101 protein-coding genes, 4 tRNA genes and 1 riboswitch (2 of these 106 cut by a window edge) are annotated in these 115,343 nt (G+C 48.4%); of the genes, 66 read left to right on the forward strand and 39 right to left on the reverse strand.

Going from position 1 to position 115,343, the window contains the following annotated elements; all coding sequences use genetic code 11:
* Positions 1-737, forward strand: the 3' portion of a protein-coding gene (locus tag M3079_RS05765; RefSeq protein ID WP_249077878.1) for a hypothetical protein. 400 nt of this gene lie to the left of the window's left edge; the window shows 737 of its 1,137 coding nt (coding positions 401-1,137); its start codon lies beyond the left edge, outside the window; its stop codon occupies positions 735-737.
* A 524-nt stretch (positions 738-1,261) separates the two neighbouring features.
* Here M3079_RS05765 and hemL read toward each other — a convergent pair.
* The 6 genes from hemL to M3079_RS05795 are packed head-to-tail and all read right to left on the reverse strand — an operon-like array spanning position 1,262 to position 7,898.
* Entirely contained in the window at positions 1,262-2,560 is a 1,299-nt protein-coding gene (hemL, locus tag M3079_RS05770) for a glutamate-1-semialdehyde 2,1-aminomutase (protein WP_249077880.1), read from the reverse strand.
* A gap of 9 nt (positions 2,561-2,569) precedes the next feature.
* The gene (hemB, locus tag M3079_RS05775) at positions 2,570-3,550 is read right to left on the reverse strand and encodes a porphobilinogen synthase (RefSeq protein ID WP_249077881.1); all 981 of its coding nucleotides are present in this window, start codon (positions 3,548-3,550) and stop codon (positions 2,570-2,572) included.
* Positions 3,551-3,555: 5 nt separating this feature from the next.
* Positions 3,556-5,076 carry a uroporphyrinogen-III C-methyltransferase gene (gene cobA, locus M3079_RS05780; RefSeq protein WP_249077882.1) on the reverse strand — a complete coding sequence of 507 codons (1,521 nt, stop codon included), beginning with the start codon at positions 5,074-5,076 and terminating at the stop codon, positions 3,556-3,558.
* Between the two features lie 12 nt (positions 5,077-5,088).
* On the reverse strand, positions 5,089-6,009 hold the full coding sequence (gene hemC, locus M3079_RS05785) for a hydroxymethylbilane synthase (RefSeq protein WP_249077884.1): 921 nt from the start codon (positions 6,007-6,009) through the stop codon (positions 5,089-5,091).
* Positions 5,981-7,288 (reverse strand): glutamyl-tRNA reductase, encoded by a 1,308-nt coding sequence (gene hemA / locus M3079_RS05790; protein ID WP_249077886.1) that lies wholly within the window; start codon positions 7,286-7,288, stop codon positions 5,981-5,983. The genes hemC and hemA overlap by 29 nt, the downstream gene beginning before the upstream one ends.
* Positions 7,257-7,898: an NAD(P)-dependent oxidoreductase gene (locus M3079_RS05795; protein WP_249077887.1), complete on the reverse strand. Its 642-nt coding sequence runs from the start codon at positions 7,896-7,898 to the stop codon at positions 7,257-7,259. The genes hemA and M3079_RS05795 overlap by 32 nt, the downstream gene beginning before the upstream one ends.
* 205 nt (positions 7,899-8,103) lie before the next feature.
* Here M3079_RS05795 and M3079_RS05800 point away from each other — a divergent pair, with 205 nt between their 5' ends.
* Complete coding sequence (locus M3079_RS05800) at positions 8,104-8,700, forward strand: DUF1847 domain-containing protein (protein WP_249077889.1); 597 nt, start codon at positions 8,104-8,106, stop codon at positions 8,698-8,700.
* A 171-nt stretch (positions 8,701-8,871) separates the two neighbouring features.
* On the opposite strand, the gene M3079_RS09470 is transcribed toward M3079_RS05800, so the two are convergent.
* Positions 8,872-8,949, reverse strand: a complete 78-nt coding sequence (locus M3079_RS09470; protein WP_349293352.1) for a putative holin-like toxin — start codon at positions 8,947-8,949, stop codon at positions 8,872-8,874.
* A 740-nt stretch (positions 8,950-9,689) separates the two neighbouring features.
* Here M3079_RS09470 and M3079_RS05805 point away from each other — a divergent pair.
* The 5 genes from M3079_RS05805 to M3079_RS05825 are packed head-to-tail and all read left to right on the forward strand — an operon-like array spanning position 9,690 to position 13,485.
* Positions 9,690-10,316, forward strand: coding sequence for a DAK2 domain-containing protein (locus M3079_RS05805; RefSeq protein ID WP_249077892.1), 627 nt, complete (start codon positions 9,690-9,692; stop codon positions 10,314-10,316).
* A 59-nt stretch (positions 10,317-10,375) separates the two neighbouring features.
* Positions 10,376-11,368, forward strand: coding sequence for a dihydroxyacetone kinase subunit DhaK (locus M3079_RS05810; protein WP_249077895.1), 993 nt, complete (start codon positions 10,376-10,378; stop codon positions 11,366-11,368).
* Positions 11,369-11,379: 11 nt separating this feature from the next.
* A complete protein-coding gene (gene lsrF, locus M3079_RS05815; RefSeq protein ID WP_249077897.1) occupies positions 11,380-12,255 on the forward strand; it encodes a 3-hydroxy-5-phosphonooxypentane-2,4-dione thiolase in 876 nt (291 codons plus the stop codon).
* Between the two features lie 3 nt (positions 12,256-12,258).
* The gene (locus M3079_RS05820) at positions 12,259-12,573 is read left to right on the forward strand and encodes a hypothetical protein (RefSeq protein ID WP_249077899.1); all 315 of its coding nucleotides are present in this window, start codon (positions 12,259-12,261) and stop codon (positions 12,571-12,573) included.
* The gene (locus M3079_RS05825; protein WP_249077901.1) at positions 12,574-13,485 is read left to right on the forward strand and encodes a sugar-binding domain-containing protein; all 912 of its coding nucleotides are present in this window, start codon (positions 12,574-12,576) and stop codon (positions 13,483-13,485) included.
* Positions 13,486-13,551: 66 nt separating this feature from the next.
* Here the strand turns inward: M3079_RS05825 and M3079_RS05830 are convergent, their stop codons facing one another.
* From M3079_RS05830 to M3079_RS05855, 6 genes are all read right to left on the reverse strand, one after another.
* The gene (locus M3079_RS05830) at positions 13,552-14,601 is read right to left on the reverse strand and encodes a Fic family protein (RefSeq protein WP_249077903.1); all 1,050 of its coding nucleotides are present in this window, start codon (positions 14,599-14,601) and stop codon (positions 13,552-13,554) included.
* A gap of 146 nt (positions 14,602-14,747) precedes the next feature.
* A complete protein-coding gene (locus M3079_RS05835; protein ID WP_249077904.1) occupies positions 14,748-17,336 on the reverse strand; it encodes a TnsA endonuclease N-terminal domain-containing protein in 2,589 nt (862 codons plus the stop codon).
* Positions 17,337-19,118, reverse strand: a complete 1,782-nt coding sequence (locus tag M3079_RS05840; RefSeq protein ID WP_249077906.1) for a site-specific DNA-methyltransferase — start codon at positions 19,116-19,118, stop codon at positions 17,337-17,339. It lies immediately after the preceding gene.
* Between the two features lie 40 nt (positions 19,119-19,158).
* Positions 19,159-22,026, reverse strand: a complete 2,868-nt coding sequence (locus M3079_RS05845; protein WP_249077908.1) for an ATP-dependent DNA helicase — start codon at positions 22,024-22,026, stop codon at positions 19,159-19,161.
* 340 nt (positions 22,027-22,366) lie between these two features.
* Positions 22,367-22,714, reverse strand: a complete 348-nt coding sequence (locus M3079_RS05850; protein ID WP_249077910.1) for a type II toxin-antitoxin system PemK/MazF family toxin — start codon at positions 22,712-22,714, stop codon at positions 22,367-22,369.
* On the reverse strand, positions 22,708-22,977 hold the full coding sequence (locus M3079_RS05855) for a hypothetical protein (RefSeq protein ID WP_249077912.1): 270 nt from the start codon (positions 22,975-22,977) through the stop codon (positions 22,708-22,710). Before M3079_RS05855 ends, M3079_RS05850 begins: the two co-directional genes overlap by 7 nt.
* A gap of 268 nt (positions 22,978-23,245) precedes the next feature.
* On the opposite strand from M3079_RS05855, the gene M3079_RS05860 reads away from it, so the two are divergent.
* The 14 genes from M3079_RS05860 to M3079_RS05925 all read left to right on the forward strand — a co-directional run bounded on the left by M3079_RS05860 (position 23,246) and on the right by M3079_RS05925 (position 43,661).
* Positions 23,246-24,244, forward strand: coding sequence for an ABC transporter substrate-binding protein (locus M3079_RS05860; RefSeq protein ID WP_044896770.1), 999 nt, complete (start codon positions 23,246-23,248; stop codon positions 24,242-24,244).
* A 49-nt stretch (positions 24,245-24,293) separates the two neighbouring features.
* The gene (locus M3079_RS05865) at positions 24,294-25,289 is read left to right on the forward strand and encodes an ABC transporter substrate-binding protein (RefSeq protein WP_021715851.1); all 996 of its coding nucleotides are present in this window, start codon (positions 24,294-24,296) and stop codon (positions 25,287-25,289) included.
* Positions 25,290-25,357: 68 nt separating this feature from the next.
* Positions 25,358-26,239, forward strand: coding sequence for an ABC transporter permease (locus tag M3079_RS05870; RefSeq protein WP_349293353.1), 882 nt, complete (start codon positions 25,358-25,360; stop codon positions 26,237-26,239).
* On the forward strand, positions 26,239-27,033 hold the full coding sequence (locus M3079_RS05875) for an ABC transporter ATP-binding protein (protein ID WP_249077913.1): 795 nt from the start codon (positions 26,239-26,241) through the stop codon (positions 27,031-27,033). Before M3079_RS05870 ends, M3079_RS05875 begins: the two co-directional genes overlap by 1 nt.
* A 10-nt stretch (positions 27,034-27,043) precedes the next feature.
* A complete protein-coding gene (locus tag M3079_RS05880; protein WP_249077915.1) occupies positions 27,044-27,847 on the forward strand; it encodes an HAD-IIA family hydrolase in 804 nt (267 codons plus the stop codon).
* Between the two features lie 112 nt (positions 27,848-27,959).
* Positions 27,960-28,337 (forward strand): DUF190 domain-containing protein, encoded by a 378-nt coding sequence (locus tag M3079_RS05885; protein WP_021715847.1) that lies wholly within the window; start codon positions 27,960-27,962, stop codon positions 28,335-28,337.
* A 27-nt stretch (positions 28,338-28,364) separates the two neighbouring features.
* Positions 28,365-29,756, forward strand: a complete 1,392-nt coding sequence (locus M3079_RS05890) for an NAD(P)/FAD-dependent oxidoreductase (RefSeq protein WP_249077916.1) — start codon at positions 28,365-28,367, stop codon at positions 29,754-29,756.
* A 22-nt stretch (positions 29,757-29,778) separates the two neighbouring features.
* Positions 29,779-31,302, forward strand: a complete 1,524-nt coding sequence (locus M3079_RS05895; RefSeq protein ID WP_249077917.1) for an ABC transporter ATP-binding protein — start codon at positions 29,779-29,781, stop codon at positions 31,300-31,302.
* Entirely contained in the window at positions 31,299-32,369 is a 1,071-nt protein-coding gene (locus M3079_RS05900; RefSeq protein ID WP_249077919.1) for an ABC transporter permease, read from the forward strand. Before M3079_RS05895 ends, M3079_RS05900 begins: the two co-directional genes overlap by 4 nt.
* Positions 32,362-33,291, forward strand: a complete 930-nt coding sequence (locus M3079_RS05905) for an ABC transporter permease (protein WP_249077921.1) — start codon at positions 32,362-32,364, stop codon at positions 33,289-33,291. Before M3079_RS05900 ends, M3079_RS05905 begins: the two co-directional genes overlap by 8 nt.
* 97 nt (positions 33,292-33,388) lie before the next feature.
* Positions 33,389-33,826, forward strand: coding sequence for a universal stress protein (locus tag M3079_RS05910; protein WP_021715511.1), 438 nt, complete (start codon positions 33,389-33,391; stop codon positions 33,824-33,826).
* A 9-nt stretch (positions 33,827-33,835) separates the two neighbouring features.
* A complete protein-coding gene (locus M3079_RS05915) occupies positions 33,836-34,273 on the forward strand; it encodes a universal stress protein (RefSeq protein ID WP_249077922.1) in 438 nt (145 codons plus the stop codon).
* Between the two features lie 286 nt (positions 34,274-34,559).
* The gene (locus M3079_RS05920; RefSeq protein ID WP_249077923.1) at positions 34,560-36,200 is read left to right on the forward strand and encodes a ShlB/FhaC/HecB family hemolysin secretion/activation protein; all 1,641 of its coding nucleotides are present in this window, start codon (positions 34,560-34,562) and stop codon (positions 36,198-36,200) included.
* A gap of 66 nt (positions 36,201-36,266) precedes the next feature.
* A complete protein-coding gene (locus tag M3079_RS05925; protein ID WP_249077926.1) occupies positions 36,267-43,661 on the forward strand; it encodes a hypothetical protein in 7,395 nt (2,464 codons plus the stop codon).
* Between the two features lie 130 nt (positions 43,662-43,791).
* Here M3079_RS05925 and M3079_RS05930 read toward each other — a convergent pair whose 3' ends face one another.
* Both M3079_RS05930 and M3079_RS05935 read right to left on the reverse strand, forming a co-directional pair.
* On the reverse strand, positions 43,792-44,025 hold the full coding sequence (locus M3079_RS05930; protein ID WP_249077928.1) for a hypothetical protein: 234 nt from the start codon (positions 44,023-44,025) through the stop codon (positions 43,792-43,794).
* A 9-nt stretch (positions 44,026-44,034) separates the two neighbouring features.
* Positions 44,035-44,985 (reverse strand): magnesium transporter CorA family protein, encoded by a 951-nt coding sequence (locus tag M3079_RS05935; RefSeq protein WP_021715508.1) that lies wholly within the window; start codon positions 44,983-44,985, stop codon positions 44,035-44,037.
* Between the two features lie 278 nt (positions 44,986-45,263).
* Here M3079_RS05935 and M3079_RS05940 point away from each other — a divergent pair, with 278 nt between their 5' ends.
* The 7 genes from M3079_RS05940 to M3079_RS05970 all read left to right on the forward strand — a co-directional run bounded on the left by M3079_RS05940 (position 45,264) and on the right by M3079_RS05970 (position 49,043).
* Positions 45,264-46,673, forward strand: coding sequence for a sodium:solute symporter family protein (locus tag M3079_RS05940; RefSeq protein WP_249077931.1), 1,410 nt, complete (start codon positions 45,264-45,266; stop codon positions 46,671-46,673).
* A 2-nt stretch (positions 46,674-46,675) separates the two neighbouring features.
* Positions 46,676-47,107 (forward strand): HutP family protein, encoded by a 432-nt coding sequence (locus tag M3079_RS05945; protein WP_249077933.1) that lies wholly within the window; start codon positions 46,676-46,678, stop codon positions 47,105-47,107.
* A gap of 9 nt (positions 47,108-47,116) precedes the next feature.
* Positions 47,117-47,782, forward strand: a complete 666-nt coding sequence (gene sdaAB, locus M3079_RS05950; RefSeq protein WP_249077936.1) for an L-serine ammonia-lyase, iron-sulfur-dependent subunit beta — start codon at positions 47,117-47,119, stop codon at positions 47,780-47,782.
* 8 nt (positions 47,783-47,790) lie between these two features.
* Positions 47,791-48,678, forward strand: a complete 888-nt coding sequence (gene sdaAA / locus M3079_RS05955) for an L-serine ammonia-lyase, iron-sulfur-dependent, subunit alpha (RefSeq protein ID WP_249077938.1) — start codon at positions 47,791-47,793, stop codon at positions 48,676-48,678.
* Positions 48,679-48,801: 123 nt separating this feature from the next.
* Positions 48,802-48,877: transfer RNA gene (locus tag M3079_RS05960), tRNA-His, on the forward strand.
* 6 nt (positions 48,878-48,883) lie between these two features.
* A tRNA-Gln gene (locus M3079_RS05965) sits at positions 48,884-48,959 on the forward strand.
* Positions 48,960-48,967: 8 nt separating this feature from the next.
* Positions 48,968-49,043: transfer RNA gene (locus M3079_RS05970), tRNA-Lys, on the forward strand.
* A gap of 162 nt (positions 49,044-49,205) precedes the next feature.
* Here the strand turns inward: M3079_RS05970 and M3079_RS05975 are convergent.
* Positions 49,206-49,622, reverse strand: a complete 417-nt coding sequence (locus M3079_RS05975; RefSeq protein ID WP_249077940.1) for a hypothetical protein — start codon at positions 49,620-49,622, stop codon at positions 49,206-49,208.
* Positions 49,623-49,787: 165 nt separating this feature from the next.
* On the opposite strand from M3079_RS05975, the gene M3079_RS05980 reads away from it, so the two are divergent.
* From M3079_RS05980 to M3079_RS05990, 3 genes are all read left to right on the forward strand, one after another.
* A tRNA-Leu gene (locus M3079_RS05980) sits at positions 49,788-49,871 on the forward strand.
* A gap of 112 nt (positions 49,872-49,983) precedes the next feature.
* A complete protein-coding gene (locus M3079_RS05985) occupies positions 49,984-50,667 on the forward strand; it encodes a DUF554 domain-containing protein (RefSeq protein ID WP_249077942.1) in 684 nt (227 codons plus the stop codon).
* Positions 50,668-50,775: 108 nt separating this feature from the next.
* Entirely contained in the window at positions 50,776-51,864 is a 1,089-nt protein-coding gene (locus M3079_RS05990) for an iron-containing alcohol dehydrogenase family protein (protein ID WP_249077944.1), read from the forward strand.
* A gap of 80 nt (positions 51,865-51,944) precedes the next feature.
* Here the strand turns inward: M3079_RS05990 and M3079_RS05995 are convergent, their stop codons facing one another.
* From M3079_RS05995 to M3079_RS06030, 9 genes are all read right to left on the reverse strand, one after another.
* The gene (locus M3079_RS05995; RefSeq protein ID WP_249077946.1) at positions 51,945-52,433 is read right to left on the reverse strand and encodes a prolyl-tRNA synthetase associated domain-containing protein; all 489 of its coding nucleotides are present in this window, start codon (positions 52,431-52,433) and stop codon (positions 51,945-51,947) included.
* Positions 52,433-53,488 (reverse strand): tryptophan--tRNA ligase, encoded by a 1,056-nt coding sequence (gene trpS, locus M3079_RS06000; RefSeq protein ID WP_249077948.1) that lies wholly within the window; start codon positions 53,486-53,488, stop codon positions 52,433-52,435. Before trpS ends, M3079_RS05995 begins: the two co-directional genes overlap by 1 nt.
* Positions 53,489-53,978: 490 nt before the next feature.
* On the reverse strand, positions 53,979-54,617 hold the full coding sequence (locus M3079_RS06005; RefSeq protein WP_249077950.1) for a histidine phosphatase family protein: 639 nt from the start codon (positions 54,615-54,617) through the stop codon (positions 53,979-53,981).
* A gap of 1 nt (position 54,618) precedes the next feature.
* A complete protein-coding gene (serA, locus tag M3079_RS06010) occupies positions 54,619-56,205 on the reverse strand; it encodes a phosphoglycerate dehydrogenase (RefSeq protein WP_349293354.1) in 1,587 nt (528 codons plus the stop codon).
* Positions 56,206-56,220: 15 nt separating this feature from the next.
* Positions 56,221-57,294, reverse strand: a complete 1,074-nt coding sequence (serC, locus tag M3079_RS06015) for a 3-phosphoserine/phosphohydroxythreonine transaminase (RefSeq protein ID WP_249077953.1) — start codon at positions 57,292-57,294, stop codon at positions 56,221-56,223.
* A gap of 177 nt (positions 57,295-57,471) precedes the next feature.
* A complete protein-coding gene (locus tag M3079_RS09410; RefSeq protein ID WP_283162449.1) occupies positions 57,472-57,606 on the reverse strand; it encodes a hypothetical protein in 135 nt (44 codons plus the stop codon).
* Between the two features lie 251 nt (positions 57,607-57,857).
* Complete coding sequence (locus M3079_RS06020; RefSeq protein ID WP_249077956.1) at positions 57,858-58,277, reverse strand: polymer-forming cytoskeletal protein; 420 nt, start codon at positions 58,275-58,277, stop codon at positions 57,858-57,860.
* Positions 58,278-58,295: 18 nt separating this feature from the next.
* A complete protein-coding gene (locus M3079_RS06025) occupies positions 58,296-59,237 on the reverse strand; it encodes a M23 family metallopeptidase (RefSeq protein WP_249077957.1) in 942 nt (313 codons plus the stop codon).
* A 735-nt stretch (positions 59,238-59,972) separates the two neighbouring features.
* Positions 59,973-61,142, reverse strand: a complete 1,170-nt coding sequence (locus M3079_RS06030) for an iron-containing alcohol dehydrogenase (RefSeq protein ID WP_249077960.1) — start codon at positions 61,140-61,142, stop codon at positions 59,973-59,975.
* 193 nt (positions 61,143-61,335) lie between these two features.
* Between M3079_RS06030 and thiC the strand changes: the two genes are divergently transcribed.
* A complete protein-coding gene (gene thiC / locus M3079_RS06035; RefSeq protein ID WP_249077961.1) occupies positions 61,336-62,640 on the forward strand; it encodes a phosphomethylpyrimidine synthase ThiC in 1,305 nt (434 codons plus the stop codon).
* 165 nt (positions 62,641-62,805) lie between these two features.
* On the opposite strand, the gene M3079_RS06040 is transcribed toward thiC, so the two are convergent.
* Both M3079_RS06040 and M3079_RS06045 read right to left on the reverse strand, forming a co-directional pair.
* Positions 62,806-63,387, reverse strand: a complete 582-nt coding sequence (locus M3079_RS06040; RefSeq protein WP_249077963.1) for a GNAT family N-acetyltransferase — start codon at positions 63,385-63,387, stop codon at positions 62,806-62,808.
* The gene (locus tag M3079_RS06045) at positions 63,384-64,466 is read right to left on the reverse strand and encodes a hypothetical protein (RefSeq protein WP_249077964.1); all 1,083 of its coding nucleotides are present in this window, start codon (positions 64,464-64,466) and stop codon (positions 63,384-63,386) included. The genes M3079_RS06040 and M3079_RS06045 overlap by 4 nt, the downstream gene beginning before the upstream one ends.
* A 159-nt stretch (positions 64,467-64,625) precedes the next feature.
* Here M3079_RS06045 and M3079_RS06050 point away from each other — a divergent pair, with 159 nt between their 5' ends.
* The 3 genes from M3079_RS06050 to nifJ all read left to right on the forward strand — a co-directional run bounded on the left by M3079_RS06050 (position 64,626) and on the right by nifJ (position 70,255).
* Positions 64,626-65,858, forward strand: a complete 1,233-nt coding sequence (locus tag M3079_RS06050) for an MFS transporter (protein WP_249077966.1) — start codon at positions 64,626-64,628, stop codon at positions 65,856-65,858.
* Between the two features lie 158 nt (positions 65,859-66,016).
* Positions 66,017-66,568 (forward strand): gamma carbonic anhydrase family protein, encoded by a 552-nt coding sequence (locus tag M3079_RS06055; RefSeq protein WP_021715333.1) that lies wholly within the window; start codon positions 66,017-66,019, stop codon positions 66,566-66,568.
* 177 nt (positions 66,569-66,745) lie between these two features.
* The gene (gene nifJ, locus M3079_RS06060) at positions 66,746-70,255 is read left to right on the forward strand and encodes a pyruvate:ferredoxin (flavodoxin) oxidoreductase (protein ID WP_249077967.1); all 3,510 of its coding nucleotides are present in this window, start codon (positions 66,746-66,748) and stop codon (positions 70,253-70,255) included.
* Between the two features lie 84 nt (positions 70,256-70,339).
* Here the strand turns inward: nifJ and M3079_RS06065 are convergent, their stop codons facing one another.
* A complete protein-coding gene (locus M3079_RS06065) occupies positions 70,340-70,588 on the reverse strand; it encodes a TIGR03905 family TSCPD domain-containing protein (RefSeq protein WP_249077969.1) in 249 nt (82 codons plus the stop codon).
* Positions 70,589-70,774: 186 nt separating this feature from the next.
* Between M3079_RS06065 and acpS the strand changes: the two genes are divergently transcribed.
* From acpS to M3079_RS06115, 10 genes are all read left to right on the forward strand, one after another.
* Entirely contained in the window at positions 70,775-71,146 is a 372-nt protein-coding gene (gene acpS / locus M3079_RS06070; protein WP_021715338.1) for a holo-ACP synthase, read from the forward strand.
* 3 nt (positions 71,147-71,149) lie between these two features.
* Positions 71,150-72,706: an NAD(P)H-hydrate dehydratase gene (locus M3079_RS06075; RefSeq protein WP_249077971.1), complete on the forward strand. Its 1,557-nt coding sequence runs from the start codon at positions 71,150-71,152 to the stop codon at positions 72,704-72,706.
* A 96-nt stretch (positions 72,707-72,802) separates the two neighbouring features.
* The gene (locus tag M3079_RS06080; protein ID WP_249077973.1) at positions 72,803-73,957 is read left to right on the forward strand and encodes an N-acetylmuramoyl-L-alanine amidase; all 1,155 of its coding nucleotides are present in this window, start codon (positions 72,803-72,805) and stop codon (positions 73,955-73,957) included.
* 15 nt (positions 73,958-73,972) lie between these two features.
* Positions 73,973-74,506 (forward strand): GerMN domain-containing protein, encoded by a 534-nt coding sequence (locus M3079_RS06085; protein WP_249077976.1) that lies wholly within the window; start codon positions 73,973-73,975, stop codon positions 74,504-74,506.
* A 71-nt stretch (positions 74,507-74,577) separates the two neighbouring features.
* Positions 74,578-75,048 (forward strand): tRNA (adenosine(37)-N6)-threonylcarbamoyltransferase complex ATPase subunit type 1 TsaE, encoded by a 471-nt coding sequence (gene tsaE, locus M3079_RS06090; protein WP_249077978.1) that lies wholly within the window; start codon positions 74,578-74,580, stop codon positions 75,046-75,048.
* Positions 75,029-75,724, forward strand: coding sequence for a tRNA (adenosine(37)-N6)-threonylcarbamoyltransferase complex dimerization subunit type 1 TsaB (tsaB, locus tag M3079_RS06095; RefSeq protein ID WP_249077980.1), 696 nt, complete (start codon positions 75,029-75,031; stop codon positions 75,722-75,724). Before tsaE ends, tsaB begins: the two co-directional genes overlap by 20 nt.
* Positions 75,697-76,170, forward strand: a complete 474-nt coding sequence (gene rimI, locus M3079_RS06100; protein ID WP_249077982.1) for a ribosomal protein S18-alanine N-acetyltransferase — start codon at positions 75,697-75,699, stop codon at positions 76,168-76,170. The genes tsaB and rimI overlap by 28 nt, the downstream gene beginning before the upstream one ends.
* A complete protein-coding gene (gene tsaD / locus M3079_RS06105) occupies positions 76,163-77,176 on the forward strand; it encodes a tRNA (adenosine(37)-N6)-threonylcarbamoyltransferase complex transferase subunit TsaD (RefSeq protein ID WP_249077983.1) in 1,014 nt (337 codons plus the stop codon). Before rimI ends, tsaD begins: the two co-directional genes overlap by 8 nt.
* A 172-nt stretch (positions 77,177-77,348) precedes the next feature.
* On the forward strand, positions 77,349-78,722 hold the full coding sequence (locus M3079_RS06110) for a sensor histidine kinase (protein WP_249077985.1): 1,374 nt from the start codon (positions 77,349-77,351) through the stop codon (positions 78,720-78,722).
* Positions 78,723-78,724: 2 nt separating this feature from the next.
* Positions 78,725-79,306, forward strand: coding sequence for a response regulator (locus M3079_RS06115; protein WP_249077987.1), 582 nt, complete (start codon positions 78,725-78,727; stop codon positions 79,304-79,306).
* 62 nt (positions 79,307-79,368) lie between these two features.
* On the opposite strand, the gene M3079_RS06120 is transcribed toward M3079_RS06115, so the two are convergent.
* Both M3079_RS06120 and M3079_RS06125 read right to left on the reverse strand, forming a co-directional pair.
* Complete coding sequence (locus tag M3079_RS06120; RefSeq protein ID WP_249077989.1) at positions 79,369-80,718, reverse strand: hemolysin family protein; 1,350 nt, start codon at positions 80,716-80,718, stop codon at positions 79,369-79,371.
* Positions 80,719-80,993: 275 nt separating this feature from the next.
* On the reverse strand, positions 80,994-81,518 hold the full coding sequence (locus M3079_RS06125; RefSeq protein ID WP_249077993.1) for a nitroreductase: 525 nt from the start codon (positions 81,516-81,518) through the stop codon (positions 80,994-80,996).
* 176 nt (positions 81,519-81,694) lie between these two features.
* Between M3079_RS06125 and trmB the strand changes: the two genes are divergently transcribed.
* The 6 genes from trmB (at position 81,695) to M3079_RS06155 (ending at position 88,605) form a co-directional block, all read left to right on the forward strand.
* Entirely contained in the window at positions 81,695-82,336 is a 642-nt protein-coding gene (trmB, locus tag M3079_RS06130) for a tRNA (guanosine(46)-N7)-methyltransferase TrmB (protein WP_249077996.1), read from the forward strand.
* A gap of 8 nt (positions 82,337-82,344) precedes the next feature.
* Positions 82,345-83,556: a putative peptidoglycan glycosyltransferase FtsW gene (locus M3079_RS06135; protein WP_249077997.1), complete on the forward strand. Its 1,212-nt coding sequence runs from the start codon at positions 82,345-82,347 to the stop codon at positions 83,554-83,556.
* On the forward strand, positions 83,553-85,556 hold the full coding sequence (locus tag M3079_RS06140; protein WP_249077999.1) for a penicillin-binding transpeptidase domain-containing protein: 2,004 nt from the start codon (positions 83,553-83,555) through the stop codon (positions 85,554-85,556). Before M3079_RS06135 ends, M3079_RS06140 begins: the two co-directional genes overlap by 4 nt.
* Before the next feature lie 87 nt (positions 85,557-85,643).
* Entirely contained in the window at positions 85,644-87,314 is a 1,671-nt protein-coding gene (locus M3079_RS06145) for a formate--tetrahydrofolate ligase (protein ID WP_249078001.1), read from the forward strand.
* Positions 87,315-87,325: 11 nt separating this feature from the next.
* The gene (locus M3079_RS06150) at positions 87,326-88,156 is read left to right on the forward strand and encodes a tetrahydrofolate dehydrogenase/cyclohydrolase catalytic domain-containing protein (RefSeq protein WP_249078003.1); all 831 of its coding nucleotides are present in this window, start codon (positions 87,326-87,328) and stop codon (positions 88,154-88,156) included.
* A 17-nt stretch (positions 88,157-88,173) separates the two neighbouring features.
* Positions 88,174-88,605: a VanZ family protein gene (locus M3079_RS06155; RefSeq protein WP_249078005.1), complete on the forward strand. Its 432-nt coding sequence runs from the start codon at positions 88,174-88,176 to the stop codon at positions 88,603-88,605.
* 326 nt (positions 88,606-88,931) lie between these two features.
* Here M3079_RS06155 and M3079_RS06160 read toward each other — a convergent pair whose 3' ends face one another.
* Together M3079_RS06160 and M3079_RS06165 are read right to left on the reverse strand one after the other, a co-directional pair.
* Positions 88,932-89,966 carry an aminotransferase class I/II-fold pyridoxal phosphate-dependent enzyme gene (locus tag M3079_RS06160; RefSeq protein WP_249078006.1) on the reverse strand — a complete coding sequence of 345 codons (1,035 nt, stop codon included), beginning with the start codon at positions 89,964-89,966 and terminating at the stop codon, positions 88,932-88,934.
* Between the two features lie 17 nt (positions 89,967-89,983).
* A complete protein-coding gene (locus M3079_RS06165; protein WP_249078008.1) occupies positions 89,984-90,625 on the reverse strand; it encodes a DedA family protein in 642 nt (213 codons plus the stop codon).
* A 159-nt stretch (positions 90,626-90,784) separates the two neighbouring features.
* Between M3079_RS06165 and map the strand changes: the two genes are divergently transcribed.
* Positions 90,785-91,597 carry a type I methionyl aminopeptidase gene (gene map, locus M3079_RS06170; RefSeq protein ID WP_249078010.1) on the forward strand — a complete coding sequence of 271 codons (813 nt, stop codon included), beginning with the start codon at positions 90,785-90,787 and terminating at the stop codon, positions 91,595-91,597.
* Positions 91,598-91,684: 87 nt separating this feature from the next.
* Here the strand turns inward: map and M3079_RS06175 are convergent, their stop codons facing one another.
* From M3079_RS06175 to M3079_RS06205, 7 genes are all read right to left on the reverse strand, one after another.
* Positions 91,685-92,368 carry a DUF805 domain-containing protein gene (locus M3079_RS06175; protein ID WP_249078012.1) on the reverse strand — a complete coding sequence of 228 codons (684 nt, stop codon included), beginning with the start codon at positions 92,366-92,368 and terminating at the stop codon, positions 91,685-91,687.
* Between the two features lie 54 nt (positions 92,369-92,422).
* Positions 92,423-93,223, reverse strand: a complete 801-nt coding sequence (locus M3079_RS06180; protein ID WP_249078014.1) for a tRNA 2-thiocytidine biosynthesis TtcA family protein — start codon at positions 93,221-93,223, stop codon at positions 92,423-92,425.
* A 115-nt stretch (positions 93,224-93,338) separates the two neighbouring features.
* Positions 93,339-94,457 carry an aldo/keto reductase gene (locus M3079_RS06185; RefSeq protein ID WP_249078015.1) on the reverse strand — a complete coding sequence of 373 codons (1,119 nt, stop codon included), beginning with the start codon at positions 94,455-94,457 and terminating at the stop codon, positions 93,339-93,341.
* 45 nt (positions 94,458-94,502) lie between these two features.
* A complete protein-coding gene (blaOXA, locus tag M3079_RS06190; protein ID WP_249078017.1) occupies positions 94,503-95,318 on the reverse strand; it encodes a class D beta-lactamase in 816 nt (271 codons plus the stop codon).
* Positions 95,319-95,370: 52 nt separating this feature from the next.
* Complete coding sequence (locus tag M3079_RS06195) at positions 95,371-96,189, reverse strand: MetQ/NlpA family ABC transporter substrate-binding protein (protein WP_021716759.1); 819 nt, start codon at positions 96,187-96,189, stop codon at positions 95,371-95,373.
* 45 nt (positions 96,190-96,234) lie between these two features.
* Positions 96,235-96,894 carry a methionine ABC transporter permease gene (locus tag M3079_RS06200; RefSeq protein ID WP_249078020.1) on the reverse strand — a complete coding sequence of 220 codons (660 nt, stop codon included), beginning with the start codon at positions 96,892-96,894 and terminating at the stop codon, positions 96,235-96,237.
* On the reverse strand, positions 96,884-97,921 hold the full coding sequence (locus tag M3079_RS06205) for a methionine ABC transporter ATP-binding protein (protein ID WP_249078021.1): 1,038 nt from the start codon (positions 97,919-97,921) through the stop codon (positions 96,884-96,886). The genes M3079_RS06200 and M3079_RS06205 overlap by 11 nt, the downstream gene beginning before the upstream one ends.
* Positions 97,922-97,996: 75 nt before the next feature.
* Positions 97,997-98,096, reverse strand: a riboswitch (SAM riboswitch).
* Positions 98,097-98,268: 172 nt separating this feature from the next.
* Between M3079_RS06205 and M3079_RS06210 the strand changes: the two genes are divergently transcribed.
* The 14 genes from M3079_RS06210 to M3079_RS06275 form a co-directional block, all read left to right on the forward strand.
* Positions 98,269-98,574, forward strand: a complete 306-nt coding sequence (locus M3079_RS06210) for a YerC/YecD family TrpR-related protein (protein ID WP_021716761.1) — start codon at positions 98,269-98,271, stop codon at positions 98,572-98,574.
* Complete coding sequence (hisE, locus tag M3079_RS06215; protein WP_249078023.1) at positions 98,564-99,187, forward strand: phosphoribosyl-ATP diphosphatase; 624 nt, start codon at positions 98,564-98,566, stop codon at positions 99,185-99,187. The genes M3079_RS06210 and hisE overlap by 11 nt, the downstream gene beginning before the upstream one ends.
* A gap of 102 nt (positions 99,188-99,289) precedes the next feature.
* On the forward strand, positions 99,290-100,618 hold the full coding sequence (locus M3079_RS06220) for a putative manganese-dependent inorganic diphosphatase (RefSeq protein WP_249078025.1): 1,329 nt from the start codon (positions 99,290-99,292) through the stop codon (positions 100,616-100,618).
* Between the two features lie 281 nt (positions 100,619-100,899).
* Positions 100,900-102,132, forward strand: coding sequence for an S-layer homology domain-containing protein (locus M3079_RS06225; protein ID WP_249078027.1), 1,233 nt, complete (start codon positions 100,900-100,902; stop codon positions 102,130-102,132).
* A gap of 315 nt (positions 102,133-102,447) precedes the next feature.
* The gene (locus M3079_RS06230; protein ID WP_021716765.1) at positions 102,448-102,642 is read left to right on the forward strand and encodes a hypothetical protein; all 195 of its coding nucleotides are present in this window, start codon (positions 102,448-102,450) and stop codon (positions 102,640-102,642) included.
* 174 nt (positions 102,643-102,816) lie between these two features.
* Complete coding sequence (gene murA / locus M3079_RS06235; protein WP_249078028.1) at positions 102,817-104,082, forward strand: UDP-N-acetylglucosamine 1-carboxyvinyltransferase; 1,266 nt, start codon at positions 102,817-102,819, stop codon at positions 104,080-104,082.
* A 14-nt stretch (positions 104,083-104,096) separates the two neighbouring features.
* The gene (locus M3079_RS06240) at positions 104,097-105,113 is read left to right on the forward strand and encodes a rod shape-determining protein (protein ID WP_021716767.1); all 1,017 of its coding nucleotides are present in this window, start codon (positions 104,097-104,099) and stop codon (positions 105,111-105,113) included.
* 62 nt (positions 105,114-105,175) lie between these two features.
* Positions 105,176-106,576 (forward strand): phosphodiester glycosidase family protein, encoded by a 1,401-nt coding sequence (locus M3079_RS06245; protein WP_249078031.1) that lies wholly within the window; start codon positions 105,176-105,178, stop codon positions 106,574-106,576.
* 141 nt (positions 106,577-106,717) lie between these two features.
* Positions 106,718-108,394 (forward strand): SpoIVB peptidase S55 domain-containing protein, encoded by a 1,677-nt coding sequence (locus M3079_RS06250; RefSeq protein ID WP_249078033.1) that lies wholly within the window; start codon positions 106,718-106,720, stop codon positions 108,392-108,394.
* A 108-nt stretch (positions 108,395-108,502) separates the two neighbouring features.
* Complete coding sequence (locus M3079_RS06255) at positions 108,503-109,273, forward strand: ABC transporter permease (protein WP_249078036.1); 771 nt, start codon at positions 108,503-108,505, stop codon at positions 109,271-109,273.
* Positions 109,274-109,283: 10 nt separating this feature from the next.
* Positions 109,284-110,042: an ABC transporter ATP-binding protein gene (locus M3079_RS06260; protein WP_021716771.1), complete on the forward strand. Its 759-nt coding sequence runs from the start codon at positions 109,284-109,286 to the stop codon at positions 110,040-110,042.
* Entirely contained in the window at positions 110,039-111,307 is a 1,269-nt protein-coding gene (locus tag M3079_RS06265) for an MlaD family protein (protein ID WP_249078038.1), read from the forward strand. Before M3079_RS06260 ends, M3079_RS06265 begins: the two co-directional genes overlap by 4 nt.
* A 96-nt stretch (positions 111,308-111,403) precedes the next feature.
* Entirely contained in the window at positions 111,404-112,951 is a 1,548-nt protein-coding gene (locus M3079_RS06270) for a TolC family protein (RefSeq protein ID WP_249078040.1), read from the forward strand.
* 143 nt (positions 112,952-113,094) lie between these two features.
* Positions 113,095-115,343 carry the 5' portion of a translocation/assembly module TamB domain-containing protein gene (locus M3079_RS06275; RefSeq protein WP_249078042.1) on the forward strand. 2,044 nt of this gene lie beyond the right edge of the window, so only the first 2,249 of its 4,293 coding nucleotides appear in the window; its start codon is at positions 113,095-113,097; its stop codon lies beyond the right edge, outside the window.

A 115,343-nucleotide genomic window follows, 5' to 3' on the forward strand; every position in this document is an offset into this window, starting at 1 on the left:
GCAAGCTGCCCCAGCCGTTCTATTCCGCACCTGGCAGCGGCTACGCAAGCCACCATGCTTATCCGGGCGGGCTGGCAACGCATACGGCCGCTAACCTGTGCATTTCCGAAGGCATTTACAATACCTATAAGGACATTTTTAACAGCGACATCAGCCGCGATATTATCATTTCCGCACAGGCGTTGCACGATTTGGCAAAACCGCTGGTATTCCAGTGGCAGAAAGACCAGGCTTCGCTGCCTGAATACACCATTGCCGCTACCGGCGCACACCATATTTTAAGTATTGCCGAAGTTATTTACCGCGGGTTCCCGGTGGAAGAAGTTGTTGCTCAGGCCTGTGCACATACCATTCCGACAGGCAAAGACGAGCAGGTTGTTGCCGGTTACTTAAAGGCAGCTGCCATTATCGCCGGTAAGGATGCCGTAAAACTCGGCCTTGTAAACAGCGACAACACTATTCCTACTCCGCATAAGCAGGAAGGTTACATTGTAAGCCTCGGCGACCACGACTTTGTACTCAGCAGCCCGGCCTGCCAGAAATCCGTTGCCATTCTTAAACAGATTGCAGCCAAAGATTACGGTATGACGAAAGCTGAGCTGGAAGGCGAACATTTCAACCGCTTCCGCAACTACATCGGCGCGCAGTATTCAATGATGTATATCGACAGCCTTGCATCTACCAAAAACGGCATGGAAAGAATCCGCCAGGCGGTGAAGAACGTAATTGTTAAATAAGCCTGCGGTGCTTGACAAACGATTGAAGTAGCATTATTATAATTATACAAACGGTTAAATAACCACCAATGGTTAACGAAATTAGGGCGTGTTGCAGCACGTCCTTTTTTCATGCAAAAAATAAAGCCGTACAGTTGCAGCTGTACGGCAAAAAGTTACTTTGTGTTATTTGACAAGAGTAAACAGTTTGATATAATATAAGCAAAGAGATAGCTGGTAGTGGTTCACCGGCTCTCCTGTGATTAATTAAAAATTAAGTGAAGAAGACCGTGTAACCGTGTTATACGGTTTTTTTCATGCCTTATTTACGGTATGAAATGAGAACTATGAGTGTGGCAAAAGCTATCATAAGTGATAAAGCTTCGTATACAGTCACAGAAATCACCTGCCTTGGCAGGAAAACCGATATACCAGCTATCTCGCAGAGATAATTATAGCATACGAATATCTGATTGAAAAGATAAAAACGCCATCAGGAATAATTGGTAATTACTCCCGGTGGCGTTTAAAAATTTTTAAATATTTTATTTTTTGCTTGCCGCTACATTGCTGAAGGCTTTTTCGGCGGCAGCAATGGTTTTTTCAATATCTTCCGGCGTATGGGCCAGCGAGATAAAGTTGGTTTCAAACTGGGAAGGCGGCAGGTAAATGCCCTGTTCCAGCATGCTGTGGAAGTAGATGCGGAAGGCATCTAAATCGCTGGTAGCGGCAGATGCGTAATCCGTAACGGGTTTGTCGTTAAAGAATACGGTGAACATGGAACCGAGGCGGTGGCACTGTACGGGCACACCTGCTTTTTCTGCCGCGCGTTGCAGGCCGCCAACCAAAATGGCTGTGTGGCTTTCAAGCGCTGCGCATACATTGTGTTCTTCCATGTAGGTAAGGTTGGCAATACCGGCAGCCATAGCCAGCGGGTTGCCGCTTAAGGTGCCTGCCTGGTACATGGGGCCGACGGGGGCAACCATTTCCATAATGGCGCGTTTGCCGCCGTAGGCAGCTACCGGCAGCCCGCCGCCGATAACTTTACCTAAGCAGGTAATATCCGGGTCGATGCCGTATAAGCCCTGCGAGCCGCCCTGCGAGGAGCGGAAGCCGGACATAACTTCGTCGCAGATGAGAAGTGCACCGTATTGTTTTGTAATTTCGCGTATTTTGGCAAGGTAGCCGTCGTGCGGAAGCACAAGGCCCATATTGCCGGGTGTGGGTTCCATAATAACGGCGGCAATGGTTTCGCCCTGCGTGCGGAACACTTCTTCCAGTGCAGTTTCGTCGTTAAACGGAATGGTAATGGTGTTGACGGCAACGTTTTTTGGTACGCCCGGGCTGTCGGGCACGCCAAGCGTTGCAGCGCCGCTGCCTGCCTTAACGAGCAGGCTGTCGTGGTGGCCGTGGTAGCAGCCGATGAATTTAACAATGTTGTCACGTCCGGTATAGGCGCGTGCCAGGCGCAGTGCGCTCATGGTGGCTTCGGTGCCGCTGTTTACCATGCGTACCATGTCCATGGAAGGAACAAGGCGGCATACGAGTTTGGCAAGTTCGGTTTCGGCAAGTGTCGGTGCGCCGTAGGAAGAACCTTTTTCGGCAGCTTTTTTAATGGCTTCGGTAACAACCGGGTGCGCGTGGCCCAACAGCAGCGGGCCGTAGCTTAAAACGTAGTCGATATATTCGTTGCCGTCGATATCGGTAAGTTTGCTGCCTGCGCCGCCGGCAATAATGGGTGGTACGCCGCCTACGCTGCGGAACGAACGTACGGGGCTGTTAACGCCGCCGGGAATATATTGTTTTGCTTCTTCAAAAGCGGCTTCGGATTTTGCGTGCTGCATGTCGTCCTCCTATTCTCCGCGCAGCCAGCGTGCTGCGTCAAGGGCGTGGTAGGTAATAATCATTTTGGCACCGGCGCGTTTAAAACCGGTAAGGGTTTCCATAACAATGCGTTTTTCGTCAATCCAGCCTTTTTCGGCAGCTGCTTTAACCATGGCGTATTCGCCGCTTACGTTGTAAACGCACAGCGGGCGGTTAAAGGTGTCCTTTACGCGGCGGATGATATCCATAAAGGCCAAAGCCGGTTTTACCATAACAATGTCGGCGCCTTCTTCAATGTCAAGTTCAACTTCGCGCAGTGCTTCGTCGCTGTTGGCGGGGTCCATCTGGTAGCCTTTGCGGTCGCCGTGCTCCGGTGCGGAATCGGCTGCGGCGCGGAACGGGCCGTAATATGCGGAAGCAAATTTTGCGGAATATGCCATGATGGGAATATTGGTAAAGCCTTCTTCATCAAGCGCGGTGCGGATGGCTTTAACGTAACCGTCCATCATATTGGACGGAGCGATAATATCGGCGCCGGCTTTGGCGTGGGATACTGCAACTTTGGCTAAAAGCGGCAGGGTTGCGTCGTTATTAACGGTGCAGCCGTTTTCCAGTACGCCGCAGTGACCGTGTTCGGTGTATTCGCACAGGCATACGTCGGTAACGATTACAAGGTCGGGGTATTTTTCTTTAATCAGGCGGCAGGCCTGCTGTACAGGTTCTTCCATGTCCCAGGCGCTGCTGCCGGTGGCGTTTTTGTAAGAAGGAATGCCGAACAGGATAACTGCCGGGATTTTCAGTTCGGTAATTTCGTCCAGCACTTCCGGCAGGCGGTCGAGCGACCAGTGATAGTTGCCGGGCAGGGATTCGATTTCGTGTTTAACGTTTTTGCCGGGAACGACAAAAAGCGGATAGATTAAGTCATTGACGGAAAGCTCTGTTTCGCGGATCATGCTGCGCAGGTTTTCGGTTGCGCGTGTGCGGCGCGGGCGGTAAATGGGAAAGCCCATGGTGATCACTCCTTAATATAATAGCTTTTTATGGCATCCGTTAAACCGTCAATGGTAAAGGTACCGGCGGTTACGGCGGGTGTTAAACCGTTTTTACGGCAGGTTTCGGCGGTTACGGGGCCGATTGCAGCAAGGGCAACGCCTTCAAGCAGTTCTTTGCTGCCGCCCAGCACTTTTAAAAAGTTGGTAACGGTGCTGGAGCTGGTAAAGGTAACCATGTCAACTTCTTTGTTTTGCAGCGCTTCCATAAGTTCTGCTGCGTTTTCGCATACTGCCGCAGTTTCGTAGGCGGTAATAACGTCTGCTTCCGCACCGAGCTTGCGCAGGGTTTCGGGCAGTACTTCGCGCGCTTCTTTGGCGCGGGGAATAAGCACTTTGTCGCCCTTTTCAAGCTGGGGCGCAAGGGCTTCGGCAAGTTCTTCCGCCTTATAGGTGCAGGGAACAAGATCGGCTTTAACGCCGCAGCTTTGCAGTGCTTTGGCGGTGCCGCAGCCGATGGCGGCAATTTTTACGCCTGCCAGAGCGCGGGCATCAAGCCCTGCGTGGCCAAGGCGTGCAAAGAAGGCTTTAACGCCGTTAGCACTGGTAAGCACCAGCCATTTATAGGTATGAATGTTTTTGATTGCTTCGTCAAGCGGGGCGTAGGTTTCGGGCGGCACAATTTTAATGGAAGGTGCTTCGATAACCTTTGCTCCTTCTGCTTCCAGCTGTTTGGTAAGGGCACTGGCCTGAGAGCGTGCACGTGTTACAACAATGGTTTTGCCAAACAGCGGCTTGTTGTCGTACCAGCGCAGCTGCTCACGCAGTTTTACCACGTTGCCTACAATAAAAATGGCAGGCGGCTTCAGCCCTGCGGCGGCAACGTCTGCGGCAGCAGTGCCGACGGTGGTAACAAGGGTTTGCTGTTCGGGGTGGGTGCCCCAGCGGATAACGGCGGCCGGGGTATCGGCGCTGCGTCCGTTTTCAATAAGTTTCTGCGTAATTTTGGGAATGTTTTCCACGCCCATTAAAAATACCAGTGTATCAACAGCGGTGGCAAGGCCCTGCCAGTTAATGGTGCTTTCGCCTTTGGTGGGGTCTTCGTGGCCGGTAATAACGGCAAAGCTTGTGGCAACGCGCCTGTGCGTTACGGGGATGCCGGCATATTCGGCAACGGCAATGGCGCTGGTTACGCCCGGTACAAATTCAAAGGGCAGTCCTGCTTCCAGAAGCTCAATGGCTTCTTCGCCGCCGCGGCCAAATACAAAGGGGTCGCCGCCTTTAAGGCGGGCAACGGTTTTGCCTTCGGCAGCAAGTTTTACCAACAGTTTGTTAATATCCGGCTGGCGCATGGTATGGTTGGCAGAGGCTTTGCCTACGTAAACCATTTCCGCATCCGGGCGGGCATAGGCTAAAATGCGCGGGTCGGCCAGACGGTCGTACACAACGGCGTCTGCCGCTTTTAAACATTCCATTGCCTTAATGGATAAGAGGCCCGGGTCGCCGGGGCCTGCGCCGATGAGATATACTTTTCCTTGTTTTGTCATATATTCCTCTCCTTACAGGATAGCGGCAAGAATTTCTTTGCCGCCGTTATCAAGCATTTTTTGTCCAAGCGTGCGCCCTAAAGTTACGGCGTCGGCTGCATTGCCTTCTGCGGTGTCGCGCAGCACGGTGCTGCCGTCCAGAGAAGCAATAACTGCTTCCATGGCAATGCGCCCTTCGTTAACTTCGGCGTGCACGCCGATAGGCACCTGGCAGCCGCCTTCGAGCAGGCCCAGAAAGGCGCGTTCGGCGTCGGTTGCCTGTTTGGTGGCTGTATCGTTTAAAAAGTCCAGCATCTGGCGGACTTTAAAATTATCGGCGCGGCATTCAATGGCAAGCGCACCCTGGCCGACGGCAGGCAGGCAGTAGCTCTGCGGAATGATTTCCTTAATTCTGTCTGCATGGCCGAGGCGTGTAAGACCTGCGGCGGCGAGGATGATGGCATCCATCTGTCCTTCGTCAAGTTTTTTGAGGCGGGTGTCTACATTGCCGCGCAAATCAACAATTTTTAAGTCCGGGCGTCTGGCAAGAAGCTGCGCGCGGCGGCGCAGGCTGCTTGTGCCAAGTACGCTGCCTTCGGGCAGTTCTTCAATGCTGTTATATTTGTTGCTTACAAAAGCGTCGCCGGCGTTTGCGCGCTCGGTAATCGCCGTCAGGCACAGCCCTTCCGGCAGTACGGTGGGCATATCCTTCAAGCTGTGCACGGCAAGGTCAATGGTGCCGTCCAAAAGTTCCTGTTCTATTTCTTTGGTAAACAGGCCTTTGCCGCCTATTTTCGCCAGCGGCACATCCAAAATCCGGTCGCCTTTGGTAACTATCTTTTTAAGCGTTACCTCGCAGCCGGGGTATTCTTCGCGCAGGCGTCCGGCAATATAGTTGCTCTGCCACATGGCTAAAAGGCTCTGCCTAGTCCCAATAATCAAATTTGTTTTCATCGCCGATGTAGTCCTCTCCTTTATCGTTCAGCAAAAACAGCTCGCAAATCACTTTGCGCAGGCGTTCTTCGTCCGGCGTTCCGGCAGCGGCGTTCATGGCCGTCATCGGCTCGCGCAGAAATTTATGTTCCAGGCGCTGCGTCATAATGTCGATAATGCGGCGTTCATGCTCCGTAAGTTCCGGCATTTTGGCAAAGGCGCGTTTCAGCACCTTTTCACGCAGAAAGTTCATTTTTTCGTGCAGCTGCACCATAACGGGGCGCATGGTTAAATAACGCAGGCGCTCTTTAAGCTCGGAAATTTCTTCTTCAATAATAGCTTCCGCCATTTTGGCTTCGTGCGTGCGGAAATGTTTGTTGGTATCAACAACGCCTTCCAAGTCGTCGATATTATAAAGCGTAATGCCTGGCAGCTGCGCAACTTTGGGGTCAACGTCGCGCGGCACGGCAATATCAATCAAAATCAGCGGCCTGCCTCCGCGTTTGGCGGTTACTTCGCGCATATCCTTTTCGTGGATAACGTAATGCGGCGCGCCGGTACTGGTAATGATGATGTCCGAAGTTTCGGCCTGCTCCAGATATTTATTGTAGGCAATGGCCGTGCCGTTAAACTTGTCGGCAAGCTCTTTGGCGTGGTCAAAATTGCGGTTGCTTACAAAAATCGTTTTGGCGCCTTTGTCAATTAAATGGCGCGCGGTAAGTTCGCTCATGCGCCCTGCGCCAAGCACTAAAATATTGGCGTCTTCAATGCTGCCCAAAACATCCATGGCAAGGTCAACAGCGGCGCTTGATACCGATACCGAGCTGTAAGCGATTTTGGTTTCGGTGCGTACGCGCTTGCCGGTGGCGATGGCGCGGTTGAAAATGGTATTAAAAATCGTGCCCGTCATGGAGTTTTCGCGGGCAATCTGGTAAGCGTTTTTAATCTGGCTTAAAATCTGCCCTTCGCCGATAACCAGCGAATCGAGGCTGGAAGCCACTTTAAACAGATGGCGCACGCAGTTGACGCCGCTCAAGTTGTAAAAGTATTCTGTTTTGTAACCGTCGCCCGCCAGATGCTTAACCAGCGTCTGGATGAACTTCATGCCGCTTACGGGTTCTTCCAGCACCATGTAAAACTCGGTGCGGTTGCAGGTGGAAAGCAGCACTGCTTCATCGAGGTTGTCATAATTGCGCAGGCGGCGCAGAATGCGGGCTATGCGGTCGGCGCTGAAGTTAAAGCCCTCGCGGACTTCAACCGGCGCGGTTTTATGGTTCAGCCCTAAAACTATTAATTGCATTTGTAATGCGCTCCTTTAATATATTCAGATGGCCTTCGTGCAAAAGGCCAATACTTTCTTCATCAAGCATTTCCCGCCAGAAGGCAGTGCGCTGTGCGGGTGTCAGCGGCAGCTGCTGCACTTTTTGGCGTGCCTCTGCCAGAAAATCCGCAAAAGCGGCAAAATTACCGCCGTAGGTTTTTGCCATATCCTGTGCCAAAAGGCGTGAGAATGCAGGCAGCCCTCCGCCGAAAGCGGTAAAGGTTAACCTGCCGCTGCTGCGTTGGGCGGGTACGCTGAAATTGCCAAGTTCCGGCTCTGTTATAACGTTAACAAGGCACGGCGCATCATGTGCAATAATGCGGTTCAGTGCTGCGTCGTCAGTTGCGGCAACCGCTAAAAAGCAATCGGCATCGCCTTTTTGGTAGCCTCGCAGGTTTAGGGCAATGCGGCCTTCACCGGCCAGTTTTATTAAAGCTGCATCCGCCGCAGGCGCGGTAACCGTAACCTGTGCGCCGGAAGCAAGAAGCGTGCGTACTTTGCGCAGGGCAACCTTGCCGCCGCCGATAACGGCGCAGCGTTTGCCGTTAAGGTTGAGCACTGCCGGATAGCTGAACAGATTTTCTTCCATATTATAAGCCTGCCTTGCTGTGACTTTTGTTTAAAAAATTACATAAAGATACAAGTACAATAATACCATAAAATAGGAAGTATTTCCAGTTAAAAATAGGTTGCAGGGCAGTGAAAATGTGTAAAAAAGTATCAATTAAGATAAGAGGATTTAAAGGCGCTGCCGCAGAATAATAACAAGGCAGGCAGCGGAGGAGGGATTTATTATGAATTGTGCATTTTGCCCGCATCACAAATGCTACACGGAGGGCCAGAACTGTACAAAATATTCACATGAGGAGGTCTGCGGTTTTTACAGTGAAGATGACCGCAGAATGATGCGTGCCTCATCGGCAACCGAAAGCCGCAACTATATGAAAATGACGCGCCTTGAAGAAAGTGCGTTTTTTGCCAAAGAACTTGGCGTGAAGAAAATAGGCATTGCCTTTTGCATAGGCCTTGCCAACGAAGCGCATTTTTGCGCGCAGTATTTTAAAAACCAGGGCTTTGTGGTGGAATCGGTTTGCTGCAAGGTCTGCTCGGTTGATAAAGATATGCTGGAGCTGGAAAAAATTAAGCCCGGCAAGCATGAAGCAATGTGCAACCCCAGAACGCAGGCGCAGCTTTTAAACAGCGCCGGTACGGAACTGAATTTTATTGTAGGCTTATGCGTTGGGCATGATATGCAGTTTACCATGGCCAGCAAAGCGCCGGTATCGTGCCTTATTACCAAAGACCGCGTGCTTGCCAATAACCCGGCAGGGGCGGTGTACAGCCGTTACTGGCGGCGCAAACTGGGAATTTTAGAGGACGGAACGGTGTAAATAAAAAAAGGTGCAGCGTAATGCTGCATCTTTTGACATTGATAGTTATAAAGGTTATAATAATGAAAGAGAGATAACCTGATGTTGGCGCGTCAGTCCTCTCCTCTGAATTTTTTGAGAATTGAAAGAAAGGCTGCCGGCCACGGTGGCCTTATTTCATTTTAATGCTGTTTAGCGTTTAGCAGAAATAATGGTAGCAACAAGAATACCGAAAGCTACCATTAACGATAACGTTTCGTAAGTGCTCATTGCTTCACCACCTCTCCATAACAGGAGAGAAGCCGACCATCAGATTATCTCATAGGCGATATTATAGCATAATAATATATTTTATAAAAGCGAACAGCAGGCAAATATTTTGCTTGTTGTTTTTTGTTTTATTTGCTTTTTATTTACGTTGCGTCTTTGCATGTACTTTATTATATTTTTATTTACTTTTTTTACTGCTTAATTTAGTATATTCTGACTTTGTATCGTCTTTTGCTTCTACTTTTTATCAAAGATATTATGAAACTTACGGTATTGTAGTATTTAAAAATTACGGTAACATTGTTGTTTTTTGAAAGAAATAATCAAAGTGCGAATTTTGCCAAAACGCGACATTCAAAAAATAGGCAAACCAGAATTAAGGCACTTGCAGCATTGGCCGAGGACTGTTTGAGTTTGCGCAGCAAACGAGTTCCGCAGGCGCTGCAAGTGCCAGCTTATCTATTGCATTTGCCGTTTATTTTTTGTTGGAGCGAAAACTTTTTGGTTACTTTTTAGTTATAAAAAGTAACATGAGTAAAAAGTAAATAGAAAATAATTAAAGTATCATCAAAGACGAAAACTAAAGAATAAACATAACTAATAAAGGAAATGTAGAAAATAAAGCGTAACTGTAAAATCGAAACTCCAAAAACAAATCATTATGGAATTATCTGAAAACTATTTTACAAATGTTCTGACAAATGTTAAAATTAAATTATCATAATAGTGAGGTGGATGTAATGTACGTATTAACTTTACCGGTATTGCGTAAAATGCTGCACACCGCAGCAGTTGACCTGAAAGAAAATGTTCAGTATTTGTGCGAGCTGGACAGCGTTGCCGGTGACGGCGACCACGGCATTGCCATTGGGCATATTGCCGATATTTTAAAATCGCACAGCGACGATACTACCATTGCCACCATGAACCTTCTGCTGGAAGGCATTGGCGACGCATTTATGGGCGTTAATGCAGGCAGCAGCGGCCCGCTTTGGGGCACAATTTTCGCCGGCATGGCAGACGGCATTGACGACCAGCAAGAGCTGACGGAAATTGAGTTTAAGCGTATGTTTGCGCAGGCTAAAGAAGATTTTATGGACGTAAGCAAAGCCAAAGTGGGCGATAAAACTCTGGTAGATGCTTTTTACCCGGCAGTAGGCGCCATTGCCGAAACCGAAGGCAGCATTGAAGCGCTACTGGACGCTGCGGCAGAAGCTGCCAAAAAAGGCGCCGATGCAACGGCAGACATGACCGCTAAATTCGGACGCGCCAAAAATGTTGGCGAACGCAGCCTCGGCCATAAAGACCCGGGCGCCGTATCCATGGCAATTTTCTTTGCCGGGCTTGCCAAAGGCGCAAGAGCATAGTTCTTTAAAAAGCGGCGGCTTTTTAAAAATAAATTACGCATTAATGGAGGTTGTAAACAATGAAAAAATTTATCAATGACCCTGAAAATTTAACATCGGAGCTTTTGGAAGGCCTTGCCCTGAGCAATCCCGACATTGTATCTCTGGAAGACGGCAACCTTGTAGTTAATAAAAAATTAAAAGACGCAGACCGCGTAACAATCGTTACCCTTGGCGGCACCGGCCATGAACCTGCCATCAGCGGTTTTGTAGGCGAAGGCATGATTGATATTTCCGTAGCAGGCAATATTTTTGCAGCCCCCGGCCCGCAGTCCTGCGTTGAAGCCATTAAAATGGCAGATAAAGGCCACGGCGTACTGTTTGTTGTATTAAACCATGCCGGCGATATGCTTACCGGCAACCTGACCATGAAACAGGTTAAAAAACTCGGCATTAAAGTTGCCAAAGTTGTTACCCAGGAAGACGTTGCCAACGCACCGCGCTCCAATGCAGATGACCGCCGCGGTCTGGTTGGCTGCATTCCTCTGTATAAAATTGCCGGTGCTGCCGCAGCACAGGGCAAATCCCTTGAAGAAGTTGCCGAAATCGCTCAGCGCTTTGCCGATAACATGGCAACCATCGCCGTTGCCTGCGTAGGCGCAACTCATCCGGCAACCGGCATGGAAATTGCCAATATTGAAGACGGCATGATGGAAGTTGGCATGGGTCAGCACGGCGAAGGCGGCGGCGGAAGCATGCCGCTGAAATCTGCGGACGAAACCGCCGTTATTATGATGGACGCACTTTTGAAAGACCTTGACGTTAAGAGCGGCGAAAAATTAATGGTTATTATCAACGGCAGCGGCGCAACCACCTTAATGGAACAGCTGATTGTATTCCGCAAATGCCATAAATACCTTGCCGAAAAAGGCATTGAAGTTGTGGCAAGCCATGTAGGCGAACTTTTAACCGTACAGGAAACCGCAGGCTTCCAGATGTTCATTGCCCGCATGGATGACGAACTGACAGCTTTATGGAATGCTCCGTGCCGCACTCCGTATTACAGAAACTAAGGTGAATTACTATGGCAGATAAAGAAGGCAATGTTATAGCAAAAGATTACGGCATCGGCATTAAGCCGCCTGCGCAGACCTTTCATGTAAAAGGGCTGGGGCACGCTGAATGGGGCATGAAAACAAGGCTTTCGCATATTTTTGCGGAAGACGGCCGCACCATTATGCTGGCATTTGACCACGGCTACATTATGGGCAGCACGGCAGGGCTGGAAAGGCTCGATTTGGCAATTCCGCCGCTTATGGAATACGCCGACTGCCTGATGGCAACCCGCGGCGCGCTGCGTGCCTGTATTCCGCCCGACTGCCGCAAGGCCATTGCCCTGCGCTGCACGGCTGATACCTCCGTTTTGAAAGACGATATGAGCCATGGCGTTATCGGTGTCGGCATTGAGGACGCTATCCGCATGAATGCCTCCTGCATGGCAGTACAGTGCTTTGTTGGCGCTGACGGCGAGCTCGGTTCGCTGGAAAATTTAGTGCGCACCGTTGATGCCGGCGAGCGTTACGGCATTCCCGTACTCGGTGTTGTGGCCGTTGGCAAGGAAATGGAACGCACCACGCGCTATTTTGCACTGGCAACACGCCTGCTTGCCGAACTTGGCGCGCACATGATTAAAACCTACTATTGCGAAAACTTCGAGCAGATTACAGCTGCCTGCCCCGTGCCTATCGTTATTGCGGGCGGCAAAAAAATACCCGAACTTGACGCTCTTAAAATGGCGTACCGTGCCATCAGCGAAGGCGCTGCCGGTGTGGACATGGGCCGCAACGTACTGCAGGCCGAAAACCCTGTGGCAATGCTTAAAGCAATCCGCATGGTTATCCATGAAAATGCCAAACCGGAAGAAGCCTATAAAGCTTACGAGCTGATGAAGGAGGAATAACCGATGAAAAAATTTATGCACGTTGGCGTGCCTACCGATAAAGTAATGGAGGGCAGCGTATATGCCGAAGGCATTAAAACCCATATCGTTCCGCCGGAAACCAATGAATTCGGCATTGAATACCTGCGCTTTGAAAAAGACACCCCGCTGCCGCAGGAACTGCAGACCCTTGTGCATGTTGCCTACCAGGTAGATGACATGGACGAGCAGCTTAAAGTCAACCGCGTAGTTGTAGAACCGTGGATGGCCGACGAAAATACCCGCATCGCCTTTATTATGAAGGACGGCATTTTAATGGAATTAATGGAAGTAAAATAATTGCTTACGGATAGGGAACTTGCCGGGCTGGTGCAGGCAGCGCGCCTTTATTACGAAGACGGGCTGACGCAGGCCCAGGTAGCTGTCAAAATAGGCGTGTCGCGCCCGCAGGTAAGCAAAATGCTGGCGCACGCACGCGAAGCAGGCATTGTACACATTGAAATACGTCCACCTGTTGCAGGCGATGCAGAACTTTTAAAACTTTTACAGCAGCGCTTCGGCATTAAAGGCGGCATTGTACTGCCGCAGGCACAGCGCGAAGCACTCTTGCGTGAAACTTCGGAATATCTGGCGGGCGAACTGCGCTACGAAAAAAACATAGGCCTTGGCTGGGGCTATACGCTTGGCGAAATTGCGGGCAAAATGGCTTCTGCCGGAGGGCTTAAAGGCAGCGGCAAAATATTTCCGCTGATTGGCAGAACAGCCATACCAAACCGCGGTTACCGCGTTAACGAACTGGCGCTGCTGCTTGCCGGAGGCACAAGGGAGGCTTTCCGCCTTGAGGCAGAGGCTTTTCCGGGCAGCCGCGAAGCGCGCGACGCCATGGAAGACACGCCGGATTACCGTCAGGCCTTGTCGCTGTGGCAGGATACCACGGCGGCGCTTGTGGAAATACGCGCTTACCCCGGTGTGCCCGATGAAGCGACGGCGCTGCGTTTTGAAGACGCACTGGAGCGTCAGCAGGCTGTTGGCAGTTTGCTTTCGTACTATTTTAATGTACGCGGCGAATTTATCAGCGGCGCAGGCGATTTTGCCGTGCGCGTGCCGCTGAAAACTCTGGGGCAGCTGCCCAAAGTTGTTGCCATAGGCCTTACGGCAGGCAGCAAAGCCGTGCTTGGCGCACTGCGCACAGGCCTTGTAACGCACCTTGTTGTTACCGAAGACATAGCGCGCAAAATATTGCAGAAATAAATACGGCAAAATAAAAACAACCCTCTTGTACAGCAGGTGCAGGAGGGTTGTTTGGCGCTGACGGGTTTATTGTTTATTTATGTAACGGCTGGAGCGCCCGTTGCCGAGGCGTTCAATACTGCCATTTTTTACCATGCTCCCCAAAACAGCTTCTACTGTTGTAGGGCTTATATCCGGCAAAATATTACAAATTTCGGCTTTGGAAATTGGCGTTAATGAATTTAAAACAGTGGCTTCAATACGTGCTTTTTTGGTAACCCGATTACTGTTAATAACAGCAAAACGCTTATTAAGTTCCTGATAACACATATATAAAGTTCCTAAAAAATTCTGCATAAATATAAAATAATCGTTTTTGTTATCTTCCCACCCTTGAGAAGATTCTTTCAGCGCGTCATAGTAAAAAAGTTTTGCATTATTTATCTGTTCTTCAAACGAAATGTACTTACCAATATCGTTGCCTGCTTTATAAAGCAGCAGCAGCGAAAGCAGACGTGACATACGCCCATTGCCGTCCCGGAAAGGGTGTATACAAAGAAAATCCAAAATAACGCAGGGAATTAAAAGCAATTGATTGATGTTCGCGTTATCGCGTGCTTCCATATAAGCAAGTACAAGCTGTTCCATAGCTGCTTCAGTTTGTGCGGCAGGCGTAGGGCGGAAGCATATTTGCCTGTTTCCTTTTGCGTCAATTTCTAAAATTACATTATCTTCTGTTTTAAATTTGCCTGCAAAATCGCTACCGGTATAGGCAAACAGTATGCTATGCAGGCGCAAAATGCTGTTTACAGAAAAAGGTATTTCATTGTAATGCAGATGAATTTCATTCAGCGCATCGCGATAGCCTGCAATTTCGGCTTCATCGTGGTTCAGGGGCGCGCTGTTATGATGTACTATAGCGGCAATGCGCTCATCGCTGGTAATAATGCCTTCTATTGCATTGGAGCTTTTAACTGACTGTACTTTTGCAATACCTTCCAAACTTGCAAAAACGTTTTTAAAATCTGCCTTGCGTACCGCAGATTTTACTGACAGCGAAGCGATATTAGCCGTTAAATTAACAAGATTAGCAGGTAAAAGTCCGTCAGCTAAAAAACCGTAATCAAATTTATGCATAATAAAACCGCCTTAAAAAGAATTATCTGCATATATTTTAGCAGATTATATGCAGATAAGCAAAAAGAACTGCACATAAATAAGGCGTTTTATGTGCAGAAAAGAGAAATGTTAGATTTTAAGAGTTAACTGCGTATTTGAGTTATTTAAATAATATTGGTTTTAATTATATCGCTTCCGGCATACATAATATAATCTATGCCGCTTTCGTGCGCCATTTCTTCGGCAGCGGCTTTCTTTGCTTGTACTACGGTATCGTCAATTTTGTTATCACCTTTAACTTCTATCAGCTGATATGTTCCGTCCGTCATTTTGGCCAAGAAATCAGGGTAGTATTGTCTTATACGTTCAGATTCAGGGTCATAATACCAAACAGATAAATCACCCTGATTAGAAGTAAACATACCGGTAAAATAAACTTCCACAACTTTATCGCTTTTTATGTACTGCCTAAAGCATTCTTTTTCGGGAAGTGAGTCGAAGCAGTAAGTATCGGCGTGGAAACTTTTTTTAACCTGTTCCGCTGTATAACACGAATCAACATTTTTAACCACAAGGTCTGGGTCGGCAGAAAATTCGTAATAACCGGCGTTTTTAGGCTTGTGCAAAAGTACAACTTCTTTATCTTCGCTTTTGCGTGTTGTTATCACTTCAAAAAGCGTGTTAAAGATTTTGGGGATGATGATATCATCAAGAACTTTGTTATACTTGTTTACCGTTTGTAAAATCTGCTCTGTGCCGTCAACCGATTCGTTTAAAATTTTATTGACGAGTATGCACGATATATTAAGGTAACGGGCAATTTCTGCCGTAAGCAGATAGACGCTGTACTTAATATTATTTTGAGCATCATCGATATTTTTTTCTTTTAACGTAGTATCGTCGGCAATGCTGCTGCGCGTGTACATTACGCTGGCGTATTTTGTTAAATCGGTATTGGCAAGCTCAAAATCGACAGGGGCGGCGTAGTCCTTTTTACGCAGACTGTATTCGTGCCATACACGTTTAAGGGTAATTTTACGCGGCGGCGGCAAAACGCGAACCTGATATTTTTGGCGGTTATCTTTAGAGGGGGTTTTTATATCCTCGATAGTTACGTTAAAGTTTTTATTAAGTTCGTCGTTTAAGGTTTTATAGTTTTCTTCAGATAAAAAGATGCTTGCCGTTTGTTTTTCGTCTGTTATGGAACGCAGGCAGCGCATAGTTGCCTGCAAAACAAAAACTTTTGATTTTGGGCTGCGGAACAGCGCCACGCCAAAGAGTGAACGGCAGTTCCAGCCCTCTTTGCCTTTTTCGACAAGGATTATAAACTGTTTTTCGTTGCCGGTACTTTGTGGTTTATCTAAATCGTTAAAGTTTTTAATATCTTCTTCTTTGGTATATTTGCTGTCGCCAACGTTAAATAAAATGGAATTTGTAGAAATTCTCAAATCTGCCAGTATTTTTTCTAAGGCAGGGCGCACTTCGTTTGCAGCTTCGTCTATCGTTGCGGCGTAAATGGCAAGTTTGGGGTTCAAACCTTCGTAGGTTTTGCCGCCGTATTTTTGCCAAAACTGCGTTACGGCAATTTTTAAAAATTCTTCGGTTTTTACGTTTTTGTAAAAAGATGGTTCTGCGTCTTTTAAATAACCGTTCCAGATAGATTCTTTCAGTCCGTAGGCGTATACTACTTCCGGCAGTATCTGTTGTTTTACGTAAGGCGTGCCGGTGTAGTTGTAGCACGCTACAATAGAAGTATTTTCTGCAAGCAGGTTGATAGTATCGCGCAGGCTTGTTTTTTTATTATTGTCGCTGCGGATGGCTTTTTCTAAATCTGCACCGAAAAGATGATGGGCTTCATCTACATATACACCAAGCTGCGGAAGCCGGCACAGCTTTTTAAAGCGCTGGTTTTCCATCAGCGTTGTATCGTCCCAGGCATCGTCATCTGCATCAGTGCCGTAAATTGCTGAAAGCAGGGAAGATGAGTCGTTAAAAAGCGCCTGCGCCGGTTTTTCTTCCGTACGTTTTTTCTTAACGATTATTTTTTGCGTGTTGGAGATGATTATATTAAAATCAGAGCCGTCCATTGTTTGCAGGGTGGTGCCGGTATCGCTTAAAAAGTGAAAGTTGATGTTAGAATTCAAAACATTGGCGTATTCCGGCGGCACTACCTTTGTTTTATCAAATGTCATAATTTCGCGCAGGGAATTAAGTACAGTTTTATCAGGAGCAAAAACAAGCGCGTTATGACAGAAGCGGTTGTCTTTAGGGTATTTTTTGGCAAGCAGAAATTCGTAAAAAATACAGGTTGCCATCAGTATGGTTTTACCAAGTCCCATAGTTAAAGCATAGATATAGTTGGGGTAGGCTTCCTGATACTTTTTCATTTGCTTAAAAAGCTTATCAGTCTGTTCGGCGGCCGGAGCGTCAAACAAAACCATTTCGTTATGCCTGTCTAATTTATAGTACGACGCTTCTGAAAAATTGTTGCGTTTATTGCGCCAGTCATCAAACATTTGATAAACCTGCGCGTTATTCATAAATTCTTTAATAAACACATACATTTCCAGCGCTTCAAACTGTGGTTTGCGCAAAAAGGCGTTGGGGTTTATTTCTTTATCGTTATAAGCCAAAAACTTTTTGGTAAGGCTGTTATAGCGCGAGCGTATTTTGCTGCGGTTTACCGTATAGTAATACCAAAGCTGCGTATTAAACGACAGGGCGGAATCATAAGCTGCTACTTTTTTAGGCATTTAACGCACCTCCGTTTCCAGCGATTCGGAGAGCAAATCGGTAATTTTAACTTTAATCGTGCCCGCGTTTTCGGGAATATCGTAAATGCCTTTAACTAACTGGTTCTTTTCGGGAATATCTATTACGGCAGGTTGCATAACAACGCCGTCGTAGTTCCAGTCAATTATTACGGAGTCCGTCAGCTGTCGCCAATCTTCCACGTAATCCTTTTGCAGCGAAAGCTTCTGCATTAAGTTCATAGGGTAGAAAGAGCGTATTATAAGTTTACCGCCTTCGCGTACAATCTCCGCTTCGGCTTCGCGTTTTAGCTGTAAATCTGTTTTATCGCGCAGAATATCCATAATCTGCACATCTATTTTGTAGTCGGTAAGTTCCTGTTCCAACGCGCCTTTTAAATCCGGTTCGTGGCCCATGCAGACAATGGTAATTTTTTCTACCGCTTCGTTGGGGCTCTCCTGTTTACGTTTTTCGTAAGTTTTATAGGGCAGGTTCACGGTTAATTCTTTTAAATCGGCTTTGGTGGCAATGCGGTTAACCGGCATTATTTTTACCATACGCCCGTCAAGCTCGCCGTCCCAAACTTCGCCTTGCGGAAAGGGCTGTATCTCCAGTGCCTGTATTAAAAGGTCGCGCGCTTCCAGCGGATTGCGGAAGAAATCGTAGTTATTTACGTTGTAAACTTCAAAACCCGTATACTTAACAGGTTCATTTTCAACAAGGTTATTTTGCGCTTTCTGCAAATCTTTAGCGACTGATAACAGACGTTTGGTAGTGGTTTGCACTGCGCCGAGGTTGATATCCGCACCGATAAAACGGCGGCCAAGCTTCATAGCTACTGCCTGCGTAGTGCCGCTGCCCATAAAGCAGTCAAAAACTATGTCGCCGGGATTGGAAGATGCTTTAATAATACGTTCAAGCAATGCTTCTGGCTTTTGGGTAGGATAATTTTGGCGTTCATTAACACCAGATTGTAAACTATTAATATCAGTCCAATAATCTTCAGGAATTTTACCTTGATCAAGATAATATTTATAATATTTTGTTTCACCATTTGAATTTTTTGTGCCATAAACCAGTCTGTATTGTCTTCCGTTTTCGTCTGTTTCTAGTCTACCGCCAAAACTAGTTTTACCAGATTTCATTTCTATTTTTATATCTTCGGAATTAAATATATTTGAATCTTTAACTTTGGAGTAACTGTATATTACATCATGTTTTCTTCCGAACATTTTTTTAGATTTGGCGCCTTGCGAATAGCACCATATAATCTCATTAATAAAATTTGTAGTACTAAAAATTTCTTCTAATAGCATACGTAAATAATGGCTTCTGTGCCAATCGCAATGCAAGTATATGCTGCCAGTATCGGAAAGCAATTCTTTCATTAAAATTAATCGCTCATACATAAATTGTAAATATCCATCATTAGTCCAAATATCACCATATTGTTTTTCTTCAAAAGATGATGAATCGTTTTGTATAGTTTGGTTTTTTAACTTTATTTTCTTTTTATAATCAGCTTTGCTGTCAAAGGGCGGGTCGATATAAATTAAATCAATCTTACCGCGATATTTTTTCAGCAGGTGGCTCATAACTTGAAGATTATCGCCCCAGTAAATTTTATTCAGCCAACCGTTTTGCGTTTCGCCGTAAGTTTCACGCAGCTGCGCCGGGTAATACTGCGTGCTGCGGTAAGGGCGCTTACCAGTCCAGCGTAGTTCCGGGTAACCTTTAATAGTTGGCAGTTCTGCAAATTCAAAAATGGTTTGTTCGTTCTCCATAGTTATAATTCCTCCTGCATTTAATGCTGTGATTGATGCTTTATTTGTTGCCGCAGTAAAAACGGAAGTCACAGTTGCGGCAGATATTAGCGTCGTTTGTACATTTATTAAACTTTTTGTTTATAATTTTATGTACAGTATCGTCAAAAGCCGCTATGGTGCCTTCAACAGCCGTTTTGGTATAGGGAAACGTAACGGTTGGCACACCATCTTCTTCACCGGTGTAGTAAAGGTGCATTTTGCTTACCTTTTTACCAGTACGTTCTTCAACTAAATAGGCGTAAACATGCAGTTGGCGGCGGTATTTTTCTAACAGTTCGCGGGATTTTTCCATATCCGGCTTGCGTTCCGATTTAAAATCGACAATTTCAACCGTATTGTTCTCGCCTTTAATAAGGTCTATCTTGCCTTCGATGATGTAATCAGGCTTTACCAAACTTACATCTACTTCGGCCTGTTGTATGGCCTGCCAGTTGCTATTCTGCCGCTCTGCATAGCGTAAAACCTGTTTAAGGGCAGTATTTTTCTGCGCTTTTGCAAGATAGGAATGTTCAGTTTTTGCAAGCGCCGTGTAATTGCTGTTGAACCATTCGATAATATTTTGTGGAGTTATACTGTTTTCTTCGTGTCTGAGTGCAGCTTTGTGTATATCTTCAATAGTTTGGTGCACAAGCGTGCCGAACAGCATTGCGCCGGTACGCACTGGCATAAATTCAAGTTCTTTATAAAATTTGTACTGCCGGGAGCAGGTTTCATAAACTGTAATATGAGAGGTAAAAGAAAAGGTCTTTTTAATATTGACGTCTTTCACTTCTTTAAAATTAAATTCGGATATATTTAAACAGCCTTTATTTATAGATGGCAGTTCGTTATAAACTTCCCTAAAGTATTTGCTTGGCGTACGGTTATTTTCGTTGCAGGTTAAAATAAGCAAATCCTGCGCACGGGAAAAGGCTGTGTAATATAAGCGCCAAAAATCAAAAAACTTCATCAGTTTGTGCGGCTCAAAAGCCGGGCGTTTAAAATATTTTGTTTCTATTTTAGAAATCAAATCATTATTACGGATGCGCGGATAGTTTTGCAGGGAATCTACAATAACTATTGGAAACTCCATGCCTTTGGATTGATGAATAGTTAAAAACGAAACACAGCCGCTGGGAGCGTATTCAGAATCGTCCTCATATTCGGCAATGCCGCCGTCATAAAGCAGTTTAAGGTAAAGGTTAAAAAACAGTTCTGTGTTCTTGTTAAGGTACTTGGAAGTTAAAACATCAATGTTATGCAGATATTCAAATTTGCCGGTAATCTGCGTAAGCATAGCAAGATTACGGGCAGGACGGATATCAATAATGCCGGAGTCCATATCGGAATCGAGAAATTGCGCGAACGGTTTATACGCAAATAACTGATAGAGTAAACCGGAGTAAGCATAATCGGTAGTGCCCTGTAAATTAAAATGTGTTTTGCCGCGGTTTTGAATAAATTTTAATAAATCTTTATTGTCTGGCTTGGTTGCAGTTTCGTTTGCCAAAATAATACAGCTGCGGAAGTAATCTATGTGGTGCGGTTTTAAAAATTTATAAGCACCGCTTTCAAAACCTTTTACATATTGCGGAAACATAAGCATTAAACAGCCAATGGCAAGGCGTATTTCAAAGCGTTTGAAATACATATCCGAACGCGGAGAATATACGTTGATGTGGTTCTTTTCCAAAAAGTTTGCAAGTGCTGTAACGCGCTCGTGCTTTACGGAATTAAATAAAAAAGCAATCTGGTTATAATCCGTAAGTTTGCCGCTTTCTTTTAAATCAGTAATAAAGCGCAAAATGTTTTCGTGCCATTCGTCAGTATCGTCAAGCGCGGTAAGTTTAACAACTGCCGGGCTTTGCAAACTGCTTTTGGAGTGCGGCTCTATCTGCTTAAAATAGCGGAACTTGTCCCAGTCGAAAGAAAACGACTTTCCTTCCGTGGTAATCATCCATTTGTTGTAAAAATCTACAATATCGCTGTTGGAGCGGTAATTGGTAACAAGCTTAATAACCTGGCATTTGCCGGGCGTAAATTTTTGCGGAAATTCCAGAATGTTGCGGATGGTTGCGCCGCGGAAACGGTACAGACCCTGGTCATCATCACCGACAACGCAGATGTTTTGCTTGCTGCCTGCCAGTAAAAAAACAAACTGTTCCTGTATATAGTTGGTATCCTGATATTCGTCAATCATCAGGTGCGTTATTTGCGCTTGTAGTTTTTCAATAACGGCAGGGTTATTGGTTAAAAGATGATATGTTTCTACTTGAATTGAAGAAAAATCCATCAAATTATTTTCTTCAAGTATTTCTTTGTAGGTTTTTAAAATTATTCCCAGCGTTTTTATGTCTGGGTTGTTGTCTGCTATCAGTGTTTCTGCGGCAACAAGTTCTTCGGAAAGGTTATTTACATAATTACAAATACGTTCTGACTGATTCCAGCTGCCATTTATATCTATTACATTTTCAAAACCCGGTATATTATGGAACTTATTGATATTTTGAAAGACCATGTACTTTTGGTCAAAATCATCAAGCAGCCGGTAATTTTTATGCAGGCGCGTGTATTCCATATTTTCTTTTAACAGGCGCAGGCAGATAGAATGAAACGTACCGATATACATTTCGTTGATATTTGCCGGTATATTTTTAGCCGCAAGTTCGTTGGTGATTCTGGTGATAAGTTCTTTAGCGGCTTTTTCGGTGAAAGTGGCAATAAAAATACTTTCGGGCGCAACATTACATTCAGTGATGAGATAAATAGCTCGCTGGACGAGTGTATAAGTTTTGCCTGTTCCAGGGCCAGCGGTGATTAAAACAGGACCGTCGGCGGTACTTATTGCAAGTTTTTGGTTTTCGTTTGCATTTCCAAAATTAAACATAAAAAAACACCTGACCAAAAAGTGTACTTTATTGTAATTATATCAATTTAAAATGAACATCACAATATCTTTGATTTGCTGATTTTTCCTCACGTAATCTTCTGTAACAGACACCTAAAGTTTTCTTATAATAAAGTACACATTCCTGCAAAAAAACACTTCTGCAAGAATGTTGTACTTTTTGTTGTTTTAGGCGTCATTCCGGCAATTTTAAACTAAGGCTGATTACCATATGATATTTGCTGAAAGCAAAATAAAAAACTCCCGCCAAAGCGGGAGCCTGTTACTGTATTTATAATGCTGTGGAAACGTTTTAACAAGGATATTTAGTTAAATATTTTTATTCAAGGTCTAACTGAAATTTAATTGCTTCCTGAATTTGAGTAATGTATTCAATATCTGTAATTGTGCCAACATAATTTATAAGGCGCTGCTTGTCAACAGCGCGTATTTGGTGTGCTAAAATGATAGAATCTTTCGGTAATTTAGAAATGCTTTGCGGCAGAAAAACTTCATTAGGATATATGGTAGTGTATGAAGCTTTCATACTGGTGATTGGCAAAACAGTAACCTGATTGAGATGATTAGTGCAGTTTGCTGATACAACAATGCACGGACGTGTACCGGCTTGTTCGGAACCGAGTACTGGGTTAAAGTTAATAAAATAAATCTGCCATTGCTTCACCATTCGTCAGTTCCTCCGGGGTAGTCTGTTGCGGCAAAGTCTTTGCATACTTCTTCGCATCTTTCAATGTAGCCCGGGTCATTGGCGGCTTGCTTCATTAAGTTTTCTTTACGCAGTTTTTCAAAAGCTATAATTTTTTCAGAGATAGCTTCACAGCAAAAGCTGCGCATACTGCCAATGCTTTTGTCATCTGCAAGTTTTTTCAACTGATTATATAATGAAGGAGTTAATTCTATATTGATAGTCTTTTTTACTGCAACGGTCATTTTTTTATCTCCTTTCAATTTTATGTTTAAATTATACCATACAAAAAATGACAGGTAAATACAACGTATAGGTGAATGCAGAAAATCAAGGGTGTGTATATTTCAGGATTGTCCTTATAATAAATACAATTATCTGCAAACTGACTGAAAATTTTAAAATTTTGGTTAAGGAAGTTTGTTTTTTATGCGGATAAATGGTAAAATAGATGATAAAATAGTAGTATTGTTGTTTTGAGGGGACATTTTGAAGAATGGAAGGATGGATATTATGAAAAAAAGAGGACTTAAAAAATTTGCTGCAGGCGTAACTTTGCTTTTGGCATTGGGGCTTCTGGCGGGTTGCGGCGGCGAAAAAAAGGAAGCAGGAAGTAAAGCGCAGTTAAACGTAGGTATTGTACAACTGGTAGAACACAGTGCGCTTGATGCCGCCAATAAAGGCTTTGTAGACGGCCTGGCGGAAAAAGGCTTCAAAGAAAACGAGAATGTTGCTATCGACAGGCAGAACGCGCAGGCAGACCAGAGCAATTTGCAGAACATTGCTCACCGCTTTGTCAACAACAAAGTTGATTTAATCTGCGCCATTGCAACTCCTGCCGCGCAGGTTATGGCCAACGCCACGAAGGATATACCCATTGTGGCAACCGCCGTTACGGATTACGAGGCGGCCAAGCTTGTAGCGTCGAACGAAAAACCGGGCGGTAATGTTACCGGCACCAGCGATATGAACCCGATTAAAGAACAGGTTGATTTGCTTTTGAAAATTGTGCCGGATGCCAAAACTATCGGCACCGTTTACTGCTCCAGCGAAGTAAATTCTCAAATTCAGATTGAAATTATGAAAAAAGCGGCTGCTGAACGGGGCGTCAATGTCATGGAAGCAACGGTTTCCACGGTAAACGATATTCAGCAGGCAGCACAGAGCCTTGTAGGGAAGGTTGACGTGGTTTATGTGCCCACTGATAATGTAATTGCATCTTCCATGCCTACTTTGGTTTCCGTTACAGATAACGCAGGGCTTGCGGTTATCTGCGGCGAAGAAGCCCTTGTAAAGGGCGGCGGTCTTGCAACGCTTGGTATTGATTACTACCAGCTCGGTAAGGAAACCGGCGAGATGGCGGCTAAAATTTTAAAAGGTGAAGCCAAACCGGCAGATATGGCAATACAGACTCAGAAGCAGTTTAAAACCGTTGTTAACGAAGCAGGAGCAAAGCGCCTGGGCATTACTATCCCGCAGGATGTGCTGCAAAACGCGGAAATTGTAAAATAACGCGTTGAATGCAGAAAAAAGTTTACCTTAGGGAAGGAATGAGTTATCCATGAAATTATCTAAAAAAGCGCGCGTTTTGGCTGCGGCTTTGGCTTTAACACTTGCCGCCGGTATTATGGGCGGCTGCGGCGGCGATAAAAAAGAGGAAGCTGCTGCTAAAAAAACAGTTAATGTTGGTATTGTACAACTGGTAGAACATGCATCGCTTGATGCTGCAAATAAAGGTTTTGTAGACGGGCTTGCCGCCAACGGCTTCAAAGAAGGCGAAAACGTTGTTTTCGACCGCCAGAATGCACAGGCAGACCAGAGCAACTTACAGAACATTGCCCACCGCTTTGTAAGCAACAAGGTTGATTTAATCTGCGCCATTGCTACGCCCGCGGCACAAACCGCTGCCAACGCAACAAAAGATATTCCTGTTGTATCTACTGCCGTAACCGATTATGAAGCGGCAAAACTCGTTGCTTCCAATGAAAAACCGGGCGGCAACGTTACCGGCACCAGCGATATGAACCCGATTAAAGAACAGCTTGACCTTTTGCTGAAACTTGTGCCGGATGCCAAAGTTGTAGGTACAATTTATTCTTCGAGCGAAGTTAATTCGCAGATGCAGGTAGAGCTTTTAAAGAAATATGCTGCTGAAAGAGGCGTGGAGGTTAAGGAAGCAACCGTTTCCAGTGTTAACGATATTCAGCAGGCGGCACACAGCCTGATTGGCGAAATTGACTGCCTGTACCTGCCTACCGATAATGTTATGGCATCGGCAGTGCCTACGCTGATTAGCGTAACCGAGCCTGCCAAACTGGTTATGACCTGCGGCTGGCCCGATACTGAAGGCAGCGTTGCCGTAATAGGCATTAACTATTATGAGCTTGGCAAACAAACCGGCGAAATGGCAGCCAAAATTTTAAAGGGCGAAGCCAAACCAGCTGAAATGCCTATTGAAACCCAGAAGAAATTTAAGGTTATCGTTAATAAAAAGGTTGCGGAACGCCTTGGCGTAACTGTTCCTGAAGAAATTTTAAAAGCTGCTGAGGCAGAATAAAAAGAGGCACTGCGGGTTTCCCGCCCGGGAAACCCGCTTTTACTGCCTGCTTTGGAGGAGATTAGATGATCGATATTTTAATGCCGACAATAGCACAGGGGCTGTTGTGGGCAATTATGGCGCTGGGCGTTTATATTACGTTCCGCGTGCTTGATATTGCCGATTTGACTGTTGAAGGAAGTTTCCCACTTGGTGCGGCTGTGGCTGCGGCCATGCTTTCGGAAGGTTATTCCGTTTCTGCCGCTTTTGCCTGTGCTGCCGTTGCCGGTATGCTGGCGGGCGTTGCTACCGGTTTTTTACATACCAAACTGAAAATACCGGCGCTGCTGGCAGGTATTTTAACCATGATTGCGCTGTATTCCGTAAACCTGCGCGTTATGGGCAAAGCTAACCTGTCGCTTTTGCGTATTGATACAATTTTTACGGAAATGCAGGCCCTGACAGGCCTTGACAATGTTTATACGGTGCTTGCGGTAGGTGCTGTTTCCGCCCTTATCTGCGTTATTTTTATCTACTGGTTCTTCGGTACGGAAATCGGCGCTGCCATCCGCGCTACCGGCTATAACCAGCAGATGATCCGCGCTCAGGGCGTTGATACCCGCATTACCATTATTCTGGGCCTTTTAATCAGTAATGCGCTGGTTGCCTTAAGCGGCGCGCTGATTGCGCAGAACAATGGCTTTGCCGATGTCGGCATGGGCACCGGTACAATCGTTATCGGCCTCGCGTCCGTTATTATCGGAGAAGTGCTTTTTGGCACCCGCAGCTTTAAAAACTGCCTTATCAGCGTAGTGCTGGGCAGCGTTGTATACCGTATTGTTATTGCAGCGGTACTGCAAATGGGCATGCCGCCTAACGATTTGAAATTGTTTACGGCGCTTCTGGTTGCATTTGCGCTGTCGCTGCCGCTTGTTAAAGACAAGGTCGGCATCAGAAAGGCGGTGAAATAATGCTGCACGTTGAACATATCCATAAAACATTTTTTGCGGGCACCATTAATGAAAAGGTTGCTTTGCAGGATTTATCACTGCACCTTGCGCCCGGCGATTTTGTTACCGTTATCGGCGGCAACGGCGCGGGCAAATCCACTCTGTTAAACTCTATTGCCGGTGTTTTTCCGATTGACAGCGGCAAAATAGTTATCGACGGCGTTGATATTACCAAAACGCCGGAACATAAACGCGCAAAATATATCGGCAGGGTTTTTCAGGACCCGATGATGGGCACTGCTGCCGGCATGATGATTGAAGAAAACCTGGCCATTGCCGCACGCCGCGGCAAAACGCCCGGCCTTAAATGGAGCCTGAACGAAAAAGACCACGACTGGTTTGTGGAAATGCTTAAAGAGCTTGACCTCGGCCTTGAAAATCGCATGACGGCTAAAGTGGGCCTGCTTTCCGGTGGGCAGCGCCAGGCACTGACGCTTTTAATGGCAACAATAAAACGCCCGAAGCTTTTGCTTCTGGACGAACATACGGCGGCGCTCGACCCGAAAACTGCTGCCAAAGTGCTGGCACTTACAGAGCGCATTATTGACCGCGACAAGCTGACGGCGCTGATGATTACGCACAATATGCGCGACGCGCTGAAATACGGCAACCGCCTGATTATGATGTATAACGGGCGTATTCTGGTAGATGTTGCCGGTGAAGAAAAGAAAAACCTTACCACGCAGGATTTGCTTTTGATGTTTGAAAAAGCTGCCGGCAACACGCTTGACAGCGACAGGCTGCTTTTGGGATAAGGAGAAACGCATGGCTGAACTGGAACGGCTGAAACAAATAAAATGCTTTTTGTTCGATATGGACGGTACCATTAATCTGGGTAACACGCTTATTCCCGGCATGGACGCGTTTTTTAAAAAGCTGCGTTCTTACGGCAGGGATTTTTACCTGGTTACCAACAATTCTTCCAAAGGGCACAGCCATTATGTGGAAAAAATGCGCCGCATGGGTATTGAGGTAACGCGCAAAAACGTTTTAATCAGCAGCGATGCTTTTGTATATTATATGCAGCAGGTTAAGCCCGGCGCCAGTTTGTATGTGCTCGGCACCGATTTATTAAAGGAAACCATTATTAAAGGCGGCTTTAAGCTGACGACGCTGCTGGAAGAAAAAACAGATTTTGTGGTTGTCGGTTTTGATATGTCGCTTGATTATGAAAAGCTGGCCATAGCCTGCCGCTTGATTGACCGCGGCGTGCCTTATGTGGCAACTCATCCCGATGTGCGCTGCCCCATTGAAGGCGGCGAGTTTATACCCGACTGCGGTGCCATGATTAAGCTGATTGAAACGGCAACCGGCAAAAAGCCCATTGCCATTACCGGCAAACCCTACCATTACATGGTAGATGTTGTTATGGAACGCACCGGCTATAAAAAAGACGAAATTGCCATGGTTGGCGACCGCCTGAGCACCGACATTGCCTTCGGGCTGAACAACGGCATTTTATCCGTACTTGTTTTAACCGGCGAAGCCACGCTGGAGGATGTGGAAAAGGAAAACATCCACCCCGATATAATTTTGCCGCATGCGGCGGATATAGCAAAATATTTTTAAAAAAATTACCCTGCTTTGAGCAGGGTTTATTTTTATTCTGCCTCATTTTGTTGTATAATTAATGTAGGGAACTTATGCTAAACCTTAAGTTTTGGGAAAGGCAGTGAGAATTATGGATTTTAAAAAAGTTACCTTCTTAAAAGTTTACACCGGTGAAGACGTTATTGTTGAAGATATGCCGCTTTTTAAGGCCGTTATTAAAGAGGCCATGCGCCTTAAACTGGCAGGCGGCACGGTTACGCGCGGCATTGGCGGTTATGCTTCGGTTAAGCGCGGTATCGATTATAAAATCGGTTCGTTCTTTACGGGGCTGCCCAATATGCCGGTAACGGTAGAAATTGTAGATACACGCGAAAATATTGAAAAAATTCTGCCCTGGCTGGAAAAGAATGCCACCAAAGCACTGGTGCTGGTAGAAGAAAGCACCTGCCTGATTACCGATTACATGCGTGAAGAAGAAGCCAAAAAAGCCCAGGAGGCTAATAAATAAAACAACATCCCCGGAGGAAGATGCTGAATGAGAGAATTTTTTGATGTTGCCCTTATCGGCGGCGGTCCTGCCGCCGTTTTTGCTGCTTACGAGTTTTCGTTGAAGTACCCGGAATTAAAAGTGGTTATTCTGGAGGAAGGACACCCCATTGAGCAGCGCAAATGCCCGCTGGCGCAGAAAAAGGTTGACCACTGCCTGCGCTGCGTGCCCTGCGATATTATGCGCGGGTTCGGTGGCGCCGGTGCTTTTTCGGACGGCAAATATAATTTTACAACCGAGTTTGGCGGCTGGCTGAATGAATACCTGCCCCATAATGAAGTTATTGATTTGATTGACTACGTTGATGAGCTGAACTGCCGCCACGGTGCGCCGGGCGAATATTTCAGCACCAAAAACTGCACTATCGGCGCCAAAGCGCTGGGTTACGACCTGCACCTTTTAAATGCCAAGGTAAGGCATCTGGGTACGGAAAACAACCTTATTATAATGGAAAATATTTATAAGCATCTGCTGGAAAACGGCATTGAAATCCGCTGCAACAGCCACGTGGAAAAAATCCTCCGCGAAGGCGAAAGGTTTGTGCTGCCGGTACGCGGCAAGGGCGAAATTGAATGTACTTATTTAATTGCTGCCCCCGGGCGCGCCGGTGCTGAATGGTTTACCGAGCAGTGCAAGGATTTGGGGCTGAGCTTTATTAATAACCAGGTAGATATCGGCGTGCGCGTGGAAGTGCCTGCGCAGGTGTTTAAGCACATCACCGATGAGGTGTACGAGGCCAAGCTTGTGTACCGCACCCAGCGTTACAACGATTTGGTGCGCACCTTCTGCATGAACCCCAACGGCTATGTTGTGGCCGAAAACACCGACGGCATTGTAACGGTTAACGGGCACAGCTACCGCGACCCGAAACTGCACAGCAACAACACCAACTTTGCGCTTTTGGTAAGCAACACCTTTACCGAACCGTTTACCGAGCCACACCAGTACGGCAAGCGCATTGCTTCTTTCAGCAATATGCTGGGCGGAGGCGTGCTTTTGCAGCGTTTCGGCGATTTGATTAACGGACGACGCACCAACGAGCGCCGTTTGAAAAAGAGCTTTACCAAACCTACTTTAAACGCAACCCCGGGCGATTTAAGCCTGGTGCTGCCCAAACGCCAGCTTGACGATATTATCGAAATGATTTACGCGCTGGATAAAATTGCCCCCGGCATGGCCAATGCCGATACGCTTTTGTACGGCGTGGAAGTTAAGTTTTACAGCGCGCGCCTTGAGCTGGACGGCAAACTGGAAACCAAAATACACAACCTGTTTGCCTGCGGCGACGGTGCAGGCATTACGCGCGGGCTTTCGCAGGCCAGTGCCAGCGGCGTGCATGTGGCAAGGCAGATTGGCGAACGCGCCAGAAGCGGCAAATAACTGAACGGGCGGGAAGATAAACATGGTAACACCGTTAATAAGCATGCTCGGAATTACCAAAAAATTTCCGGGCGTTATAGCCAACAATAAAATAGATTTAGAATTATACCCCGGCGAAGTGCATGCGCTGCTGGGCGAAAACGGCAGCGGCAAAAGTACGCTGATGAGCATTTTAACCGGGCTTTACCAGCCAACGGAAGGCAAAATACTGGTTGACGGCAAGGAAACGCAGTTTTCTTCGCCGGCGGACGCCATTGCAAGCGGCATTGGCATGGTGCACCAGCATTTTAAGCTGATTGAATCCTTCACCGTGGCGGAAAACATTGCCTTAAGCGATACGCACGGCAGCTTTAAGCTGGATATGGCGCAGCTGGAGGCCGACATTGAAGAATTAAGCAGTTACTACGGCTTAAAAATAGACCCGCATGCCTTTGTATGGCAGCTTGGCGTCGGCGAAAAGCAGCGCGTGGAAATTCTGCGTATGCTGTACCACAAAAGCCGGGTGCTGATACTTGACGAACCTACGGCGGTGCTGACGCCGCAGGAAACGCGCGAGCTGTTTGCCAACCTGCGCAAAATGGCCGACAACGGCTGCGCGGTAGTGTTTATTTCGCACAAGCTGAACGAAGTTGAAGAACTGGCAGACCGCATTACCGTTCTGCGCGGCGGCGTGGTAAGCGGACGCATGGAAAAAAGCGAAATCAACCGCGGCGCGCTGATACAAATGATGGTTGGGCGCGAGCTTAACACCAACTATCCGCATAAGCCTGCCGGTAGCGGCGATGTGGTTTTAAAACTGGAAAAAATATCCGCCCTTGGCGATATGCACACGCTGGCGCTTGACAATGTGAGCTTTGAAATACGCGCGGGCGAAATTTATGGCATTGCCGGCGTAAGCGGCAACGGTCAGCGTGAGCTGGCGGAGGTTATTGCCGGTATGCGCCTTTCCATGGGCGGCAAAATGTATTACCGCGGGCAGGATTTTACCAACAAACCGCCGCGTGCCAAAATTGAAGCAGGCATCAGCTATGTGCCGGAGGACCGCCTTGGCACCGGCCTTGCGCCGAACTTAAACAGCGTTGAAAACATTATTTTAAAGGAATACAACGGGCGTTTTGCCGAAGGCTGGCGCATTAAATGGCAGGCAGCCGTAAGCGCCGCCAAACATATTGTTGAAGAATTTGACATTAAGCAGGGCAGCATTTACCAGCCGGTAAAAATGATGAGCGGCGGCAATATCCAGAAACTGCTTTTGGGGCGCGAAATTGCAGCAAAACCGCAGCTGATGGTAGTGCTGTACCCCGTGCGCGGGCTGGATATCGGTGCGATTGAAGCCGTACATAAGCTGCTTTTAAAACTTAAAGAAGAAAATACGGCGATACTTCTGGTATCGGAAGAACTGGAAGAACTTGCAGCTCTGGCAGACCGCGTGGGCGTTATGTTTGCAGGTAAGCTGATGGGTGAATTTGCCGTGCAGGATATGGATATTGAAAAAATCGGCGCGCTGATGGCCGGTGTAACGGATAACGGAGGTGAGGGCAAATGAAGGTAGTTCTGGAAAAACGCCTGGAACAAAGCCTGAAAGCGCAAATCGGCCTGCCCGTACTTTCGGCGCTGATGGCACTGGTTTTTTGCGGCGTATTCTTTGCCCTTACCGGCAAAGACCCGCTTCTGGTATATGAGAGCATGTTCAGCGGCGCGCTGGGTAACGATTACGGCCTTTCGGAAACTTTCGTAAAAATGATTCCGATAGCGCTGTGCGCACTTGGCATTGCCGTTGCGTTCCGCATGCAGATTTGGAATATCGGCGCGGAAGGCCAGTTTTACATGGGCGCCTGCGCTGCAACCTGGGTGCCGCTTAATTTTCCCGATTTGCCTGCGGCAGTTATGCTGCCCGCAATGTTTATTTTGGGCGCGCTGGCAGGCGGCTTGTGGGGCCTTGTTGCGGGCTGGTTTAAAACAAAATGGCTGGTTAACGAACTTATCAGCACTTTAATGATGAACTACATTGCCATTTTGTGGGTGGATTATCTGGTATACGGCGACTGGCGCGACCCTAACGGGCTGAACTTCCCTTTAACGGCGGCGTTCCCGGATGCGGCGATGCTGCCGAGCTTCGGCGATTTGCGCGTACACGCCGGTATTTTTGTAGTGTTTATTGCGGCGGCAGTGTTTACGGTGCTGTTTAAAAGCTCGCGCTGGGGCTATGAAACAATGGTTATCGGCTCCAACCCGGCGGCAGCGCGCTATGCCGGTATGGATATCGCACGCAATGTGCTTATTGCCATGTTTATCAGCGGCGCGGTATGCGGGCTTGCAGGCATGGTGGAAGTTTCGGGCATTGTTGGCAAGCTGCAGCATGGCATCAGCCCGGGCTACGGTTACACTGCCATTATTATAGCGTGGCTGGCGCGTTTGAACCCGCCCGCCATTATTCTGGTATCTTTTCTGTTTGCAGTTATTCACGTGGGCGGCTTTATGCTGCAAACAATGGGCATTTCCGCAGCGGCGGCAACCATGCTGCAGGGCGCGGTGCTGTTTTTCGTGGTTGGCACGGAAATTTTTACCGGCTACAAACTGCGTATTGTGAAAGGCGGTGCTGAAAATGAGTGAAGATTTTATCGTTTCGTTGCTGGCTGCCGCCATCACTATGGGCACGCCTCTTTTGTACGCAGCTTTGGGCGAAGTTATCTGCGAGCGCAGCGGTGTTATTAACCTCGGTGTTGAAGGCATGATGCTTATCGGCGCCTGCACCGGTTTTATTGCGGGCAACAGCTTCGGCAGCCCGTGGGCAGGTGTTGCGGCGGCTGTTGTTGCTGGCGCGCTTCTGGCGCTTATCCACGCGTTTTTAACCGTAACCCTGCGTGCCAACCAGGTTGTAAGCGGCCTTGCTGTAACCTTGTTCGGCACCGGGCTCAGCGGTTACCTAGGGCAGGATTACGTAGGCCAGCCTGCCGCTGCGGTGTTTGGCAAAATTGCCGTGCCGCTTTTAAGCGATATTCCCATTATCGGCAGCATACTGTTTAAGCAGGATGCGCTGGTGTATATAAGTTATTTTTTGGTGCCGCTTGCGGCGTGGTATTTTTACAAAACGCGCAGCGGGCTGTTTCTGCGTGCTATGGGCGAAAACCCTGCGGCGGTAGATGCGGCAGGCATTAATGTTTTCGGGCTGCGCTATTTATACATTGTAGTTGGCGGCGCGCTGGCGGGTGTTGCCGGTGCGTACCTGTCGCTTGCCTATGCCCCCAGCTGGCTGGAGAACATGACGGCGGGCCGCGGCTGGATTGCCGTTGCGCTTGTAATTTTTGCCCTGTGGGACCCCTGGCGCGCCATGGCAGGTTCGTATCTTTTCGGCGGCATAGATGCACTGGGCTTTAATTTGCAGGTGCTCGGCGTGCCGGTATCGGGCTTTATACTTAATATGCTGCCGTACATTTTTACGGTGCTGGTGCTTGTGCTGGTGTTAAAACGCCGCGGCGGACGCAGCGCATCCCCGCAGGCTCTGGGCCTTTCGTATGACCGTGAGGAAAGATAACCGTAAAAATTTACCGCTTTGCAGGATTTTATTAAAAAAAGTAGAACATTTTAAAACATAAAAGATATGGCAAAAGCCATATCGGGAGGTGTGTAGTATGTTTAAAAAAATTCTGGTGCCTGTCGACGGTTCTGAAACGTCCTGGCGCGCACTTAATAATGCTTTGGAAATTGGCAGAAAATTTAACAGTGAAATTGTTGTAGTAAACGTTATTCAGCCGTACAATAACGCAGCTCTGCTGGCAGTACCGCTTGACCACAGCACTATCAGCCGCGGCAACAGCGAACTGGAACGCATCGGCGACAAAGTGCTTGAATATGCTAAAAACATCGTTGGCGATTATCCGCATGAAGTAAGCTACGATATGGAAGTAGGCCATCCTTCGGAACGCATTATCGCCCTTGCCAAAAAAGTTCAGGCAGACGCAATCGTTATCGGCTCCCGCGGCCTTTCCGGCATTGCCGAATTCTTCCTCGGCAGCGTCAGCAGCAAGGTTTCTCAGTATGCGGCTGTGCCTGTGCTGATTGTGAAATAAAGTGATACTATGCTGAAAAAATTATTGGTAGCAATAGACGGTACTGAATATTCGTGGCGCGCGCTGGAATATGCCATCGGCATAGCCAAAATGGCGGAATCGGAGATGGTTGTTTTAACCGTTGCCCGTGAAGGCTTGCAGCATACGCCGCAGCTGCCGCTGGAAGGCGAACTGGCCGGTGATGTAAACGGGCCTGCCATGCAGGTAGGCAACGAAGTTTTGGGCGCTGCAAAGCATATACTTGATGAGCAGGACATTCCCTGCTCTTATGTGCTTGTTATCGGCACCCGCCCTGCGCCGGAAATTATTAAGCAGTGCCGCAAGGAAAAATGCGATACCATTATCATAGGCACGCGCGGTTTCGGCGCTATTGAAGGCCTGTTTAAAAACAGCGTCAGCCATATAGTAATCGAAAATGCTTCCGTGCCTGTAATTGTAATAAAATAATAAGCAAAAAGTAAGCCTTTGCCTTAACGGCAGGGGCTTATTTTTTATGCCAATTAAAAGGCATAATTATAAAATAATTAAAACAGGTATTTATAAAAAAGACTGCTGAATGGCATTGTGTATTTTAATAAATAATAAAAATATTACTCTTACAGCTAAAAACCAAACTATACCCCTACTTGTCAGTTTTGGCTCCAATATGTTAAAATATATTAATATCAATTAATGTAAAGTTATTAAAATAAAACAGACTTTTGTATTTATAATTTTTTGGGGAGTGATAGTTATGAAGAAAACCGTTGGGATGGCGGCAGTGTGCCTGTTAGTGGCAAGCAGCGCATTAGCACAGTCGCCGATACCTACTTTTGACAAGGAAGCTGTTACGCCACACCCGTACAACCGTACTGGTCAGCAGGACGTTATCAGTGGAGACGAAACTCCATCCGGAGAATTCCGCCCCGGTAATACCGGCACAAAAGATGACCCTGCTTTTTATGTTAAAAGTATTAAACTTACCGGCTTTGAACTGCCGGATAAAGTGGGACGGCTTCAGGAAATTTTAAACAAATACCAAAAGCGCAGCGTTAAAGTTGCGGAACTGAATAATTTAACGGCAGAAATTACGGCATACGCCAAAGAATGCGGCTATACGGTTGCGCAGGCGGTTGTTCCGCCGCAGGAAGTTGCAGGCGGCAGCCTTGAAATAAAAGTGTATGTAGCCAATTACGATAAAATAAATATTACGCAGAATGACAGCGATATTGCTACCGGCGTGCTGAATAACTACCTTAGCGGCTTAAAACCGGGCAGCGCCATTACCGACAGCAAACTGGAAGACGCCATTAACAATATTAACGACCTTCCGGGCGTACAGGCACGCGCTGTTTTAAAACCGGGCGGCGAGCCGGGCACAACCAGCCTTGACGTTGAAGCAACGCGCAGGCCGGTTTGGAATAACTACGTATTTGTTGATAACGGCGGCGGCTATTGGAGCGGGCGTTACCGCTACGGCTTTAATACCGAAATTAACAACCCCGGCAAAATCGGTGATAAGTTTATTTTAAACGGTATGCTTTCCAGCCATGATGTTAAAAACTACGGCATCCGTTACGAACTGCCGGTTGGCAGCCGCGGCACCCGGGTTGGCATTGCTTACAGCCAAAGCTCTTATGAAATGAGCACCAACAGCTTTTACGATACGCTCGGCAAATCCAAGGGCATCAGCCTTTACGGCATGACGCCGGTTTACCGTGACCGCAGCAACCGCATAACCGCGATTTACGGTTACGACCACCGTGATATTGAAGATGAGCTGCGTTTCAGCATAGACGGATTAGGCCGCATGAAAACCGAAAAAGACGCGGATGTATGGCATGTTGGCATCAGCGGCAGCCAGTATAATGTAAACCAGTTTACGCAGTACAGCTTAATTTACTGGTACGGCGATATTGATACTGAAGGGCAGAATGCTTATTATGACGGCGGCTACCATAAACTGACCGGTGACTTGCTGAACATTTGGTATGACGGCGACTGGAATTACCGCATTAAAGCCAGCGGGCAAATGGCAAGCCGCGCGCTTGACGGCAGCGAACAGTTTTACCTTGGCGGCATTAACGGCGTGCGTGCGTATGGCGCAAGCGATGGCTATGGCGACCTTGGCTACCTGGCAACGGCTGAAATCCGCCGCGCAACCGGAATTGAAGGTTTGGAAGCGGCTGTGTTTATCGACAGCGGCGCTGTTAAAAACAAGTTTGACGGCACCATGGACCACCTGGCAGGCTGGGGTGTTGGGTTACGTTACGCCAAACCCGGCGACTGGTATGCTCAGCTTGATTACGCCCGCAAGATTGACGCGCGCCCTGACCGTATTGAGCGCGACGACCATGACGGCAGGCTTTGGTTCCAGCTTTATAAAATGTTCTGATTAATATTAATAAATATGTAATAGACTCATTAAAAATTCCTTTAAAAACTTACGGAGGGAAATATAATGAACAGTAAAAAGAATCTTAAACGAAACCTTTTAATATGCCTGCTGGCCGGTTCTGCCGTAATGTATACCCTGCCGCTGCATGCAGCAACAAGCGTAATTGGCAACGGCACGCTGCCGAGTGGTGGCGAGGTTATGGCTGGGCAGATAGATATACCCGATTGGGCGCGTCCTGGAGGAACTAATCCTGCTGGAAATCTTGAAATGAATATTATTCAAAACAGCCATAATGGTGTTATAAAATGGGATAGTTTTGATATTGGTGGTAGTGCAACCGTTAATTTTAGAGGACCGCAGGATTTTAATACTTTAAACTATGTCAACAGTGGTGCGGCTTCTCAAATTTATGGCACCATTAATGCTAATAATAACGGTAATATTTTTATCGTTAACCCGGCTGGCGTGCAAATTGGTAACAGCGCACAGATTAATGTTGGCAGTTTGTATGTATCAAATAAAAAATTTAGCGATGATAAATTAAAGAAAGTAAAAGCTGATACTAATGTTAATGATTTTATGCAGGGCGGTACTTTGACAAATGCCGAACTTATGAGTTTGGGTAATATAAACATTACAAATATTGAAAACGGCAATGTAACATTTGAAGGTAATGGACGTATTGTTATTGACACCGAACGTATAAAGAAAAATGATGTAGTAACTGATAACTTTATTGTTAAAACTGATGATATAAATGATGTATTGCTTGGTTATGATGCTTATAACACTGAAAACAATCCAGGTACTTACGATGGAATGCAAAAAACTTTTGCTAACAATGTTTTTGTAAATAATTCTGCTACTGCAACTGCTGTTGATGGCTATATGTGGGTAGAAGATGTTAAGCAGCTGCAAGCCATTAATACCAATCTTAACGGCAACTATGCTTTAAGAAACAGTATTGATGCGACAGCAACTTCATCGTGGGATGATAATGATAATGACAATATAAATGAAGGGTTTAAGCAGATTGGTACGGAGATAAAAAATGCTTTTACCGGCAAATTTGATGGGTTAGATTATAACATTTTTGGCTTAACAATTAATAGATCTACTGAAAATGATGTAGGCTTATTTGGTGTAGTTAATGGTGCCACTATAAATAATGTAACACTTGTTGGTGGCAGCATTACGGGCAATTATCGTGTCGGCGGGATTGTTGGTAACGCGATAGGCGAAAATACTGTTATAAGTAATGCGACAAATAGTGCTTCTGTAACCGGAAACAGTCAGGTTGGCGGCATTGTTGGTATTATAACTGGTAATTCAGTTAACAAAAGTAAGGTTAATAACGTTATTAATACTGGTACAATAAATGGTAATGCTGGCAACGATGTTGGCGGGCTTATTGGTTCTTTAAACAATAGTCAATTAATAGGTAACAGTTATAATTTGGGTGCTGTAACAAGCAGTGGTCATGATGTAGGTGGTTTGGTTGGCAGTGCTTTAAATTCTACTATTGGCGACGGTACTAACCTCGTTTACAACCGCCTTGACGTAACCGGTGCTTACAACGTAGGTGGCATAGTCGGCAATATGGAAGTCAGTACTGTGAAAAATGCTGAAAACAGCGGTACTGTGTTAGCAACGTGGTACATAACGGAAGGCTATACTTACCATACTGGTGAGAGCAATAGTGGTAATTTGCCAAGCGGTAATCTTAACGGAGATGGTACGGCTACTACAACAGTGAATGTAGCCAATGTCGGCGGTATTGCAGGTATTTCTTCTAATAGTACTATAACAAATGTTGAAAATAACGGAGATGTTAGCACTGAAACTATCGGAGATAGTGGTGATAACAGCCATATTTATAGAGCCGGTAACGTTGGCGGTGTTGTTGGCAGTGCTGTTAATACTAATATAACTAATGCAACAAATAAAGAAAACTCCGTACGTGGCGCCCATAACGTAGGCGGCATAGCCGGATATTTTAGTGGTAAAGGTACTATAGATAAAGGTATTAATGACGGCGGCGACATTATGGCTACAGGTGCTCGTTATGATGGTAATTTTGTAAGAGAAACCGTACGTCCGATAACTGGCGATGCTAATGAAAGTTTTATTATAGGCAATATTGGCGGCATTGTTGGTTATATGGAGGGGAATGGTGCAAAAGTTACCGGCAGTGCAAACCGTGGCACGGTACATACTGATGAACCTGGTGACCCCACAAATGTTAAAGATTGGCAAAAAGCCGCTAATGTTGGCGGTATAGTTGGTAAAATTGACCGCCGCACAACTGGTAATTTAAAAAATGATAATAATGAAATTGATGTAACGAAAGCCGCTGTATCCAACAGTTATAATACGGGAGATGTACTTGGTTATACCGGTGTTGGTGGCGTAGCAGGCATGATGTATAATGGCGAAATAGCCGCATCGTACAATCTTGGTTATTTGCGTACAACGCGTCAATCGCAGCAAGGCAGCAGTATTGATGCCTTGAATATGGGTGGTATAGTTGGCGATACAACAGAACTTTCAGGAGCGGAAGTTTATCTTTATGATGTTTATAACAAAGGCCAGATTGGCGATAGTAAATTTAATTATTTTGGACGTCATGTCGGCGGCATTGTTGGACGTCTTTCCGGTACAGTAGAAAAGGCTTATAATAACGGTGCTATTTATAACGGTTATAATGTAGTCGGCGGCATTGCCGGCTGGATGGCTCAAGGGAAAATAGAAAATGCTTTTAACACCGGTAATATAACTGTTTTAAATAAAAATAATGCTTCAAGCCAGGTTGGCGGCATTGCCGGTGCGGCAAGCGATAATAGTGACATTGTGATAAATAATGCCTATAATCTTGGTACATTGCGTAGTTTTAAAGACTCAAATGTTGCAAATGCAGGTAATAATACTTTAGGCGGTATTTTAGGTCATATTCAGGATGAAAACCAAGGCAATGCCAGAGTTACTATAACAAATGTTTATACAACCGGCAATTTGTTCATTGATGAGGGTAATGGTATTGGCAGCATTTATGGCAGTAATACTATTGGCGATAGGTTGTATTTTAGCAATACTTATTATATTAGGCCGCAGGAGGATGAAGTTGGTAATCCATTATTTACTGAATTAAGTGGTAATAGTGATAATTCCAATAAAGCAATAGATTTTGATGAAAAGTCTGATTTAAAACAATATCATTATTATGATAATGACGGTACACATCATTCCTTAACTTTTACTCAGCAAGAAGGTGGCAAGATTTATGGAAGTGTTGAAGGTATAACAACAGCAGATGGGAAGTTACAACAAATTGAAAGCACTGATACTGATACTGGTGCTTGGCGTATTTATTACGGCAATACTCCTATTTTAAATGCCTTTTTACCGGATAGTGAAAAATATTTTGCAAAGAATGGTTTAACTGATAATAGTAATAACACTGATAAAACTTTTAACGGCTCAATACAATATGGTACAGCTTATGATCCTCTTTTGACCATTATTAATACTGACAGAGATTTAGTATTTAATTTTGGTACAAAAGATAATGAGTTAAGTATAACTAATGCAGCAGGGCTTGCTGTTTACGGTGGTGGCGTAACTCTCAATAATTTTACAACCAGCAGCGGCAGCGGCTATTTTGGCGGTACTATTTATGCTGATGGTGCATTGAATATTAATGGTGTTAAGAACGATATTGGCATAGGCAGTGCAGCTGATATTTACGGTTCTGCCGTTAATATTACAACAGATGGCAAAGTAACCATTTATGGCGATGTAACTGCAACAGGTAATACTGCTAATGGAGCAACCAGCGATAAATCAGATGTGATTGATGTTAAAGATAAAGGCAATATTACTATTAGCGCTAGTGATGTTGATGTATACGGTACTTTAACATCTGCTGAGCAAGGTAGTTCTGTTGTAGTATCTGGAATTGAAGATCAAGCAGTACAAGGTTGGAAACCTGGTTTAGATATTGGCGATGAAGAAGAGGTTATGAGTGATATTGCTGATCGCTTTGCACATACTACTGGTGCTTCTGATGTTGATGGTAATATTACAATTATTGCAAAAACTAAACTCGTTGTTGACGATAATGACGAGCCAATTTTGGATGAAAATGGCAACAAGCAATATATCGGCGGCGGCAACGTTAACCTGTACTACGGCAATAAGGAACAGGGGCTTATTACAACCGGCGGCAATTTAACTGTAACCGGCACGGGCGATGTTTATGTTGACAGTGATTTAAGTATTGGCGGCGGATTATCTTTAACTGCCGGTGCGGATAAAGAAATTGTACTCGATATTAGCAATATCGGTCAGGTGCAGAATAATCATGACAATACAGAGGCAGTTAAAACTTTGCATGACTTTTTAGGTCAATTTGGTGAAAAGAACGCAATTAAAATTAATGGTACTGACGATGCTAAAATTACCGTTGATATGTGGCAGGGGGATGCCTTTGACCTTGATAAGTTTGACATAGATAATAATAATACATTTGCTGGTGCGCTTACTGATTTAAAAGTAAATGTAAATGATGCAGATACAAATAGCAGCGGTAGAGATATTACACATATCTGGGTAAGCAGCGGCGAGCAGCTTAAGAATATTCAAACTTATTATAAAACTGAAACTGAAGAAGGAAGAACTACAGGTATTCTCGGTTATAATTTTGCCTTAAAAAATGACATCAATGCCAGCGATGTAAGTGGTTATGAGGCGATTGGTACTAATAGTGCTAATGGTTTTACCGGCACTTTTGACGGGCGTGGCAACCGCATTATTGGTTTAAAGGTTGAAAATGCAAATGGCAACGCAGGCATTTTTGATACTATTGGTACAAACGGCGTTGTTAAAGACGTTAACATTTACAGCGGTACATTTACAGGCAGCAAGAACGCTGGTGCTGTTGCAGGCGTAAACAGCGGACGCATTGAAGGCATTGTAACCTTTGGCAACACTGTAACATCTAAAGGCAATGCGGGCGGTATTGTTGGTGTTAATAACAGCGGTAATTTTAGTAAAAATGAAACTACCGGCAGCACTAATGACGGTGTATTAACTAACGGTATTTACGATGTTGAAAGCACCGGCAGTGTTATCGCAGGCAGTTCCAGTGCCATTGCAGGTGGTTTGGTTGGCAAAAATGATGGCGGCCTTGCCAACAGCTTCAGCGACAGCGCGGTAACAGTAGATACAAATGTTACTAGTGGTACAAGTGTTGGCCTTGGCGGCGTGGTTGGCGTTAATACCGAAAAGGGCAACGTGCAATATGTGGATAGCCTTGGTGTTACTAACGGCGGTGCAACAGGCAGCAGTAATATTGGCGGCATCATTGGTACAAACAACGGCAATATGTACAGTGGTTATAACGAAAGTATCGTCAGCGGCAAGGATAATGTCGGCGGTATTATTGGTGAAAATGACGGTGGTATCAACTATACCGTGGAGGAAGATAGAACGGTAACTTGGAGCAAAGGCACTGTAGAAAACGTTGTTAATGCAACTGGTGTAACTGGTACAGGCAATAATGTCGGTGGTTTGTTAGGTACTAATATTGGCAGTGTTGAAAACGGACGCAACAACGGAACAATTGCCGGCAATGAATATGTCGGTGGTTTGGTTGGTAATAACGCTAGCAAGAACTCTGTTTTAACAAACCTTGTTAACGATAGTTCAGCTGCTATTACTGGTGAACGATATGTCGGTGGTATTGCAGGCAGTAATGCCGGTACTATAACTACTGGTAATGAAGAAACGGACGAAACCGTTAACCTTATTAACCGCGGCACAATTACCGGGCAGCAGTATGTTGGCGGTGTTGCAGGCAGCAACAGCGGCACTATTACCAATGCCAACAACGATGTTGAACTTAATGTAAAAGATAGTACTGCTGATGCTGAATTCTTTGGCGGTATTGCCGGTGAAAATACTAAAGACGGCATTATTAAGAATGCTACCAATACGGCAGATGTAAATGCTGATGGCGCAACTTATGTCGGCGGTATTGTTGGTAAAAATGACGGTACTTTAGAAAATATGGCAGGTAACAGCGGTAATGTAACTGGTGAAAACTATGTTGGTGGTGTTGCTGGGCTGAATACAAATAATAAGCCTTTAAATGGTGTTGAAGCTTCTAACACAGGTACTGTGTTTGCAACTGCTGGCGGTGCAGGCGGTATTTTTGCAGTAAATAATGCTAATATTACTAATTCCAAACTTACAAATAACGGTACAGTTATAGGCAATAGCGGCAACGGCACCGGTGGTATTTTTGGTGTTAATACAGGTAATATAAGTACATCCAGCCTTATAAATGAAGTTGATGGGCAGGTTATTGGTACAAATAATGTCGGCGGCTTAATCGGCAAGAATACAGGTACTATTACCGGCGGCCGTGATGATGCTGACAGTTATTATAAATATCAGATTTACAACAACGGTGTTATTAATGTAGGGGCTTATATTTATAATAGCAAAAACGGTGAATATGAATTTAAAGTTGATACAGGTTCTAATATCGGCGGCCTTATTGGTGATAACCAGGGCAGCTTAACCGCAGGCTACAATACCGGTGCAATCAATGCGGCCGATAGTGAAAACGTCGGCGGCATTGCAGGCAGCAACAGCGGTACAATCGACCAGGTATTTAACACCGTAATGACGGAAAATGGTCAAAATCAAACTATTACCGGCGATGCCAATGTTGGCGGCTTGGTCGGCAATAACAGCGGTACATTAAGCAATGCCTATAACACAACAAGAGAAGTTAAGGGCGACGCAGTTTCTACTGGCAATCTTGTTGGCATAAACGGCGGTACTGTACAATATGTTTACGGTGTTGCGAATAATTTAATTGGCAGTGGCACAGACGCTGTAAATGGTTATGTAATTGATAATTCTGACCAATGGAAGCAAGAAGGTTCTTATGATGGGTTTACTGGAGCAAACGGCTGGAAGATTTATAACGGTTCAACCTTGCCGATGTTAAGCGTATTCTTAACCAAAGTAACGGTTGTAGACCAGCACCTTGTAAACCAGTATTTCAGTGCTAAACATTATGGCGAGTTACATCAGATTACTGCGGATGACATTAAAGCGCTTATTGCTATTGGCGCAATTTCTGCACCGGATGGTTTTGGCGCATTTAATAATAATAACGGCTTAATCCAGGGCGTGGCTGATGACGCTATGGCAAATTCCGGCAACTGGCTGTATTCCCAGCAGATTCTTGGCAGTAATATTAATGGCTTATTTAACCCCAATAACCTTGGTTATGATATAAGCCTTGTATATTCGCCGTTTGAGCTGGATAATGACCCGTCTTCGCATTGGAACTACCTCTTTAACGATGCTCCGTTCGACCGCAATAAAGACTTCCGTGAACGCAAAGCAGAAGTAAACTTTGTAGACGGCGGCATGGAGATTTAAAAGTAGCGCATTAAATAAAAACACCTGTGGATATTTCCACAGGTGTTTTTTGTAGTATTCAAAAAGTTTTTAGTAAAATGTAAAGCAGGGCAGCTGCGCTGCTGGTTTTACGCAGGCAGCACTTTCCCCTTCACCACGCCCGTGAGCCAAGCTCCGGATGGCGCCCCGGTGAAAGATGCAGGCGTTTGGCAAGTTCCACTGCTTCTTCAAGCGGCAGGTCGCCGGCACGCTCACCGTTTTTTTCAAATACGCAGTGCGGGTCTTCGCTGCCCACTTCGCCGCCGGGCAGGTAAATGTATTCTCTGTTGTCGTTGTCGGCAAGTATAATGCCTGCCAGTAACTGCTCTGCTAAAATTTTGCTCATTGTTGCTCCTTAAAACATGCGGCGCTTCCACAGCCAGTAGCCGGTAACCCCGGCAACCAGAAGTGAGGTGCCGCCTATTACAAGAAATCCGTACGGGCTGTCGGAAAGCGGCACGGGCACGTTCATGCCCCATAAGCCGCCGATGGTGGTAGGTATGGCCAGTATAATCGTTACGGACGCCAGAAACTTCATTACAAGGTTCAGGTTGTTGCTGATGATGGAGGCGAATACTTCCATCATGCTGTTTAAAATGTGGCTGTACATTTCAACCATTTCGATAGCCTGCTTGTATTCGATGATAACGTCCTCCAGCAAATCCTCGTCTTCTTCATAGAGTTTGATGAGGTGCGCGCTCTGGTTGGTGGAGCGCAGGCGCAGCAGTTTTTCGGTTACAATGTAGTTGCTGCGCAGGGAGGTTGTAAAGTATGTTAAGGATTTCTGCAAATCCAGCATGTTAAAAAGCTCGCTGTTTTCCATGGACTGGCGCAGGTGCTGTTCCAGTTCGTCGGTGCGTTTGATAATAATGCGGATGTATTTCAGATATAATGTTGCCGATTTGTATAGTATCTGAAAGAGAAAGCGCGTTTTTTTAAAGGTACTGAACATTTTATAGTTGTAGGAAGAAAAATCGGCGATAACGGCGTTAGGTTCCAGGCAGACGGTTACAATGTAATCTGCCGATACGATAATGCCCAGCGGCAGCGTGTCGTAATCTTTGTTGCTGCGCAGGACAGGGATGTCGATAAGGGTGAGTATCTGGTCATCCTCTGTTTCGATACGGGATTTTTCTTCATCGTCAAGCGCGGCGCTTAAAAAGTCCATCTGAATGCCGGTGGCGTCCGCCACTTCGTGCAGTTCTTCGGGTGAGGGACTGACGATGTCTATCCAGCAGCCTTTTTCCAGGCTGTCCAGTTCCAGTTCGTCCATGCCGTTATTGGTGCTTTTCATAATTCTGTACATTGGCGGTCCCTCCTTCCGTTTGCAATGTGAATTAAAGCCGCAGCGCGGGGCTGTAAATTTAATTCACTCTGCAATCTTTTAAATATTCGGCACAAAAGCGCAAAATCCTTGTTAAAGGGGCTGTTTAGTTAAATTTTTTACAAAATTTTAAACTGCATGGGCAGAGTTTTTACTTTTCTTTAATAAAAATTGTTGATATAATATAACTAATTTTAAAAGCAGGAGGGTAGTATTGTAGCTTAGAGCGGATTTTTTGTGAAGAAAGGTAGTGCAGCAGGATGAATATTCAGTTGATTATTGTTGTTGTGTATATTGCGCTTTTGTTCGCAATAAGTTTTTACGTTAAAAGCAGGGCGGATAAAGGCTCTGCGGAGTATCTTTTTGCAGGGCGCAAACTTGGCCCGGTGCTGATTGCCGTTAATATTACGGGCCTTGCCGTTGGTGCGGCTTCTACAGTTGGCGTTGCCGAAAACGCTTACAAGGTTGGCATGGCAGCAGGCTGGTACAATGCGGCGTGGAGCGCGGGCGCCATTATTATGGGCCTTGTGGCGGCGGGCAAGCTGCGTGCCATGAAGGTTTCCACCATTCCGGAATTTTTTGAAAAATATTACGATACCAAAGGACGCGTTATCAGCGCGGTTGGGCTTGTAATTATCATGTCCGTTATTACGGCGCTTCAGTATCTCGCCGGCGGCGCGATTCTGGCTTCGCTTCTGCCCGAATATTTCTCGTTCCGCGGCGGCATGATTGTGAGCGCGGTGGTATTTATCGGCATTACGCTTATCGGCGGTTTGTGGTCGAGCGGTTTGTCCAATATCGTCAGCGTTGTTTTAATTTATGCGGGCATTTTATATTCCTGCGTGGCAGCGGTAGACCACAGCGGCGGGCTTGATGCTATTGCGGCGCAGCTGCCGGCCGGGCTTGACTGGTTTGACCCGTTTGCAGGCATTCCGCTGGCCGTTATTATCGGCTGGTTTATTGTTATGATTACGCAGGCCATTACGGCGCAGGGCCCTGTGCAGATTGCCTGCGGCGCGCGTGACGCCAAAACCGCGCGCAACGGCTTTATTCTTGGCGGGCTTTTAATTTTCCCGGTAGGCTTTTTGTGCGCGCTTTTAGGCATTATCGGCAAGGTGCAGTTCCCGGAAATTTCGGCAACGCTGGCTTTGCCTAAAGTTGTTATGGCGCTTGACCCCATTGCCTCGGGCACTACGCTTGCGGCGCTGTGGGCAGCGGACGTATCTACCGCCTGCACAATTCTTCTGGGCGCAGGTACGCTGTTCAGCCAGGATATTTACAAACGCTTTATTAATCCGTCCGTAACGGACGACCGCTTTGTTAAAATTAACCGCCTGACTATTTTGGCGGTTGGCATTATAACCTTATGGTTTGCTTTTAATGCTGCCGGTATTTTAAAAACCATGGTGGCAGGGCTTTCGATGACGACGGCGCTGACCTGCGTATTTTTGTTTACGGTGTTTGCGCCCGGTTTGTGCCGCTGCAGCAGCGCATTTTGGACTACTCTTGCAGGGCTTTTGGGCCTTGTGGTATGGGAGTTTGTACCGGCGCTGCACGTTTTGCAGCATGTAATTTATTTTGAATGGCTGCTGTGCATTATCGTGTTCCTTATTGTAGCCGTGTTTGACAAAACACCTATTAAAAAACCGGAAATGGTGGAGGAAGACTAATCATGGCAGAACAGAAACTGACGAGCATTGAAATAGGGCGTGCGGCACTGCGCATTGCCGTTACCGAAAACCGTGCGGAGGAGCAGCGCATTAAAGAGCAGCTGGCGGCAAAGGGCATCCGCAGTACGGCGGTAGATTTTGGCGGCGAGTTTATGCCGAGCGTTGTTAAAATTGTGGAGCGTGCCGTTGTTGCGGCGCAGCGTCAGGGCATTGTTACGGAAACCCACGTCGGCGCGGGCGCAGTTGCAGGTGCTGCCCACGCTGCTTTGGAGCAGCTTGTGACGAAAGCGGCCGGCTTTAACGTGGGCGGCAAAATTGGCATTGCCCGCAGCGGCGAGCATTTGTGCGTTGCCATATATATGGCGGTGGGCGTGCTGAACCTTGACGAATTGTGCGTGGCGTTGGGGCACCGCTCACTGGCAAGTGAAGAATAAAGGAGCAGTATGAATATTATAGATATTATCGGGCCTGTAATGATTGGCCCTTCAAGTTCGCATACGGCGGGCGCGGTAAGGCTGGGGCTTCTGGCTGCCGGTATTCTGGGCGCGCCGCCCGTTAAAGCACAGATTGATTTGCACGGCAGCTTTGCGCATACCTACCGCGGGCATGGCACGGACGTGGCGCTGCTTGCCGGGCTTATGGGCTGGCTGCCTGATGACGCGCGTATTCCGCAGGCGCGTAAATATGCCGCGGAAGCAGGGCTGGAATATAATTTTGCCAAAGTAAACCTTGGTGATTTAACCCACCCCAATACAGCGCGCTTTACGCTGACGGCAAAAGACGGCAAAAGCTGCGAGGTTATCGGTTCCTCCATCGGCGGCGGGCAGGTTAAGGTGTCTGCCATTGACGGAGCGGAGGTTGAATTGGACGGCAAGCTGCCTGCGCTGTTGGTATCGCATACCGACAAGCCCGGCGTGATTGCGCTTGTAAGCAGCACGCTGGCAAGTGCGTCCGTAAATATCGCAACCATGCGCGTGTTCCGCAAAAATAAAGGCGGGCTGGCAACCATGGTGCTTGAGTGTGACCAGAAAGTGCAGCCTGCGATAGTGCAGCTGCTGGCGGCGCTGCCGCCTATTGACACGGTGCGTTTTGTAGACAGCGTGCTTTGAGGTGAAAGATGGCAAACGACAAAATTTCATTAAATGCATTAATAGAAGAAGCAGAAGCGGCAAAACTGAGCCTGAACGCTTATTTGCTGCCGCAGAGCGCTGCTGAACTGGAAATTACGGAAGAAGAACTGCTTGCCAAAATGGCGCAGATGCTGAAAGTAATGGAAGAAGCCGCAGCCTACGGGCTGACGGGCGTGCGCTCGCACAGCGGCTTAACCGGCGGCAGTGCGCTTAAACTGCAAAACGCGGCAGCGCAGCCCGGCTTTAATAAACTTTTGGGCGCTCTTGCAACGGACGCCGTAACTTATGCCATTGCCGTAAGCGAATGCAACGCTGCCATGGGCAGAATTGTGGCGGCTCCCACGGCCGGTGCGGCAGGCGTGCTTCCCGGCGTGCTGCTGGCTTTAAAAAAACACTGTAATTTAACGGAAGAACAGCTGGCACGCGCGCTTGTTGTGGCAGGGCAAATCGGGCTTGTAATTGCAGCCCGTGCCTCGCTTGCTGGTGCTGTTGGCGGCTGCCAGGCAGAATGCGGCAGTGCGGCTGCCATGGCGGCAGGCGCGGCTGTTGACGCTTTGGGCGGCACTCCTGCGCAGGCAGGTACTGCCGTAAGCATTGTTTTTAAAAACATGCTGGGGCTGGTGTGCGACCCTGTGGCAGGGCTTGTGGAAGTGCCCTGCATAAAACGCAACGGCGGTGCGGCAGTGCAGGCGCTTTTGGCGGCAGAAATGGCGCTGGCAGGCATCGGCAGCTTTATTCCGGCGGACGAAGCCATTGACGCCATGAAATGGGTGGGCGACTCCATGCCCTGCGCGCTGCGCGAAACTGCGGGCGGGGGCCTTGCACAAACGCCTACGGCGCTGGCGTGGGCCAAAGCGTGGTTTGAACGCGAATAGCCGTAAAAAGCGGTTTTGTAAAATTAATGACATTTTATATTAAAAATTTTTACAAAAAATATTGACAGAACCTGTCTGCTATGATAGAATTACATTCGTCGCCAAGCGTATCTTGGTAAAATGGTGGCTGTGGTGAAGCGGTTAACACGGCGGATTGTGGCTCCGTTACGCGAGGGTTCGAATCCCTCCAGTCACCCCATATTTTTGGGGCGTAGCCAAGTCGGTAAGGCACGGGACTTTGACTCCCGCATGCGTTGGTTCGAGTCCAGCCGCCCCAGCCAAATAACGTGATCCACTAGCTCAGTCGGTAGAGCACCTGACTTTTAATCAGGGTGTCCCGCGTTCGAGTCGCGGGTGGATCACCATTTTTTTATCTGTTAAACGCTGTACCAATGCAGGTGCAGCGTTTTTGTGTTTTCTGTTGGAGCACCAATCAGAGTGTATTGGGAGCAACGTGGGGAGAATAACTGGTAAAAATAATAACGCCGCGGCTTGTGTCACGGCGTTTCTTTCTGCTGTATTTTATTTTAGCCTTCCGTCCGGCGCTTTGCTTCTCTTTCTTTTTGCAGGGCTTCCTGCTGCTGTTTTTCACGCTTGCGTATATCGCGCAGGCAGCCGAAAAAAACATAAAGGAAAAAGCAGTTTATGCCCAAACCAACAGTTGCCACATACATACGCCCCGAAGGGTCCATACCCTGTGAACAGCTATAAAAAATCCAATTCCAAAGGCCCATAAAAAGAGCGAAAAAAATATATAAAAACGGGCGTGTAACTTTAGGGTCGTCTGTTTCATAAGTCCACCAGACGCCGTGCCCTTTGCGGTATTCCAAGCCGCCCGGCCCGTCATGCTCCACAAAGCCGTCTTTGGGCGTCTGGCGTACAATGCCTTTTTTACTGTAACTGCCGTTGGCGTTCTTTTTAAAGGAGGTAGTTTTTTCTTCCATAATTGCCTCCGCGGGTTTACTGTCATAATAGGTAACATAGATTTTAAGTTAATTACTTTAATTTTATTATATAGAACAGATTCTATTTTATCTATCAGACTTATGTAAAATTTAAATGTTGAAAAATTGAGCCGCTTAATATATAATAATAAAGTCAATTTAAATGCGGATGTGGCGGAATTGGCAGACGCACCAGACTTAGGATCTGGCGCCTTCGGCGTGCAGGTTCGACTCCTGTCATCCGCACCAGCATTCAACGTCCTGCTTTGGCAGGATGTTTTTTTATGCCCGTTTTACATTTTTACGCGATAGTTTTATAATAAAAATATCCGTTATTTTTTATTGAGGGAGCAGATGGTTTATGTTAGGAACGATTGTAAATACCTGCACTATTTTAACAGGAAGCTTTGTGGGCAGCTTTTTAAGCCGCGGCATCAGCGAAAAATATAAAACAGCGCTGTTTGACGCTTTGGGGCTGGCAACGGTCGGGCTTGGCGCCAACGCCGTTGTGCATAACCTGCCCAACAGCGAATACCCGGTGCTTTTTATTGCAAGCCTTGCCATTGGCACTATTATCGGCACGCGGCTTGATATTTGCGGGCGTTTTAACGCGCTGCTTGCGCACTGCAAGGGCGGCGGCAAGCTGGCGGAAGGGCTTTCTACGGCGATACTTCTGTTCTGCATCGGCACGCTTTCCATTTTAGGGCCTATCGAAAGCCGCCTTAACGGCAACAATACTTACCTTTTTACTAATGCAACGCTTGATTTGGTATCTTCCATGATTTTTGCCTCTACTTACGGCTTTGGCATTGCCATTGCGGCAGCGGTGCTGTTTTGCTGGCAGGGCAGTATTTATCTGTTTGCCGGTGTTATTGTGCCGTATTTAACACCGGGCATGATGACGGAAATCTCGCTTTTGGGCGGCATTTTCCTGCTGAGCAGCGGCGTGGGCATTTTGCAGCTGCGCGACTGCAAAACCTTAAATATGCTGCCTTCGCTTTTAGTGCCGCCGCTGTGGTTTACTATTTTAAGTTTTTTACAGTAATTTTAACAGAAAAATATACTATAATGTTACACTGTGTTGACGAATTAACCGTAAATGTTTATAATTAGTATCATAATATTTGATATTTAATGAAAGGTGTTGTTTGAAGTGAGTACTACATACAGTGTTTATTTACCTAATTACAGCGTTGGGCCGGATTGCTACGAAGCAATTCCGTCCGTAACGGCAAGATATGGCAAAAAGGTTGTTATTATCGGCGGCAAAACCGCGCTGAGCAAAGCCCAGGATGCAATTCTTGCAGCTGTAAAAGGGCACCTTGATGTTACGGCTGTACTTTGGTACGGCGGCAACTCTACCTATGAAAATGTTGATATGCTGATGAATACCAAAGAAGTTCAGGAAGCCGATATGGTATTTGCCGTTGGCGGCGGCCGTGCTGTTGACTGCTGCAAAACCATGGCAGACAAAATGGGCAAACCCGTTTTCACTTTCCCGACCATTGCTTCCAACTGCGCTGCCTGCACAGCTATCTGCGTTATGTATAAACAGGATGGCAGCCTCGCCGGTTACTATTATCCGAAACACTGTGCAGAACATACTTTTATCAATACCAAGATTATTGCCGAAGCACCGGAAAAACTTTTGTGGGCCGGCATTGGTGACGCACTCAGCAAAGAATGCGAGGTTCTGATTGCCACCGAAGGCAAAAAACTTTTAAACACCCCGCTGCTGGGCCGCGCTCTGGCTGGTGCCTGCACTTCGCCGCTGTTTGAATACGGCAAACAGGCTTTGGCAGACTGCAAAAACAATGTTGTTTCCGAAGCAATTCAGGAAGTTGCGCTGGATATCATCATGAGCACCGGCATTGTTTCCAACCTTACCACCACCGAAAACGATTACTACTATAATTCTTCGCTGGGACACTGCTTCTACAACGCTTACACCGGCCTTGCCTGCGCAGAACGCCATATGCACGGCGAAGTGGTTTCCTTCGGTGTAATTGTGCTGTTAACCTGCGACAAGCAGTTTGAACTGCGCGATAAGATTGCAAAATTCAATAAGGAACTGGGCCTGCCTGTAACCTTAAAAGAACTGGAAGTTGACGAAGCCGGCCTTGAAAAAATCCTTGACCGCGCACCGGCAATTCTCGAATGGAAAAAGACTCCGTATGAAATGACCCGCGAAAAATTCAAACAGGCCATTTTGGATGCCGACGCTTACGGCAAAACCCTCTAATAACATACAAAACAAAAAATCCGCCTTTACGGGCGGATTTTTTTATGCCTTGGCAGACTTTGCTGCTTTGTATTTTGTTTTTAAAGTGCCAGCCAGTTTACTTTATGCCCCTGCTGTGTAAGCATGAGCGCCAAATCTGCGCCGTTAAGCCAGATGGTGGCGGTGTTTGTTAAAAGCGGCACGCCGATAAGGCTTTCTTTAAAGGCTGCGTCAATAATAACCGGCACGCGGCCTTCTGAGTCATTTAACGCGCCAAGCGGCGTAACGGAACCGGGCGGCAGGTTCAGCATGGCGTCCAGTTCTTCCGCGGCAGCGAAGGTTAAGCGGCGGCTGCCTAGCTGTGCACGCAGAGCCTTTAAATCCAGCTTTTTGTCCTTCGGCAAAGTTACCAGCCAAAAGTTCTGGTGTTTGTCATCGCACAAAAACAGGGTGCGGGCAATCGCTTCCGGGTGCGGCAGCTTTAAGGCTTCGCCTTCTTCCACGGTGTAAATGGGCTGGTGTTCAGTAACTTCAAAGGCAATGCCTGCCGCATTCAGCAGGCTGATAATTTCACTTCTTGCTGCAGCCATCAGATATGCCAGTTTTCAAAGTAGTTAATCTGCATGGCGGCGCGTACATCGTGCAGGGTTTCGGCTGCCGCTGCGCGCGCGGTTTCACTGCCTTGTTTTAAAATCATTTTTACTTCGTCAAGGCGCTGTTCCCACATATGGCGGCGTTCGCGGATGGGGGCAAGCTCTGCCTGCATTACGTTGTTGAGGAATTTTTTAACTTTTACGTCGCCCAGGCCGCCGCGCTGGTAATGCGCTTTCAGTTCGTCAAGATTTGCGTATTCCGGCAGAAATTCCGCAAAATGTTCAGGGCGGGAGAAAGCGTCCAGATAGATAAATACCGGGTTGCCTTCAACCTTGCCGGGGTCTTCCACGCGTACATGGTTCGGGTCGGTAAACATCGACATAATTTTCTTTTTAATAACGTCCGCTTCGTCGCTGAGGTAAATGCAGTTGCCCAGCGATTTGCTCATTTTGGCCTTGCCGTCAATGCCGGGTAGGCGCAGGCAGGCTTTGTTGCTCGGCAAGATGATTTCCGGTTCGGTTAATGTTTCGCCGTAAACGCTGTTAAACTTGTTAACAATTTCCTTGCACTGCTCCAGCATCGGCAGCTGGTCTTCGCCGACAGGCACTGCCGTTGCGCGGAAGGCAGTAATATCGGCCGCCTGGCTGATGGGGTATACAAAAAAGCCTACGGGAATGCTGGCTTCGAAATTGCGCATTTTAATTTCGGTTTTAACGGTCGGGTTGCGCTGCACGCGCGATACGGTTACAAGGTTCATATAATATGCGGTGAGCTCTGTAAGCTGCGGCACGGCAGACTGGATAAAAATGGTGGATTTTTCCGGGTCAATGCCGCAGGCAAGGTAATCAAGAGCCACTTCCAGCACGTTCTCGCGCACTTTTTCGGGGTGCTCGGCGTTATCGGTCAGCGCCTGAGCGTCGGCAATCATAATAAATACCTTGTCAAACTGGCCGGAGTTTTGCAGTTCCACACGTTCTTTTAAAGAACCGGCGTAATGCCCAACGTGGAGCCTGCCGGTCGGGCGGTCGCCCGTTAAAATAATTTTCTGCATTTTCTTACCTCACAATCAAATAATATCGTAAAATCCGCCCTGGCGGAGATATAACTAATTTATATTATAACACAAATTTTGCTGTGTTAAAACAAAGCATATCTGCGCCGCAGCGCGATTTTAGTTTTTAAATTCTTTTTGCTTGACGGTACAGTGAAAGAGTGGTATGCTTTAGTTACAAAAGCGATGAGTGGTTGGTCATTCTGCCACGCAAACAAAAAACCGGGAGCGGCAACTCCCGGTTTTTTAATTTAGGCTGGCTGTGAGCATTACAGTAAACCGTCCAGCCATTTGCAAATGTAATACGATGTTACAGCTGCCATGACGGCTACCAAAAAAGCGATGAATGGTTTGTTCATCATTCTGTCACCTCCTTCCTACTGGAAAGAGTCACAGCGTTAAATATTATAGCAGAGTTTAATGTTTTGGAAAAGAATAAAATTAAGAAAAAAGCTGCAAAGCAAGTATATGCTTTGCAGCTTTTTGTGTCTTACAATCCTGCCTGTTCTACGCCGCTGAAAAGGTAGCCTAAATGCGTAGTGCTGTTTAAAAGTACGGCGCGCCATACGCCTTCATTATATTCCAGCACGTTAATGCAGGCGTTATCCTGCTTGATGTGCCAGAAATGGCTCATATCAAGCCCCAGCAAGTCGCAGATAATGGCTTTGTTGACGGCGTCGTGCGCGGCAACAAGAATTGTTTGGCCTTCGTATTTTTCTGCGTATTCGTCAAAAGCGGCACGGGCGCGCTTGCGTACGTCTTCCAGATTTTCGCCGCCCGGCATCTGCACTTTGTGCGGCTCAGTATGCCACTTTTTAAATTCTTCGGGGTAATGCGCCTGTATTTCACAGGCCAGTTCGCCTTCCCACGCACCGTGGTTAATTTCCGTAAGGCGCTTGTCGCTGTGTACCGGCAAATGGTGTAAATCGGCGCAGGCCTTGCAAGTTAAAAACGAACGTTTTAAAGGGCTTGAAATACATAAATCAAGATGTACGTTTTTTAACCCTTGCGCCAAAAGCCCTGCCTGTGCAAAGCCTTTTTCGCTCAGGCGGGTGTCTTCCTGCCCCTGGTAGCGTCCCTGTAAATTCCAGTTGGTCTCTCCGTGGCGTATTAAAATAATGCGTACCATATTATCCCTCACAGTTTATAAGTTTCACATCGATAATGCCTTCTATGCCGCGCAGCTTCAGCATAATATCGTTAGGAATGTCACCGCTGGTGGCAATGGCCATTAAGTTGGTGCCTTCAATGGCGGTGCTGCCTACCTGCATGCCGTTGATGTTGATGCCTGCGCTGCCGAGCACGGTGGCAATCTGCCCAATCATGTTGGGTTTGTCAAGGTGCGGAGCAAGCAGCAGGTAGCCTTCGGGCTTAAAGTCCAGACGGAAGCGGTCAATCTGCACAATTTTGGCTTCTTTGCCTGCAAACAGGGTGCCGGTAAGCGTGTGCTCGCCTTTTTCGGTGGCAATTTTTACATTAATGGCGGTGCTGAAGTAGCCCGTGCGGTGCGATTTTACGTCGCGCACCTGCAAGTGGCGTTTTTTGGCAATGCCCGGCGCGTTTACAAAGTTAACGCTGTCCTGCAGAATCGGGTTCAAAAGGCCTTTTAAAAAGGCGGTGGTCAGCGCTTGCGTTTCCGTTGCTGCAAGCTCGCCGGTGTATTCCAGTTCCACGGCTTTAATCGGCCCTTCGGCCAGATAAATGCCAATGGTGCCGAGGCGTTCTGCCAGTTTGAAGTACGGAGCGATAACGCTGGCAACGCTTTTGGGGATGGGAGCCATGTTGACGGCGGTCATAACGGGGCGGCCTTCCAGCGCGTCGATAACGCCGTAAGCAACGTCCACGGCGACGCCAATCTGCGCTTCAATGGTGCTGGCGCCAAGGTGCGGGGTCTGTACAACCTGCGGCATGCCGATAAAGGGGTTGTTTTCCGGCGTCAGCGGTTCTTCGGGGTATACATCAATGGCGGCACCGGCTACTTTACCGCTCTTTAAGGCTGCGGCAAGGGCTTCGGTATCCACGCAGCCGCCGCGGGCACAGTTTACAATGCGCACGCCGTCTTTCATTTTGGCAATGGCTTCGGCGTTTATAATATTGTGAGTTTCTTTCGTCAGCGGTGTGTGAATGGTGATATAGTCGGATTTGGCCAGCAGTTCTTCAAACGGAACAAGCTCCACGCCAACCTGCTGCGCGCGTTCTTCGGTAATATACGGGTCGTAGCCGATGGTGGTCATTTCCATGGCCTGCATGCGCAGGGCAACGCGGCTGCCGATACGCCCAACGCCGATGATGCCGAGCGTTTTGCCCTGTACCTGAATGCCGTCAAAGCTCTTTCTGTCCCATTTGCCGGCCTGAATGGAAGCGTGCGCCTGCGGAATGTGGCGCGTCATGGCCATCATCATGGCAACGGTGTGTTCGGTGGCGGCAATGGTGTTGCCTTCCGGAGCGTTAAGCACTACAATGCCGCGTGCCGTCGCTGCGGGAATGTCGATATTATCAACACCGACGCCTGCGCGGCCGATAACCTTTAAGTTTTTGGCGGCGTCGATAACCTGTTTGGTAACCTGCGTCTGGCTGCGGGTAACAAGCCCGTCATATTCGCCTATGCACGCCAGAAGTTCTTCCGTGGGCATATTGGTTTTTACATCTACATCAAAATGTTCGCGCAGCAGGGCCACGCCTTTTTCGCTTACGTCATCGCTTACAAGTATTCTCATCATTCATTCCTCCGTTTATTCGTGTTTTGCCTGGTATTCTTTCATAAAATCCGCAAGGGCGCGGCAGGCTTCGGGCGTTACGGCGTTGTAGGCCGATACGCGGCAGCCGCCTACAAGACGGTGCCCGCCAATGCCTATGAACCCGCGTTTTTTGCCTTCGGCGATAAAGTCTTTTTCCAGTTCCTGCGTGGGCAGGTTAAAGGTAATGTTCATCAGGCTGCGGCTGGTTTTTTCGGCGTGGCCGCGGTAAAAACCACGGCTGGCGTCGATAACGTCATAAATAAGCTGTGCCTTTTCGCGGTTGCGTGCGGCAATGGCATTTACTCCGCCCTGCGCCTTAATCCAGTGCAGGGTTTTGTTAACCATGTAAATGGCAAATACCGGCGGCGTGTTGTACAGCGAATCGTTATCCGCGTAGTTTTGGTAGCTCAGCATCGGCGGCAAATCCGCGCGGGCGGTTTCTAAAAATGCCTTTTTAACAATTACGATTACTACTCCGGCAGGGCCGAGGTTTTTCTGCGCCCCGGCATAAATAAGGCTGAACTTTTTTACATCTACCGGGCGGGAAAGGATGTCGCTCGACATATCGCAGATAACCGGAACGTTGACATCGGGGAAGTCCTGCCATTCCGTACCGTAAATGGTGTTGTTGGCGGTTATGTGCAGGTATGAGGTATCCGGTTTAAGCTCCAGCCTTTGTGGAATGTAGCTGTGGTTTTTATCTGCGCTTGTGCATGCTTCGTAGGCTTCGCCAAAGCGTTTGGCTTCTGCCATGGCTTTTTTGGCCCATACGCCGGTGTTGGCATAGGCAGCATGCTTGTTGGTAAAAAAGTTGGCTGCCGTCATTAAAAACTGTAAGCTGCCGCCGCCCTGTATAAATAAAATTTCGTAATCCTCGGGAATTTCCATCAGCTCGCGCAAAAGCGCTTTGGTTTCCGCGTGCATGGCGGCGTATTCCGGGCTGCGGTGGCTCATTTCAATAATGCTCATGCCGGTGTTTTTATAGTTTAAAAATTCTGCCTGGGCTTCCTGCAAAACTTCCAGCGGCATGGCCGAAGGCCCGGCGTTAAAGTTGTAAACTCTGTCCATAATATCCCTCCAAAATAAAAATAGAGAAGCCGTCCTTGGGACGAGCTTCTCTTTCTCGTGGTGCCACCCAAATTCAGCGCGCAGGCAAACGGCAAAGTGCTGGTAAAAAATAAAACCCCCATCCCACATGGGACGAGAGTTACCCGCGTTGCCACCCAAATTGCCTTACGGCCATCTTTAGTAACGCTGTATCGGGCGCTGCCCGGCGGATTCGTCACCCGCATCTCCGGAGCGGAACTTGCTGCACGCTGCTGCCGCCTCGCATCTTCCGGCGGCTTTCTGAAAGCATTGTTGCTGCTTTTTCTCCATCATCGTGTTGCTGTTATTAATTTATAGGGCTATTATAGCAGGTTTGGGGGGCTTGTCAACAAAATAACGGCAAAAAATAAAATTTAAAATAAAACGCGGCAAATCTGTAACGCAGTTTACAAAATTCAAGCCGCCGGATTAATAAGGCAGGCTTATAAATCAACTAAACTTATTTAATTAATAAGCGTAACTTATAAATAAGCGCGGGCAACAAAAAAGCCCGGCTGTAAATGCCGGGCGGGTGAAGTTTGTCATTATTTTGTTTCTGCGCTTTCAAGCTGCGGTGCTGCTGCGTCTTCAAGGCCGCCTACGTTGCCGCGCAGTACGGCGCCGGTTTCAACGGTGAGCTTTTCACAGCGCACGTCGCCGGTAATAACGCTGCTGGCAAGCACTTCCAGCGTGCCCTTGGCAACAATGTTGCCTTCAATTTTGCCTGCAACCGTTACATTGGCGCCAAAAATATTGGCTTTAATATTGCCGGTTTCACCAACAACAACATCGCTTTCCGAAAATACAATGCCGCTGAAGGTGCCGTCGATACGGATAGAACCCTGCGCGGTAATGTTGCCGGTAATCTGCGTGCTTTTGCCGATATAGGCTTCAAAATTATCTACCGCCACTTTAGGCAGGGCGGAATTTGTTTTTGCATTATTATTGTTTGAAGAACCAAACATTGTCTTGCTCCTTTAAAACTATCTGATTAATTTAAGCGGGTCGGAATCCTGCCCGTTAATGATAACTTCGTAATGCAGGTGCGGGCCGGTGCTGTAACCGCTGCTGCCCACATAACCGATAACGTCGCCTTTTTCCACATACTGGCCGGAAGAAACTTCAATGGACGACATATGCCCGTAAGCAGTTTCGTAGCCGTAGCCGTGGCTGATTTTTACATAACGGCCGTAACCGCTGTACCAGCCTGCGTATTCCACATAACCGGTTGCGCCTGCGTAAACCGGCGCACCGTAGTCGTTGCCGATATCAATGCCGGGGTGGTAATCGTAACCTGTGCCGCTGAACGGGTTGGCTCTGCCGCCGAAGCGGGAAGTAATTTCACCGCCGGCCGTAGGCCAGATGTCCGGAGTAGCGTCTAGCTTTGCATTGCGTTCATGAAGCTGTGCCAGCAAATCTCCGAGCACTGCTTTTTTCTGCTGCATTTCGGTTTGCAGGTTTTTAGCCTGGGCTGCGGTAACATCAATCATTTTAATGTCCGCCGGGGCGGAAGGGCCGCCTTTGCCCATGTACTGGCTGCGGTCAATGCCGCCGCGGGAAGGCTGCTGGCTTACATTATTGCCAAGGGCTTTGCGCACTTCGTTTTCCAGTGCGGAAAGCTCAGCCATGTCCTTCTGCATTTTTTCGTTTTCTTTCTGCAGTTCGGCCAGCTTCTGGTCCTGCGCTGCTTTATCGTTGCGGTAAGCTATAAGTTCGTTCTGTTCCTGGTGTGCCTGGTAAACAACCATGGAAGATTTTGCTGCAATGCCAATGCCTGCCAGAAGCAGGATGCCGCAGAAAATGCCGATTTTTTTCAGCAGGCTTGCGCGGAAGCTGAAGCTTTTCGGTTCTTTGCCGCGGTGGGGAATGAACATAATTGTATATTCGTTATCGACTTTACGCTGCTGTCGTTTTAACGGTTCCATGCATAAACTACTCCTAACTGATAAAACTTTATTCTGTCCGCTTTTACACAAGTACTATTATATTTTCTCACAAATTGCCTTAAAAAACAACCGGAAAGCCGTAAAAAAATGTGAAATCTTGCTAATTTAACATAATTTGCTGCTAAAACAGCATAAATTGCCGTTATGTAGGCTGTGAGGGCATAATAGTTTACACGGTGAAGAACTAACGGCGATAGTTATAAAATATATATAAACAGTTAATTAATATACATTTTTTATCAGTAAGGGCAGCGCTGCTCTCTTTTTTTATTTTGTGCATGAAGGGGTGTAGTTTACTGCTTGCGGCACTATCTCTGCTTGGAGATAGTGCCTGTTTTGCGCGGGCATTTTAGGTACTACTGCTTACGTACGGTAGTACTTAGGGAACAAGGTATAATTATAATAATAAACCTGCGGTTTATTGGGAACAAGGTAAGAACGTAATACGGCAAAGAAAAGATAAAGAGAAAAAACAGGAAAAAAGAGAAAAGAAAAGAAACTCACCCATATAAACGGCAAAACGAGTACAAAAATTAACCATGCGCAAAAAAATTAAGCAAAAATTTCCGGCAGCGGCAAAAAATAAATTTTGCGCGCAGGTAAATTTTTAAGGCATAAAATCCGTTTATATGGGTGTAAGGGGTTTGCAAAATAAAAAACCGCTGCCGTAAAAAGCAGCGGTTAGTGTTTAAATATCAGGCATGAGCCTGAAAGTTAGAAAGTTACAGGTTTGCCGTAGTATGCGCAGGTTAAAACCTTAAGCATGGCTTCGTCGTCAATTGGGCGCGGGTTGGCAAGGGTGCAGGGGTCAAGCACAGCATTATGTGCTATTGCTTCTGCATGTTCTTTAAACAGTTCTTCGCTTACGCCGTTAGCCTGATAGGTCTGCTCAATGCCAAGTTCTTTGTTTAATGCGCAGATGGCTTTAACAAGCGAATCGGTAAGCTGCTTGTCGGTGCCGCCGGGCAGGCCCAGGTAGCGTGCAACTGCTGCATAGCGGTTCATGCATACGCGGGAGTTGTACTGGATAACGGACGGTAAAAGAATTGCGTTGCAGCAGCCGTGCGGAATGTGGAATACTGCGCCGGTTTTGTGCGCCAGGCTGTGGGCAATGCCCAAAAGCGCGTTGCTGAACGCCATGCCTGCGAGGCATTGGGCAATGTGCATTTTGCCGCGTGCTTCTTTGTCGCCGTGGTAGCTGTCAAGAAGGCTGTCGAAAATATCGCCGATGGCTTTCAGTGCCAGAGCATCCGAAAAATCGCTGCGCGCAGTGGCAACATAGGCTTCCAGTGCGTGGGTTAAAGCGTCCATGCCGGTATGTGCGGTAAGCTTGGGCGGCATGGTCAGCGGTATGTCGGTATCAAGCACGGCAATATCCGGGGTAATTTCAAAATCTGCCAGCGGATATTTAATGCCGCTGGAGTAATCGGTAATAACCGAAAAGGCAGTTACTTCCGAAGCCGTGCCGCTGGTGGACGGAATGGCTACGAAAATTGCCTTGTTGCGCAGCTTGGGCATGGTGAACGGTGTTTTAATATCCTCGAAGGTTTTATCGGGGTGTTCGTAAAATACCCACATGGCTTTGGCTGCGTCGATAGGCGAGCCGCCGCCGATAGCAACGATAACGTCCGGCTCAAATTCGCGCATGGCCTGTGCGCCTTTCATAACTGTTTCTATGGAAGGATCGGGTTCGATGCCTTCAAATAAAGCGGTTTCCAGTCCGGCAGCTTTCAAAACCTCCTCGGTTTTCTGCAAAAAGCCGCCGCGGCGCATGGAACTGCCGCCGGTGAAAATCATGGCTTTTTTGTGGCCTGCCAAAACCTTCAATTCATCAAGGGCGCCCGGCCCATAGTAAATATCGCGTGGTAAAGTAAAGCGTGACATGTAATCGCCTCCTGTTTTCTTAACTGCCTTTATTATAACACATAATGGTTAGCTTTAGTTGACTTTTCTGTGAAAAATTAAAAATTATTATTAAATAAATTTATAAACTAATTTTGAAAATTAACATAAAACGGTAGAGTATTGCACCGATTTACTGTATAATAGAAATATTAACAGTAAAGGAAGTGATTTTTTGGCAACACAAATGCAGCTTGCCCGAAAAGGCATTATTACCGAAGCAATGAAGCAGGTGGCGGCCTACGAAGGCGTAACGGAAGAATTTATCCGCAAGGGCGTGGCCGAAGGCACTATTGCCATACCGCTTAATATAAACCATAAAAACGTAACCCCGCGCGGCGTGGGGCAGGGGCTGAGCGTTAAGGTCAACGCCAATATCGGCACCTCCAGCAGCTATCCCGACCCGGAGCCTGAGCTTGAAAAGCTGGCGGCAGCGATTGCAGCGGGCGCCGACAGCGTAATGGATTTATCTACCGGCGACAATATCGACGCTTCGCGCAGGGCCATTATCGGCGCCAGCACGGTTATGGTGGGCACGGTGCCTATTTACCAGGCGACGGTGGAAACCATTAAAAAACGCGGCGCTGTTGTGGAAATGACGAAAGAAGATTTGTTTGAAGTTATTCGCCAGCAGGCGGCAGACGGCGCAGACTTTATGACGATACATTGCGGCATTAACAAAAACGTGCTTGACATGCTGACCGGCGAAGGGCGTGTGATGGATGTTGTAAGCCGCGGCGGCAGCTTTATTACCGGCTGGATGCTGCATAACGGCAAAGAAAACCCGCTGTACGAATACTATGACGAAATTTTGGACATCTGCGCCGAGTATGACGTTACCATTAGTTTGGGCGATGGTTTGCGCCCCGGCTGCCTGGCCGACGCAAGCGACCGTGCGCAATTGCAGGAGCTTTTGAACCTTGGCGAATTGACGCAGCGCGCGTGGGCCAAAGGCGTGCAGGTAATGGTGGAAGGGCCGGGACACGTGCCTTACAACCAGATTGCCGCCAATATGCAGCTGCAGAAACGCGTGTGCCACGGTGCGCCTTTTTATGTGCTGGGGCCTCTCGTTACAGACGTTGCGCCGGGGTATGACCATATTACCTCCGCTATCGGCGGTACGCTGGCTGCCATGAGCGGCGCGGACTTTTTGTGCTATGTAACACCTGCCGAGCATTTGGGCCTGCCCGATATTAACGACGTGCGCGAAGGCGTAATTGCAGCGCGTATTGCAGGGCATGCGGCCGATGTTGCCAAAGGTTTGCCCAAAGCCGTAGAGTGGGATTTGGAAATGGCAAAAGCGCGCAAAAACCTGGACTGGAAAAAACAGATTGAACTTGCCATTGACCCGGTTAAAGCGCAGGCTTACCGTGATAAAAAGAACAAAGCCGACGACGAAGCCTGCTCAATGTGCGGCGATTACTGTGCCGTAAAAATTGTCGGCGAATACCTTGATAAATGCAAAGGATGCAGAAAATAATACGGCAAAAACCGTATTGTTGCAGGCCTTATCTATTTGCTTTTTAAATTAAGCCGTGCTATAATGAAAGCACGAAATGGGATTGATGTTGTTCACTTAGGCACACATCAAAAGAAAAACCCGGGAGCTGCAACTCCCGGGTTTTTTATATAATTTTTAAGCTGTTTATTTTTTATAGGTTTCGTGCGGCTGCAATAAATCGTTATTGCTGAACGCACTGACAGGCTTTAACGGCTGCGGTGCTTCGGTATCAGCCTTCAGGCGTTTGCTGTACCAGCATACATCCAGCCAGCGGCCGTGCTTAAACCCGGCAAGTTTGTGCGTACCGGCATCTTCAAAGCCCATGCGCTTATGAAAGTTTAAACTGTTTTGGTTAATTGCCGTTATGCAGGCGTAGACGTTATAGTAACCAAGCTTTTCTAAAATATCAAGCAGCGCGGCATACAGGCACTCGCCGATATTTTGCCCGCAAAAGGCAGCATCCACATAAACGGACAGGTCTACCGTGTAATCATACGCCACGCGCTCGTTATAGGCGGAAGCGTAAGCGTAGCCGAGAACTTTGCCTTCGCGCTCGTACACAAGGTACGGGTAGCGGCTGCTGATGGCTTCAACGCGTGCGGCAAATTCTTCCGGTGTCGGTACTTCGTATTCAAACGAGATAACGGTATCCGTAATATACGGCGCGTAGATTTCTAAAATGCGTGCGGCGTCCTGAGAACGGACGAAACGGATTAAATCTTTCATTTCTGGTTCCTGTCTTTTAAAATACGGCGCAGAATGGCAAACATAACTTCGGCAGCGTCATCCTGCATTTTAAAGGAAAGGCTCTGCCCGTCATTCTGGTGCGCTTCTATAATATTGGTAGAAAGGTCGGCCGTTTTTAAATCGTCCAGACGGATTTGCTTGGCCAGTTTTTTGCTTAAATAAATAATGCGGCTGTTGGTTAAGAATAAATACCCGGCGTCGATAATTACGGCGGTTTCTTCCATAACCTGCGGGTGCTCGATATGTTCACCCTTAAAGGAGATGGTTTCGTCGATGCGCAGCTTGCGTGTCAGCTGGTAGTAATTGTCCTCTTTGGCAACAGTTTTAACTTCGCACAAAGCGGCCTGACCTGCTGCGTGGCAAATTTCGCCGTCCTCCAGCGGAAAGTCTACCTTAACATTGCCCAAAGGCGCGTTTTCGGCGTTCCACAAATAGCGGTATTTGGTTAAAGCGTTGTCGATATTGGCTTTAAATTCGTAGGGAATATCCAGTTTGGCGCACATATCGCGCAGCTGCTGCTCGTCTTCAGGCGTAAAGCGTTTGGCGTCGGCAATGCGGTCAAATTCGCCGTTAAAGTAATCGTTAAAAACCTGCTTGCGAAAGTCAAAGCCGTCTTCGTAGTCATATCCGAACAGCTCGTTAATGGCGGCGATGTTAAGGTTTTCCCCGCCGGTTACAAGTCCGCGGCAGCGCGAAAAATAGGCGGATTTTTTCGCGCCGTTATCGGCAAGGCGGCACAGGTTTTCGGGAATTTCCAAAATTTCCGCCATATGGGCACGGTCATTTAAAATGGGGTCATCCTTGCTCTGCGCGCTTGAAAAAGCGTTGTCGGCAACCTTGCGGTAAATGGCGCTGCGCTGGTCCATATTGGTGTCGCTGAATTTGCAGCCCCACTTTTTAAAAATGGCGGCGGCTGCGTCCTTTGTCAGTTCCTGCGCGCTTTTGGCTTCGGTTAAAATATTATTTATTTCTGCAAAGGCGTTCTGCTGGGGCTTGGAGCCAAACAGCCTGCCCATAAAACCCTGTTCTTCCAGTTCCTGCTTTTTAAATCCTTTCACGGTCACACATCCTTATTAATGTAATAAATTAATTATACAATATCCGCGGGTATGCCGCAATAAGCGGTTTAAAACGCGGAGTTTACACAAATGTCACAACTAATATTTAGGATATGTTAAAATGTTAATATAGGATATTATCGTGCGGAGATGATATAGATGAATATTTTTGAGGACCGCGGCGGCGGCAAACTGCACTGGAAGCTTAATTTGTATGTTTTATGGGTGTGCGTGTTTTTTACCTGTGCAAGCTATACCATGTGCGTGCCGTTTTTGCCGGTATATCTTTTGCAGCATTTGGGCGTAGCCCAGGCTGATGTCAATTCGTGGACGGGCCTTATTTATTCCGTTACCTTTTTTACGGCGGCCATTATGGCGCCTTACTGGGGTGCCCATGCCGACCGTATCGGCCAGCGCTTAATGGCAATACGTGCGGGGTTCGGCCTTGCCGTAACCTATGCCTTGATGGGCATGTGCCAGAGCCCGGAACAGCTTTTTGGCGTGCGCCTTTTGGCAGGCCTTGTAAGCGGCTTTGTGCCGGCGTCGCTGTCGCTGGTTTCTTCAACCCTGCCTGCCGTTAAAATGGGCTGGGGCATGGGGCTTATGCAGACGGCTGTTGCCTCCGGCAGCATCCTCGGGCCGATGCTCGGCGGTTATGTAAGCGCCTGGTTCGGCATGCGCATGTCGTTTTATATCGCGGCGGGCGCGCTGTTTGTTGCAACCATTATGGTTATTGCCTTTGTGCGCGATGTGGAGCACGAAAAGGGCGAAGGCAAAGTTATTCATATCTGGGCGGATTTAAAGGCATCACTGCAAAATAAAGGGCTGCTGTTTGTAATGAGCATGTTCTTTTTGGTGCAGGTATGCGTAATGATTGTGCAGCCGTTGATTACCATGTACGTATCGTACCTGTTGGGCGGCGTTGTTAACGACGACGTTGTTAAAACTGCCGGCATTATCTTCTCGTTGGCGGGCATTGCCGGTATTATCGCCGGGCCGTACTGGGGCAGCCGCGGGCAGAAGCGCGGTTATACCAAAACGCTGTTTATGGTGTTTATCTGCGCGGGCGCAATAAATATGTGCCAGTTCTTTGTGCACAACATCTGGCAGTATGCGGCGGTAACCTTTATTTACGGCCTGTTCCTCGCAGGGGCGGTGCCTAACATTAACGCCCGCCTGGTTGAAGTTACCGACCCTTCCGTGCGCGGCAAGGCCTTTGGGCTTGTAACCAGCGCGCAGCAGTTCGGCGGCGTGGTTGGCCCGCTTTTAGGCGGCTTTTTAGGCGGCTTTTTGCCGACGCGCCTGATACTTGTTTTAACGGGCGTAATTTTGGTATGCGCCGGTGTTTACACTTATTTAACCAAAGTGCGCGGCGTTCCGCAGAAGGCCTGAATGCAGGACTTTAGCAAATTTAAACATACAAACTGTTAAAAACTGAACAGTTTGTGAAAGCTTTAAAATTAAGGGGGCAAAACCCCTGATTTAGCTTGACAAATTTTGTATACAATATACAATAAAGTTGTAAGCAGCATAAAAGGGGGAATTTTACAATGCTTATTAAAAAATTTGAAGGCAATTCGCCGAAAATTGACCCGAAGGCTTTTGTAGCCGAAACCGCAGTAGTTATCGGCAAAGCAGAACTTAAAGAATACAGCAGCGTATGGTATAACGTAACCATCCGCGGCGATGTTAATGAAATTAAAGTTGGCAGATATACCAATGTTCAGGATAACAGCGTGCTGCACGTTTCCGACAGCCATGCCTGCATTCTGGGCGACTATGTAACCGTAGGCCACTGCGCACTTCTGCATGCCTGCACGGTTGAAGACCATGTGCTTATCGGTATGCACTCCACCGTTTTGGACGGTGCTGTTATCGGCAAAGGCTCCATTGTGGCAGCCGGCGCGGTTGTAACCAAAAACACTATCGTTCCGCCGTACTCCCTGGTAGCAGGCGTACCGGCCAAAGTTATTAAAAAACTGCCGGAAAACACCGACGCAACCCACGCACAGGCCGTTAAATACGAAAACCTGTGGACCCGCCGTTACAACGAACTTCCCGATGGCGGCGGCGAAGAATACCATGGCGAAAAAATTGTATAATTAATTTACAGCTTAAAAGGTGCGGTTTTTGCCGTGCCTTTTTTGTTTAACAAAGGCTGTTGTATACACTGCCTTTAAATTTACAAACCCTTGTAAATAGTGTATACTAATTATATATGCACTTTGCATATCCTCACATAATTCAGCAGTTATAACGATGAGAAAGAAGGGAACCACATGACAAAAATGAAAACCATGGACGGTAATACCGCTGCGGCTTATATATCCTATGCGTTTACCGACGTGGCAGCTATTTACCCCATTACACCGTCTTCGCCTATGGCGGAAGTTGTTGATGAATGGGCGGCCCAGGGCAAGAAAAACCTGTTCGGGCAGACTGTAAAGGTTCAGGAAATGCAGTCCGAGGCAGGCGCTTCCGGCGCTGTACACGGTTCTTTGCAGGGCGGTGCCCTTACTACCACTTATACAGCTTCTCAGGGCCTTCTTTTAATGATTCCTAATATGTATAAAATGGCCGGTGAACTTTTGCCGGCAGTGTTCCATGTATCCGCACGTGCGCTGGCAACCAGCAGCCTTTCCATTTTCGGCGACCATCAGGACGTTATGGCAGCACGCCAGACCGGTTTTGCCCTGCTTGCCGAAGGCAGCGTACAGGAAGTTATGGACCTTGGCGGCGTGGCACATTTATCGGCAATTAAAGGACGCGTGCCGTTTTTGAATTTCTTTGACGGTTTCCGTACCTCGCATGAAATTCAGAAAATTGAACTGATGGATTACGATAAGCTGGCAGGGCTTCTGGATTGGGAGGCTTTGGCAGAGTTCCGCAAACGCGCACTGAACCCTGATAACCCTGTTATCCGCGGTACGGCGCAGAACCCGGATATTTACTTCCAGACCCGCGAAGCAGTTAACAGCTATTACACCGCGCTGCCGGAAATTGTTGAAAACTACATGAACGAAATCAACAAAATTACCGGCCGCAACTATGGCCTGTTTAACTACTACGGCGCACCGGATGCCGAAAACATCATTATTACCATGGGCAGCGCCTGCGAAACCATTCAGACCGTTGCCGAAAAACTGAATGCCGAAGGCAAAAAGGTTGGCTTACTCGCCGTTCACCTGTACCGTCCGTTCAGCGTTAAGCATTTTATGGCGGCAATTCCGGAAACTGTTAAACGCATTGCCGTGCTTGACCGCACCAAAGAGCCTGGCGCATTCGGCGAACCGCTGTACATGGATGTGCGCGGCGCGTTCTATGATGCAGGCCGCAATCCGCTGATTATCGGCGGCCGCTACGGCCTTGGCAGCAAGGATTTGACCCCGACCGACATTCTGGCGGTTTACGAAAACCTTGAAGCCGAAAACCCGAAAAACAACTTTACCATCAGCATTGTTGACGACGTTACCAATACTTCCCTGGCAGCCAGCCACGAAATTGACGTTACCGGCGAAGGCACCAAGAGCTGCAAGTTCTGGGGCCTTGGCAGCGACGGTACCGTTGGCGCCAACAAGAGCGCAATTAAAATTATCGGCGATTACACCGATATGTACGCTCAGGGCTATTTCTCCTACGATTCCAAAAAATCCGGCGGCATTACCGTTTCGCACCTGCGTTTCGGCAAAGAGCCCATCCGAGCTCCGTACCTTATCAACGCTGCGGATTTTGTAGCCGTACACAACCAGTCCTACGTTGATAAATACGACGTTACCGCAGGACTGAAAAAAGGCGGCACCTTCCTTCTTAACTGCAACTGGAGCGCAGAAGAACTGGAAAAACATCTGCCCGGGCAGATTAAACGCTATATTGCCAAAAACGATATTAACTTCTATATTATTGACGCTGTAAAAATTGCACAGCAAATCGGCCTCGGCGGACGCATTAACATGATTATGCAGTCGGCGTTCTTTAAACTGGCCGACATTATTCCGCTGGAGGATGCTGTTAAATACCTGAAGGAAGCGGTTGAACACAGCTACGGCCTGAAGGGCAAGGACGTTGTTGACATGAACAACGCCGCTATCGACATGGGCGTTAACGCCGTTGTAAAAGTTGACGTTCCCGCAGCATGGGCTGACGCTGCCGATACCGAAGCAGCTGCAAAATCCGGCAATGATTTTATCGACAACATTCTTGTGCCGATGAACCGCATGGAAGGCGACAAACTGCCTGTAAGCGCGTTTAAAGACCACGAGGACGGCACTTTCCCGAGCGGCACCGCTGCTTACGAAAAACGCGGCATTGCCATCAACGTTCCGGAATGGCAGATGGAAAAATGCATTCAGTGCAACCAGTGCGCGTTTGTATGCCCGCACGCTGTTATCCGCCCCGTGCTGATGACCGAAGAAGAAGCTGCGAACGCTCCGGAAGGCATGCTCAGCAAGGATGCTATCGGCGCTAAAGGCTTAAAATTCCATATGGCAGTATCTCCTCTGGACTGCACCGGCTGCGGCAACTGCGCTCAGGTTTGCCCGGCTAAGGAAAAAGCCCTGGTAATGAAACCTTTGGAAACCCAGCTTGCTAAAACCGAAAACTGGGATTACGCAATGAAGAAAGTTGCGCCAAAACCGAACCCGATGAATAAAAACACCGTTAAAGGCGTGCAGTTTGAACAGCCGCTGTTTGAGTTCAGCGGTGCGTGCGCAGGCTGCGGCGAAACCCCGTATGCCAAACTTGTTACCCAGCTTGTTGGCGACCGCATGATGATTGCCAACGCAACGGGCTGCTCCTCCATCTGGGGCGCAAGCGCACCTTCCATGCCATACTGCAAAAATGCGGCAGGCCACGGCCCGAGCTGGGCAAACAGCCTGTTTGAAGACAACGCCGAATACGGACTTGGCATGTACCTGGGCGTAAAACATACCCGCGAACGTGTGGCTGACCGCGTAAAAGAAGCGCTGAACCTGCCCGTAAGCGAAGAACTGAAAGCAGCAATGCAGAACTGGCTTGACAATATGAACGTAAGCGACGGCACCCGCGAACGTGCCGAAGCGCTGAAAGCGGCACTGGCTGCCGAAAACAGCGATAATGAACTCTTAAAAGAAATTGCAGGGCTCGGCCAGTACTTTGTAAAACGCAGTCACTGGATTTTCGGCGGCGACGGCTGGGCTTACGATATCGGCTACGGCGGACTTGACCATGTTCTTGCCAGCGGCGAAAACATTAACGTAATGGTATTTGATACCGAAGTATATTCCAACACCGGCGGCCAGTCCTCCAAGGCTACACCGGCTGCGGCTATTGCCAAATTTGCGGCCAGCGGCAAACGCACCCGCAAAAAAGACCTCGGCATGATGGCCATGAGCTACGGCTATGTTTATGTAGCGCAAATTGCCATGGGTGCGGATAAGAACCAAACCCTTAAAGCCATTGCCGAAGCAGAGGCTTACGATGGCCCGTCCCTGATTATTGCTTATTCGCCGTGCATTAACCACGGTTTGAAGGCAGGCATGGGCAAGAGCCAGCTGGAAGCAAAACACGCTGTTGAATGCGGTTACTGGGCTAACTACCGTTACAACCCGGAACTTAAAGAACAGGGCAAGAATCCGTTCATTCTCGACAGCAAGGAGCCTACTGGCAACTTCCGCGAATTCTTAATGGGCGAAGTACGTTACTCCGCACTCTTAAAACAATTCCCGGACCAGGCAGAAGCATTGTTTGAAAAAACAGAGCATGACGCCAAAGAACGCCTTGCAACCTATAAACGCCTTGCAGGCAAGGAATAAAAAGGCTGCAATTAAAAAACGCATAAACTAAAATAAAAAACGCCGTGCTTTGTGCATGGCGTTTTTTGCTTGCGCGTTTAGGGGTTAGTTTTGGCTTTTAAGCGCTTCCTCCAGCGCAAGGGCAAGCTGGTCGGGGCAGCTGGTTGGCTTATTGCCGCACTTAATGCCCTTTAAGCGGCGGATAACTTCTTCTGCCGGCATGCCGGCTACAAGCTGCGAAATGCCTGCGGTATTGCCGGGGCAGCCGTTAATAAACTGCGCGTATTTTACAATGCCGTTTTCTACCTCCACGTCAATGGCTATGGAGCAGGTTCCGCGGGTTTTATATAACAAAATAAAGCCTCCTTTAAAATTACTGCAACACAATTATACAGCAATTTTGGCTGACTGCAAAGAAACTGCACCGGCGTTTTTGCATAAAGTTCACTTTTGCGGGCAGGATTTTACAGGTAAAAATGGAAATAAGCATAATATGGATTAGTTTACGCTAAATGATGTGTTGAGTTAAAAGGAGTTTATATGATTATTGGTATCGGCTGCGATTTGGCAGAGGTAAGCCGCATAAAAAGGGCGCTGGGCATGAAGGGCTTTGCCGCGCGCGTGTTTACTCAGCGCGAGCAGGATTACTGCATGGCGCGCGGAGTGCAGGCATACGCCAGCTTTGCCGCACGTTTTGCCGCCAAGGAGGCTTTTGTAAAAGCTGTTGGCACGGGGCTGCGCGGCGGGCGGCTGACCGAAATAGAGGTTATAAACGACGCGCTTGGCAGGCCGCAGCTTGTTTTATACGGTTATTTTAAAGATTATGCCAAAGGGCTTGGCACAGAAAAAATACATTTAACATTAAGCCATACCAAAGAGCTGGCAATGGCGCAGGTAATTCTGGAGGGATAATAAATGAAACTTGTATATGCGCATGAAATGGGCGCGCTTGATAAAAAAGCGGCGGAGGAGTTTTATCTGCCGACGGCTGTTTTAATGGAAAACGCCGGGCGTGCGGCGGCAGAAACCGCGGCGGAACTTTTGGGCGGCGATGTATACGCCAAAAGCGTTGTTGTGTTTGCCGGTAAGGGCAACAACGGCGGCGATGGACTGGTGGCGGCACGCTGGCTCAGTGCCGGGGGCGCGCGCGTAAAAATCTTTCTGGCTTCGCCCGCGGCTGAGTTTACCGGCGCGGTAGGCGTGCAGCTGAAAATATGTGCTAAAAGCGGCCTTGCCGTTACGGAGCTGAAAGAAGAATGTGACTGGAACGTGGCGGAAATTGCTGCCGCCCATGCGGATTTAATGATTGACGCGCTGCTTGGCACCGGCTTTAAGGGTGAGCTTGGCGGCAATTACAAGCGTGCCTGCTGCTTGATGAACGGTGCGCGTGCTGATGTGCTGGCGGTGGATATTCCGAGCGGCGCACAGGCCGATACCGGCGAAGCGGACGAAAACGCGGTGCAGGCAGCGGCAACCGTAACCATGCAGCTGCCTAAGCCCGGGCTTTATTTATACCCGGCGGCGGAACTTGCGGGCAAGGTTGTTGTTGCGCCGATTGGCATGCCGGAGGCTTTAACGGAGCAGGCGGAAGGGCATAAATACCTTTTGGATTCGGAAATTGTGCGCGATTTTCTGCCCATACGCAGCGGCAACTGCCATAAGGGTGAAGCGGGCCGCGTAACGGTGGCGGCAGGTTCGCCGGGCTACGCTGGCGCGGCCGCGCTGTGCGCGCAGGCTGCCGTTAAGGCAGGTGCGGGGCTGGTAAGCCTTTACACGCCGCTGTGTTCGCGCGAGGTACTGGCGGTTAAGCTTACGGAAGTAATGGTAAAAGGGCTTATTGAACGTATGCCGGGCGTGCTGGGCGGCGGCGCCGCTGCCGAAGTGCTGGACGCAGCATCAAAATCGGACGTTTTGGCAATCGGCCCTGGGCTTGGCACCAGCGAAGCAACCGGCGAGGTAATTTTAAACATTCTGGAAAATTACGAAGGCACGGCGGTTATCGACGCCGACGCACTGACGGCGTTAAGCCGCAAAACCGAAATTCTGCCGCAGCTTAAATGTACCAAAATACTTACGCCGCACCCGGGCGAAATGGCGCGTTTGTGCGGTTTAAGTGCCGCCGAAGTTGATGCGCGCCGCATTGAACTTGCGGAAAAATACGCCGCAGAATGGAACTGCGTGCTGGTGCTGAAGGGCGCACCGACGGTTATCGGCTGCCCGGACGGCACGGTGTATGTTAACACCACGGGTACGCCTGCCATGGCAACTGGCGGCTGCGGTGATGTGCTTACGGGCATTATTGCCGGGCTGTGCGCGCAGGGCATAGAAGCGGAAGCTGCTGCCGCGTGCGGTGTGTACCTGCACGGGCTGGCGGGTGAGCTTGCAGCAGACGGCTGCATAGGCCTTGCTGCCGGTGAACTGGCGGCCTTTGTGCCGGAAGCACGCCGTATGGCGGAAAACGGCGAAATTTAAGTGAAATTTGCCTTGGCAAACTGCGCTTTTGTTTACAGAACTTTATAAAAATGATAAAATTATTTAGTTAAACTTTGCAAAAAGGAGTGACGGGGCTTGCATAAAAAAATCATCTGCTGCCTTTTGTTTATAATAAGTATTTTTGCCTGTGTTTCCGCCTACGCCGCAGAAGTAACGGATGTGCGCTGGGGTCTGGACAGGTTCAATGTGCTTCGCCTCGTTGTGGATTTGGATTCGCCGCCCGGCTACAATATCAGCTTTCAGGGGCAGACCATGCTGGTAACGGTTAACGCCAAACTTGATGAAAAAGTAACACGCAGCTTTAAAATGCGCAGCACGCTTGCACCAACCATGACCGTTGAAGAAAGCGGCGGCAATACGGTGCTGAAGCTGCCTCTTGCGCGCACTATCGGCACGCAGGATTACAACGCGTTTACCTTAAAGAACGACCCTGTAACAAAACGCCCCAACCGCCTGGTTGTGGATATTACCGCTGATAAAACGGCAACGCCGAGCGTGGTTATTCCCAAAGCAAATACATCTGCCGAAAAGGCCAAAGCGCCTGTAACGGTGCCTAAAACAACAACTCCCAAAACTACGGCTAAAGTAACCGTGCCTAAAAAAACGGCTGTTAAAACTGAAGAAAAGAAAACCACCAAAAGCAGTTTTAAAACTGACGGCGGCCTGAAAGGCAAAAAGATTACGCTTGATGCCGGGCACGGCGGCAGCGACCCGGGGGCAATCGGCTCTAACGGCACGCGCGAAAAAGACGTAACGCTTAAAATTACCAAAAAAGTGCAGGAGCTGCTGAAGAAAAAAGGCGCCAAAGTGAGCATGACTCGCACCGGCGATACCGATGTTTACGGCCCTAACGCCAGCGATTCGCAGGAACTGCAGGCCCGCGTTGATGTGGCGGAAGACAACGACGCCGATGCTTTCATAAGCATTCACATCAATTCTTCCACCAATAAAAGCGTAGGCGGCTTCTCGTCCTACTATTATCCCAAAACAAATAACGACGCCCGTCTGGCACAGGCCGTGCAGGACAGGCTTGTTAAAAACTTCGGGCTGGATGACCTTGGCATACGCAAGGCAAACTTCTATGTAAACAAGCGCTGCAGCATGCCGTCAACCCTGCTGGAGCTGGCATTTATTTCCAACCCCAAAGAAGAAAAACTGATGAACAGCAACTGGTATATCAACAAACTGGCAAAATCCATTGCTGATGGCATTGAAGATTATTTTAAATAACGGAGGGTACTTAAAATGATGAAAAAATTTTTAACAGTACTCTGCGTGGTACTGATGACTTTGTTTGCCGCGGCCTGCACGCAGGAAAACAACGCCGTGCTGCCGGACGCCAATGCTGTTGCAGACAGCCGTGAACATACGGTAACAATTTATCGCGTACCTGCTGACGGCACCGAAAAACTGTATGCCGAAAAGGTAACCGTTAAGGGTGATAAGGAAGAACTGCCGCTTTTGGCACTGGAAGCGCTGATAAACACCAAACCGCAGAGCGATAAGCTTATTAACGCTTTTCCAAAAGGTTTAAAAATAATCAGCCTTACGGTTGACAAAGGCGTGGCCGTTGTAAATTTAAGCAAGGAAATTTACAATATTGAAGCAGGTTCTTACACCGAAATGATGCTGACTTCGGCCATAACCAATACGCTGACGGAGTTTCCGGAAATTAAAAAGGTAAACTTTTTAATAGAAGGCGAGAAAAAAGCCAGCATTAAAGGGCATATTGATTTGATGGACGCCTTTGAGCGCGATACGGATATTATAGCAAAATAACAAAGGCAGTACCGGCAGGTTCCGGTACTGCTTTTTGGCATTACAACGAACTTAGCGAAAGGATATGAAACATGGAAATTTACTGCAAAGACAGTGCGGCAACGGAAGCGCTTGGCAGGCTGCTCGGCACACTGGCGCAGGACGGCGACGTATACTGCCTCACCGGCACGCTTGGCGCGGGCAAAACGCTGTTAAGCCGCGGCATGGCAGCCGGGCTTGGCGCCGATATAAACGAAGTGAACAGCCCAACCTTTGCCATAATGAATGTATACAGTGGCAGGCTGGAAATGCGCCATTTTGATTTGTACCGCATAAAGGACAGCGATGAACTTTATAACACCGGCTTTGGCGAATACTGCGGCGGTGATGGGCTGACGGTAATAGAATGGGGCGAACTGTTTATTGACGAGCTGCCCGAAGAATATCTGCATATTAAGATAGAGCTGGAGGGCGCAGGGCGCAGGTTCGTTTTTGAGCCGCACGGCGCGCGCTACGAAAAACTTTGCGGGGAAGTGGAAAAAAATGCTGGTACTGTCAATTGATACGGCAACCAAAGCCTGCGCCGTCGGCTTATGCCGTGACGGCAAAATTTTGGCCGAATATAAAATAAATATGGGCATGACCCACTCCGAAGGGCTGATGCCTCAGTTGGAACAGCTTTTGGAGCGCACCGGCGTGCAGAAGGCAGACATTGATTTAATTGCTGTAAGCATGGGGCCGGGTTCTTTTACAGGGCTGCGCATTGGCCTTGCAACGGCAGAAGCGCTGGCCTACGCATGGAAAAAGCCTTTGCAGGGAGTGGCAACGCCGCTGGCACTGACCTATAACCTGCCGGTAAGCGGCATAGTGCTTTCGCCCGTTCTGGATGCGCAAAAGGGCAACTATTACCAGGCGCTGTATGAATGGCAGGACGGCGAAGTTGCTGAACTGCAAAGCGTGCAGGTAGTAAATAAACAGCAGCTTTTGGAAAACCTTGCCTTGCAGGGCAAACCTGCCGTTATTTTGGGCGAATGTGCAAAGCTTGAAAGCATGGAGCTGCCCGGGTGGTGCAGCCTTGCACCAGAATACCTGCGCCTGCCGCAGGCAGCAGGTACGGCACTGGCCGCGCTTAAAGCCTATAACCCCGAAGTGCAGAGCGGCATTTTCGGGCTTGAACCTTACTATATCAGAAAATCGGAGGCAGAAGAGCTATGGGAACAGAAGCACGGGAAACAGTAATCCGCCAGTTTTCTGCCGGCGATATTACAGAGGTTAGCAAAATAGAAAACAGCACGTTTTTTGACGCCTGGAACGAAAGCATGTGGCTGGACGAACTTAACAACAGCCTTACAACATACATTGTTATGGAAGAAAACGGCAAAGTTACAGGCTATGCCGGGTACTGGCTGGTGGCAGGCGAAGCGCAGATTACGCGCGTAGCCGTTGTCGCAGGAGAGCGCGAGCGCGGGCTGGGCACCAGGCTTACGGCGGCGCTGATTAACCTTGCGTGGAATGAAGGCGCCGACGCCATAACGCTGGAGGTGCGCCAGAGCAACACAGCCGCACAGAAAATGTACTTAACCTGCGGCTTCCGCGCCGAAGGCGTGCGCCCCGGCTATTATGCCGATAACCACGAAGACGCCGTAATTATGTGGCTGTACAGGGAGGCTGAAACCAATGAGTGAAGACATTTATATACTCGGCATTGAATCGAGCTGTGACGAAACTGCCGCTGCCGTTGTAAAAAACGGGCGCGAGGTTTTAAGCAACATCATTGCCTCGCAGGTGCCCATTCACCGCAAATACGGCGGCGTAGTGCCGGAAATTGCCTCGCGCAACCATATACGCAATGTACTGCCGGTAATAGATGAAGCGCTTGCCAAAGCACAGGTGCCGCTGGAGAAAATAAACGCCGTTGCCGTAACTTACGGACCGGGGCTTGTAGGCGCGCTGCTGGTGGGCCTTTCGGCAGGCAAAGCGCTGGCCTGGGCGGCAGACAAGCCGCTGATAGGCGTAAACCATCTGGAAGGGCATGTTTTTGCCAATTTTTTAAACGATAAAGACCTCAAGCCGCCGTTTCTCGCACTGGTTGTAAGCGGCGGGCATACGGCGCTGCTGGTTGTAAAGGATTACAACAGTTTTGAACTTCTGGGCCAGACCCGCGACGATGCCGCCGGTGAAGCCTTCGATAAAGTGGCGCGTGTTTTGGGGCTGCCTTATCCCGGCGGGCCGGAGGTGGAAAAACTGGCGCTGGACGGCAACCCGCTGGCGATAGATTTTCCGCGTGCCAAGCTGGGCAACAATTTTGAATTCAGCTTCAGCGGCTTAAAATCGGCGGTTATCAACTACCTGCACAATAAACAGCAGGCGGGCGAAGAAGTAAACCGCGCCGATGTTGCAGCGTCGTTTCAATATGCCATTGTGGACGCACTGGTGCAGAAAAGCGTGCACGCCCTTAAAGAAACTGGCTTGAAAGAAATTGTCCTTGCAGGCGGCGTATCGGCCAACAAAACCTTGCAGAATACACTGGCAAAGGCGGCAGAACGCGCCGGAGCGCGCCTGGTTCACCCGACTCCGATACTCTGCACGGATAATGCCGTGATGATTGCCTGCCGCGGTTATTTTATGTATATCAACGGGGAGAAAAGTCCCCTTGGTTTGAACGCTGTTCCATCGTTAAAATTGGGATAAACACTGTCTATAATGTGAACTACAAACTGTGGAAAACGTGCAAAACTCTGTGAAAAAGCATAGAATTGCACCCAATGATTGCGGAAAACTCTGTGCATAATGTGGATAACACTGTGAATTACGGTGTAAAACACTAATGTTGTAAATTTTTTGAAAACTTGGGATTAACACTATGTTAAAAAATCTTAACAGTGAACAGAAAAATATACTGGCTTCTATCAGGCAGGGCATGGATTTTGCAGCCGATATTGCCCACGCCTGCATTACAGTGTACCTTGCGTCGGATGACAAACGTTTTTTGCGTGTTTACCATCAGTCCATGCCAAAAACGCAGTTTTTGCAGCAGCCGGAACTGGCGCCCGGGCGTGAGGTACGCATCAGCGAAGAACCGCTGATTGCCCGCTGTCTGCAGCGCAATGTTCCGCTTGAAGGCAAGCGCGAGCTGAGCCTCGGGCAGTTTGCCGGCGTGCGCGTGTACCCCGTGCAGGACAGGCGCGGCAAATGCTTTGCCGCCGTGGTGTTTGATTTAAGCGGCGTTGACGATATTTTTATTAACGTGGCGTTTGAATTTTTAAAAACACCGGCACGCCCCGAGCAGGACAGCGAGTTTTACCGCCGCCTTGCCCCGGGTGATGCGCTGATGGTGGTTGACGCGGAGAAAAAAATAATCGCGGCCAATTCCACCGCCCGGCATATTTTTCAGGTGGTGGGCATTACAACGCCAATCGGCCTGCGTACCAACAGCGTGCAGATTAACTGGCCGCTGGTAGGCATGGTGCTTAAAACCGGCACGGCCGAAGGCAAGGAAATCCGCCTGCGCGGCATGCTTTTGGCCATGCGCGTGGTGCCTGTCGGCGGCACGGCGGAAGCAAGCTATGCCATTGTAATTTTGCGCGATATTACCGAACTGAAAAAGCGTGACGAAGAACTGCTTGTTAAAGCAGCGGTAATTAAAGAGATACACCACCGCGTAAAAAACAACCTGCAAACCATTGCCAGCCTGCTGCGCCTGCAAATGCGCCGCGCCAAAGCGGACGAAACCAAAAGCGTGCTGCGTGACTGCATCAGCCGCGTAAACAGCATTGCCGTTGTGCACGAATTTTTGGCGCAGCAGGGCAGCGGCACGGTGGATATGGCAGCGGTGGCGCAGGGAATTTACAAAGCGGTGCTCAGCGGCATGGCTGCGCCGGAACTGCGCCTTACAACCGGATTCAGCGCCGATAACGTTGTTATTCCTTCGGAAAAAGCAACCAGCATGGCGCTGGTATTAAACGAAATGCTCCAAAACTGCTTTGACCATGCCTTTACAGGGCGCACGCAGGGCGCCATCAGCGTGGAGCTGAAAAAAACAGAAAGCGGCTGCCGCCTTACCGTATGCGACGACGGCAACGGCCTGCCGCCGGGATTTAACGGCGTGCCGCATAGCAGCTTGGGCCTGCGCATTATTAAAACCATGGCCGAAGCCGATTTACACGGAACTTTTAAAATAGAAAACAGGCCGCAGGGAGGAACCTGCGCCGAAGTAGCAATACCTTTGGGGGGATAAAAATGGAAGGGTTAAAAATTATTATTGCCGATGACGAAGCGTTAATCCGCCTGGATTTGCGCGAAATGCTGACAGAAGCGGGGCATACGGTGCTTGGCGAAGCATCTGACGGCGAAGAAGCCGTGGAGCTTGCCCGGCGCTTAAAGCCTGATTTGGTTATTATGGACGTGAAAATGCCGAAGATGGACGGCATTACGGCAGCCGGAATTATTACCGGCCAGCATATTGCGCCTGTGCTTCTTTTAACTGCTTACAGCCAGCAGGATGTGGTTGAGCGCGCCAACAGCAGCGGCGTAATGGCATATCTGGTTAAGCCGGTGCGCGAAGAACAGCTTTTTGCCACCATGCAGGTAGCCATTGCCCGCTTTAAGGAATATCAGAAGATGGACAGCGAACTTGCTGGTTTGCGCGAAAGCCTTGAAACACGCAAACTGCTTGACCGCGCCAAAGGCATACTAATGGCGGCACACGGCTTTACGGAGGACGAAGCATACAGCAAAATGCGCCAGTACAGCATGAACCGCCGCATAACCCTTAAAGAGCTTGCCGAGGCCGTTATTGCCTCGGCAGAAAAGAAAAAATAAAATTATAAAAGCAAATAAAAAACGGTACCAGTAAAAAGGTACCGTTTTTTGGTTATAAACTGTTAATCCTTATTCAAATGTTCGTCCAGCATGCCCTGGTTAACGCTGCTGAGCGCGCTTAAGAGTTTTATTTTCAGGCGGGTAATGCGCAGGGCTTCCACTTCTTCCACGGTAATTTCCGCTTTGGGCAGTTTTACGGTCTGGCCTATCTGCGGCTGTGTGTTAAGCTGCGTGTAAACCCAGCCGCCAATGGTGTCGCACTGGCTGTCGTCAAGTTCAAGCCCGAACAGGTCGTTAACGTCCTCCAAAAGCATTTTGCCGTCAACGGAATAGCTTTTATCGGTTTCTTCTTCCACTTCGGGGCGTTCTTCGTCAAATTCGTCCTGTATTTCACCGACGATTTCTTCAAGAATGTCCTCGATAGTTACCATACCGGCGGTTCCGCCGTATTCGTCAATCAAAATGGCAAGCTGTTTGCGTTCCTTCTGCAAAAGGCGCAGCAGGTTGCTGATAGGCATGGAAACAGGCACTTCCAGCACGTCGCGGGCCAGTGTGCTTAAGTCGGGCTTTTGGCCGTCGTTAAGGGCGCGCAGCAAATCTTTAATGTGCAGAAAGCCGATGATATGGTCTTTATCCTCGTTGCAGATTGGATAACGCGTCATGCGTTCCGTCAGCGCGGTTTTGATGTTTTTATCGAAGCTGTCTTCAAGGTACAGGCAGATCATGTCGGTGCGGGGCACCATGATTTCGCCGGCACTGCGTTCGGAAAAATCAAAAACGTTATCGAGATAGGTAAGCTCGCTTTTGTCGATATAGCCGTATTTATAGCTTTCTTCCATCAAAATGCGGATTTCTTCTTCGTTGTGCGCTTCTTCCGCTTCGCTGGCGGCGCTGATGCCCATGCGGCGCAGTGTCCAGTTGGCAACATGGTTTAAAAACCATACGGCCGGGTACATCAGCTTGTCGAACATAATCAGCGGGCGCGCTACAAATAAAACAATGGCTTCCGTTTTTTGTATGGAAAGCGATTTCGGCACCAGTTCGCCAAGTACAATGTGCAGGGCGGTAATTACGGAAAAGCCTACCACAAAGGCCAGTGTGTGCTCAAGCTGCGGCGGCAGTTTAAGCAGGGCAAATACCGGCGCCAGCATTTTGGCAACGGCAGGTTCGCCAATCCAGCCAAGGCCGAGCGAGGCAAGGGTAATGCCAAGCTGCGTTACGGAAAGGTAGGCGTCAAGGTGTTCCGTTACCTGTCGTGCGTAAACCGCGCTTTTGCTGCCTTCTTTAATTAAAGTGTCGAGCCTTGAAGGGCGCACTTTAACGATAGAAAATTCTGATGCCACGAAAAAGCCGTTAAGCGCTACCAGAAATAAAATTACAATAATGTTTAAAATTATCACGAAATAATCCAAATAATGTGTTTCCGCTTGGGAAACAGTCACCTCCGCTCTAATAGCAATATTTTTTTAATTGTATCATATATTCGGGCGCGTTCAAAAGGTTAAATCGGCATAAATTGGCGTTTGTGGGGTAATTTTGGGCTTTGGTTTGCCAATGCTTCCGCACTGACCACTGTAAAGGGGCGTAACTTGTTTTTTAGCCGTTTTTCGCGGTATTAAAGGCAAAAAATACCCGGCAGGCGTTAAAACATGCCAGGTATTTGTAAATTCTGGGTAAATTGCAAAGGTTATTTAATGTAATAAATGCGGTTTTCCTTGCGCGGTGCAGCTTGCGGTTCGGGAGAGTCGGCATAGCCTAAAATGCAGTGGCCTATGCCTTCGTAATCGCCTTCAATGCCGAGCTGTTTTAAAATTTCCCTGCCTTCGGGCAGTTCAAATTCTTCTTTTGCGCGGTGAATCCAGCAGCTGGCAACGCCGAGCGCGTGGGCGGCAAGCATTAAATTGCCCATGGCAAGGCTGCCGTCGTAAACGTAAGTGGGATATTTTTTATCGGCCAGTACAATAACAACAACCGGTGCGCCGTAAAATGGGTCAATATCGGGCTTGCCAAAAATTTTGGCGTTTAATTTGCTTAATTTATCGCGCATTTCTTTATCGGTAACGGCAATCATAATGGGGTTTTGCGTGCCGTGCCCGCTGGCGGCGTAGGTGCCTGCCCTTAAAATTTCGTCAAGCACTTCCTGCGGCAGCATATCGGGTTTATATTTGCGGCAGCTTCTTCTGGTTAAAAGGTTGTTCATTGCTTCGTTCATATTTAAAACCTCCTTTGGGGGCGTATGCCCTTACAAATTTAATATAGCACCGCGGCGGCGCTTCGTCAAATATCCGCAGGGGCGGATGTGCCTGCCAAATTAAAATGTTTTATGCAAAAAATGCATTAAGATATGGTATAATTAATAGATGTAAATTTTTATAAAGGACGGTAGTTATGCGTTTAAGAAAAAAGCCATGGATTGAAACTGCAATGGAAGAATTAAAGGATAAATATGTGCTGATGCACAATCTGAAGGATTATAAAGGGCACTGGCAGGAGCGTTTCCCCGGAAAGCGCCTGTGCCTTGAAATAGGCTGCGGCAAGGGGCGATTTTTAACCGGCATGGCGGAACTGCACCCGGAAAAGGCTTTTATAGGCGTGGAAACGCAGCACGATATTTCGTATTACCCGGGCAAGTACATTATGGATAACAAACTGGAAAACGCCGTTGTTATCTGCGCAAACGCAGAGCAGCTGGAGGACTGGTTCGAGCCGGGCGAAATAAAGGAACTGTATTTGAATTTCAGCGACCCGTGGCCGAAGGCGCGCCACGCCAAACGCCGCCTTACGCACAGAAATTTTCTGGCAAAATACCAGAGACTTTTGGGCAGCGGCGGGCACCTGCGTTTTAAAACGGACAACAGGGCTCTGTTTGATTTTTCGGTAGAGGAGTTTAAGGAGTTTGGGCTGGAGATTATTGCCCTGAGCTATGATTTGCATCATTCGGAGTACGAGAACGAAGTGCAGACGGAGTATGAGCAGAAGTTCAGCGCTTTGGGCACGCCCATTAATTTTTGCGAAGTTGTGTTTAAGTAGAGGCATTTATGCAGAAACACTTTTTTATCTGGGACAATCCGCGTGACGCAGTAATATGGATTACGCTGATGCTTTTGGCGATAGGCTGCATTAATGTTTTCAGCGCCAGTTTTGTTGAAGCGACGGATATGTTCGGCGACGGCTATTTTTATTTAAAACGCTACGTTGCGTTTGCGGCGGTTGGCTTTGCCGTAATGCTGTATTTGGGGCTGCGCGGCCCTGATTACCATTTATGGCTGAGCAAGCACTGGCTGAATGTTATTTATTTTTCGGTACTGTTGTTGCTGATTGCCGTTGATACGGTTGGCGTTACAACCAAGGGTGCGCAGCGCTGGCTGTATATAGGTCCGTTCAGCTTGCAGCCTTCGGAGCTGGCAAAGCTGGCAGTGATTATGGTGTGCGCCGGTGAGCTGGGCAAGCGGCTGAAAAAACATCTGCGCCCGGCATTGTTTGATTACCCGGGCAACAAAACGATGGTAATGGCGCTGATATACGGAGCCTTGGTTTTGAAACAGCCGGACATGGGCACGGCGGCGATTGTTGTTGCGCTTTCCGTGGGCATGTATATTCTGGCAGGGCTTCCGCTGCGTATGCTGCTGCTTTTAATGGCGGGCGGCTTTGTGGGCGTTGTGGGGCTTATTGCCATTGCGCCGTACCGCCTGCAAAGGGTTCTGGTGTGGTATGACCCGTGGAGCGACCCTTCCAACGCGGGCTACCAGATGGTGCAGTCGTTAATTTCCATCGGCAGCGGCGGTGTTTTGGGCGTGCCCTGGGGGCAGGGCAGCGGCAAATTCTTTTATCTGCCGGAGGCGCATACCGACTTTGCCTTCGCCATTTACTGCCAGGAATGGGGCTTTGGCGGCGCCGTATTTTTAATTTTTCTGTTTGCGCTTTTGGGCATTGCGCTGTTCCGCATGGCGGCTGCCTGCCGTGATGAGGAGGGCTTTATGCTCATCAGCGGCGTAACGCTTCTGGTTGTGGGGCAGGCTGCTGCCAATATGCTGATGGTATGCGGCTGCCTGCCGGTTATCGGCGTGCCGCTTTCGTTTATAAGTTACGGCGGTACTTCCATGGTGGTATCGCTTACGGCGCTGGGGCTGGCGCTTTCGGTTTACAAGGCGGAGGTTAAGCGCGAAAAGCGCGAAGAACTGCTGCGTGATGCCGGTATGCCGCCCATTATGCCAACCTCTGATTTAAGGCGCAGGGGGTGGCGTAAATGAGAAAAGAATTTAAGTTTTACAGCAGCAAAAAACGCTTTTTTGGGCTGTTTGCATTAATTTTTACCGTTTTTGCCATAGTTATCGGCCGCCTGGTGTGGCTGCAAATTGTACGCGGCGACGCAATGGCGCGGCAGTCGATGGCACAGGCCATGGGCACTGACGTAATGTATTCGCCGCGCGGGGCGATTGTGGACTGCAATGGCGAAGAACTTGCCGTAAGCATTATGGCAAAATCGCTGTATGTTGACCCTGTTGAAATGGAGGACCGCCCGGACAGTGCGGCTGCCAAAAGCGGGCGCAATGTTAAGCGCCTGGCGGCAGATTTACTGGCAGGGCCGCTCGGCATAAGTGCCGAAAGCCTGTACAGCGATTTTACTACGGAAGCACGTTTTATATGGATTAAGCGTACCCTGACGCCGAAAGAGGCGGACGAGGTAACGCGCATAGTTAAGGAAAACAAGCTGCCGGGCCTGCACTTTTTGGAAGAAAGCAAGCGTTATTACACCAAAAAGAGCATGGCCGCGCAGATTCTGGGTTTTGTAGGCACGGATGACAAGGGGCTCGCCGGTATTGAGCTGGCGCTGGATTCCGTAATTAAAGGCGCCAAAACCGAGCAGGAAGAAATGGTGGACGCACTGGGACGCCCGATGGGCGAAGCGGGCATGAACCATTCGCGCCCGCAGAATATGCCGACGGTGTACCTTACAATCGACAGCAAAATTCAGTTTGTGCTGGAGGACGCGCTTGACCGCGCCATGAAGGAAACCAAATCGCGCGCGGCGGCAGCCATTTTGATGGACCCGCATACCGGCGCGGTACTTGGCATGGCTTCGCGCCCGACCTTTGACCCTAACGATTTTGGCGAATACCCCGTTTCAACGTGGACTAACAGGGCAATTTCCATTATTTACGAGCCGGGTTCTGTTTTTAAACCGATTGTAGGCTGCATGGGGCTGAGTGAAAACATCATAACGCCGCAGACCGTGTTTGAGGACAAGGGCAGCATTAAAATTGCCGACCGCGTTATCCGCAACTGGGACGGAGAAGGGCGCGGGCAGGTGCCCTTTGAGGATATTATTAAATACTCCATCAACACCGGTATGGTGCAGCTGGGCATGCAGCTCGGCGCAAACCAGATGATTGATTACAGCAAAAAGTTCGGTTTCGGCCAGCCGACGGGCATTGAACTGCCAGGCGAGGAAAGCGGCATTTTGTACAGGCCGGAAGATATGTATGAGCCTGATATTGCCACCATGGCCATCGGGCAGGGCATTGCCGTAACGCCGCTGCAAATGCTGCGCGCCATTTGCGCCATTGCCAACGGCGGCGAACTTCTGGAGCCTTACATTATTGATAAAATTGTAATGCCTGACGGGCGCGTGCTGCGCCAGGGGCAGAAGAAGGTTGTGCGCCGCGTTATTACCGAAGATGTTGCCGGGCAGATGCGCATGATGATGGAAAAAGTAGTCAGCGAGGGCGGCGGCAAACCGGCGCATATTGCAGGCTATCAGATTGCGGGCAAAACCGGTACGGCAGAAAAACTTGCCGAGCAGGGGGGCTATGCCCCGGGCGAATACATAGCGTCTTTTGTGGGCTTTGTTCCGGCAGCCAATCCGCAGTATGCGATGCTGGTAATGCTTGATACGCCGCAGGGCGCGTTTTACGGTTCGCAGGTATCGGCGCCGGTATTTAAGGATACTTTGCAGCAGATACTTGTTGCCAAAGGCATTCAGCCAAGCACGCACGAAGGGCTGCCTTCTTTTGAGGAAGACGCCAAAGACAAGGCCAAAGCCGTTAAAGTGCCGGTAATGGAATTTTTGCCGGACAACAAAGTAAAGATACCGGATTTTACCGGGCTTGACATGCGCCAGACGGCAGAACTGGTGCAGCGCGGGCATCTGGTGCTGGTGCCTTACGGCAGCGGCAGGGCGAAGAAGCAGTCGCTGCCGCCGGGAACTGTTGCCGCGGAAGGCACAAAACTGGAAATATGGTTTGAATAATTTATCTCTACCGGAAGGAAAAAGGAACTCCGGCAGAGAATAAAACAAAGATATAGTTATTTAAGTGCAGAAAAGGGAGGTACCAAGATGTTATCGGATATTGAAATTGCTCAAAAGGCGCATATGCTGCCCATTACTGAAGTTGCCGGAAAACTCGGCATCGGTGAGGAAGATATTGAGTTATACGGACGCTACAAGGCAAAACTTTCCATGGATTTAATTAAAAGAGTGCAGGATAAGCCTGACGGCAAACTTATTCTGGTTACGGCCATTACCCCGACCCCTGCCGGTGAAGGTAAATCCACCACTACGGTAGGCCTGGCACAGGGGCTTGCCAAAATCGGGCAAAAAGTTATTGTGGCCCTGCGCGAACCTTCGCTCGGCCCCTGCATGGGCATTAAGGGCGGCGCAGCAGGCGGCGGCTATTCTCAGGTTGTGCCTATGGAGGACATTAACCTGCATTTTACCGGCGATTTCCATGCCATAACATCTGCCCATATGCTTCTGGCAGCCATGCTTGACAACCATATTCAGCAGGGCAATGCGCTTAATATCGACCCGCGCCGCATTGTGTGGAAACGTGTTGTCGATATGAATGACCGCGAGCTGCGCAACATAGTTGTCGGCCTCGGCGGCAAAGCGCACGGCGTACCGCGCCAGGACGGCTTTGATATTACCGTAGCTTCGGAGGTTATGGCTATTTTGTGCCTGGCAACCGGCCTGCACGATTTAAAAGAACGCCTGAGCAAAATTATTGTAGCTTACGATTACAGCGGCAACCCCATTACCGCAGGTATGCTTAAAGCACAGGGCGCAATGGCGGCACTGTTAAAAGACGCTGTAAAACCGAACCTTGTACAGACTCTGGAAAATGTGCCTGCCATTATTCACGGCGGCCCGTTTGCCAATATTGCCCACGGCTGCAACAGCGTAATGGCAACCAAAACGGCGCTCAAACTTGCCGATTACACTATTACGGAAGCAGGCTTTGGCGCAGACCTTGGCGCAGAAAAATTCTTTGACATTAAATGTCGTTATGCTTGTTTAAAACCGGATGCAGTTGTGCTGGTTGCAACCGTACGCGCGCTTAAAATGCACGGCGGCGTGCCGAAAACAGACCTTGCAACTCCGGATGTGGAAGCTGTAAAACGCGGCATTGTCAACCTTGAAAAGCATATCGAAAACATTAAGCAGTACGGTTTGCCTCTGGTTGTTGCCATTAACGCCTTTGAACAGGATACCCCGGAAGAACTGGAAGCCATCCGCAGCCACTGCGCCGCACACGGTGTAAACGTTGCGCTTTCGGAAGTATTTGCCAAAGGCGGCGAAGGCGGCATTGAACTGGCGAAAGAAGTTGTGGCGCTGGCAACAAGCGGCAAAGCCGATTTTAAACTTCTGTACGGCGAAGAACTGAGCCTGAAAGAAAAAATTGAAACCATTGCCAAAAAGATTTACGGTGCAGTGGGCGTAAACTACACCAAAGAAGCAAACAATGCTTTGAAGGACTTTGAAAAAATGGGCTATGGGCATTTGCCTGTCTGCATGGCCAAAACCCAGTATTCCTTCTCGGATGACCCGGCACTTCTGGGCCGCCCGGAAGGCTTTGAAATTACTATTAAAAACTGCCGTATCGCAGCCGGCGCAGGCTTTGTGGTAGTATTAACCGGCGATATTATGACCATGCCGGGCCTGCCGAAAGTTCCTGCGGCCGAAAAAATTGACGTAAGCGACGACGGCGTAATAAGCGGACTGTTTTAAGGAGAACTGTTATGGAAACTTTGATTATGAGGGGAAAACCCGCTGCCGATGCTTACCGCGAAACCATTATGCAGCGTGTGGCCAATGCGCTTGGCAAAGGGCGTAAAGTAACGCTGGCAATTATTGTTGTCGGCGATGACCCGGCTTCGCACGTTTACAAAGACCGTTTAATGAAACTTGCTGAAAGCATGGGCATTTATGTTAAAGAACTTTTATATCCTGCCGATACCAAACAGGAGGATTTGCTGCGCGACATTGCCCGCATGAACCACAACCGTTACGTTACCGGTGTGCTGCCGATGATGCCGATGCCCAAACCGCTGGACAGCGATACAATCGGCGCGGCAGTTACTGCCAGCAAGGATGTGGACTGCCTGAACGTGAAAAACGTGGGCGATATGTACCTTGGCTATGGCAAAATGTCACCCTGCACGCCGCGTGCCTGCATGGCAACGCTTGAACATTACGGCATTGAACTGGAAGGCAAGCATGCCGTTGTAATCGGCCGCAGCAATGTTGTAGGCAAACCGGTTGCCAATTTGCTTTTAAACAAAAACGCCACCGTTACCATCTGCCACAGCAAAACCAAAAACATTGCCGAAATTACCCGCCAGGCGGATATTATCGTTGCGGCAGTAGGCAAGCCCTGCTTTGTAACGCCCGATATGATTAAAGAAGGCGCAGTTGTTGTGGACGTTGGCATTAACGCCGTTGACGGCAAACTGGTGGGCGACGTTGACCCTGCCGTTGTAGGCAAGGCCTCGGCTTACACTCCGGTGCCGGGCGGCATAGGCGTTGTAAGCAACATGATGGTAATGGATTTGCTTACACGCAATCAGTAACAGGGCGGCGCGTATAAATGAAAAAATTTTTATGGCTGCTGCTGTTAGTGCTGTTTGCAGGTTTTATCTTTTTTAATTCTTCGCTGCCTGCGGAAACCTCATACAAAGCAAGCGGGCTGCTGGCCCAGTGGCTTGACAGCCTGTATGCCGCTATCGGCGACCCGATGCCGGTAGACCGTCTGGAAGCACGCCTGCGCAAGCTGGCACATTTTGTGGAATTTGCCGTTCTGGCAATGATTATGGTTAATACCTTTATCAGCTGGCGCGTGTCCAACCGTGTGGCATCCGGCTATATCCTGTTTTTGGGGCTGGCCGTTGCCGTAGCGGATGAGTACATTCAGCTTTCGGTGCCGGGGCGTACGGCGCAGGTTACCGATATTGTGCTTGATTTCTGCGGCGTGTTCATTATCTGGCTGTGCCGCGAAATATGGCTGTGGAGCAAAAAGTAGCGCAGCAAAATACAATAACAAAATACGTTGCAAATAAAAACACCGCTTTTACAGCGGTGTTTTTGCGTATATGAGTATAATAGCAATACATTGTTGTTTTGTTCAAACAAAATATTTATCTTGATACGGCTCAGTAAAAATGTTGCGGCTTCTCCGATTTCGTCCGGGCGCGGCACCGGACTCTCGTACTTTTAAGCCTTGATTTTATCCGCCGCAGTTTTTATCTGTCGCCTCACAATATAAATATTTTATTTGAACTATTCTTACTTTTTCAGTAAATTGCAAAGGCTATATAAACCTTTTGCCGGAAAGTTATATTTACTTTCTTACAGCTCTTTAATAAACTTGCACAGCTTGTCAACAGCATCCTGTGAGGTAGACCAGCTGGTGCAGATACGGGCGGCCACTCTGCCGTCAGGCAGGTTTTCATAAAGGCCGAGTTTAAAATGGCTGTTTATTTTTTCGTACATTTCTTTGGTAATGATGATGAACTGCTGATTGGTGGGTGAATCAGTCAAGAATTCAAAGCCGCATTCTTTAAGCACGGCTTTAATCTGCATGGCAGTATCAATACCCTGTTTGCAGATACGGTAGTATAAACCGTTGGTGAACATAGCTTCAAACTGAATGCCAAGCAGGCGGCCTTTGGCAAGTACGCTGCCGCACTGTTTCATCAGCGGAATAAAATCTTCTTTAATGGCAGGGTTTAAAACAACTGCCGCTTCGCCGAAAAGCATACCGCATTTGGTGCCGCCAATATAGAACACGTCGCAGTTATTGGCAATGTCCTGCATGGTAAAATCGCAGGCGGGAGAAGTAAGCCCGTAACCGAGGCGTGCACCGTCAATAAACAGGTATAAATTATACTGCTTGCATACGGCGTATAAATCTTCCAGTTCTTTTTTGCTGTACAGCGTGCCGGTTTCCGTAGGCTGCGAAATATAAACCATTTTAGGCATTACAATATGCTCGCGGCTGGGGTCGTGCAGGTATTTTTCCTGTTCGGCGACAATCTGGGCGGCGGTAATTTTGCCGTCCTCATCGGGCACTACAAGCACCTTGTGGCCGCTGCGTTCAATGGCGCCGGCTTCGTGCGTGTTAATATGGCTGCGCGCAGTGCCGTAAACGCCGTGGAAGGGGCGCAGGGAGGCGGAGATAATAGTCAGGTTGGTCTGCGTGCCAGCCATCATAAAATAAACGTCCGCATCCGGGCGGCCGCATTCTTTCTGAATCAGCGCGCGGGCAGCTTCGCAGTATGCGTCCTCGCCGTAGCCTGATGTTTCTTCAAGATTGGTTGCTCCCAAAACTTCTAAAATTTCCGGCGTGCAGCCGGTAGTGTAGTCACTGGTAAAATAATACATCTTTCAGCCTTCTTTCGTTATTTGGCACGCCTGCTGCGGATAACCTCAAAAATAATCGGGGTAAGCGAAAACAGAATAATGCCCATGGTTACATACGAAAAGTTTTGTTTGATAAACGGAATGTTTCCGAAAAAGTAGCCGCCGCCGAGGAATAAAAATACCCAGGTGCAGGCGCCGCTGACATTGTAAATGGCAAAGGTGCGGTAGTGCATGGTGCCGATGCCTGCTACAAAAGGCGCAAAGGTACGCACAATCGGGGCAAAACGGGCCAGGAAAATAGCTTTGTGGCCGTGCTTGGCATAAAAGTCTTCGGCTTTTTTTACGTACTCCGGCTTAATCAGCTTTGAATTGGCGGCAAGTATTTTATGCCCCAGGTGCTTGCCTATCTCGTAGTTGCAGGCATCGCCAGTGATTGAAGCCACAAGGAAAATAACGGCCAGAAGCGGCAGGCTGAGCCCTTCGGCAGATGCCGCCAGCGCGCCGCAGGCAAACAAAAGCGAATCGCCCGGCAGAAACGGCGTTACCACAAGCCCTGTTTCACAAAAAACAATAATGAACAAAAATGCGTAAATCCAGTGCCCGTAGGCTTCCATAACAACGGGCAGGTAACGGTCAAAATGCAGGATAAAATCGGCAATGTTGGAATAAATAGCTTCCATCGGCTCCTCCTTATACAAAAACTAACAATATTTTAACATAAAGAAACAAAAAATAATAGAAAAATAATTTGTAAGCATAAGCTGACTTTGTGCTGTCACTTTATGTTATATGTGTTATAATAGCACTATAAAATTAAATTTGTATTAAAGGAGATTTTTATGGATATTGAAGTAATAAAAGCAAAAATAGCCGAATTCAAGGCCAAAGGCTGCGAAGTTCCCGATATGGATATGATAAAAACGCCGGAACAGATTGAAGGCATCCGTGCGGCAGCCAAGATTAACAATGCCTGCCTTGATTTGATTGCCCAAAAAATTAAAGCCGGCATGACGACGGAAGAAATTGACGCACTGGCGTATGATTTTATTACCAAAAGCGGCGGTATTCCGGCCTGCCTCGGTTTTTACGGCTTTCCTAAAAGCATCTGCACTTCGGTTAATGACCAGGTTTGCCACGGTATTCCCGATAAAACGGTGCTCAAAAGCGGCGACATTGTTAACGTTGACGTAACCACTATTTACAACGGTTATTATGCCGATGCTTCGCGCATGTTTATGATTGGCAAGGTTTCCAAGCCGAATCAGGATTTGGTTGCCATTACCAAAGAATGTATGCGCCGCGGCGTGGAAGCCTGCAAACCGTGGGCCTTTATCGGCGATATCGGCGCTGCCATTGCCCCGTTTGCACGCAAGCATGGTTACAGCGTGGTAACGGAATTTGGCGGGCATGGCGTTGGTGTGGATTTCCACGAAGAACCTTTTGTGTGCCACGACAGCAAAAAAAATACCGGCATGCTGATGGTGCCGGGCATGGTATTTACGGTTGAGCCGATGATTAACGCCGGCCGCCGCGATGTGTTTATCGACGCTTCAAACGACTGGACTGTTTATACGCAGGACGGCAGCATGTCGGCCCAGTGGGAAAACACGGTGCTTGTTACAGATACCGGCGTGGAAGTACTGGCCTGGTAAGGCGCAGCAGCACCAAATTTATACTTTAGTTTAAAACAAAATACGCATAAAATAAAAATCCCGCTTTTGGCGGGATTTTTTGTACAATTATTTGCTTTCTTTGTTTTCGGTGCCGTCTTTAACTTCTGCCGCTGCTTTTTCGGCTTCGCGTTTGGCTTTGGCGTCCTGCATGGCGTCATAGCGGTCGTATTCGTCCCAGTCGGGATGCGCTTCGGCAATTTCGCGTTCCAGTTCTTCGTCGGCACGTTTTTCTGCTTCGGCAGCTTCTTTGCGTGCCTTGGCTTCGGCGCGGCGTTCTTCTTTGGTTTTCTTCTTTTCTTTTACGGGCTGGGGTACGGGGTCTTCGCCGAAGCGGTTAGGCCCTTTGGTGCCGCGGAAGAAAATCAGGAACAGATTGAAAAGCTGGGCAATGTAAAATAAAATTGCTGCTGCAAGGTCAATGGCGGTGTTGCCGGTGTTTACGGTGCTTAAAAGCGCGCCGGAACCCAGAAGCATCCACCAGCCGCTTAAATTAAGGTCGTGCAGGCGGCGCACGCCGAGCGAAATGCTGGCAATAATCAGCGGAATATAATAAACCCAGAACACCAGCGATTTGCGCACGTTGGTGGCAAAATGCGCGGGGTCTTCCTTAAGGTGCGGTTCGGCGTTGATAACGATTAAAACAAAAAAGATACTGATGGCGCCAAGCATCATCAGGCGCATTAAAAAGGGCTTGCGGTTCAAACGCCCTTTAAAGCTGAAATAATCATGTTTAAACTCTTTTACTGTCATAAAAAACCTCCGGTCAAAATGTCATACAAAAACTTATATTCGCTGCGGGCGTCGTTATTCCTGCCTGTTTTTGCGCTTTTGCTGCCAAAATGCGTGGAATTTATCTGCCAGTTCCGTTTTGCCGCATTTGGCAGGCCAAAGTTCGGCATTGGCAAAACGCATGGCTGCCGCCAGATGGTCGTACGCTTCAGCGTTGAAGCCCTGCAGCGAGCGCAGCAGTTCTTTGGCTTCCTGGCGTTTGGTGTGGCCGTCGTAGGGGCAGGGGTTTTTCAGCGGGTGCAGGTTAAGCTCGTCAACCATACTGATGATTTCAGCTTCGCGGTAATATAAAAGCGGGCGTATTAAGGTAAGCCCCGTGCGTGAAAGCGGCGTTACCGGCAGAAAGGTTTTAAGCTGGCCGCTGGCAACAAGGTTTAAAAAGAAGGTTTCCACGGCGTCATCATGGTGGTGCGCCCAGGCAACTTTGTTAAAGCCCAGCTCCAGCGCCGTGCGGTTGGTGGCTGCGCGGCGGAAATAAGCGCAGGTAAAGCACGGCGTGTTGGTGCGGTGCTGCCATGCTTCGGTAACATCAACTTTGCTGCTGTAATGTTTAAGCCCGTACTGCGCGCAGAAGCTTTCCAAAGCAGCTTTGGGAAAATCGGTGCTGAACATGGTATCAACCGTGTAGCAGGCAAGGTCAAACTTAAAAGGCGCATACTGCTGCACTTCGGCCAGCGCGGCCGTTAAAAACATACTGTCTTTGCCGCCGCTTAAGCCAATCAGCACGCGGTCGCCTTCCTTCAGCATTTCAAATTCTATTATGCAGCGCCACAGTTTGCCCAAAAGGGCTGCGGGCACAAAAGGTTTACGGCTCATAGCTGCTCCTTAAAACATGGTAAAATTTATTAAGCGTTCCCATTATATCACAAAATTCTGCCAAAGCACATAAAAAAGCACCCGTTTATAAAACGGATGCTTCTGTTTTAACATATCAGCCCAGGGTTTCAGTAACCTTTACCAGTTCTTCGCAGATTTTAATATGCTGCGGGCAGGCTTTTTCGCACGCGCCGCATTTAATACATTCGGCGGCCTTCTTTTTGCCGTGGCCAGTAACAAGCCAGTTTTCCTGGTGTTTGGCAGCGGCCAAATCCTTATACAGCGTGTAATAGTTCATTGCCGTAAAGCTGCCGCTTACGCCGATATTCATGGGGCAGACCTTGGCGCAGTAGTTGCAGGTAGTGCAGGGAATGAGCGGAATTTTTGCCAGCGCCTCCTGTGCCTGTTTCAGCGTTGCTTCTTCGGCGGCGGAAAGGCCTTTAAAATCCTTCATGTAAGAAAGGTTGTCCTGCATCTGCTCAACATTGCTCATGCCGCTGAGCACGGTAATAATGCCTTCCAGATGCGCAGCAAAGCGGATGGCCCAGCTTGCCACGGACATTTCCGGCTCGGCATCTTTTAAAATTTTCTGTACGCTTTCCGGCGGATTGGCGAGCATGCCGCCCTTAACCGGTTCCATAATGATAACGGGCTTGCCGTGTTTGCGTGCTACTTCGTAGCAGCGGCGGCTTTGCACGGCGGGGTAATCCCAGTCGGCATAGTTAATTTGCAGCTGCACAAATTCCATTTCGGGGTGCGCGTTTAAAATTTCGTCCAGTTCCTCCGGTGTGGAGTGGAAGGAAAAACCAACGTGCTTAATCAGCCCTTTGGCTTTTTGTTCCTGCACAAAGCTCCACATATCAAAGTCGTCAAAATATTTGGTGCGGCTTTCGCCGAGGTTGTGCAGAAGGTAAAAATCAAAATAGCCTGCGCCGGTTTGGTTTAAACTGGTTTCAAACTGGTTAACTGCTTCTTCGCGCGTTTTGCAGTTAATCCAGGCGGCGTTTTTGGTTGCAAGCTGAAATTTTTCACGTGGGTAGCGTTCTACCAGCGCCTGGCGGATAGCGTCTTCGCTGCCGGGGTAAGCCCACGCCGTGTCAAAATAGGTAAAGCCTGCTTCCAAGAACATATCTACCATTTTTTTGGTTTGTTCAATGTCGATGGCCTCGCCGGTTTTCGGCAGGCGCATCAGCCCAAAACCGAGTTTTTTAATATCTTCGCCTAAATATGCCATAGTATCCCTTCTTTCAATTACTGCTTAGTATAATTATAAACTGCTTTATAAAAGTTTTAAAGTTCGAAGGCACTCCAGTGTTATACTTTCTCTTAACGGCAATTCTGCGGCGTCGGTTAAATCCATGTTCATGGCAAAAACATACAGGCCACCGTCTTTTTCAACCCAGCCGACAAACCAGCCCACCGGGGTTTTTATGTTGTCCGCTGCCCAGCCGGTTTTGCCGTGCAGCGTGTAAGCATCGGTTTGTTTTAGTACGGTAATGTCACAAACCTGCTGCTGCGCCTTTTGCGGATAGGGTAATTGCCTGCGGGCAAGAGCTGTAAGCAGCTTTACCTGCTCCAGCGCGCTGATTTTAAGCGGCCCTTCCAGCCAGAAACTGTCGATTTTACTGCCAATGCTTTCGTTGCCGTAGTGCAGCTTTTTAATGTTGGCCTGCATGCGTTCCGTACCGATGCGGCGCGCCAGTTCTTTATAGGCTGGCACCTGCGAAAGTTTTATGGCGCTGCGCAGGCTGGCGTCGGTTTTCCAACTTTCAAGGTACACCGGTTCGCCGCCATAACGGTAAAAAACTTCGTCCGCATCTTTAACAACGCCTTCGCTTAAACCGATAAGGCTGTTAAAAATTTTAAACGTGCTGGCGGGGTAAAAACGCTCTGCCGCACGCCCGGCGTTGTGCAGCCAGTAACCGTTTTTCTGTACGTCATAAATTACAATGGTACCGTTTACGCCGCGGCTGGCAAATATATCGTCAAGGCTGCTGGTGTTCACGGGGCGGTCAACGGGGTTTTCCGCATAGGCGGCGGGCATAAAGCACAAAGCAATTATAAGCAAAACTAATAAATGCAAAATACGTTTCATGGTTCACCTCAAACAAAAAGCGCCCGCAAGGGACGCTTTTATTTTTAATATTTTATTTCCAGCCGACAGTAACGGAGCCTTTAAAGTGGTCATTAATGAATTTTTCAACTTCGGCGGACTGATAGATTTTTTGCAGCTGCTTAATGCGCGGGTCGGCGGCATTTTCCTTTTTGGTTACAAAAATGTTGATGTACGGGGAAGCCGCGCCTTCAACCATCAAGGAATCCGTCATGGGGTTCAGCCCTGCAGGCAGAGCGTAGTTGGCGTTAATAACGGCAACGGTTACGTCCGGCAGGCTGCGGGGAATGGTGGCAGCGTCAAGTTCAAGGAATTTATAGCCATGCGGGTTGCCGGTAATATCGGCAACGGAGGTGGTAACGTCATTAATATCCTTAACTTCAATTAATTTCTGCTCGGCAAGCAGCAAAAGCGCTCTGCCGCCGTTGGAAGGGTCATTCGGGATGCCGATGGTTGCGCCGTCGGGAATGGCTTCACCTTTTTTGATTTTATCGGAATAAACCGCCATGGGGAAGTTTACGGTTTTAAAAACTTCAACCAGTTCAAAGCCGGGTTCTTTTTTCAGCGTGGCGTCAAGGTAAGGCCTGTGCTGCATGCTGTTGGCAAAAATTTCGCCCTGCTGCAAGGCAATGTTCGGCGTTACAAAGTCGTTAAATTCCACAACTTCTATGTTTAAGCCGTCTTTGGCAGCCAGTTTTTTAACTTCGTCCATAATTTCGGCATGGGGGCCTGCGGTAACGCCTACCTTAACGGGTGCGGAAGTATCCGCTGCTTTCTCGCTGCCGCCGCAGCCAAAAATGCCGAGTGCCAGAGTGCCAACCGCCAGTGCGGCCAAAATTCTTTTTAATTTCATAGTAATCCTCCTCTAAAATATTAAAATTAAAATAAATTACTAACATTATAATTTGGTTTTGTTAAGTTTTTTGCTGAGCGTGTCGCCGATAAACTGAATGAGCTGTACCATGAGAATCAGGATAACAACGGTAACAATCATTACATCCGGCTGGAAACGCTGGTAGCCGTAGCGGATGGCAAGGTCGCCGAGGCCGCCGCCGCCGAGCACGCCAGCCATGGCGGAATAACCGATAAGGGCGATAACCGCAAGGGTAATGCCGAGCACGATGGAGTGCAGTGCTTCCGGCAGCAGAACCTTGTAAATAATCTGCATCGGGCTTGCACCCATGCTTTGCGCGGCTTCGATAACGCCGTGGTCAATTTCAAGCAGCGAAGATTCGATAACGCGCGCAATAAACGGCGCTGCGGAAATGGTAAGCGGCACAATGGCGGCCGTAGTGCCGATGGAAGAACCAACCAGCATACGGGTAAGCGGAATAATGGCTACCATTAAAATAATAAACGGGGTGGAACGGGTGGCGTTAACAATAACGCCCAGCACGGAGTTGATAACGGTATTCGGCAGAATATGCCCATTGCGCGTTACCGTAAGGATAATGCCCAGCGGTATGCCGATAAGGCTTGCCAGCACGGTGGAAGCAACAACCATGTAGCCGGTTTCCCAAAAGGATTTTATTAAAAGTTCAATCATTTCATTTGACATAACCAATTACCTCCACTTGCAGATTTTGGCTGTTTAAATAATCCAGCGAGTCCTCGAGGGCTTTCTGCGGGCCTTCAATAACAATCAGCAGGTTGCCGTAAATGCGGTCTTTAAGCTGGTCGGTGTTGCCGGAAATAATGTTTGCGTCTACGCCGAAGCGTTTAATCATGCCTGAAACAATGGGCTTGTCGGCGTTGCCGCTGAAGAAGGACAAGCGCACGGCGAGGTTTGCGCCTTCAAAGTATTCCCTGCTGACAGGCGTGCTTTTAAGTGATTCCGGAAGGGTGTTTTTATCGACGCTCTTAACAAATTCCTTGGTAGTCTGGTTCTGCGGGTTGGTAAATACATCCACCATATTGCCTTCTTCTATAATGCTGCCGTTTTCAATAACGGCTACGCGGTCACAGATTTCCTTTACAACCTCCATCTGGTGCGTAATCATTACTATGGTAAGGTTTAAACGCTGGTTGATGTCGCGCAGCAGATTCAAAATGGATTTGGTGGTCTGCGGGTCAAGCGCGCTTGTTGCTTCGTCGCACAGCAGAACTTTCGGGTTGCTGGCAAGGGCGCGGGCAATGCCTACGCGCTGTTTCTGCCCGCCGGAAAGCTGGCTGGGGTAATGGTCGGCGCGGTCCTGAAGCTGTACAAGCTCCAGCAGCGGTTCCACGCGCTTTTTGATTTCATCTTTGCCAAGCCCCTGAATTTCCAGCGGAAAGGCAATGTTGTCAAAAACGGTGCGGCTGGCAAGCAGGTTAAAATGCTGAAAAATCATGCCGATATTCTGGCGTGCTTTGCGCAGCTGCGTTTCCGTCATGGCGGTAAGTTCTTCGCCGTCTACAAAAACCTGCCCGGCGGTCGGCACTTCCAGCATGTTAATGCAGCGGATAAGCGTGGATTTGCCTGCGCCTGAAAGGCCGATAATGCCAAAAATTTCGCCCTGGTTAATGGTAAGGCTGGTACGCTTTAAGGCGTGAATGTCACCCGAGGAGGTGTGGTAAGTTTTTTCTACATTTACTAATTCAATCATGCGGTGTTCCTCTTTCTTTTCTAAGGTACTAAAAAACCCTTCACGAACAGGTGAAGGGTACAAGTTTTAAGACCTCTTTCATCTGCCGGAATGTTCCGTTGGATTTGGCACCGTTTCACTAAGGATGGTTGCCGTAGCGTCATCGGGCCAGTCCCTCGGCTACTCTTGATGAATGTTTGTATGAAGTTGATGTACCAATCATACACGTTATTTACAAATCTGTCAATAAAATTTTTCTTAAAATCCGTTAAAATTACTTGACTTTTTATAAAATAAAGTATTAAAGTAAGAAAGGATAGAAAATATCCAATTTAAAATTTTACGGGTGTTAACCAAGGAGGACAGCCATGCCTGCAAAAACCAGGGATAAATTAACCGCGCAGCTGTTTAGGGCTGTTTTAAGTTTAAAAGATGAACAGCAATGCTCAAATTTTTTTGAAGATATTTGTACCATTACCGAATTAAAAGCAATGGCGCAGCGTCTGGAGGTTGCCAGAATGCTTGATGCCGGCTGCATTTATGAAGAAATCGTGGAGAAAACAGGCGCCAGCACGGCAACCATTTCGCGCGTAAAGCGCTGCCTGGTATACGGAGCGGACGGGTATAACTCCGTAATGCCCGTTTTAAGAGAAGGCGGAAAAGATGAAAATTGATTTTGCAGCTTTAAAATTTAATGTTCACGGCTATATTAACGCCATAGTGCAGGATGCCGGTACGGACGAGGTGCTGGCGCTTGTTAAAATGGACGGCGAAGCACTGGCGCGCACGGCGGAAAACGGCAGCCTGTGGCTGTATGACCCGGAAACAAAAAAAGCCTATAACGCAGCGGAAGACGGCGCAGCTTTTTCGGTTACGGAAATTACTGCCGGCAAAAATGGTACGGTGCTTCTGGTAAAAGCACTGCCTGGGCGCAGCGGGCTGGGCGTATTTACGCAGCCGGTATGGAAAAGCGGCAGCCTGCCCGTGCCAGAGCCTGACGGCATTCACGGCGTACTTGCCGAAATTTACCGCTTAATCTGCTATAAACGCCGGTCCGGCGGCGATAATTCCGCTGCAAGGCATTTGGTTATGTCCGGACAGGATAAAATTTTAAAACAGCTTGGCGCAGATACTTCGAGCACCATTATTGCCTCTAAAAATGACAGCAGGACGGAAGTGCTGGACGAAATGAGCGGCCTGTGGTATGACTGCCTTGTGCTTTTGGCCTACCATAACATTAACCCGGCGGAACTTTTGGCAACGCTGGGCGATAAACGCGCCAAATAAACAAAATTTCAGCGGTAATTTAAAGTTTTTTATGATATAATAATTATTACACTAAAAATCATTACGGCAGCCAGGTCTGCCTGCAAAAAGGAAGTGCTGAACGTGGATAAACCAGTATATGTCATCGGCCACCGCAACCCGGATACGGACTCTATCTGCTCCGCAGTTGCCTATGCGTGGTTAAAAAGGCAGCTTGGCGTTAATGCCGTTGCGGCTCGCGCAGGTGCGCTGAACCCTGAAACACAGTATGTTCTTAATTATTTCGGCGTGGAAGAACCGGTTTTAATTGAGGATATGTACCCCCGTCTGAAAGATGTGGAACTGATTGCAGTGCCCATGCTTAACGGCGAAACCAAACTGCGTGAGGTAAGCCATTTGTTTACCGACTACGGCGTGCGCTGCATGCCTGTAGGCACGCCGGAAAACATTGAAGGCGTTGTTACCGTAACCGACCTTGCCAAATGCTTCTATAAAGAACTTTGCGCACAGGAAAACGAAACCGGCGCTGTTGATTACAGCCAGCTGCTGGACGCACCGGTTAAAGACTTAATGACTACAAGCGTTGTTTCCTTCAACAACAACGAACTTCTGGACGATGTTAAAAATGCCATGCTCGATACCAATTTCCGCTCCTACCCGGTTGTGGAAGGCGGCCGCTACATTGGCATGATTGACAAGGTACGCCTGCTGAAACCCGACAAAACCCAGCTTATTCTTGTTGACCATAACGAACGCGCACAGGCCGTTGAAGGCAGCGAAGAAGCTGAAATCATTGAGGTAATTGACCATCACCGCATGGGCGGCCTGCATACCGCGGCTCCTATTTATATCCGCGAAGAACCCGTAGGCTGCACGGCAACCATTATTACCAGTATGGCAGAAGCACACAAAGTGGAACTGCCGAGCGAAATTGCAGGCCTGCTTTTATCGGCAATTATTTCCGATACCCTGTATTTCCGCAGCCCGACCACCACTCAGCAGGATAAGGACGCTGCGGCAAAACTGCAAAAAATTGCCGGGCTTGAGGATTTGGAAGCCTATGCCATGGAAGAACTGAAACAGGGCTCCGTTATTGCCCGTTTAACCGCGGACGAACTGGTACGTACCGATTTGAAAGAATTTGATTTCGGCGAAACCAAAGCCAGCGTGGCACAGATTAACATTATGGGCCGCCAGCAGGGGCTGGATAAAATGCCGGAACTTTTAGCGGCACTGGAAGCCATGCGCGAAACCGAAGGCTTTGATTTGTCCTTCCTGATGGTAACCGACATTCTTTCCGAAGCTACCGACCTTCTGGTTGCCGGTGTAAACCAGGCAAAAGTTACGGAAGCTTTCGGTAAACCGGAAGCAGAAGGCCATTACTACCTGCCGGGCGTACTCTCCCGCAAAAAACAGATTGTTCCTCCGTTAACGGACGCTTTCAGCAAATAATGTAAAATTATTTACAAACAGGCAGCGCTTTATGTGCTGCCTGTTTTTCTATGCAGAAAAAACTGATAAAAATTCACTAAAAATTGTAAAATGTTCTTGACGGCATTGTGAAATTATGGTAAAGTGTACACATCCTTTTAAAAACCGTTTGCAATTTGCGGACTGTATTGGTTGGATGCAGAGGAAACACGGCAACTCGCGCATAAAAAACCGAAACGGAAAGTTTTGCGCAAAAGGTTTCTGAAAGGGTAAAAAATTTATTTCCCTGGAGGAATGGCAAAATGAAAAAATCTTTAGTTCTCGCAATGGCTATGGCTCTTGGCGTAACTGCAAGCGCTTATGCCGCAAATCCGTTCTCCGATGTACCGGCAGGTCATTGGGCTTATGACGCAGTAAACAAACTGGCAGCTGCTGGTGTAGTTGACGGTTATCCCGACGGCACCTACGGCGGCGACAAACTGATGACCCGTTATGAAATGGCTCAGATTGTTGCTAAAGCAATGGCAAAAGGCGCTAACGTAGACAAATTAGCCGCTGAATTTGCTGACGAACTCGACAGCCTCGGCGTTCGCGTTGCTAACCTTGAGAAAAAAGCTGACAACGTAAAAATCACCGGCCAGATTCGTTATAACTATGTAAGCCGCGACAACGACGCTGACGAATCCAACCTTCGTACCCGTCTGTGGGTAACCGGCCAGGTTAACGAAGACTGGACCTATACCGGCATGCTCCAGAACACTCAGGAATTCATGCACAGCGAAAGCGGTGAAGATGAAGTTAAACTGAACCGTGCTTATCTGAACGGCCGTGTTGGCGGCATTGATGTACAGGCTGGCCGTTGGGACGAAGTAACCCATACCGGTAACGTACTTGATTCCTACATCGATGGCGTTAAAGCTTCCTATGGCGATAACGTAAAAGTATTCGGTATCGCTGCTAAAGGTCCTTCCGAAGAATATCTTGAAGCTTCTTCCGACCGTCTTTATGTAGCAGGCGTTGAAGCTGACCTTGGTGCAGTTAACGCATATGTAACCTACTATAAAGCAAACGATGCTGGCTACTGGAATTATAAAAAGAATGGCGAGCATGATGGTGCTTTCAATGTAGTTGGCGATAAAGAAATCTGGAACATTGGTGCAAGCTATAACTTCGCTCCTGACTTCGTTCTTTCTGCTGAATATATGTGGGGCGATAAAGATCATGAATACAATGGCGAAAAACCGGGTAAAGACGGCTGGTATGCAGACCTCGCCTGGAAAGGCGCTTCCGCTGACGAACCGGGTTCCTATGGCCTGCATGTAAGCTACTTCGACCAGTCCGCTAACGCTTACATCAATCCGACCACCGATGCAACTACCTTTACTAAAGATGGCGGTTACAAAGGCTGGGCAGTTGGCGCAAGCTATGCATTCGCTAAAAACATCGTTGGCGTAGTTAACTACTATGACACCGAAGCTCAGACTGGCGATGCAGACGATCAGGTAATCTTCTCCGAACTGTACTTCACTTTCTAATCTTAACCTTAATAAGTTTAATACGGAAAGCTTTAAAAGCGGATGGCTTATGCCATCCGCTTTTTGTATAAAAAACTACTTACAGCAGCTGTATAAAATGTTATGCCGTAAGCAGCAGGGTTTAAAATTTGCTGCGCGGCAAAAACAAATTTTAAGTTCAAATGAAAATTTTAAATATTTAAGCCGCATAAATCCTTCTTATGGGAATTTGTGAAATTATATTTAATTTTCATAAAAAACATTTGAATAAAACTTTGCTTACAGCCCCATATTTTGGTATAATAAAAATACAAAGAATGATGGGAGTTGATTACTGTGGCTGATGTAATTAATGCTGTATCCGGAAATAAAATGTTTCAGTTGAAGCAGGGCATAAAAGAACTGCGCGAACGCCTGAAAGTTGAAGAAGACCCGGATGTAATCGCCGGTATTAAAAAAGAAATTATGGAAATGGAAACCCATTACAATATTTTGGCAGACCGTTTGAAAATGCAGGACCGCGGTATCTGATTGCCTGAAAATTTGTTTTGAAAAGCGCTTGCCGTTAAGAAAAACGGCAGGCGTTTTTTTATCCGGCAGAGATTGCCAAGCTGTAAAAAAAGTGATAAACTACTACAGAAAATATTTATTTTGAAAAGTATGCACTTTTGATAGAATGGATTTTAAGAACAGGAGAGTTTGCAGTTGGAAAGATTGATAGTTAAAGGCGGCAACCGCCTTGTAGGCACAGTAAAAACAAGCGGCGCCAAAAATGCCGTGCTGCCTATTATTGCCGCTTCTATTCTTGGTACTTCGCCGAGCAGGCTGGATGAAATTCCTGCGCTGGAGGATGTGCGCACAATTTGCGCGGTTTTGGAATGCCTTGGCATCAAGGTTGACGCTTCCGAGCCGCATACGCTGAAAATTGACAGCAGGGAAATTACCTCCTGCGAAGCGCCTTATGAACTTGTGCGTTCAATGCGCGCTTCGTTCCTTGTTATGGGGCCGCTTCTGGCACGCAAGGGTTATGCCCGTATTTCCCAGCCGGGTGGCTGCGCTATCGGCACAAGGCCGATTGATTTGCACTTAAAAGGCTTTGAAGCACTGGGGGTAAAAATTGAACAGGGGCATGGCTATATTGAAGCTTCTGCGCCAGAAGGCATGACCGGTGCCAATATTTATCTCGATTTTCCGAGTGTGGGCGCAACCGAAAATATTATGATGGCGGCAGCAATGGCAAACGGTACTACGGTTTTGGAAAATCCGGCCGAAGAACCGGAAATTGTAGACCTTGCCAACTATCTTAACCAGATGGGTGCGCGTGTGCGCGGCGCCGGTACCAACGTTATTACCATTGAAGGCGTATCCGAGCTGCACGGCGTGCAGCATTCCGTTATTCCCGACCGCATTGAGGCAGGCACTTACATGATTGCGGCGGCAATGACCGGCGGCGATGTGATTATTGAAAATGTACTGCCGGAACATCAGAAGCCGCTGATTGCCAAACTGCGTGAGGCCGGTGCGCTGGTGGAAGAAGATATCGACCGTATTCACGTTGTCGGCAGCGGCAGGCTGAAGGCCGTTGATATTAAAACCCTGCCGTATCCGGGTTTTCCTACGGATATGCAGGCCCAGATGATGGCCATGCTTTCCGTTGCGGAAGGGCGCAGCAAAATTACCGAAACTGTTTTTGAAAACCGTTTTATGCATGTGGTTGAACTGAACCGCATGGGGGCAAATATTACAACAGAAGGGCGCAGCGCCGTTATTACCGGCCCGGCCCATTTAACAGGCTGCACCGTAAGGGCAACCGACCTGCGTGCCGGTGCGGCAATGATACTTGCGGGGCTTGTAGCCGAAGGGGCAACGGAAATCTGCGATATTTACCATATCGACCGCGGCTACGAAGAAATTGCAGCTAAACTGACCAGGCTCGGCGCGGATATTAAGCGCGTTGGCACGAAAGATTAAAAGTAGGTGAAAGTATGTTTTTTAACAGTGTAGATATAGGCATTGACCTTGGTACAGCCAATCTTCTGGTGTACATCAAGGGCAAGGGCATCGTGTTTAACGAGCCTTCCGTTGTGGCAATTAACAGAAGCAAAAATAAAATTCTGGCTGTGGGCAACGAAGCCCGCGATATGATTGGCAAGGTTCCGGAAAGCATTTCCGTTATCCGTCCGCTTAAAGAGGGCGTAATTGCCAATTATACCGTAACGCAGAAAATGCTGGAATTTGTGGTGGAACGTGTGGCCGGCAAGAGCTTTTTCAGCAAGCCGCGCATTATGGTGTGCATTCCGACAGGCATTACTTCGGTAGAAAAACGTGCCGTGCTGGAAGCTGCTATGCAGGCAGGCGCATCCAAAACTTATTTAATAGAAGAACCGCTTGCAGCGGCGCTTGGCGCAGGGCTTGACATCAGCGTGCCGAGCGGCAGCATGGTAATTGATATCGGCGGCGGCACAACGGATATTGCCATTTTAAGCCTCGGCGGCGTGGTTGTTGATTCTTCCATCCGCGTTGGCGGCGATGCTTTTGACGAAGCGATTGTGCGCTATGTAAAAAAAGTTTACAACGTGCTGATTGGCGAACCAACGGCAGAAAAAATAAAAATGAACGTGGCTACCGTGCTTTCCAACGGCAAATGCACGGATATGGAAGTGCAGGGGCGTGACCTTATTGCAGGCAGGCCTACTACCATTAAGGTAACTTCGGCAGATGCACGCGCAGCGCTGCGCGAACCTGTTTATTCCATTATCGGCACCATCCGCGGCGTACTGGAAAAATGCCCGCCGGAGCTTTCGGCAGATATTGTCGATAAGGGCATGGTGCTTACCGGCGGCGGCGCGCTGGTTGACGGACTGGCACAGCTGCTGACTGAGGAAACCGGTATTAAAACAACGGTTGCGGAAAACCCGCTGGACTGCGTGGCTTTGGGCACCGGCAAGGCGCTCAGCGAGCTGAACAATCTGCGCCCGGGTTCTGTTGTCGGCAACGACTGATTAGTTAGGTTTTATAATACACAGCTTACGGGCTGTGTATTGTTTTTTCACGGAGGTAGGTTATGTTAAAAACATTCGGCAGGCTGCTTGCCGCGGCGCTGCTTGTTGTTATGGTGCCGCTTTCCGCAATGGCGGCGGAGGTTGAAAATTTCCGCTTCAGCAGCAGCCCCAGCAAAATACGTTTTGTTGTGGATTTGGACGGCAAGGTTGAATATGAAGAAGTTAAGAACACCAAAAAACAGCTTGTGCTGGAATTTGATGCAAAAGTAGACGACGATATTGTTTCCAGGGTTAAAGACCCGATTATTAAAAAGGCCCGCTTGCAGGAAAAGGGCGATAAAACACGCCTGATTGTTGATTTAAACAGCGAAGCGCAGCACAAGGTGTTTGTGCTGAAGCAGCCCAACCGTCTGGTGCTGGATATTTTCCGCATCCGCGTGGAATCTACCAGCAGCGATATGGGCAAAGGCCTGACGCATATTTACCGCCGCGAGGACATGAACGGTTTGCCGGTGGAAGTAAATATTTTGGAAATCGCCCCGAAAAACCGCTATATTTTAAAACCGTTCAGCGGCGCGGTTAACAAAAACGGCCGCGGAACTTTGCTTAAGGCAGCCAAAGCCGTCGGTGCACGTGCGGCAGTTAACGCTTCGTATTTTGATTCGGACGGCTGGATTATCGGCAACTTAAAGCTCGACGGCGAATGGCTCGGCATGGAAAGCCAGCCGCGCAGCGCACTGGTTGTTGCAGGCGGCAAGCCGATGGTAATGCAGGATTTGGCTTATGAAGGGCGTGCGTTTTTCCCGAAACTGGGTACGTTTTTGGATGTGAAGGGTATTAACCGCAGCCGCATTGCCGATGACGTAGTGATGTACACGCATTATTACGGGCCAAGCACAAAAACCAACCGGTACGGCTATGAGGTACGCATTGCCGCTAACGGGCGTGTTACGGAAGTAAGCAGCGCAGGCAACATGAAGCTTGATAAGGACAGCGTTGTGCTTTCGGGGCACGGCATGGCCGCAAAAGTGCTGGAGCGCGTACAGGTGGGCGACCGCGTGCGCCTGCGTGAAACGCTTGGCAATGAAACCGCGGATGAAGCGGAACTTGTTGTGGGCGCAGGGCCTTCGCTGGTAGCGGAGGGCAGGGCTGACGTGCGCAGCGCGGAAGAAAACATTGCCTACGATATTGCCCGCGGGCGTGCGCCCCGCACTGCTGCAGGCGTAAAAAAAGACGGCACCGTTATTCTGCTGGTTGTGGACGGACGCAGCAGCAGTTCTGCCGGGATGACTTTGCAGGAGCTTGCTGCATACCTTGTAAAACTCGGCGCATGGCAGGCCGTTAACTTTGACGGCGGCGGCAGCAGCGAAATGGTGCTGGACGGAAAAATTTTAAATACTCCTTCTGACGGAAGGGAAAGGCCTGTCAGCGTAGGCCTGGGCGTGTTTCCTACCAAAGGCTGACGCTTGCCAGAAAATTTTTAAAATAGTATAATATAGCCATGCATGCCAAGGCTGCGTGCGGCTGTTTTGCTTAAACGGAATTAAACCGGCGTGCGGCTTATGCCCAGGCCGGTTTTGCATTATTTGCGATGTGGGGACTTTATGAACACAAAAAAATTATTGCTTTTTATTTTTAGTATTTTGCTTATATTCAGTTTGCCTTTATTATGCGCTGCCAATGTGCCGCTGATGCCGGTGGAAGATATACGCCCGGGCATGCAGGGCATTGGCAAAACGGTTATTAACGGCGACAATATCGAAAACTTTAATGTTGAAGTTATCGGCGTTACCGGCAGCGAAGCCGGAGGGTACAGCATACTTGTGCGCACAAGCGGCGACGTTATCGAAAAAAGCGGCGGTGTTGCGCAGGGCATGAGCGGCAGTCCGGTTTATATTAACGGCAGGCTGGTTGGCGCCGTTGCTTTCGGCAAAGAGTTTAACGACCCTCATTACTGCTTTTTAACGCCTATCGGGCGGATGCTTGATTTACTGAACGAAACAAGCCCGCGCCCTTCCGAGCTTGTGCCCAAAAGCACAATGCTGATGGCGGGCGGTTTTACGCCCAAAGGGCTTGACTATTTAAACAGCAAACTTGCGCCTTTGGGGCTGGAGGCTACCGGAGCCGGCGGCAGCGGCGGTTTTAATTCCGACAAGCCCATTGAACCGGGCAGCGCTATCGGCGTTTCCTTAATCCGCGGCGATATCCGCCTTGGCGCACTGGGCACTGTAACCTGGGTTGGCGATGACGGCAGCCTGCTTGCTTTCGGGCATCCCTTTATGCAGCGCGGCGACAGCAATTATTTTCTGGAGCGGGCCTGGATTCTGGCTTCGCTGCCTAATCTGCAAAGCGCTTATAAAGTTGGCAACCTCGGGGCAACCATAGGCACCGTAACGCAGGACCGCGGCGCTGGTATTGCGGCCCAAATAGGCGCTCCGCCGAAGGTAATACCTATGTATGTTTCCGTTACCGATTCTTCGCGCGGCGTTAACGGCAGTGCGCGCACGGAGCTTATTGACGACGACGCGCTTTTGCCTTCGATGGTTGACGCCGTAACCTACAACACCGTTACGCGCGTTGCTGACAGGGAAGGCGGCGGCACGGCACGTTTTAATTTCCGTATTGACGGGCGCAGCGCCGGCGGCGAACCAATTAAAATTCAGCGCGAAAATATGTATTATGCGGATGCCGGCATTTTAAAAATGATAAGCCAGGAACTGGTGCAGGCGGCAACGCTTTTGGCGCAGAATAAGTTTGAAAAAATTGATGTTTATAACATAGAGGCAAATGTGGTGCTCGGCACCGAGCCGAAAGTTGCGGAAATAATTTCCGCGCGGCCGCAGAAGCTTAACGTGCGTGCAGGCGAAGAACTGGCCATTGATGTGGAACTGCAGCCTTACCGTGCGGAAAAATTTACAAGAACGGTTAAATTTACCGTGCCAAAACAGCAGCGCCCGGGCAAAATGGCGCTGAATGTGCGCGGGGGCAGCAGCCTGGCGTGGATGCAGGAACTGATGAAACGCCAGCAGGAAGAAGGCATACCGGCTGCCAAAAAGCCGCAGCGCCGCACTTTAAAAGACTTTATTGCCGATATTAACAATGCGGACCAGAATAACGAAATTATTGTGGACATAGCGGCCCTGCTGGACCCGGATATGGCAGCGCAGCAGCAGGATACCGGCTTTGCAGCGGCTCTTGCGGGCACGCCTGCCAAGCAGAAAACAACCATGAATTTTATCGTGGACGGCACGGCAGACATTATGGTTGAAGTTACCGGCTGAAAAATTTACAAAAACGTTAAAAAGCCCGGTTTAAAATAAGCAGGGAATTTTTGCTTTATCTTGAATTATATAAAAATAACTTAAATTTTTTGGGAAAGGAAGAGGCCGATGCTGAAAAAAATATGTGCGGCCGTGGGCGGTTTTGTCATCAGGTCGTGCCACGATACAGGGCGCATAATGCAGCTGTTTCTGGATACGGCTGCGCGGCTGAAAAATGCAGATGCCAGGGAAACCATACGGCAGATGTCAAGGCTCGGTGCCGATTCTTTGCCCATTGTGCTGATGACGATACTTTTTACTGGCATGGTTTTTGCCCTGCAGACGGCAACGGAATTTGTGCGTTTCGGCGCAGCGTCCTCCGTTGGCGGCATAGTGGCAATCGCGCTTGGGCGCGAGCTTGTGCCCGTGCTTACCGGCGTGGTTGTTGCCGGGCGTATAGGCGCTGCCATAGCGGCAGAGCTTGGCACCATGAAGGTAACCGAACAGATTGACGCCTTAAAAGTAATGGCCACCAACCCGATAACATACCTTGTAGTACCGCGCTTTCTGTCGGCAGTGCTGATGATGCCCGTGCTTATTGTTTTTGCCAACGGCATCGGCAATATCGGCGGCTGGGTGGTTGCCCATTATTACGCAGGCATCAGTAATTTTACATATGTTAATTCCATTAAAGTATTTGCCGATATTTTTGATGTTACCGGCGGTATGCTTAAAAGCATGGTTTTCGGCGGCATTATTGCCATCGTTGCAAGCCATAAGGGGCTGGGCGCCAAACAGGGTGCCGAAGGCGTAGGCCTTGCCACGACGGAATCCGTAGTGCTTTCGATAATTTTAATTTTTATTGCCAACTACTTTTTATCGGCAGTGCTGTATGTATGAGGTAAATTAAATGGCAGAAGCGGTTATCAGTTTGCGCCAATTGAATATCACCTTCGGCACGCATACGGTGCTGGACAATATTGACCTTGACGTTTACAAGGGCGAAACGCTGGCGGTGCTTGGCCCTTCCGGCACCGGCAAAAGTACGGTGCTGCGCTCGATGATAGGGCTTCTGGAGCCAAACGGAGGGCAGATTTTCATTCAGGGCGAAGATGTAAGCGGGCTTGATGAGGACGGCTGGAACCGCCTGCGCATGAAAATGGGCATGGTGTTTCAGTATTCGGCACTGTTTGACTTTTTAACGGTGGGTGAAAACGTCGCTTTCGGGCTGCGCCAGCATACTGATAAGAGCGATGAAGAAATACAGGGCATTGTAACGCAGATGCTTGATTTGGTTGGCCTGCCCGGTACGCAGGATTTATACCCGGCGGAACTGAGCGGCGGCATGAAAAAGCGTGTGGGGCTTGCCCGCGCCATTGCCGTAAACCCGGAAATAGTTTTGTATGACGAACCGACGGCCGGGCTTGACCCGATTATGAGCCGCAATATCAGCAGGCTTATAAAAAAGACGCAGGAGCAGCTGCATGTAACTTCGGTGCTGGTAACGCATGACATGCAGTCGGCGTTTTACGCGGCTGACCGCGTGGCAATGCTTTATGAAGGGCATATCGTTGCCATAGGCACGGCGGAAGAAATGAAAAACAGCACCAACCCGATTGTGAAGGCCTTTATAGAAGGGCGCGAGATTAAAGAGCAGGTGATAAAATGAGTTCCAGCGAAGTTAAAGTAGGCGCAATAACCCTGGGCGGAGCCGCAATTTTGGCAGCGATGATAACCTTTCTGGGAACATTCAGCTTTGGCAGTGACAAATACGACATTACAATAGATTACCCGCAGGTTGCCGGGCTGATGGAGGGCAACATGGTGCGCTATGCCGGTGTGCAGGTAGGCACCGTTAAAGGCCTTGCCGTTAACGAGGACGGGATTGAAGTTACCGCCGAAATTAACGACAATGTGCGCATTCCGCAGGAATCGACGTTTTCCATTAATTCCGACGGCATTTTAGGAGAAAAATTTGTCGATATTCAGCCGCCGCCGCGTGCGGTAAGCGCTTTTCTGGAGGACGGCGACAGGGTTAAAGGCGTTCCCGGAGGCGGGTTTGACACCTTTATGAGCGCGTCCAGCGATGCGCTTGAAAAACTGGAAAACATTGCCGATGCTCTTGACAATGTGTTTGGCGACCCGGAAGTGCAGCAGTCGCTGCGTGAGGGTTTCATCAATATGAAAGACATCAGCGCCAACATGAATACTTTTACCAAGGTAATGGCTGATGTGGCGGTTGACAACCAGCAGCAGATTAACAGCATGGTTAAGCAGTTGAGCGAAATGTCGGCGCGGATGAACGCAACGGCCGACAGTATGCAGAATATTATCGGCGAGGTTAATGCCGGGCATACCGGGCAGAATTTTGCCGTAATTGTAGAGAACATGGCAAAAACAAGTGCCAGAATTGAAGAAGCCAGCAAACTTTTGGAAAAAGTTGCCAGCGACCCGCAGACCGAAGACGATTTAAAAGCCACTTTGCATAATGCACGCGAGGCAAGCGAAAAAGCCAACCGCATGCTGGGCGTTCTTGAAACGGCAGAAATAAGCGCCGACGTTACACACAGCGCGGAAGGCGGCGACTGGCGCAGCAATCTGGGCGTAACCTTCCGCCCGCAGGACGACACTTTTTTTTACCTGGGCGGCTATGACCTTGGCGACAGCAACAAGCTGGATTTACAGTTTGGCAAGCAGTTTGACGCCGCCGATGTAAGCATGGGCAGCATGCAGGGCGAGTTCGGCGTGGGGCTTGGCTACAATATAGCCGACCGTTTCCGCCTTTATACGCAGGTATATGATTTTGACGATACCAAAGTAAAACTTGGCGGCGAGCTTAAAATTAACGATAATTTCTCGCTTTTGGGCGAGCAGACCGATTTGCGCCACGGCAGCAAAAGTAACACCTATGTTGGTGTGCGTACCTATTTTTAAAAGTTTGTTAACTTTTGAAAAAACAGTTGACTTTTAGGGTTAAAAAATATAAAATTTAAGCACTGACTAATCAGTCAATGATTGGAGGTAAATGAAATGTTCAGTTATAAAAAAGCAAAAAACGTGCTGGCACTGACGGCTGCATTAAGCGTGCTGTGCTCCCAGTCCGTCTTTGCCGCTACTTTGGAACTGGATTTGGAAGAAACCATCCAGAGGGCGCTGCTTACCAATCCGAGTGTAAAAATTGCAGAATACAACAGAAAAGCTGCTAAAGCTGATTACAGTGCTGCTAAAGGGGCGCGCGGCATCAGCATCAGCCTGAGCCATGATTCCGGGCGCGGCGGTTATGCTGATTATGCTTGGCGCAATGTTGGAGGAGGAACAACCTGGACTAAAAGCATAGGCAACAGCCACAGCAACTCCATTACTGCCAGCCTGCCTATTTTTACGGGCGGAGAACTGCAGGGGCAGATTGGCCAGGCCAAGGCTAATTACCGCAGTATGCTTTCCGCTGAAGAACAGGCTTATAATGAAATGAAGGAAACCGCAACCACCGGTTATTTTAATATGCTTAACGCAACCAACATGAAAGCTCTGCGCCAGGAATCGGTTGACCGTTTGCAGGCACATCTGGATAATGTTATTGCCCAGTACAATGTAGGCATTGTAGCGCGTGCAGACGTACTGCGCAGTGAAGTTGAGCTTGCTAATGCACAGCAGAACTATATTACCGCTTCCAACCAATATGATGTTGCTGAAGCTACTTTAAATAACATTATCGGCACACCGCTTGGCACTACTCTTTTGTTGAAGGACAGGCTGCAGTATGAGCCTTACGAAAACGATATGGCTTACTGCCTGGCTTACAGCGAACAGCACCGCCCTGAACTGAAACAGGCTGAATACGCCATAGATTCGGCAGAAGCGGCACTGGTAGTTGCACGCAGCGGGCATATGCCTAAGGTATACGCTAATGCCAGCAACAACTGGGGCGGCAACGGCAGCGACTGGCCGGGGGACGACGATGAAAACTGGAGCGTTGGCGTAACTGCAAGCATGAACGTGTTTGATAGCGGCGTAACGTGGTCTAAGATTCATGCAGCGCAGGAAAACCTTGCCAAAGCAAAGGAATCCCAGCGCCAGATAAAAGATAACGTTGAACTTGAAGTACGCACAGATTACCTTAACCTGCGCGAGGCTGAAAAACGCATTACTACTACGCAGGTTGCCGTAGCAAGTGCGGAAGAAGATTACCACATTGCAGTTGTACGTTATCAGGCGGGCGTTGGTACCAATATCGATGTTATGGATGCGCAGGAAGCCTTGACGCAGGCAAAAACCAACTATTACCAGGCTCTCTATAACTACAACACTTCTAAAGCGGCACTCAATACTTCCATGGGCGTAGGTGTTCCCGTACCGGAACCGAGAACCTTCCCCGAACCGGTTGAAGATACTGCTGCACAAGCCGCTGATGCGCAGAGTGCAGGTACTGACGCAGCAGCTCAAACTGAAAGCGCTGCTAGTGACAGCGCACAAACACCGGCAAACACTGCTGACGCAGAACAGCCTGCTGCTGAAAATGCTGCAAGCACCGCTGCCGAAAACGGAAATACGGCAGCTGCTGAACAGACAGCAGAATAAAATTAAACTAATTTGTATTGAAAAGCATTACATCTTGTAAAATTTAAGGTGTAATGCTTTTTCTGTTTTGAAACAGCAGGAAGATTATTTTTAACGTAGAATACATAAACTGTCAAATTATAATTTTTTCTGCGGAGGCAGATATGAACAGATTTTGGAAAATATTCCTGCTGGTTTTGGCGGTGACGGCAGCGCTTTATGCGGCGGCAGTTAAATTTATTGCACCGCAGTATCTGGCGCAGGTACCGGAGCTTGTAAAAACCATGTCGCAAAATTATATAAACGGCACCGTTACGGTAGAGCGTTTTGACTGGAACGGCCGCCTGCAATTTACTGCTTACGGTTTACAGGTAAGCAGCACGGACGGAGAGCGCATTGCGCAGGTGCCGGAGGCGAGATTTTCCGTTTCGCCTTTGCAGGTTCTTGCTGCGCCTGCACGCGCGCTGTCGGATATAGAGCTGGTGCGTCCGCAGCTGTATTTAAAAATGAACGCCAAAGATGAGTGGAACCTGCGTAACTTTTTAAAGCCTTCCGATTCTTCGGAAACGCCTTTTTACGGCTACCTTGCTATTGAAGATGGTAACGTATCGGTAGAAACTCCGCATGGGAGCTGGAATTTTGGCGTTAACGCTTCTCTTGACGGCAGCGGCAACCCGAATTTCGCCGTTGACGGCACTGTGGCTTACGGCGGCGAAGAATTAAAAATTGCCGGTGTGGTAGACAGCAATGCCCATGGGCGGCTGGCTTTAAAAACAGAAAAATTTACGTTAACGGACTTTGGCGGTTTTGCTGCCGCTTACGCACCTGTGCAGAAACTTGCCGGTGAAGTTGACGGCTTGAACCTCATATGGGAAAACGACGGCGAAAATACAAGTTTAAGCGGCAAGGGCAGCATTCAGCTTGCGGCGGAAGCACTGCCTGGCGGCGAACAGCTGCCTGTTGAACTGGCCGGCAGCATTGAGGCTGACGGACGTGAGGTAAAGCTTGAAGATTTGGCGCTTACCGTTGACGGAAATACGGCGCAGATAAACTGCGATGTAGATTTTAACGACCTTGAAAGAATTCAGGGCAAGGGTGAAATTAAAGCGGCAAAACTTGCTTTGCAGGGCGAAGAATTTACCAATCTGAATTTGCCCTTTACCATTGTGGACAGCCGCATAATGCTTGATGAAGCCGGTGTGGATGTGGCTCAGGGCCATCTGCGCCTTGACGGCGAATACAATATTAAAGACGGCGAAGTTTTTGCCGTTTTAAACGCTTCCGGCATTACGGATTTTGCTTTGGAAGGGTTTAAAGATGATACTGTTGATTTGGACGGTTTGCTTGCCATTCACGGGCAGACCGGCGTAAAAGGAGAAACAAATCTGACTGTTGCCGGTAATATGGAACGCCTTGGCTGGCGTGATTTGCAGATGAGCGATGTCGATTTTGAAGCGCTGGTTGGCAGTGAAAGCTGCGAAATTGAAAAGTTTGCGGCTTTTGCGGGCGACGGCGGCGCGCTGAACCTGACAGGCAGCGTTATGTTTGACGGGTCTTTCAGCGGCAGCGGCAAAATGGTTAATTTCCCATTGGACAGCTTCTTTACGGCAGTTGGGCAAAACGGCAGCGGCACGGCAACCGCCGGATTTAAGTTTGGCGGCGATTTGAACGGCATTAATTTTTACGCCAATACGCAGGTTAAAAACGTGCATATTGCGGGGCTGGTATTCCCCGAAGCACACGGTAAAATTGACATGTCCGGCAGTGTGCTGCACTTAACTGATTACCGCGTTGCCATGGAACAGGGGTATAACCTTATTAACGGCATGGTGGATATCGGCGGTGCAGAACCTGTGGTAAGCGTAACCATAAGCACCAAAGGCATCCGCGCTGAGCCATTAGTAGCAGCTGCAGCGCTTGGTGTTAAACTTACGGGCAATATTGATAACGAAGTAAGCGTTATGGGCCCGATATCTTCGCCGGAAATTGAAGGCAGCCTGCTTTTGACTGACGGCAGTGCTGAAGGCTTTTTGATAGACAAAATCAGCGGACGCTATTATTATGCGCCCGACGGCAGCCTGCGCCTTACCGAAGGCTATATTAAGGCGCTTTCCACCGAGGCTTCGCTGAGCGGCACTATGGATGCGGCACAGAACCTTAATTTTACTCTTGATATAACCGATATGGATTTGGGCGCTTTGCCCATCAGCGACGAGACCGTAGCGCTTGACGGCTTTGTTAACGCCCAGGGCAGCCTTGCCGGCACGCTTACGCATCCGGAATTTAACGGCAGCATCAGCAGTGATGCGGTGTTTATTAACGGCGAAGAACTTAAAAACATTCTTGGTACGCTTACTGCGGACGGCAGGCATAATAACCGCGTGGAGGCGTCGTTTGAACAGTCGCCCGACGG

The organism is Phascolarctobacterium sp. ET69 (genome assembly GCF_023336935.1).
Classification (GTDB): Bacteria; Bacillota; Negativicutes; order Acidaminococcales; family Acidaminococcaceae; genus Fusicatenibacter_A; species Fusicatenibacter_A intestinipullorum.

What these genes read in the sequence shown, in the direction of transcription:
- M3079_RS06050 (WP_249077966.1), top strand. Translation starts at nt 64,626, where the DNA reads ATGAATATTTTTGAGGACCGCGGCGGCGGCAAACTGCACTGGAAGCTT.
- M3079_RS06250 (WP_249078033.1), top strand. Translation starts at nt 106,718, where the DNA reads ATGAACACAAAAAAATTATTGCTTTTTATTTTTAGTATTTTGCTTATA.
- nifJ (WP_249077967.1), top strand. Translation starts at nt 66,746, where the DNA reads ATGACAAAAATGAAAACCATGGACGGTAATACCGCTGCGGCTTATATA.
- M3079_RS06140 (WP_249077999.1), top strand. Translation starts at nt 83,553, where the DNA reads ATGAGAAAAGAATTTAAGTTTTACAGCAGCAAAAAACGCTTTTTTGGG.
- tsaB (WP_249077980.1), top strand. Translation starts at nt 75,029, where the DNA reads ATGCTGGTACTGTCAATTGATACGGCAACCAAAGCCTGCGCCGTCGGC.
- hemA (WP_249077886.1), bottom strand. Translation starts at nt 7,288, where the DNA reads ATGCAATTAATAGTTTTAGGGCTGAACCATAAAACCGCGCCGGTTGAA.
- cobA (WP_249077882.1), bottom strand. Translation starts at nt 5,076, where the DNA reads ATGACAAAACAAGGAAAAGTATATCTCATCGGCGCAGGCCCCGGCGAC.
- M3079_RS06265 (WP_249078038.1), top strand. Translation starts at nt 110,039, where the DNA reads ATGAGTTCCAGCGAAGTTAAAGTAGGCGCAATAACCCTGGGCGGAGCC.
- lsrF (WP_249077897.1), top strand. Translation starts at nt 11,380, where the DNA reads ATGGCAGATAAAGAAGGCAATGTTATAGCAAAAGATTACGGCATCGGC.
- M3079_RS06165 (WP_249078008.1), bottom strand. Translation starts at nt 90,625, where the DNA reads ATGGAAGCTATTTATTCCAACATTGCCGATTTTATCCTGCATTTTGAC.
- acpS (WP_021715338.1), top strand. Translation starts at nt 70,775, where the DNA reads ATGATTATTGGTATCGGCTGCGATTTGGCAGAGGTAAGCCGCATAAAA.
- M3079_RS05940 (WP_249077931.1), top strand. Translation starts at nt 45,264, where the DNA reads ATGAATATTCAGTTGATTATTGTTGTTGTGTATATTGCGCTTTTGTTC.
- M3079_RS06115 (WP_249077987.1), top strand. Translation starts at nt 78,725, where the DNA reads ATGGAAGGGTTAAAAATTATTATTGCCGATGACGAAGCGTTAATCCGC.
- M3079_RS05845 (WP_249077908.1), bottom strand. Translation starts at nt 22,026, where the DNA reads ATGTTTAATTTTGGAAATGCAAACGAAAACCAAAAACTTGCAATAAGT.
- M3079_RS05915 (WP_249077922.1), top strand. Translation starts at nt 33,836, where the DNA reads ATGCTGAAAAAATTATTGGTAGCAATAGACGGTACTGAATATTCGTGG.
- M3079_RS05875 (WP_249077913.1), top strand. Translation starts at nt 26,239, where the DNA reads ATGCTGCACGTTGAACATATCCATAAAACATTTTTTGCGGGCACCATT.
- sdaAB (WP_249077936.1), top strand. Translation starts at nt 47,117, where the DNA reads ATGAATATTATAGATATTATCGGGCCTGTAATGATTGGCCCTTCAAGT.
- M3079_RS05860 (WP_044896770.1), top strand. Translation starts at nt 23,246, where the DNA reads ATGAAAAAAAGAGGACTTAAAAAATTTGCTGCAGGCGTAACTTTGCTT.
- M3079_RS05810 (WP_249077895.1), top strand. Translation starts at nt 10,376, where the DNA reads ATGAAAAAATTTATCAATGACCCTGAAAATTTAACATCGGAGCTTTTG.
- M3079_RS05855 (WP_249077912.1), bottom strand. Translation starts at nt 22,977, where the DNA reads ATGACCGTTGCAGTAAAAAAGACTATCAATATAGAATTAACTCCTTCA.
- M3079_RS06210 (WP_021716761.1), top strand. Translation starts at nt 98,269, where the DNA reads ATGCCTGCAAAAACCAGGGATAAATTAACCGCGCAGCTGTTTAGGGCT.
- M3079_RS05850 (WP_249077910.1), bottom strand. Translation starts at nt 22,714, where the DNA reads ATGGTGAAGCAATGGCAGATTTATTTTATTAACTTTAACCCAGTACTC.
- M3079_RS06185 (WP_249078015.1), bottom strand. Translation starts at nt 94,457, where the DNA reads ATGGCATATTTAGGCGAAGATATTAAAAAACTCGGTTTTGGGCTGATG.
- serA (WP_349293354.1), bottom strand. Translation starts at nt 56,205, where the DNA reads ATGAGAATACTTGTAAGCGATGACGTAAGCGAAAAAGGCGTGGCCCTG.
- M3079_RS06155 (WP_249078005.1), top strand. Translation starts at nt 88,174, where the DNA reads ATGAAAAAATTTTTATGGCTGCTGCTGTTAGTGCTGTTTGCAGGTTTT.
- M3079_RS05840 (WP_249077906.1), bottom strand. Translation starts at nt 19,118, where the DNA reads ATGGAGAACGAACAAACCATTTTTGAATTTGCAGAACTGCCAACTATT.
- M3079_RS06200 (WP_249078020.1), bottom strand. Translation starts at nt 96,894, where the DNA reads ATGTCAAATGAAATGATTGAACTTTTAATAAAATCCTTTTGGGAAACC.
- M3079_RS06055 (WP_021715333.1), top strand. Translation starts at nt 66,017, where the DNA reads ATGCTTATTAAAAAATTTGAAGGCAATTCGCCGAAAATTGACCCGAAG.
- M3079_RS06175 (WP_249078012.1), bottom strand. Translation starts at nt 92,368, where the DNA reads ATGACAGTAAAAGAGTTTAAACATGATTATTTCAGCTTTAAAGGGCGT.
- trpS (WP_249077948.1), bottom strand. Translation starts at nt 53,488, where the DNA reads ATGCAGAAAATTATTTTAACGGGCGACCGCCCGACCGGCAGGCTCCAC.
- hisE (WP_249078023.1), top strand. Translation starts at nt 98,564, where the DNA reads ATGAAAATTGATTTTGCAGCTTTAAAATTTAATGTTCACGGCTATATT.
- M3079_RS06110 (WP_249077985.1), top strand. Translation starts at nt 77,349, where the DNA reads ATGTTAAAAAATCTTAACAGTGAACAGAAAAATATACTGGCTTCTATC.
- M3079_RS05865 (WP_021715851.1), top strand. Translation starts at nt 24,294, where the DNA reads ATGAAATTATCTAAAAAAGCGCGCGTTTTGGCTGCGGCTTTGGCTTTA.
- M3079_RS06025 (WP_249077957.1), bottom strand. Translation starts at nt 59,237, where the DNA reads ATGGAACCGTTAAAACGACAGCAGCGTAAAGTCGATAACGAATATACA.
- M3079_RS05800 (WP_249077889.1), top strand. Translation starts at nt 8,104, where the DNA reads ATGAATTGTGCATTTTGCCCGCATCACAAATGCTACACGGAGGGCCAG.
- M3079_RS06030 (WP_249077960.1), bottom strand. Translation starts at nt 61,142, where the DNA reads ATGTCACGCTTTACTTTACCACGCGATATTTACTATGGGCCGGGCGCC.
- M3079_RS05795 (WP_249077887.1), bottom strand. Translation starts at nt 7,898, where the DNA reads ATGGAAGAAAATCTGTTCAGCTATCCGGCAGTGCTCAACCTTAACGGC.
- rimI (WP_249077982.1), top strand. Translation starts at nt 75,697, where the DNA reads ATGGGAACAGAAGCACGGGAAACAGTAATCCGCCAGTTTTCTGCCGGC.
- M3079_RS05880 (WP_249077915.1), top strand. Translation starts at nt 27,044, where the DNA reads ATGGCTGAACTGGAACGGCTGAAACAAATAAAATGCTTTTTGTTCGAT.
- M3079_RS05890 (WP_249077916.1), top strand. Translation starts at nt 28,365, where the DNA reads ATGAGAGAATTTTTTGATGTTGCCCTTATCGGCGGCGGTCCTGCCGCC.
- M3079_RS09470 (WP_349293352.1), bottom strand. Translation starts at nt 8,949, where the DNA reads ATGAGCACTTACGAAACGTTATCGTTAATGGTAGCTTTCGGTATTCTT.
- M3079_RS05805 (WP_249077892.1), top strand. Translation starts at nt 9,690, where the DNA reads ATGTACGTATTAACTTTACCGGTATTGCGTAAAATGCTGCACACCGCA.
- M3079_RS05925 (WP_249077926.1), top strand. Translation starts at nt 36,267, where the DNA reads ATGAACAGTAAAAAGAATCTTAAACGAAACCTTTTAATATGCCTGCTG.
- hemC (WP_249077884.1), bottom strand. Translation starts at nt 6,009, where the DNA reads ATGAAAACAAATTTGATTATTGGGACTAGGCAGAGCCTTTTAGCCATG.
- M3079_RS06085 (WP_249077976.1), top strand. Translation starts at nt 73,973, where the DNA reads ATGATGAAAAAATTTTTAACAGTACTCTGCGTGGTACTGATGACTTTG.
- M3079_RS06150 (WP_249078003.1), top strand. Translation starts at nt 87,326, where the DNA reads ATGGAAACTTTGATTATGAGGGGAAAACCCGCTGCCGATGCTTACCGC.
- M3079_RS06125 (WP_249077993.1), bottom strand. Translation starts at nt 81,518, where the DNA reads ATGAACGAAGCAATGAACAACCTTTTAACCAGAAGAAGCTGCCGCAAA.
- M3079_RS05820 (WP_249077899.1), top strand. Translation starts at nt 12,259, where the DNA reads ATGAAAAAATTTATGCACGTTGGCGTGCCTACCGATAAAGTAATGGAG.
- M3079_RS06205 (WP_249078021.1), bottom strand. Translation starts at nt 97,921, where the DNA reads ATGATTGAATTAGTAAATGTAGAAAAAACTTACCACACCTCCTCGGGT.
- M3079_RS05900 (WP_249077919.1), top strand. Translation starts at nt 31,299, where the DNA reads ATGAAGGTAGTTCTGGAAAAACGCCTGGAACAAAGCCTGAAAGCGCAA.
- M3079_RS05910 (WP_021715511.1), top strand. Translation starts at nt 33,389, where the DNA reads ATGTTTAAAAAAATTCTGGTGCCTGTCGACGGTTCTGAAACGTCCTGG.
- M3079_RS05995 (WP_249077946.1), bottom strand. Translation starts at nt 52,433, where the DNA reads ATGGCTGCAGCAAGAAGTGAAATTATCAGCCTGCTGAATGCGGCAGGC.
- M3079_RS06020 (WP_249077956.1), bottom strand. Translation starts at nt 58,277, where the DNA reads ATGTTTGGTTCTTCAAACAATAATAATGCAAAAACAAATTCCGCCCTG.
- M3079_RS05930 (WP_249077928.1), bottom strand. Translation starts at nt 44,025, where the DNA reads ATGAGCAAAATTTTAGCAGAGCAGTTACTGGCAGGCATTATACTTGCC.
- M3079_RS06145 (WP_249078001.1), top strand. Translation starts at nt 85,644, where the DNA reads ATGTTATCGGATATTGAAATTGCTCAAAAGGCGCATATGCTGCCCATT.
- M3079_RS05905 (WP_249077921.1), top strand. Translation starts at nt 32,362, where the DNA reads ATGAGTGAAGATTTTATCGTTTCGTTGCTGGCTGCCGCCATCACTATG.
- M3079_RS05945 (WP_249077933.1), top strand. Translation starts at nt 46,676, where the DNA reads ATGGCAGAACAGAAACTGACGAGCATTGAAATAGGGCGTGCGGCACTG.
- M3079_RS06005 (WP_249077950.1), bottom strand. Translation starts at nt 54,617, where the DNA reads ATGGTACGCATTATTTTAATACGCCACGGAGAGACCAACTGGAATTTA.
- M3079_RS05835 (WP_249077904.1), bottom strand. Translation starts at nt 17,336, where the DNA reads ATGCCTAAAAAAGTAGCAGCTTATGATTCCGCCCTGTCGTTTAATACG.
- hemB (WP_249077881.1), bottom strand. Translation starts at nt 3,550, where the DNA reads ATGGGCTTTCCCATTTACCGCCCGCGCCGCACACGCGCAACCGAAAAC.
- M3079_RS05985 (WP_249077942.1), top strand. Translation starts at nt 49,984, where the DNA reads ATGTTAGGAACGATTGTAAATACCTGCACTATTTTAACAGGAAGCTTT.
- M3079_RS05895 (WP_249077917.1), top strand. Translation starts at nt 29,779, where the DNA reads ATGGTAACACCGTTAATAAGCATGCTCGGAATTACCAAAAAATTTCCG.
- M3079_RS06160 (WP_249078006.1), bottom strand. Translation starts at nt 89,966, where the DNA reads ATGTATTATTTTACCAGTGACTACACTACCGGCTGCACGCCGGAAATT.
- M3079_RS06240 (WP_021716767.1), top strand. Translation starts at nt 104,097, where the DNA reads ATGTTTTTTAACAGTGTAGATATAGGCATTGACCTTGGTACAGCCAAT.
- M3079_RS06135 (WP_249077997.1), top strand. Translation starts at nt 82,345, where the DNA reads ATGCAGAAACACTTTTTTATCTGGGACAATCCGCGTGACGCAGTAATA.
- blaOXA (WP_249078017.1), bottom strand. Translation starts at nt 95,318, where the DNA reads ATGAAACGTATTTTGCATTTATTAGTTTTGCTTATAATTGCTTTGTGC.
- M3079_RS09410 (WP_283162449.1), bottom strand. Translation starts at nt 57,606, where the DNA reads ATGATGGAGAAAAAGCAGCAACAATGCTTTCAGAAAGCCGCCGGAAGA.
- M3079_RS06040 (WP_249077963.1), bottom strand. Translation starts at nt 63,387, where the DNA reads ATGAAAGATTTAATCCGTTTCGTCCGTTCTCAGGACGCCGCACGCATT.
- M3079_RS05935 (WP_021715508.1), bottom strand. Translation starts at nt 44,985, where the DNA reads ATGTACAGAATTATGAAAAGCACCAATAACGGCATGGACGAACTGGAA.
- M3079_RS06260 (WP_021716771.1), top strand. Translation starts at nt 109,284, where the DNA reads ATGGCAGAAGCGGTTATCAGTTTGCGCCAATTGAATATCACCTTCGGC.
- hemL (WP_249077880.1), bottom strand. Translation starts at nt 2,560, where the DNA reads ATGCAGCACGCAAAATCCGAAGCCGCTTTTGAAGAAGCAAAACAATAT.
- tsaD (WP_249077983.1), top strand. Translation starts at nt 76,163, where the DNA reads ATGAGTGAAGACATTTATATACTCGGCATTGAATCGAGCTGTGACGAA.
- M3079_RS06245 (WP_249078031.1), top strand. Translation starts at nt 105,176, where the DNA reads ATGTTAAAAACATTCGGCAGGCTGCTTGCCGCGGCGCTGCTTGTTGTT.
- map (WP_249078010.1), top strand. Translation starts at nt 90,785, where the DNA reads ATGGATATTGAAGTAATAAAAGCAAAAATAGCCGAATTCAAGGCCAAA.
- M3079_RS06075 (WP_249077971.1), top strand. Translation starts at nt 71,150, where the DNA reads ATGAAACTTGTATATGCGCATGAAATGGGCGCGCTTGATAAAAAAGCG.
- M3079_RS05975 (WP_249077940.1), bottom strand. Translation starts at nt 49,622, where the DNA reads ATGGAAGAAAAAACTACCTCCTTTAAAAAGAACGCCAACGGCAGTTAC.
- trmB (WP_249077996.1), top strand. Translation starts at nt 81,695, where the DNA reads ATGCGTTTAAGAAAAAAGCCATGGATTGAAACTGCAATGGAAGAATTA.
- sdaAA (WP_249077938.1), top strand. Translation starts at nt 47,791, where the DNA reads ATGGCAAACGACAAAATTTCATTAAATGCATTAATAGAAGAAGCAGAA.
- M3079_RS05920 (WP_249077923.1), top strand. Translation starts at nt 34,560, where the DNA reads ATGAAGAAAACCGTTGGGATGGCGGCAGTGTGCCTGTTAGTGGCAAGC.
- serC (WP_249077953.1), bottom strand. Translation starts at nt 57,294, where the DNA reads ATGGACAGAGTTTACAACTTTAACGCCGGGCCTTCGGCCATGCCGCTG.
- M3079_RS06225 (WP_249078027.1), top strand. Translation starts at nt 100,900, where the DNA reads ATGAAAAAATCTTTAGTTCTCGCAATGGCTATGGCTCTTGGCGTAACT.
- M3079_RS06180 (WP_249078014.1), bottom strand. Translation starts at nt 93,223, where the DNA reads ATGAGCCGTAAACCTTTTGTGCCCGCAGCCCTTTTGGGCAAACTGTGG.
- M3079_RS06270 (WP_249078040.1), top strand. Translation starts at nt 111,404, where the DNA reads ATGTTCAGTTATAAAAAAGCAAAAAACGTGCTGGCACTGACGGCTGCA.
- tsaE (WP_249077978.1), top strand. Translation starts at nt 74,578, where the DNA reads ATGGAAATTTACTGCAAAGACAGTGCGGCAACGGAAGCGCTTGGCAGG.
- M3079_RS05885 (WP_021715847.1), top strand. Translation starts at nt 27,960, where the DNA reads ATGGATTTTAAAAAAGTTACCTTCTTAAAAGTTTACACCGGTGAAGAC.
- M3079_RS05830 (WP_249077903.1), bottom strand. Translation starts at nt 14,601, where the DNA reads ATGCATAAATTTGATTACGGTTTTTTAGCTGACGGACTTTTACCTGCT.
- M3079_RS06255 (WP_249078036.1), top strand. Translation starts at nt 108,503, where the DNA reads ATGCTGAAAAAAATATGTGCGGCCGTGGGCGGTTTTGTCATCAGGTCG.
- M3079_RS06195 (WP_021716759.1), bottom strand. Translation starts at nt 96,189, where the DNA reads ATGAAATTAAAAAGAATTTTGGCCGCACTGGCGGTTGGCACTCTGGCA.